113 protein-coding genes (1 of these 113 running past the window's edge) are annotated in these 115,343 nt (G+C 42.8%); 29 read left to right on the top strand and 84 right to left on the bottom strand.

Annotation, left to right across the window (positions count from 1 at the left end):
• Both QQK21_RS05450 and dnaQ read right to left on the bottom strand, forming a co-directional pair.
• A protein-coding gene (locus QQK21_RS05450; RefSeq protein ID WP_284191179.1) for a TIGR03503 family protein crosses the window boundary here: on the bottom strand, positions 1–922 show its 5' portion. It extends 332 nt beyond the left edge of the window; only the first 922 of its 1,254 coding nucleotides appear in the window; it begins with the start codon at positions 920–922; its stop codon lies beyond the left edge, outside the window.
• An 8-nt stretch (positions 923–930) separates the two neighbouring features.
• On the bottom strand, positions 931–1,674 hold the full coding sequence (dnaQ, locus tag QQK21_RS05445; protein WP_284191178.1) for a DNA polymerase III subunit epsilon: 744 nt from the start codon (positions 1,672–1,674) through the stop codon (positions 931–933).
• Between the two features lie 56 nt (positions 1,675–1,730).
• Between dnaQ and rnhA the strand changes: the two genes are divergently transcribed.
• Positions 1,731–2,195, top strand: coding sequence for a ribonuclease HI (gene rnhA, locus QQK21_RS05440; protein ID WP_284191177.1), 465 nt, complete (start codon positions 1,731–1,733; stop codon positions 2,193–2,195).
• A 6-nt stretch (positions 2,196–2,201) separates the two neighbouring features.
• Here rnhA and QQK21_RS05435 read toward each other — a convergent pair whose 3' ends face one another.
• Entirely contained in the window at positions 2,202–2,930 is a 729-nt protein-coding gene (locus QQK21_RS05435) for a class I SAM-dependent methyltransferase (protein ID WP_284191176.1), read from the bottom strand.
• A 39-nt stretch (positions 2,931–2,969) separates the two neighbouring features.
• On the opposite strand from QQK21_RS05435, the gene gloB reads away from it, so the two are divergent.
• The gene (gene gloB, locus QQK21_RS05430) at positions 2,970–3,728 is read left to right on the top strand and encodes a hydroxyacylglutathione hydrolase (protein WP_284191175.1); all 759 of its coding nucleotides are present in this window, start codon (positions 2,970–2,972) and stop codon (positions 3,726–3,728) included.
• 70 nt (positions 3,729–3,798) lie between these two features.
• The gene (locus QQK21_RS05425; protein ID WP_284191174.1) at positions 3,799–5,355 is read left to right on the top strand and encodes a LysM peptidoglycan-binding domain-containing protein; all 1,557 of its coding nucleotides are present in this window, start codon (positions 3,799–3,801) and stop codon (positions 5,353–5,355) included.
• 15 nt (positions 5,356–5,370) lie between these two features.
• On the opposite strand, the gene QQK21_RS05420 is transcribed toward QQK21_RS05425, so the two are convergent.
• The 21 genes from QQK21_RS05420 to rpsB form a co-directional block, all read right to left on the bottom strand.
• The gene (locus QQK21_RS05420; RefSeq protein ID WP_284191173.1) at positions 5,371–6,219 is read right to left on the bottom strand and encodes an endonuclease/exonuclease/phosphatase family protein; all 849 of its coding nucleotides are present in this window, start codon (positions 6,217–6,219) and stop codon (positions 5,371–5,373) included.
• Positions 6,220–6,262: 43 nt separating this feature from the next.
• Complete coding sequence (gene glnB, locus QQK21_RS05415; protein ID WP_284191172.1) at positions 6,263–6,601, bottom strand: nitrogen regulatory protein P-II; 339 nt, start codon at positions 6,599–6,601, stop codon at positions 6,263–6,265.
• Positions 6,602–6,770: 169 nt separating this feature from the next.
• Positions 6,771–7,085 (bottom strand): c-type cytochrome, encoded by a 315-nt coding sequence (locus QQK21_RS05410; RefSeq protein ID WP_284191171.1) that lies wholly within the window; start codon positions 7,083–7,085, stop codon positions 6,771–6,773.
• Between the two features lie 52 nt (positions 7,086–7,137).
• Positions 7,138–8,457, bottom strand: a complete 1,320-nt coding sequence (gene tilS, locus QQK21_RS05405) for a tRNA lysidine(34) synthetase TilS (RefSeq protein WP_284191170.1) — start codon at positions 8,455–8,457, stop codon at positions 7,138–7,140.
• Positions 8,458–8,616: 159 nt separating this feature from the next.
• On the bottom strand, positions 8,617–9,576 hold the full coding sequence (accA, locus tag QQK21_RS05400) for an acetyl-CoA carboxylase carboxyl transferase subunit alpha (protein WP_284191169.1): 960 nt from the start codon (positions 9,574–9,576) through the stop codon (positions 8,617–8,619).
• A gap of 37 nt (positions 9,577–9,613) precedes the next feature.
• Entirely contained in the window at positions 9,614–13,093 is a 3,480-nt protein-coding gene (gene dnaE, locus QQK21_RS05395) for a DNA polymerase III subunit alpha (protein WP_284191168.1), read from the bottom strand.
• Positions 13,094–13,162: 69 nt separating this feature from the next.
• Positions 13,163–13,780: a ribonuclease HII gene (gene rnhB / locus QQK21_RS05390; RefSeq protein ID WP_284191167.1), complete on the bottom strand. Its 618-nt coding sequence runs from the start codon at positions 13,778–13,780 to the stop codon at positions 13,163–13,165.
• On the bottom strand, positions 13,777–14,925 hold the full coding sequence (lpxB, locus tag QQK21_RS05385) for a lipid-A-disaccharide synthase (RefSeq protein ID WP_284191166.1): 1,149 nt from the start codon (positions 14,923–14,925) through the stop codon (positions 13,777–13,779). Before lpxB ends, rnhB begins: the two co-directional genes overlap by 4 nt.
• 86 nt (positions 14,926–15,011) lie before the next feature.
• The gene (gene lpxA, locus QQK21_RS05380; protein ID WP_284191165.1) at positions 15,012–15,800 is read right to left on the bottom strand and encodes an acyl-ACP--UDP-N-acetylglucosamine O-acyltransferase; all 789 of its coding nucleotides are present in this window, start codon (positions 15,798–15,800) and stop codon (positions 15,012–15,014) included.
• Position 15,801: 1 nt separating this feature from the next.
• A complete protein-coding gene (gene fabZ, locus QQK21_RS05375; RefSeq protein WP_284191164.1) occupies positions 15,802–16,254 on the bottom strand; it encodes a 3-hydroxyacyl-ACP dehydratase FabZ in 453 nt (150 codons plus the stop codon).
• A 155-nt stretch (positions 16,255–16,409) separates the two neighbouring features.
• Positions 16,410–17,441, bottom strand: coding sequence for a UDP-3-O-(3-hydroxymyristoyl)glucosamine N-acyltransferase (gene lpxD / locus QQK21_RS05370; protein ID WP_284191163.1), 1,032 nt, complete (start codon positions 17,439–17,441; stop codon positions 16,410–16,412).
• A 6-nt stretch (positions 17,442–17,447) separates the two neighbouring features.
• The gene (locus QQK21_RS05365) at positions 17,448–17,948 is read right to left on the bottom strand and encodes an OmpH/Skp family outer membrane protein (RefSeq protein WP_284191356.1); all 501 of its coding nucleotides are present in this window, start codon (positions 17,946–17,948) and stop codon (positions 17,448–17,450) included.
• Between the two features lie 26 nt (positions 17,949–17,974).
• On the bottom strand, positions 17,975–20,377 hold the full coding sequence (gene bamA, locus QQK21_RS05360) for an outer membrane protein assembly factor BamA (RefSeq protein ID WP_284191162.1): 2,403 nt from the start codon (positions 20,375–20,377) through the stop codon (positions 17,975–17,977).
• 38 nt (positions 20,378–20,415) lie between these two features.
• The gene (rseP, locus tag QQK21_RS05355; protein ID WP_284191161.1) at positions 20,416–21,774 is read right to left on the bottom strand and encodes a sigma E protease regulator RseP; all 1,359 of its coding nucleotides are present in this window, start codon (positions 21,772–21,774) and stop codon (positions 20,416–20,418) included.
• Entirely contained in the window at positions 21,771–22,979 is a 1,209-nt protein-coding gene (ispC, locus tag QQK21_RS05350) for a 1-deoxy-D-xylulose-5-phosphate reductoisomerase (RefSeq protein WP_284191160.1), read from the bottom strand. Before ispC ends, rseP begins: the two co-directional genes overlap by 4 nt.
• Before the next feature lie 48 nt (positions 22,980–23,027).
• Positions 23,028–23,870 (bottom strand): phosphatidate cytidylyltransferase, encoded by an 843-nt coding sequence (locus QQK21_RS05345; protein ID WP_284191159.1) that lies wholly within the window; start codon positions 23,868–23,870, stop codon positions 23,028–23,030.
• Between the two features lie 10 nt (positions 23,871–23,880).
• On the bottom strand, positions 23,881–24,636 hold the full coding sequence (gene uppS, locus QQK21_RS05340) for an undecaprenyl pyrophosphate synthase (protein WP_284191158.1): 756 nt from the start codon (positions 24,634–24,636) through the stop codon (positions 23,881–23,883).
• Positions 24,637–24,732: 96 nt separating this feature from the next.
• Positions 24,733–25,290 carry a ribosome recycling factor gene (gene frr / locus QQK21_RS05335; protein WP_284191157.1) on the bottom strand — a complete coding sequence of 186 codons (558 nt, stop codon included), beginning with the start codon at positions 25,288–25,290 and terminating at the stop codon, positions 24,733–24,735.
• Positions 25,291–25,393: 103 nt separating this feature from the next.
• Positions 25,394–26,125 carry a UMP kinase gene (gene pyrH, locus QQK21_RS05330; protein WP_284191156.1) on the bottom strand — a complete coding sequence of 244 codons (732 nt, stop codon included), beginning with the start codon at positions 26,123–26,125 and terminating at the stop codon, positions 25,394–25,396.
• Positions 26,126–26,301: 176 nt separating this feature from the next.
• Complete coding sequence (gene tsf / locus QQK21_RS05325) at positions 26,302–27,144, bottom strand: translation elongation factor Ts (protein ID WP_284191155.1); 843 nt, start codon at positions 27,142–27,144, stop codon at positions 26,302–26,304.
• A gap of 129 nt (positions 27,145–27,273) precedes the next feature.
• Positions 27,274–28,002, bottom strand: coding sequence for a 30S ribosomal protein S2 (gene rpsB, locus QQK21_RS05320; RefSeq protein ID WP_284191154.1), 729 nt, complete (start codon positions 28,000–28,002; stop codon positions 27,274–27,276).
• 349 nt (positions 28,003–28,351) lie between these two features.
• Here rpsB and map point away from each other — a divergent pair, with 349 nt between their 5' ends.
• The 3 genes from map (at position 28,352) to QQK21_RS05305 (ending at position 32,477) form a co-directional block, all read left to right on the top strand.
• The gene (gene map / locus QQK21_RS05315; RefSeq protein WP_284191153.1) at positions 28,352–29,230 is read left to right on the top strand and encodes a type I methionyl aminopeptidase; all 879 of its coding nucleotides are present in this window, start codon (positions 28,352–28,354) and stop codon (positions 29,228–29,230) included.
• A gap of 95 nt (positions 29,231–29,325) precedes the next feature.
• Positions 29,326–31,947 (top strand): bifunctional uridylyltransferase/uridylyl-removing protein GlnD, encoded by a 2,622-nt coding sequence (gene glnD, locus QQK21_RS05310; protein WP_284191152.1) that lies wholly within the window; start codon positions 29,326–29,328, stop codon positions 31,945–31,947.
• A 146-nt stretch (positions 31,948–32,093) separates the two neighbouring features.
• Positions 32,094–32,477, top strand: a complete 384-nt coding sequence (locus QQK21_RS05305; RefSeq protein ID WP_284191151.1) for a DUF3461 family protein — start codon at positions 32,094–32,096, stop codon at positions 32,475–32,477.
• Between the two features lie 54 nt (positions 32,478–32,531).
• Here the strand turns inward: QQK21_RS05305 and pgpA are convergent, their stop codons facing one another.
• From pgpA to vcdP, 15 genes are all read right to left on the bottom strand, one after another.
• On the bottom strand, positions 32,532–33,035 hold the full coding sequence (gene pgpA, locus QQK21_RS05300) for a phosphatidylglycerophosphatase A (RefSeq protein ID WP_284191150.1): 504 nt from the start codon (positions 33,033–33,035) through the stop codon (positions 32,532–32,534).
• Between the two features lie 10 nt (positions 33,036–33,045).
• Positions 33,046–34,017: a thiamine-phosphate kinase gene (gene thiL, locus QQK21_RS05295; RefSeq protein WP_284191355.1), complete on the bottom strand. Its 972-nt coding sequence runs from the start codon at positions 34,015–34,017 to the stop codon at positions 33,046–33,048.
• Positions 34,018–34,082: 65 nt separating this feature from the next.
• Complete coding sequence (nusB, locus tag QQK21_RS05290; protein WP_284191149.1) at positions 34,083–34,550, bottom strand: transcription antitermination factor NusB; 468 nt, start codon at positions 34,548–34,550, stop codon at positions 34,083–34,085.
• Positions 34,550–35,020, bottom strand: a complete 471-nt coding sequence (ribH, locus tag QQK21_RS05285; protein ID WP_284191148.1) for a 6,7-dimethyl-8-ribityllumazine synthase — start codon at positions 35,018–35,020, stop codon at positions 34,550–34,552. The genes nusB and ribH overlap by 1 nt, the downstream gene beginning before the upstream one ends.
• A gap of 162 nt (positions 35,021–35,182) precedes the next feature.
• Complete coding sequence (gene ribBA / locus QQK21_RS05280) at positions 35,183–36,292, bottom strand: bifunctional 3,4-dihydroxy-2-butanone-4-phosphate synthase/GTP cyclohydrolase II (protein ID WP_284191147.1); 1,110 nt, start codon at positions 36,290–36,292, stop codon at positions 35,183–35,185.
• A gap of 91 nt (positions 36,293–36,383) precedes the next feature.
• A complete protein-coding gene (locus QQK21_RS05275; protein WP_284191146.1) occupies positions 36,384–37,034 on the bottom strand; it encodes a riboflavin synthase in 651 nt (216 codons plus the stop codon).
• A 5-nt stretch (positions 37,035–37,039) separates the two neighbouring features.
• Entirely contained in the window at positions 37,040–38,137 is a 1,098-nt protein-coding gene (ribD, locus tag QQK21_RS05270; protein ID WP_284191145.1) for a bifunctional diaminohydroxyphosphoribosylaminopyrimidine deaminase/5-amino-6-(5-phosphoribosylamino)uracil reductase RibD, read from the bottom strand.
• A 14-nt stretch (positions 38,138–38,151) separates the two neighbouring features.
• Positions 38,152–38,601 carry a transcriptional regulator NrdR gene (gene nrdR / locus QQK21_RS05265; protein WP_284191144.1) on the bottom strand — a complete coding sequence of 150 codons (450 nt, stop codon included), beginning with the start codon at positions 38,599–38,601 and terminating at the stop codon, positions 38,152–38,154.
• 219 nt (positions 38,602–38,820) lie between these two features.
• Positions 38,821–40,071 carry a glutamate-5-semialdehyde dehydrogenase gene (locus QQK21_RS05260; protein WP_284191143.1) on the bottom strand — a complete coding sequence of 417 codons (1,251 nt, stop codon included), beginning with the start codon at positions 40,069–40,071 and terminating at the stop codon, positions 38,821–38,823.
• 14 nt (positions 40,072–40,085) lie between these two features.
• On the bottom strand, positions 40,086–41,219 hold the full coding sequence (gene proB / locus QQK21_RS05255) for a glutamate 5-kinase (RefSeq protein WP_284191142.1): 1,134 nt from the start codon (positions 41,217–41,219) through the stop codon (positions 40,086–40,088).
• A gap of 174 nt (positions 41,220–41,393) precedes the next feature.
• Complete coding sequence (crl, locus tag QQK21_RS05250) at positions 41,394–41,783, bottom strand: sigma factor-binding protein Crl (RefSeq protein WP_284191141.1); 390 nt, start codon at positions 41,781–41,783, stop codon at positions 41,394–41,396.
• Positions 41,784–41,890: 107 nt separating this feature from the next.
• On the bottom strand, positions 41,891–43,138 hold the full coding sequence (gene frsA, locus QQK21_RS05245) for an esterase FrsA (RefSeq protein ID WP_284191140.1): 1,248 nt from the start codon (positions 43,136–43,138) through the stop codon (positions 41,891–41,893).
• A 189-nt stretch (positions 43,139–43,327) separates the two neighbouring features.
• Positions 43,328–43,792 carry a xanthine phosphoribosyltransferase gene (gpt, locus tag QQK21_RS05240; protein ID WP_284191139.1) on the bottom strand — a complete coding sequence of 155 codons (465 nt, stop codon included), beginning with the start codon at positions 43,790–43,792 and terminating at the stop codon, positions 43,328–43,330.
• 67 nt (positions 43,793–43,859) lie between these two features.
• The gene (locus QQK21_RS05235; RefSeq protein WP_284191138.1) at positions 43,860–45,149 is read right to left on the bottom strand and encodes an NCS2 family permease; all 1,290 of its coding nucleotides are present in this window, start codon (positions 45,147–45,149) and stop codon (positions 43,860–43,862) included.
• 294 nt (positions 45,150–45,443) lie between these two features.
• Positions 45,444–45,536: a small protein VcdP gene (gene vcdP, locus QQK21_RS22405; protein ID WP_488803716.1), complete on the bottom strand. Its 93-nt coding sequence runs from the start codon at positions 45,534–45,536 to the stop codon at positions 45,444–45,446.
• A 449-nt stretch (positions 45,537–45,985) separates the two neighbouring features.
• Here vcdP and QQK21_RS05230 point away from each other — a divergent pair, with 449 nt between their 5' ends.
• From QQK21_RS05230 to QQK21_RS05215, 4 genes are all read left to right on the top strand, one after another.
• Complete coding sequence (locus QQK21_RS05230; protein WP_284191137.1) at positions 45,986–47,458, top strand: aminoacyl-histidine dipeptidase; 1,473 nt, start codon at positions 45,986–45,988, stop codon at positions 47,456–47,458.
• A 311-nt stretch (positions 47,459–47,769) separates the two neighbouring features.
• Positions 47,770–48,201, top strand: coding sequence for an ATP-dependent zinc protease family protein (locus QQK21_RS05225; RefSeq protein WP_284191354.1), 432 nt, complete (start codon positions 47,770–47,772; stop codon positions 48,199–48,201).
• Positions 48,198–49,103 carry a 30S ribosomal protein S6--L-glutamate ligase gene (gene rimK / locus QQK21_RS05220; RefSeq protein WP_284191136.1) on the top strand — a complete coding sequence of 302 codons (906 nt, stop codon included), beginning with the start codon at positions 48,198–48,200 and terminating at the stop codon, positions 49,101–49,103. The genes QQK21_RS05225 and rimK overlap by 4 nt, the downstream gene beginning before the upstream one ends.
• Positions 49,063–50,154 carry a succinylglutamate desuccinylase/aspartoacylase family protein gene (locus QQK21_RS05215; protein WP_284191135.1) on the top strand — a complete coding sequence of 364 codons (1,092 nt, stop codon included), beginning with the start codon at positions 49,063–49,065 and terminating at the stop codon, positions 50,152–50,154. Before rimK ends, QQK21_RS05215 begins: the two co-directional genes overlap by 41 nt.
• 38 nt (positions 50,155–50,192) lie before the next feature.
• Here the strand turns inward: QQK21_RS05215 and QQK21_RS05210 are convergent, their stop codons facing one another.
• The 3 genes from QQK21_RS05210 to QQK21_RS05200 all read right to left on the bottom strand — a co-directional run bounded on the left by QQK21_RS05210 (position 50,193) and on the right by QQK21_RS05200 (position 53,091).
• On the bottom strand, positions 50,193–51,557 hold the full coding sequence (locus QQK21_RS05210; protein WP_284191134.1) for a sodium-dependent transporter: 1,365 nt from the start codon (positions 51,555–51,557) through the stop codon (positions 50,193–50,195).
• A gap of 253 nt (positions 51,558–51,810) precedes the next feature.
• Positions 51,811–52,557: a YggN family protein gene (locus QQK21_RS05205; protein WP_284191133.1), complete on the bottom strand. Its 747-nt coding sequence runs from the start codon at positions 52,555–52,557 to the stop codon at positions 51,811–51,813.
• A gap of 57 nt (positions 52,558–52,614) precedes the next feature.
• A complete protein-coding gene (locus tag QQK21_RS05200; protein ID WP_284191132.1) occupies positions 52,615–53,091 on the bottom strand; it encodes a GreA/GreB family elongation factor in 477 nt (158 codons plus the stop codon).
• A 75-nt stretch (positions 53,092–53,166) separates the two neighbouring features.
• Between QQK21_RS05200 and QQK21_RS05195 the strand changes: the two genes are divergently transcribed.
• Positions 53,167–55,119 carry a RecQ family ATP-dependent DNA helicase gene (locus QQK21_RS05195; protein WP_284191131.1) on the top strand — a complete coding sequence of 651 codons (1,953 nt, stop codon included), beginning with the start codon at positions 53,167–53,169 and terminating at the stop codon, positions 55,117–55,119.
• Here the strand turns inward: QQK21_RS05195 and dinB are convergent.
• The 10 genes from dinB to QQK21_RS05145 form a co-directional block, all read right to left on the bottom strand.
• Positions 55,105–56,172, bottom strand: a complete 1,068-nt coding sequence (dinB, locus tag QQK21_RS05190; protein ID WP_284191130.1) for a DNA polymerase IV — start codon at positions 56,170–56,172, stop codon at positions 55,105–55,107. The genes QQK21_RS05195 and dinB overlap by 15 nt on opposite strands.
• A gap of 211 nt (positions 56,173–56,383) precedes the next feature.
• Positions 56,384–56,617 (bottom strand): (Na+)-NQR maturation NqrM, encoded by a 234-nt coding sequence (nqrM, locus tag QQK21_RS05185; protein ID WP_284191129.1) that lies wholly within the window; start codon positions 56,615–56,617, stop codon positions 56,384–56,386.
• A 20-nt stretch (positions 56,618–56,637) separates the two neighbouring features.
• On the bottom strand, positions 56,638–57,642 hold the full coding sequence (locus tag QQK21_RS05180; RefSeq protein WP_284191128.1) for an FAD:protein FMN transferase: 1,005 nt from the start codon (positions 57,640–57,642) through the stop codon (positions 56,638–56,640).
• Between the two features lie 143 nt (positions 57,643–57,785).
• Positions 57,786–59,009 carry an NADH:ubiquinone reductase (Na(+)-transporting) subunit F gene (gene nqrF, locus QQK21_RS05175; protein ID WP_284191127.1) on the bottom strand — a complete coding sequence of 408 codons (1,224 nt, stop codon included), beginning with the start codon at positions 59,007–59,009 and terminating at the stop codon, positions 57,786–57,788.
• A 33-nt stretch (positions 59,010–59,042) separates the two neighbouring features.
• Entirely contained in the window at positions 59,043–59,639 is a 597-nt protein-coding gene (gene nqrE, locus QQK21_RS05170; protein WP_284191126.1) for an NADH:ubiquinone reductase (Na(+)-transporting) subunit E, read from the bottom strand.
• A gap of 7 nt (positions 59,640–59,646) precedes the next feature.
• Positions 59,647–60,279: an NADH:ubiquinone reductase (Na(+)-transporting) subunit D gene (locus tag QQK21_RS05165; RefSeq protein WP_284191125.1), complete on the bottom strand. Its 633-nt coding sequence runs from the start codon at positions 60,277–60,279 to the stop codon at positions 59,647–59,649.
• Positions 60,279–61,049: a Na(+)-translocating NADH-quinone reductase subunit C gene (locus QQK21_RS05160; RefSeq protein WP_284191124.1), complete on the bottom strand. Its 771-nt coding sequence runs from the start codon at positions 61,047–61,049 to the stop codon at positions 60,279–60,281. The genes QQK21_RS05165 and QQK21_RS05160 overlap by 1 nt, the downstream gene beginning before the upstream one ends.
• On the bottom strand, positions 61,039–62,283 hold the full coding sequence (locus QQK21_RS05155) for an NADH:ubiquinone reductase (Na(+)-transporting) subunit B (RefSeq protein WP_284191123.1): 1,245 nt from the start codon (positions 62,281–62,283) through the stop codon (positions 61,039–61,041). The genes QQK21_RS05160 and QQK21_RS05155 overlap by 11 nt, the downstream gene beginning before the upstream one ends.
• 4 nt (positions 62,284–62,287) lie before the next feature.
• A complete protein-coding gene (locus tag QQK21_RS05150; RefSeq protein WP_284191122.1) occupies positions 62,288–63,628 on the bottom strand; it encodes a Na(+)-translocating NADH-quinone reductase subunit A in 1,341 nt (446 codons plus the stop codon).
• A gap of 459 nt (positions 63,629–64,087) precedes the next feature.
• Complete coding sequence (locus QQK21_RS05145; RefSeq protein WP_284191353.1) at positions 64,088–64,396, bottom strand: BolA/IbaG family iron-sulfur metabolism protein; 309 nt, start codon at positions 64,394–64,396, stop codon at positions 64,088–64,090.
• 133 nt (positions 64,397–64,529) lie between these two features.
• Between QQK21_RS05145 and QQK21_RS05140 the strand changes: the two genes are divergently transcribed.
• The 4 genes from QQK21_RS05140 to QQK21_RS05125 all read left to right on the top strand — a co-directional run bounded on the left by QQK21_RS05140 (position 64,530) and on the right by QQK21_RS05125 (position 68,448).
• A complete protein-coding gene (locus QQK21_RS05140; RefSeq protein ID WP_284191121.1) occupies positions 64,530–65,660 on the top strand; it encodes a methyltransferase in 1,131 nt (376 codons plus the stop codon).
• A gap of 48 nt (positions 65,661–65,708) precedes the next feature.
• Positions 65,709–66,278 (top strand): YajG family lipoprotein, encoded by a 570-nt coding sequence (locus QQK21_RS05135; RefSeq protein ID WP_284191120.1) that lies wholly within the window; start codon positions 65,709–65,711, stop codon positions 66,276–66,278.
• Positions 66,278–66,841: a peptidylprolyl isomerase gene (locus tag QQK21_RS05130; RefSeq protein WP_284191119.1), complete on the top strand. Its 564-nt coding sequence runs from the start codon at positions 66,278–66,280 to the stop codon at positions 66,839–66,841. Before QQK21_RS05135 ends, QQK21_RS05130 begins: the two co-directional genes overlap by 1 nt.
• Positions 66,842–67,074: 233 nt before the next feature.
• Positions 67,075–68,448 carry an AmpG family muropeptide MFS transporter gene (locus QQK21_RS05125; protein ID WP_284191118.1) on the top strand — a complete coding sequence of 458 codons (1,374 nt, stop codon included), beginning with the start codon at positions 67,075–67,077 and terminating at the stop codon, positions 68,446–68,448.
• A gap of 50 nt (positions 68,449–68,498) precedes the next feature.
• Here QQK21_RS05125 and QQK21_RS05120 read toward each other — a convergent pair whose 3' ends face one another.
• The 3 genes from QQK21_RS05120 to QQK21_RS05110 form a co-directional block, all read right to left on the bottom strand.
• Entirely contained in the window at positions 68,499–69,161 is a 663-nt protein-coding gene (locus QQK21_RS05120; protein ID WP_284191117.1) for a ChrR family anti-sigma-E factor, read from the bottom strand.
• The gene (locus QQK21_RS05115; RefSeq protein WP_284191116.1) at positions 69,158–69,742 is read right to left on the bottom strand and encodes a sigma-70 family RNA polymerase sigma factor; all 585 of its coding nucleotides are present in this window, start codon (positions 69,740–69,742) and stop codon (positions 69,158–69,160) included. The genes QQK21_RS05120 and QQK21_RS05115 overlap by 4 nt, the downstream gene beginning before the upstream one ends.
• Before the next feature lie 133 nt (positions 69,743–69,875).
• Positions 69,876–70,466, bottom strand: coding sequence for an LON peptidase substrate-binding domain-containing protein (locus QQK21_RS05110; protein ID WP_284191115.1), 591 nt, complete (start codon positions 70,464–70,466; stop codon positions 69,876–69,878).
• 350 nt (positions 70,467–70,816) lie between these two features.
• Between QQK21_RS05110 and QQK21_RS05105 the strand changes: the two genes are divergently transcribed.
• The 4 genes from QQK21_RS05105 to csdA all read left to right on the top strand — a co-directional run bounded on the left by QQK21_RS05105 (position 70,817) and on the right by csdA (position 74,413).
• On the top strand, positions 70,817–71,608 hold the full coding sequence (locus tag QQK21_RS05105) for a nucleoside-specific channel-forming Tsx family protein (protein WP_284191114.1): 792 nt from the start codon (positions 70,817–70,819) through the stop codon (positions 71,606–71,608).
• Between the two features lie 114 nt (positions 71,609–71,722).
• Positions 71,723–72,607 (top strand): 2-dehydropantoate 2-reductase, encoded by an 885-nt coding sequence (gene panE, locus QQK21_RS05100; protein ID WP_284191113.1) that lies wholly within the window; start codon positions 71,723–71,725, stop codon positions 72,605–72,607.
• Positions 72,600–73,205 carry a DJ-1 family glyoxalase III gene (locus QQK21_RS05095; protein ID WP_284191112.1) on the top strand — a complete coding sequence of 202 codons (606 nt, stop codon included), beginning with the start codon at positions 72,600–72,602 and terminating at the stop codon, positions 73,203–73,205. The genes panE and QQK21_RS05095 overlap by 8 nt, the downstream gene beginning before the upstream one ends.
• Complete coding sequence (gene csdA / locus QQK21_RS05090; protein ID WP_284191111.1) at positions 73,202–74,413, top strand: cysteine desulfurase CsdA; 1,212 nt, start codon at positions 73,202–73,204, stop codon at positions 74,411–74,413. Before QQK21_RS05095 ends, csdA begins: the two co-directional genes overlap by 4 nt.
• A gap of 35 nt (positions 74,414–74,448) precedes the next feature.
• Here csdA and radA read toward each other — a convergent pair whose 3' ends face one another.
• Positions 74,449–75,828, bottom strand: coding sequence for a DNA repair protein RadA (radA, locus tag QQK21_RS05085; protein WP_284191110.1), 1,380 nt, complete (start codon positions 75,826–75,828; stop codon positions 74,449–74,451).
• 133 nt (positions 75,829–75,961) lie between these two features.
• On the opposite strand from radA, the gene QQK21_RS05080 reads away from it, so the two are divergent.
• On the top strand, positions 75,962–78,307 hold the full coding sequence (locus tag QQK21_RS05080; protein ID WP_284191109.1) for a PilZ domain-containing protein: 2,346 nt from the start codon (positions 75,962–75,964) through the stop codon (positions 78,305–78,307).
• A gap of 61 nt (positions 78,308–78,368) precedes the next feature.
• Here the strand turns inward: QQK21_RS05080 and serB are convergent, their stop codons facing one another.
• The gene (gene serB, locus QQK21_RS05075; protein ID WP_284191108.1) at positions 78,369–79,349 is read right to left on the bottom strand and encodes a phosphoserine phosphatase; all 981 of its coding nucleotides are present in this window, start codon (positions 79,347–79,349) and stop codon (positions 78,369–78,371) included.
• 103 nt (positions 79,350–79,452) lie between these two features.
• On the opposite strand from serB, the gene QQK21_RS05070 reads away from it, so the two are divergent.
• The gene (locus tag QQK21_RS05070; RefSeq protein ID WP_284191107.1) at positions 79,453–80,070 is read left to right on the top strand and encodes a YtjB family periplasmic protein; all 618 of its coding nucleotides are present in this window, start codon (positions 79,453–79,455) and stop codon (positions 80,068–80,070) included.
• A gap of 157 nt (positions 80,071–80,227) precedes the next feature.
• Here QQK21_RS05070 and QQK21_RS05065 read toward each other — a convergent pair whose 3' ends face one another.
• The 3 genes from QQK21_RS05065 to deoC all read right to left on the bottom strand — a co-directional run bounded on the left by QQK21_RS05065 (position 80,228) and on the right by deoC (position 83,691).
• Positions 80,228–81,448 (bottom strand): phosphopentomutase, encoded by a 1,221-nt coding sequence (locus QQK21_RS05065; protein WP_284191106.1) that lies wholly within the window; start codon positions 81,446–81,448, stop codon positions 80,228–80,230.
• 59 nt (positions 81,449–81,507) lie between these two features.
• Positions 81,508–82,836 carry a thymidine phosphorylase gene (gene deoA, locus QQK21_RS05060; protein WP_284191105.1) on the bottom strand — a complete coding sequence of 443 codons (1,329 nt, stop codon included), beginning with the start codon at positions 82,834–82,836 and terminating at the stop codon, positions 81,508–81,510.
• Positions 82,837–82,914: 78 nt separating this feature from the next.
• Positions 82,915–83,691: a deoxyribose-phosphate aldolase gene (gene deoC / locus QQK21_RS05055; RefSeq protein WP_284191104.1), complete on the bottom strand. Its 777-nt coding sequence runs from the start codon at positions 83,689–83,691 to the stop codon at positions 82,915–82,917.
• A 713-nt stretch (positions 83,692–84,404) separates the two neighbouring features.
• Between deoC and aroQ the strand changes: the two genes are divergently transcribed.
• Entirely contained in the window at positions 84,405–84,959 is a 555-nt protein-coding gene (aroQ, locus tag QQK21_RS05050; protein WP_284191103.1) for a gamma subclass chorismate mutase AroQ, read from the top strand.
• A gap of 75 nt (positions 84,960–85,034) precedes the next feature.
• Here aroQ and QQK21_RS05045 read toward each other — a convergent pair whose 3' ends face one another.
• From QQK21_RS05045 to QQK21_RS05025, 5 genes are all read right to left on the bottom strand, one after another.
• Positions 85,035–86,300: a NupC/NupG family nucleoside CNT transporter gene (locus QQK21_RS05045; protein WP_284191102.1), complete on the bottom strand. Its 1,266-nt coding sequence runs from the start codon at positions 86,298–86,300 to the stop codon at positions 85,035–85,037.
• Positions 86,301–86,505: 205 nt separating this feature from the next.
• A complete protein-coding gene (locus QQK21_RS05040) occupies positions 86,506–87,279 on the bottom strand; it encodes a TatD family hydrolase (protein WP_284191101.1) in 774 nt (257 codons plus the stop codon).
• A complete protein-coding gene (locus tag QQK21_RS05035) occupies positions 87,279–87,428 on the bottom strand; it encodes a DUF5363 family protein (RefSeq protein ID WP_284191100.1) in 150 nt (49 codons plus the stop codon). Before QQK21_RS05035 ends, QQK21_RS05040 begins: the two co-directional genes overlap by 1 nt.
• Before the next feature lie 12 nt (positions 87,429–87,440).
• On the bottom strand, positions 87,441–88,214 hold the full coding sequence (gene yaaA, locus QQK21_RS05030; protein ID WP_284191099.1) for a peroxide stress protein YaaA: 774 nt from the start codon (positions 88,212–88,214) through the stop codon (positions 87,441–87,443).
• A 99-nt stretch (positions 88,215–88,313) separates the two neighbouring features.
• A complete protein-coding gene (locus tag QQK21_RS05025; RefSeq protein ID WP_284191098.1) occupies positions 88,314–89,747 on the bottom strand; it encodes an alanine/glycine:cation symporter family protein in 1,434 nt (477 codons plus the stop codon).
• A 703-nt stretch (positions 89,748–90,450) separates the two neighbouring features.
• On the opposite strand from QQK21_RS05025, the gene QQK21_RS05020 reads away from it, so the two are divergent.
• Positions 90,451–90,633, top strand: coding sequence for a DUF3545 family protein (locus QQK21_RS05020; RefSeq protein ID WP_284191097.1), 183 nt, complete (start codon positions 90,451–90,453; stop codon positions 90,631–90,633).
• 60 nt (positions 90,634–90,693) lie between these two features.
• Here QQK21_RS05020 and QQK21_RS05015 read toward each other — a convergent pair whose 3' ends face one another.
• Both QQK21_RS05015 and ung read right to left on the bottom strand, forming a co-directional pair.
• Complete coding sequence (locus QQK21_RS05015; protein WP_284191096.1) at positions 90,694–91,245, bottom strand: hemerythrin domain-containing protein; 552 nt, start codon at positions 91,243–91,245, stop codon at positions 90,694–90,696.
• A 75-nt stretch (positions 91,246–91,320) separates the two neighbouring features.
• Positions 91,321–92,031, bottom strand: a complete 711-nt coding sequence (gene ung, locus QQK21_RS05010; RefSeq protein ID WP_284191095.1) for a uracil-DNA glycosylase — start codon at positions 92,029–92,031, stop codon at positions 91,321–91,323.
• An 807-nt stretch (positions 92,032–92,838) separates the two neighbouring features.
• On the opposite strand from ung, the gene grcA reads away from it, so the two are divergent.
• The 4 genes from grcA (at position 92,839) to QQK21_RS04990 (ending at position 97,120) form a co-directional block, all read left to right on the top strand.
• Positions 92,839–93,216 (top strand): autonomous glycyl radical cofactor GrcA, encoded by a 378-nt coding sequence (gene grcA, locus QQK21_RS05005; protein ID WP_284191094.1) that lies wholly within the window; start codon positions 92,839–92,841, stop codon positions 93,214–93,216.
• Between the two features lie 138 nt (positions 93,217–93,354).
• Positions 93,355–94,920 (top strand): sensor domain-containing diguanylate cyclase, encoded by a 1,566-nt coding sequence (locus QQK21_RS05000; RefSeq protein WP_284191093.1) that lies wholly within the window; start codon positions 93,355–93,357, stop codon positions 94,918–94,920.
• A 264-nt stretch (positions 94,921–95,184) separates the two neighbouring features.
• Positions 95,185–95,583, top strand: a complete 399-nt coding sequence (locus QQK21_RS04995; RefSeq protein ID WP_284191092.1) for a hypothetical protein — start codon at positions 95,185–95,187, stop codon at positions 95,581–95,583.
• Positions 95,584–95,986: 403 nt separating this feature from the next.
• The gene (locus QQK21_RS04990) at positions 95,987–97,120 is read left to right on the top strand and encodes an RCC1 domain-containing protein (protein WP_284191091.1); all 1,134 of its coding nucleotides are present in this window, start codon (positions 95,987–95,989) and stop codon (positions 97,118–97,120) included.
• A 41-nt stretch (positions 97,121–97,161) separates the two neighbouring features.
• Here QQK21_RS04990 and QQK21_RS04985 read toward each other — a convergent pair whose 3' ends face one another.
• The 8 genes from QQK21_RS04985 to QQK21_RS04950 all read right to left on the bottom strand — a co-directional run bounded on the left by QQK21_RS04985 (position 97,162) and on the right by QQK21_RS04950 (position 105,152).
• A complete protein-coding gene (locus tag QQK21_RS04985; protein ID WP_284191090.1) occupies positions 97,162–97,782 on the bottom strand; it encodes an imm11 family protein in 621 nt (206 codons plus the stop codon).
• Between the two features lie 232 nt (positions 97,783–98,014).
• Positions 98,015–98,659 (bottom strand): imm11 family protein, encoded by a 645-nt coding sequence (locus QQK21_RS04980; RefSeq protein WP_284191089.1) that lies wholly within the window; start codon positions 98,657–98,659, stop codon positions 98,015–98,017.
• 109 nt (positions 98,660–98,768) lie between these two features.
• The gene (locus QQK21_RS04975; protein WP_284191088.1) at positions 98,769–99,341 is read right to left on the bottom strand and encodes a hypothetical protein; all 573 of its coding nucleotides are present in this window, start codon (positions 99,339–99,341) and stop codon (positions 98,769–98,771) included.
• A 320-nt stretch (positions 99,342–99,661) separates the two neighbouring features.
• Positions 99,662–100,282, bottom strand: a complete 621-nt coding sequence (locus tag QQK21_RS04970; protein WP_284191087.1) for an imm11 family protein — start codon at positions 100,280–100,282, stop codon at positions 99,662–99,664.
• A gap of 347 nt (positions 100,283–100,629) precedes the next feature.
• The gene (locus QQK21_RS04965; protein WP_284191086.1) at positions 100,630–101,265 is read right to left on the bottom strand and encodes an imm11 family protein; all 636 of its coding nucleotides are present in this window, start codon (positions 101,263–101,265) and stop codon (positions 100,630–100,632) included.
• Between the two features lie 2 nt (positions 101,266–101,267).
• Positions 101,268–101,882: an AHH domain-containing protein gene (locus QQK21_RS04960; RefSeq protein WP_284191085.1), complete on the bottom strand. Its 615-nt coding sequence runs from the start codon at positions 101,880–101,882 to the stop codon at positions 101,268–101,270.
• 8 nt (positions 101,883–101,890) lie between these two features.
• The gene (locus QQK21_RS04955) at positions 101,891–104,665 is read right to left on the bottom strand and encodes a DUF4150 domain-containing protein (RefSeq protein WP_284191084.1); all 2,775 of its coding nucleotides are present in this window, start codon (positions 104,663–104,665) and stop codon (positions 101,891–101,893) included.
• Between the two features lie 28 nt (positions 104,666–104,693).
• Positions 104,694–105,152: a hypothetical protein gene (locus QQK21_RS04950; protein ID WP_284191083.1), complete on the bottom strand. Its 459-nt coding sequence runs from the start codon at positions 105,150–105,152 to the stop codon at positions 104,694–104,696.
• Between the two features lie 385 nt (positions 105,153–105,537).
• Here QQK21_RS04950 and QQK21_RS04945 point away from each other — a divergent pair, with 385 nt between their 5' ends.
• Entirely contained in the window at positions 105,538–106,383 is an 846-nt protein-coding gene (locus tag QQK21_RS04945) for a LysR family transcriptional regulator (RefSeq protein WP_284191082.1), read from the top strand.
• Here the strand turns inward: QQK21_RS04945 and QQK21_RS04940 are convergent.
• The 9 genes from QQK21_RS04940 to QQK21_RS04900 all read right to left on the bottom strand — a co-directional run bounded on the left by QQK21_RS04940 (position 106,334) and on the right by QQK21_RS04900 (position 113,630).
• Positions 106,334–107,113: a TSUP family transporter gene (locus tag QQK21_RS04940; RefSeq protein WP_284191081.1), complete on the bottom strand. Its 780-nt coding sequence runs from the start codon at positions 107,111–107,113 to the stop codon at positions 106,334–106,336. The genes QQK21_RS04945 and QQK21_RS04940 overlap by 50 nt on opposite strands.
• Positions 107,114–107,279: 166 nt before the next feature.
• Positions 107,280–107,402: a cytochrome bd-I oxidase subunit CydX gene (gene cydX / locus QQK21_RS04935; protein WP_284191080.1), complete on the bottom strand. Its 123-nt coding sequence runs from the start codon at positions 107,400–107,402 to the stop codon at positions 107,280–107,282.
• A 9-nt stretch (positions 107,403–107,411) separates the two neighbouring features.
• Complete coding sequence (cydB, locus tag QQK21_RS04930) at positions 107,412–108,548, bottom strand: cytochrome d ubiquinol oxidase subunit II (RefSeq protein ID WP_284191079.1); 1,137 nt, start codon at positions 108,546–108,548, stop codon at positions 107,412–107,414.
• Positions 108,549–108,557: 9 nt separating this feature from the next.
• Positions 108,558–110,135 carry a cytochrome ubiquinol oxidase subunit I gene (locus QQK21_RS04925; RefSeq protein WP_284191078.1) on the bottom strand — a complete coding sequence of 526 codons (1,578 nt, stop codon included), beginning with the start codon at positions 110,133–110,135 and terminating at the stop codon, positions 108,558–108,560.
• A gap of 69 nt (positions 110,136–110,204) precedes the next feature.
• On the bottom strand, positions 110,205–110,804 hold the full coding sequence (locus tag QQK21_RS04920; protein WP_284191352.1) for an HvfX family Cu-binding RiPP maturation protein: 600 nt from the start codon (positions 110,802–110,804) through the stop codon (positions 110,205–110,207).
• Between the two features lie 2 nt (positions 110,805–110,806).
• Entirely contained in the window at positions 110,807–111,520 is a 714-nt protein-coding gene (locus QQK21_RS04915) for a DUF2063 domain-containing protein (protein ID WP_284191077.1), read from the bottom strand.
• The gene (locus tag QQK21_RS04910; protein ID WP_284191076.1) at positions 111,513–112,379 is read right to left on the bottom strand and encodes an MbnB/TglH/ChrH family RiPP precursor modification enzyme; all 867 of its coding nucleotides are present in this window, start codon (positions 112,377–112,379) and stop codon (positions 111,513–111,515) included. The genes QQK21_RS04915 and QQK21_RS04910 overlap by 8 nt, the downstream gene beginning before the upstream one ends.
• On the bottom strand, positions 112,367–112,681 hold the full coding sequence (locus QQK21_RS04905; RefSeq protein WP_284191075.1) for a hypothetical protein: 315 nt from the start codon (positions 112,679–112,681) through the stop codon (positions 112,367–112,369). The genes QQK21_RS04910 and QQK21_RS04905 overlap by 13 nt, the downstream gene beginning before the upstream one ends.
• Positions 112,671–113,630 carry an MBL fold metallo-hydrolase gene (locus tag QQK21_RS04900; RefSeq protein WP_284191074.1) on the bottom strand — a complete coding sequence of 320 codons (960 nt, stop codon included), beginning with the start codon at positions 113,628–113,630 and terminating at the stop codon, positions 112,671–112,673. Before QQK21_RS04900 ends, QQK21_RS04905 begins: the two co-directional genes overlap by 11 nt.
• A gap of 366 nt (positions 113,631–113,996) precedes the next feature.
• On the opposite strand from QQK21_RS04900, the gene QQK21_RS04895 reads away from it, so the two are divergent.
• Positions 113,997–114,695, top strand: a complete 699-nt coding sequence (locus QQK21_RS04895) for a hypothetical protein (protein WP_284191073.1) — start codon at positions 113,997–113,999, stop codon at positions 114,693–114,695.
• The last annotated feature ends 648 nt before the right edge of the window (positions 114,696–115,343 follow it).

Here is a 115,343-nt window from a genome sequence, read left to right as displayed (position 1 = left end):
TCCATGAGTAGTTGCCAATGTCACCTTTGTAAGGAATCGGGATTAGCACACTCTCTGCATCTTCAGCGGCACTTTTTGCGATAACATCTTCGGTGCCATCCGGCGAGAGGTGTTCAATCTGAGCCGCAATACTCCCAGGCTCAATCATGCCTTTCTCTCCTGAAATGGCCAAGGTATGTTGTTTGCCTTCAACTCGGCTTTGAATAAAAGTGGTTTGGATTGGTGTGGGATAAACCAGCACTTCTTGCTCTTGTGCACGAAGAAAAACCCCATTTCCCGATGTGATGCGAACTCTATATTTGCCAGGATCAGGGGTAATGGTGAGCGATACAGTAAATACGCCATCTCCAGCCACTTCATCAAACCCCACGCCATCGTCGGCAAAGTCACCAATCTTATGCGCTATCGGTCTGGCTTCTTTGACTAATGAAGCTTCATTTTCGATATATTTGGTAAAGGTCACCAACAGGTTGACTCTATCTAAAAAGTCTCTCATAACCAGTGGGTTTCCATCTGAAGATAGGCGAGCAGTAAACTTAATTTGCTCCCCCTGAAATAACCTTTCTGGCATTTTGTCTGTGGTCAGAGCCAGATGTGAAATCAAGACAATTTTATTTTTGGGCGTGACCTTACCAACGGCTTGCCATGGACCAGGCATCGGCTTATCTATCGAGATGATATCCATCGCGGGTTCTTGGTACCAGCGTACGTTATCCGGCTTACGCCATGCATAATACTTTTTGCCATCAGGACGCACCAAGACCACTGGCCTTGACGGTTCTTCCCGATAGACAACAAAAGTGATCTGCTCAATCGTGGGATCGACTCTAAAGCGATTATCAAGTAGAGACATTGAAGACTCCTCGGCGTGAGCAAAGACACCGACAAATAAGCCAAGTAAGGCAAACCAAATCTTCAACATTTCTTCTCCTACTGACGCCAGAGACAGCTACCGCTTTTCTCCACAAGGTCTAAACGATCGTTATGTGCTTCTAGTTCATCGGCCGTAGCTCGAATAACCTTTAGCGATTTTCGCTCGTCAGAGACTCGTTTTATTGATTCTCCTCCCAATTCGCCCACACCCAGCTGACTTGCACTAAATTGCAGCGATGTCTGACCACCTGTCATCAATAAGTATACATCGGCCAAAATCTCAGCATCAAGTAAAGCGCCGTGGAGCGTACGATGCGAGTTATCTATGCCGTAGCGGTCACACAATATATCTAGATTGTTACGCTTACCGGGGAAGATTTTCTTCGCCATTGCAAGTGTATCTGTGACGCGGCAATAATCATGAGTCTTACCAATTTGAGGGTCAAGTAGAGAGAATTCATAATCCATAAACCCAGTATCAAAGGGAGCATTGTGCGCAACCAATTCGGCTCCGCGAATGAAGGCTAAGAATTCCTCATGGACCTCGCGATATTCTGGTTTATCAACCAAGAATTCATCAGTAATACCGTGAATTTCAATCGCATCCGGTTGGATAGTGCGATCAGGCTTTAGATAGACATGGAAATGACGCCCTGTCAGTTTACGGTTAATGATTTCAACGGCACCGATTTCAATAATACGATGACCTTGATAGTGCGGACCGCCTTCCCGGTTCATACCGGTGGTTTCAGTATCGAGAACGACGATACGATTGTGATTGGAATTGTTGCTGGTATTCATAACAAATTGTGTGTCAGACTATACAAATTCTACGCTTACCCCAATAGTATCAAATCATGACGAAACAGGTGGAAATTTTCACAGATGGATCTTGTTTAGGTAACCCAGGTCCAGGTGGTTATGGCATTGTGCTTCGCTACAAAAAAGTTGAAAAAACACTCAGCAAAGGTTTTACCCTTACGACCAATAATCGTATGGAAATGATGGCGACCATAGTGGCACTGCAAAGCTTAAAAGAGCCCTGCAAGGTCATTTTAACCACCGACAGCCAATACGTAAGGCAAGGAATCACTCAGTGGATTCACAACTGGAAAAAACGCGATTGGAAAACCTCTGATAAAAAGCCGGTAAAAAATGCTGACCTGTGGAAAGCGCTTGACCAAGAAAGTACACGCCATGATATTGACTGGCGCTGGGTAAAAGGTCATGCCGGCCACAGAGAAAATGAAATGTGTGATGAGTTAGCCAGAACCGCAGCGGAAAACCCAACCGAAGAAGATGTTGGCTACCAAGCAAGTTAAAACCGATTACTTGCTAGATAGCGTGTAGTTAACACTCACGGGTGTTAGCTTACGTTTCAGTTTCCAATGAGGCTTTATCGGCTTAAGTGGATAGCTTCTTTTTCGCGCAACAATAAAGTACAAACTCCCTACGGGGGCTGCCCAATCCCCTAAACTGTTTTCAAGCCAAGTCCACATAGTGCGGTAAGTTTGCATTGGAAACAAAGCGTATTGATCGCAATCCAAAATTTGGTAATTAAGGATATTAAGCCAGTCTTTAATTCTGCTCGGGGTGAACATACGCCCACTCCAAGGCAAATTATTTTTTCTCCATGGCATCATGCTAGACAGCCCAGTCAGGCTAATGGGATTAAACCCGGTAATGATGATGTATCCATCATCAATCATGACACGATCGACTTCTCGTAGCATTCGGTGTGGATCATTGCAGTAATCCAGTTGATGCGCTAATACAACTACATCAAAGCTTTTTTCTAGGAAAGGGAGGTTGAAGCCATCAGCAATGACGTTGTGCAAAGGGTTTTGGATATCAAGATGAACTTGGTGTTGAATATTACAATTAAAGCTGGTTAACTCACAACTGAGCCCTCCCAGCTTAAGCATATGATAGCCAAATAGTTTCGGACACCATTCATCAATACGCGTTTGTATTGACTCACTGACCCACTGGCCATTTTTGAGCTGAGACCATGAATGAGGCTTTTCAAGCTTCTTAAAACTTCGTGCTGGCTTCATACTAATCCTGCTTTACTCTTTAAAACTGGAGAGACAATCATGTTAGATATCAAAAGCATACCTGCATTCAATGACAATTACATCTGGCTGATTCAAAATAGCGATCAGCGCTGTGCCGTCGTTGATCCCGGCGATGCAGAGCCAGTGATACGATATCTAGAAGAGCATAGTTTAACCTTGGATGCTATTCTCATCACCCACCATCATAACGATCATATTGGTGGCGTAGCGGAGCTAGTCAGACGGTTTCCACACCTCGATATCGTTGGCCCGGCAAATGAACCTGTTCCTACTTTAACCCATGCTGTCACAGCCGGTGAGCAAATTGAACTATTTGGTGAAGTTTTCTTAGTATTAGGTTTAGAAGGTCACACTAAAGGGCATATTGGCTATGTTGGCGACGGTAAACTTTTCTGCGGCGATGTTCTATTTTCGGCAGGATGTGGGCGTGTATTCGAGGGCACTATGTCTCAAATGCACACCTCATTAGACAAACTTATGGCCCTGCCAGAAGAAACCGAAGTTTACTGCGCCCATGAATATACCGCGAGCAATCTCGCTTTTGCTTTAGCTGTTGAGCCAGAAAACCCCTTACTTCTCCAATATCGTGAAGAGGTCAATCGTCTCAGAGCACAGAATAAACCCACTCTGCCAACCACAATCGGCAAGGAGAAACACATTAATCCATTTCTTAGAACTGAGCATTCGAGTGTGATTCGATCCGTTGCCAATCGGACATCTAATACTGATTCTCTCGCTATTTTTACCGCGCTGCGCGAATGGAAGAACGAATTTTGAGGTGTTGTAACTTGTCACCACAGCATTTAGGCAAGTATTATCAGCAGCCAAAAAGCAAAAGGGTTGTGAAATGCGATTAAAACACAGCTGGATATTCTCTCTGCTGCTGACTGGATGTCAGCTTACCCAGCAAACAGAAAACCAACAATCATCATCTCAAAGCATTAATCATTTATCTGAGCAAGTGCCAAGCCAGATGACAAAAAAGTTGAATAACGATATTCAACCTCCAGCCTCTCCTCAGTCTCAAGAAGATCTCTGGCAACGCATCGCTTTGCAGCTCCAGCTCTCTGTACCAAACAATAAAATGGTTGATTACTACCGAACTTGGTACTTGACAAACCCAAGCCACTTAAAAACCGTCTCTGAGCGAGCTCAACCATTTTTGTACCTTATTACCGAAAAAATCGAGCAACGAGGTCTGCCCCTAGAGCTGGCATTGCTGCCAATTGTAGAAAGTTCATTTGATGCTTTTGCATACTCTCATGGCAGCGCGGCTGGGTTATGGCAGTTCGTACCCGAAACTGGAAAATACTACGGACTAAAACAAAATTACTGGTATGACGGACGCCGTGATGTAGCGGCTTCAACTGATGCCGCTTTGGATTACCTCACCACACTAAATACTCGTTTTGATGGCAACTGGAATCATACGATTGCCGCTTATAATAGTGGCGGAGGACGAGTCTCAAGTGCGATTCGTAAGAACCAAAAATTAGGTAAACCCACCGATTTCTTTTCGCTTGATTTACCCGAAGAAACCAGCGGATATGTGCCAAAACTATTGGCTTTAGCGGATATCATTGCCAATCAAGACAAGTATGATCTTGATATCCCACCTATTGCCAATCAGCCTGTTGTTGAACTTATCGATCCGAAAGAGCAACTGGACCTTGCTATTGCAGCTCGTTATGCGGGAATTAGCGTTAAGCAATTGCAAAGCTTAAATCCTGCTTACAATCAATGGGCAACCGCACCAAACGGCCCACATCAATTACTTTTACCGGTTAATTCAATCGAAAAATTCAACAACAATGTGAGCGAAAATCGTGGAAAAGGCATGAAGTTGGTTCGATATAAAGTGAAATCAGGTGATAGTCTAAGTGCACTTGCCAAACACTACAATACCACAACTCACGTGATTAAGAATGCCAACGATTTATCCAGTGATTCGATTAGAATCGGGCAATTTCTCATGATCCCAACCTCAACCAAGGACGATGCCGCTTACATACTGAGTGCAAGCAATCGATTAGCGAAAGCTCAAGCCAAATCGAGGGGCCAGTACAAACTCATGTATACTGTACGCTCTGGTGATAGCCTTTGGACAATAGCACGAGCAAACAAGGTATCCCATCAATCTCTGGCAAAATGGAATGGCATGGGCCCCAAAGACACCTTACGAGTTGGGCAAAACTTGGTGATCTGGAAAAAAACCTCACAAGGTGCCGTCATTCGCACCGTTTTCTACAGTGTTAAGAATGGCGATACCATCAATGCTATTGCCAATAGATTCAAAGTTAAGTCAAACGACATTGTGAAATGGAATGATCTCGCCCAGCAAAAATACTTACAGCCAGGACAAAAGCTTAAACTGTACATAGATGTGACAAAAGTGAGCGTATAACTCACTTAGACTCTCTCAATTTATTAGCTTAAAAACCACTTCAATAGGATTATGATCGGAAGCGTCAGATGTTGGCGCTCCTGCTCTAATCAAATCCAACCCGCGGTAAAAAATATGATCCAACGCGTATCCAGTAACAAACTGGCTGCGATTGTCAGGGGAATAGTCCACTTCTTTAAGGCCAAGTGGGCTCAGAGCTTGTTCAATAATCGCAAGACGTGTGGCACTCCAACTATTAAAATCACCGCCGACAATAATAGGACCATTGTGGTTTTGTACTAAAGCAATCACTGTATCGATCTGCTTCTGATATTCCTCAGTGCCATAGGTAAAGTTTACTGCGTGGAGATTAACAACCGCCAACAACTCACCATTAGAAAGGTGGTAAGTCGAATAAAGAGCGGATTTAGGTAAGCGTAACCAAGGTTCTAGCTCAGTATACGCACAAGCTTTCTGTGGCCCAATTTTAGACAGATTGAGTACGCCAACGCTGACACCAAATAGCTCAAACGCATCAACTTGGTAAGCGTACCACCGCTGAGATTTCAGCCAAGTTTTTAGCTCTGGTGTCAAATTCGACTCTTGGAGTAAGACTAACTGTTTGTCTTGAGAGTAAAACTGCAGACTTTGCTGCCAATTGTCTCTATTTTGCTTATATATGTTCCAGACTAACAAGTTTAATTGACCATTGTCATCAAGAACATCACTGGATGATTGTTCGGCACAATACTGAAAAAACGCTTCATTAGAGGGAGATATGACAGCAATTTTCGGTTCTTTGGGCAGAGAAAAGGCCACATTAAAGCCAATCGCCCCACCCAAAACTAGGCTCAAACTACCAAGCAGAAACCACTTAGCTCTCATTTATCGCCCTACCCAAAACATAGTCTTTGTTGAAGAATATCAGTTAAATGGCCTCTTCATCTTCTTCACCCGTACGGATGCGTACGATGCGTTCAATATCAGTGATAAAGATTTTTCCGTCACCAATCTTGCCGGTTTGAGCGGTATCAATGATGGTATCAACACACTGATCCGCCACATCATCTGTAACAACGATCTCCAATTTAACCTTGGGCAAAAAGTCCACCATGTATTCGGCGCCACGATAGAGTTCTGTGTGCCCTTTTTGTCTGCCAAATCCCTTGACTTCAGAGACTGTCATGCCTGTAATACCAACCTCTGCCAGCGCTTCCCGAACATCGTCTAATTTAAACGGCTTTATGATGGCTTCTATTTTTTTCATCTTCATCCCTTAATCTTAAAAAACGAACTTATTATCCCATGGTCAATAAACAATAAAAAGCCCAAGTCACTCGAGTCCATCCACTTGATTATATCTTCACCAAACCAATCGAAAAGACACGGATATGGATAGCCCCACTCACTTGGGCCCAATTATTTTTGAAATATTATTATTTTAAACTTGAATAATATGCGGCTAGATTGGCGATATCAGTATCGCTTAACATTGAAGCTTGAGCCTGCATTATCGCAGCCAGTCCACCATTGCGTTGCTTATCCTTGTATGCCTTAATTGAGGACACTATGTACTGCTCGTTTTGCCCTTTGAGATTCGGGTAGCCAGGAATGACGGCAATACCATCTGCACCATGGCAGGCAGAGCAGACTGCCGCCTTCGCTTGGCCAGCAGCGATGTCACCAGCCGCAAGCGCAGATCCGGCAAATAAACCCATTACGAACAATATTCCCATAAGCATTTTTTTCATGGTGCTTCCTTAGTGTATTCACTGTTTTTATATGTATTTCTGTAAAGAATATTTACACATCTACTACGGATTTGTTCCAAACAAGTTCACAATCTTGACCCACAAAATCAGAATCAATGAAGAGTCCTGCGACAGCTGCAACTTTATCACCACACATGAGGATAGGTAGTCGACGTCTTTGCCAGCTCGGAACATCGTATTCTTGAAATAATTTCTTTAGTTTACGGCTGTGGTTACGCCCACAAGGTTTAGCACTTAAACTTTGTGGTTCAAAAATGATCCGCAGAGGCGCTTGAGAAAGTGCGGCTTTTGATAAGCCACCTCGATCACAAGATCGCAATGTTAATCGCCCCAAGCTTTCAGGCAGAGCTAACTCGGCATCAAATTGAATCCCCTGCTGCCAGTGAGACAACTCTTGCCACTGTTTGACGAAATAAAGTCGTTGGTTAAATCGACGTACTTGCCCATCAGCAAGAGAGAGGATAGGATTGGCATCATGACGGCTCAGCGCGACCTCTAGCCAAATTCTTTCTAGTGAGCCTCGATTGGGCATTTTGGCTTGCTGCCCGTCTAACCACATCCTTAAAACCTGCCCGCGCATTAGAGAGGACATCGGTGACAATTTATCAATGACAATCGAGCCATCTTGATACAAAGAGTGCATCAAATGCTCCGATAGCAGCTCATTGAGTAATGTTTCTTGCTCCGCGCATAACTGCGCACTTCTCAGCACAGACTGCGCAAAATGAGGCCAACGTTCAGTTAAAACAGGAATCACTTGATGACGAAGAAAATTGCGGTCAAATCGTGTATCTTGGTTGCTCTCATCTTCGACCCAAGCAAGATGATGAAGTTGAGCGTACTGCTCGATATCTTCTCTGCTTACATGAAGCATTGGACGTACGAGTTTAGCATTGCCAAACGACATACATTGAGCCATAGAAGATAACCCTTTAGGCCCACTTCCTCGCTTTAATGCTAACATGAACGTTTCGATTTGATCGTCGCTATGCTGACCAGTGAGCAGCACGTCGTCATCATGCAAGTGCAATCTTAATGCTTGATAACGTGCTTCCCGAGCGCTTTCTTCAATACTCTTGCCGCCTTGCTCTAAAGCGACTTTCTCTAAGTAAAATAAGACCCCCTCTTCAGCACACCATAATCGGCACTGCTCAGCCCAATGATCTGCGTTAGAACTTAAACCATGATGTACATGTACAGCAAGACAAGCTTGCTTAAATTCGTGTTGATATCGAGCAGCCAACGCTAATAATACTCTCGAATCCACACCACCACTGAGCGCAATGACAAGACGCCCATCAATTGGCATACATTGCTGAATAACCGAAGAAAAATGCGGGTATAAATCCATACAGAAACGAGACCATTTTACTTTAAATCGAGATACCTAATCGAGCATAAAGCCGTTTAATGACTTACTTTTGCTCAAATATACAGACCACAGTTAGTTTAACATCAACAATAAAAAAGGCCGAACTTCAGTTCAGCCTTTGCTTTGCAATGCGGCAGGTTAACAGTAACCATAGCTCATTAATCGTTGATAACGACGCTCCAGTAGCGTGTTGGTATCAAAGTGCTGAAGCTCATTCAATTGTCTAATCAGAGTGGCCTTCATATTCGCTGCCATTTGAATATGATCACGATGCGCACCGCCCAATGGCTCTTCAATGATTTCATCAATCAACTCAAGCTCTTTTAAGCGCGGAGCAATAAGCCCCATGGCCTCAGCAGCTTGCGGGGCTTTATCTGAATCTCTCCATAAGATTGATGCACAGCCTTCTGGTGAAATAACTGAGTAAGTCGAGTACTGCAACATATTCACGTAGTCGCCAACACCAATAGCAAGCGCACCACCTGAACCACCCTCACCCACAACATTACAGATCACTGGCACTTTAAGTCCAGCCATGACTTTTAAATTTTTTGCAATGGCTTCTGATTGCCCACGCTCTTCAGCACCGACACCAGGGTAAGCGCCAGCTGTATCAATAAAAGTAATGATCGGCATGTTAAAACGCTGTGCCGTTTCCATTAAGCGTAGCGCTTTACGGTAGCCTTCTGGTTTGGGCATACCAAAGTTACGCTTTACTTTCTCTTTTGTTTCACGGCCTTTTTGATGACCGATAATCATCACAGGGCAGCCATCTAAACGAGCCATACCACCAACAATGGCTTTATCATCAGCGTACGCCCTATCACCGGCTAACTCTTCAAACTCAGTAAATACATGTTCAATGTAATCAAGCGTATATGGACGTAAAGGGTGACGAGCTAACTGAGCCGTTTCCCATGCACCAAGATCGCTAAAGGTTTTCTTTTTAAGTTCTAAGCTTTTCTTTTCTAATTGCTCGATTTCTTTCTCTAGATCAACACCAGAGTCACCACCATGGCGCGAAACACTTCTTAATGCTTCAATCTTTGCCTCTAATTCAGCAATCGGCTTTTCAAATTCTAAAAAGTTCAGGCTCATCTATAGATCCTTTCTTATTCGGCATCGCTTGCCGAACTTAGTTAAATTCGAGTTCTACTTGATGATTACCAAGCAGCTGCTTCAAATTGTCTATTAATTCATCACTTGGCGTCACGCGCCACTCTGTACCCAGTGTTAAGCAAGCTCTTGCATTGCTGCGCTGGTAATATATGTGAACAGGAACACTTCCTGCCTTATGAGGCTCTAGTATGTTACTAAAGCGCTCAAAAAATTGCTCGTCGATTTGAGAGTCTTCCATAGATATCGACAATCTTCGGGCGTATTTTTCACGAGCTGCGCCAAGATCCATAACCTCTCGTGCCGTCATTTTAAGACCACCGTTGAAATCATCAAAGCTGACCTGTCCTGAAACAACCAAAATTCTGTCTTGTTCAAGTAGCTCTGCGTATTGATCCAATGCGTCAGAAAACAGCATCACTTCCATTCGACCACTGCGGTCATCAAGCGTCATAATTCCAATACGGTTACCACGCTTTGTGGTCATCACTCTAGCCGCGATAACTAAACCTGCCACCGTCACGCTTTGATCTCGCCGCGTCGGCGTAGCGTCTTTTAATCGATAGCTAGTATACTTACCCAATTCCTTTATGTAGGCATTAACTGGATGCCCAGTTAAATAGAGGCCTAGTGTATCACGTTCTCCCTCCAACCAAACTTTTTCTGGCCAAGCAGGGACCTTAGTATATTTATGTTCAACCTCTTCTGCCGTCTCAGTGAGCACGCCAAATAAATCATTTTGACCAAAGGCTTCAGCTTGATGATACTGACTCGCCGCTTTCACCGCATCGTCCAATGATGCCATCATGGCCGCGCGGTGTGGCCCAAGCCTATCCAGTGCCCCAGCATAAATGAGCTTTTCAATCACACGCTTGTTGACTTTTTTCAGATCAATTCTGGCACAAAAATCAAATAAATCTTTAAAATATCCCCCAGCATTGCGCGCTTCTAGAATTGCGTCTATTGGTCCTTCCCCGACACCTTTAATGGCTCCGATACCGTAAACAATCGCCCCTTCTTCATCGACATTGAAACGGTACAGACCTGAATTGATATCCGGAGGTAAAACCTTAAGCTTCATACGCAAACATTCATCGACCAAACCGACGACTTTTTCGGTATTATCCATGTCAGCCGTCATAACCGCAGCCATAAATTCTGCTGGGTAGTGTTTTTTCAGCCAGAGCGTTTGGTAAGATACCAAAGCATATGCCGCCGAGTGCGATTTGTTGAAACCATAACCTGCAAACTTCTCTACTAAATCGAAGATTTTCATTGCAAGCTCGCCATCTACACCATTTTTGATCGCGCCTTCTTCAAACACAGCCCGCTGCTTCGCCATTTCCTCCGGCTTTTTCTTACCCATAGCGCGGCGCAGCATATCTGCACCACCTAAGGTATAGCCTGCAAGAATCTGAGCAATCTGCATAACTTGCTCTTGGTACAGGATAATCCCGTATGTCGGCTCAAGTGTTTCTTTCAGCGACTCATGCTGCCATGTTTCATCTGGGTATGAAATGGCCTCTCGGCCATGTTTACGGTCGATAAAGTTGTCCACCATGCCTGACTGAAGAGGCCCTGGTCGAAACAAGGCCACCAAAGCGATAATATCTTCAAAACAGTCCGGTTTCAGACGCTTAATGAGCTCTTTCATTCCGCGAGATTCAAGCTGGAATACCGCCGTGGTTTCTGCGTTCTGCAACAGCTGGAAAGAGGCATCATCATCAAGAGGAATAGATTCGATACGAACAGGCTGCTGTCCTTGCTTTTCGAGCCTTGAGTTGATCAGAGCAAGAGCCCAATCAATAATTGTCAGCGTGCGCAAACCAAGAAAATCAAACTTCACTAAGCCAGCCGTTTCGACGTCATTCTTATCGAACTGAGTAACTGGATAATTTCCTTCTGCATCAGCATAAATCGGTGCAAAATCTGTGATAGTGGTGGGGGAAATCACCACGCCTCCAGCATGCTTACCCGCATTACGTGTACAGCCTTCAAGAATGCGGCACATATCGATGAGTTCTTTAACTTCCTCATCGGCTTCATACAACTCAGCAAGAGCAGGCTCAGCGACGAATGCTTTATCCAGTGTCATTCCTGGATCTGGCGGTACCATTTTTGAAATACGATCAACAAAACCAAAGGGATGCCCTAATACGCGCCCCACATCACGGATAACAGCTTTGGCAGCCATAGTACCAAAGGTAATGATCTGAGATACCGCATCTCTTCCATACATTTCAGCAACGTGATCAATGACTTGATCGCGTTTATCCATGCAAAAGTCGACATCAAAATCTGGCATCGATATACGTTCTGGATTCAAAAAACGCTCAAAGAGTAAGTCATACTCCAAGGGGTCGAGATCCGTGATCTTAAGTGCATAAGCCACTAGAGAGCCCGCACCAGATCCTCGGCCTGGTCCGACAGGGATATCGTTATCTTTTGACCACTGGATGAACTCCATCACGATCAAGAAATAGCCGGGAAATCCCATATTATTAATGACTTCCAGCTCGACCTGTAACCTTTCATCGTATTCAGGGCGGCGCTGGGCACGAAGATTTTCATCAGGAAAGAGAAACTCAAGGCGCTCTTCTAAACCTTGTTGTGATTTTTTAATCAAGAATTCCGTTTCTTCCATGCCATCGGTTGGGAAGGCAGGCAGAAAATACTCGCCTAAACGCACAGTGACATTACAGCGCTTAGCAATTTCAACGCTATTTTCCAGCGCCTCTGGAATATCTGCAAAAAGCGCACACATTTCCTCTTCGCTACGCAAATATTGCTGAGCACTGTAGTTTTTAGGGCGGCGAGGATCTTCGAGCGTATAGCCATCATGAATCGCAACACGAATTTCATGCGCATCAAAGGTTGACTCATCCAAAATAACAACATCGTTGGTGGCGACGACAGGTAATTGCTCATCTTGTGCAAAATCGAGAGCAAAATGTAGGTAAGTCTCCTCATCGGCTCGCCCCGTGCGCGTGAGCTCGAGATAAAAACAATCGGCAAAATGTTGGCGGTAAAAATGCGCGCATTGCTGAGCGACTCTAACATTCCCTTTGAGTAAGGCTTTACCTATCTCACCATTTTTTCCCCCAGATAAAATAATCAGCCCAGAAGAGAGCTCAACTAACCATTCTTTATCAATTACAGGTTGATGCTGTACATGCCCACGCAAGTAAGCTTTGGAAATCAACAAAGTAAGGTTTTTATACCCTTGATTGTCAGAAGCCAATATAGTGAGGCGAGTTAACTCATCTGCAAATTCTGCGGATTGAAGCGCAAAGTCTGCGCCAATGATAGGCTTCACACCACATCCATGCGCTGTGCCATAGAACTTGACCAAACCACATAGATTAGTAAAGTCGGTTAACGCCACCGCTGGCATGCCCATCTCCGCAACTTTTTTTACCAATGGCGGTACTTTGGAAAGGCCGTCAACCATGGAAAAGTCGCTGTGAACTTTGAGATGAATAAATTTAGGTTCTGACATGAATATTCCGCAACTGAGCTGAGTCAAAAGAAAAGCAAAAGTATTGTATGTGATACCGAAAAAAGTCGACTAAATCAAACCCAAAGCTTTTTTTACAGGCTTAAAGCTTTTTCTGTGTTGTTCAATCACACCATATTGCTCAATGGCAGCAAAATGCGCTTTGGTTGGATAGCCTTTATGCTTTGCAAAACCAAACTGAGGATGCAGTTTGTCAAGCTCTTCCATTTCTTGATCGCGAACGACCTTAGCCACAATAGATGCTGCACTAATTTCAGCGACACGCATGTCACCTTTGACTACAGCTAAGGCATCCATGGGAAGCTTAGGCACTCGATTACCATCAATTAAGACAAAGTCTGGAGTGATGTTTAATCCCTCAATCGCTCTTTGCATCGCAATCAATGTGGCATTGAGAATATTGTATTGATCGATCTCTGCGTGTGAGCATCGCCCTACGGACCATGCCAGTGCCTTATCTAAAATTTGAGGAAATAAAGCCAAGCGTTTTTTTTCTGTCAGCTTTTTTGAATCATTTAACCCATCAATGGGTTGGTTTGGATCAAGAATAACAGCGGCGGTCACCACATCACCGACCAAAGGGCCGCGTCCAACTTCATCGACACCCGCAATTTGTTTATACCCAATTGGGTATTGAAACTCCGCAACAAGCGTATTTTTTTCGTTCATGATGGTAATCTGTCTATGAGTTTTAGCACGGCATGAGCGGCTTGAGTATCGGCATCTTTGCGAATCCAATGATGCATTTGGGTAAAACGTTCAAGCATCCTCTCACCTCGGCCACTAAATAATTTCTCAACTTCGATCTCTAAATTTTCCGGCGTACAGGCATCTTGCAGCAGCTCAGTCACTAGCTCTTCATTGGCTAAAATATTGGGTAAAGACACATACTTCGTTTTAAGCATGCGCTTTGCAAGAAAGGCCGTCATAGCATTAACGCGATAGCCAACAACCATAGGGCGTTTAATGAGCATGCATTCCAAAGCAACCGTTCCAGAAGCAAGCATTACAGCATCGGACGCTGTGATCACATTGCGCGCGGTATCATTAACTAATCTGAAGTCAAGCTCTGGTGCAAGTGCTTGCCAAGCCTGCTCAAATTGAATTCGGCGCTTTTCATTGACCAAAGCAACCACAAAGCCCATTTCTGGATGTTGTTTATTTAACCGTTTACAAGTCTTAATAAAAGGCTCAGCGAGCATCTTAAGTTCGCTACCACGGCTTCCTGGTAATACAGCAAGCCAAGTTTTATCTTGCTCAAGGCCAAGTAAGTCACGTGCGGGGGCTTTGGGTGACTCAAGCGGGATGGAATCTGCCAAGGTATGGCCAATAAATTCACAGGGAACCTGATACTTGTCGTAAAATGCTTTTTCAAAAGGCAGAAATGCCAACACCAAGTGAGTTGCAGCTTCAATTTTAACAATTCGTTTTTGTCGCCACGCCCAAACCGAGGGGCTCACATAATGCACGGTTTTGATACCTGCATTTTTAAGATCAAGTTCTAAGCGTAGATTAAAATCTGGAGCATCAATCCCGACAAACACATCTGGTGGATTGTCAGTGAAGTAACGGACTAATTCGGCTTTTACTTTTAACAAACGTGGCAAGCGTCCAAGCACTTCCACTAAGCCCATCACAGCAAGCTCTTCCATGTCAAATAAGGATTCACAGCCTTGAGATATCATTTTAGGTCCGCCAATACCGACAAACTCTGCATTTGGATAGATTTGCTTGATCGCTTGGATTAAGCCCTCTCCCAGAGTATCCCCGGAAAGCTCTCCAGCAACAATACCGACTCGTAATGGTTTCTCCATCACTGCATTACCTTTTTATCTATGCCAAAAAAGTAAAAGAGATCGCAATATGATGTGCGATCTCTTTCTAAATTATTCACACTGTATTAGCGAATAACGCCACGCTCAGAAGTTTCTACAAAATCAATAAAATGTTGAATTGAAGGCCAATCTTTGGCCATTACCTGTAAGGTTTGTATTGCTTCAGCTTGAGTTTTGCCTGCACGATAAAATTCTTTGTAAGCGTTGCGCAATGCACGCAACTCAGCTTTTTCAAAACCATTTCTTTGCAAGCCAACCAAGTTCAAACCAAATGGAGTCGCGTGATTTCCTTGAGCTAGCACATAAGGTGGCACATCCTTAACAACCCCAGAACATCCGCCGATATAGCTGTACGCCCCTACTTTACAAAATGGGTGAATGGCAGACAACGCCATAACACCAGCAAAGTCTTCCACAGTAACATGACCACCAAGTATCGAGTTGTTACCTAAATGGGTATTGTTCCCAACAATAACATCATGAGCAATGTGGGCATTAACGCAAAGTAGGTTATCATCACCAATGACGGTAGACGCTTTGTCTTGTACTGTACCTCTGTGAATTTGAACCGCCTCACGAATCACATTGCGGTGACCAATCACAACCGTGGTGTCTTCTCCACCGTACTTTTTATCTTGGTTTTCTTCACCGACGACAGCATGAGGAAAAATACGATTCTCACTACCAATTTTCGTGTGACCTTTGATCACCACATGGGACATAATTTCTGTCCCCTCACCAATTTCGATGTTGCCTGAAATGTAAGTAAATGGTCCTACGGTGACATTTGCCGCAATATTTACATCACCCTCGATGACGGCAGCCGGATGAATCTTGGCAGTTTTATGTATCATATTAAAACTCTCGACGTGCGCACTTGAGTTCAGCAGAACAAACCACTTCACCATCGACTTTGGCTACACCATTGAAAGCAGCAATACCACGGCGCTCCTTAACAAATTCCACTTGGATTACAAGCTGATCACCAGGTGTCACTGGCTTGCGAAATTTAGCACCATCAACGCTAGCAAAATAGTAAAGCTCATTTTCAGAAGGAGCACCAAAAGATTTAAACGCCAGTAATCCCGTTGCTTGAGCCATCGCTTCCAAAATTAAGACGCCAGGAAACACGGGAAGTTGTGGGAAATGACCGGTAAATTGTGGTTCGTTCACTGAAACATTTTTAATCGCCGTAAGATACTTTTCCTCTTGGAAGTCAATCACACGATCAATAAGTAAAAAAGGATAACGATGAGGTAACAATTCTTGAATTTCAGTGATGTTCATCGTTTTGTTTTCAGTAGTCAAAGTCATTTTCCTATATTGAATGCTAAATAAACTGGCAGGTATTACAACCAAGTCATTTTGATATGCTAAGTAAGCCCTCTATTAAAAATAGAATAGGCCTACTCTCAGTATGTTAGGGAAAGTCCCCTTACGCGAGTCTTTCAGTCAAACGGCGATCAAACGTCACTATCAACTTCTAGTTGTTTTTCTAACGCCTTAAGTCGTTTATTCATATCATCTATACGATGAACACGCGCTGCGGTTTTTCGCCATTCTTTATTGGGTTGCAAAGGAATACCTGAAGAATACATACCTTTCTGGTCGATACTTCGCATCACCATCCCCATACCGGTAATCGTCACACCATCTGCAATCTCAATGTGGCCGTTTAAAACACTCGCCCCACCGATCATGCAATATTTACCTATAGTAGTACTGCCAGCAACGATGGTACCACCAGCCATAGCCGTGCCATATCCGATGTGTACATTATGCGCTATCTGCATTTGGTTATCGATAATAACATTGTCTTCGATAATGGTATCTTCTAGCGCACCACGATCGATTGTGGTACACGAACCGATTTCCACTCGGTTGCCAATTTTAACCGTTCCTAGCTGGGGAATCTTGATCCATTCGCCTTTTTCATTGGCGTAGCCAAAACCGTCAGAACCAATAACTGTATTGGCTTGGACAAGACAATCAGAGCCAATAATCACATCATGGTAAATACTGACATTTGCCCAAAGTTTCGTGTTGGCACCAATTTGAGCATTTTTGCCAACAAAGCAACCAGCGCCAATCACCACATTTTCAGCAAGGCGAACTCCAGCCTCTATGACAGCGTTTGCCCCAATTGACACACCTTCTCCAATCTCAGCATCAGATGAGATAACAGCAGATGGGGCGATTCCCTCGGCTGGCACGGGTGTTGTGTCTAAAGCTTGCGCGACTTTTGCAAACGCAACGTATGGGTCATCCACCACAAGAACGTTACTCGGGCACAACTCACGCTGAGCTTCCTTCACCATAATCACTGTTGCTTGGCAGTCAGCGAGGTGTTTTGCATATTTAGGATTGGACAGGAAAGTAACGTCTCCATCCTGCGCCTTTTCCATAGGGGACACCATAGTAACGAGTGCTTGCTCATTACCGTATAGTTTTCCACCGGTGATCGTTGCCAGTTCGGCTAAAGTAAGCGTTGCCATAGTGAGTTACTTAAGTGCGTTAATGACTTTTTCAGAAAGATTATATTCAGGTTTACCGTATTGCATGGTTTGAATATCAACAACAATATCGTAACCTTCTTTTTCTGCGACTTTTTTCACAGCATCTTGAATGACCTTGAATAACTTCTGCTTTTCTTCCGCTTCACGGCGAGCCGAGGCTTTCTCTAGCGCTTGTCCTTTAATTTTGTACTCACTATCCAGTTTGGCAATATCAACGCGAAGCTTTTCAACTTCCTCTGGGCCTAGGAGTTCACCATCTCGTTTGAGTTTCTCGATCTTAGTTTTTGCTTCAGCCTGAATTGACTTTAGCTCGTCTGCTTTATCTTTGAACTCTTTTTGCATTTTTTGTAGCACGACTTCACGTTGGGGGAGAGCCTGAAAGACTTGAGCCGTATTGATATAGCCAATTTTTTGCGTACTCCCCGCGGCATTAGCAAAAAGAGATGTCGTCATTAACAATAGGCTAAGGCCAGCCGCTTTAATCATTTTGTTCACTTTATATTCCTCTATATTTAGAAGGTTCTACCGATGGTGAAAGTGAAGAATTCTTCATCATCACCTTCGTAAATTTTCATTGGTTTCGCTACGGAAAAAACTAATGGCCCCATGGGGGACATCCACTGTAAGGCCACGCCATACGACGATCGATAGCTTGTGGGATCTGAATAATCGCCATAAATCGGATTGCTCACACCTTCTCGGTAGTTAAATTCCGTATCCCAAACACTGGCAGCATCAATAAATAAGCTGGTACGAATCTGACTTCTCGCCTCATCAGATGCAAATGGCGTTGGAACAATTAACTCCATACTTGCTGTAGCGATGGCATTACCACCAACCGAATCGTCCGTTACATCTACACAACCATTGTTTCCACATGCTCCACCATTGGTGGTATACACTGCTTTAGGTCCTGCAGAACGGGAGCTAAAGCCTCGTAATGAAGAAAATCCACCCGCGTAATAGTTTTCATAGAATGGGAATAAGTTGTCATTCCCATCAGTTTGCCCATAGCCATTTCCATAGCCGAGCCTGCCACGCATCAACAAAGTAAACTCATGTTTTTTCGTCAATGGGAAATACTGACGAACTTCATAGTCTAGCTTAAAATATTGAGCATCAGAGCCGGGTACCGTCACTTTAGCAGACGCTTTTTGATAGTTACCTGCCGTAGGGAAGAAACCTTTATTGAGATTGCTCCGAATCCAAGCTGCGCTGACATCAAAATCATTGGTTAATATATCCCCTTCTGGCTGACCGATGCTTTGAGCAAAAAGCTGAGCTTGGTCATACGTTGGGACGTTGCCAATTTTATTGTGAGTATACCCTACACCAAACTGCAACTTGGTCAATTCATTGATAGGAAAACCCCAAGTTAAACTCGTACCATAGCTTTCGTTGGTATAATCGATAATCCCAGCATCAGAGGCTTCAAATGTATTGTAGAAAATCTTCCCACCTAAACTGACGCCATCCAGATTCCAATACGGATCGGTATAGTCAAGGCTTACATTTTGCTGGTAATCATTCATCATTGCACTGATGCCAACTCGATTCCCAGAACCTAAAAAGTTATCCTGTTGTAATCCAACTTGGAAGCTCACACCCGATTCAGTACCGTAGCCAATTCCGAAATTCACACTGCCGGAGTTTGCCTCTTTAACACTGTATACGAGATCAACCTGATCATCGCTTCCCGGCACTCGAACAGTCTGTACATCAACCGTTTCAAAAAAACCTAAGCGATTGAGGCGTTTTTTGCCCGTTTCAATAGATTTTGAATTTAACCAGCTGCCTTCCATTTGGCGCATTTCTCGGCGCAGTACTTCATCTTTGGTTGCGTTATTGCCAACAAAACGTATGTCACGCACATAAATTCGGTTACCTGCTTCTACGTTTACGACAAGAGACACCTGCTGATTTTCATCATCAAATTCTGGAATGGTGCGTACTTGAGGATAAGCATATCCAGCTTCTCCAAGAACGCGCTTAACACCTTCCTCTAAACGCGTGACCTGTGAACCATTATAAACATCACCATTTGCAAATGGCACAAGTGCTTCAAATTCGGCTTCTTTGCCAATCAACTCTCCTCGAAACTTCACATCCTTAATCGTGTAAGGAAGCCCCTCGTTGACAGCTAATGTGATATAAACCCCTTTCTTATCCGGAGATATAGCAACTTGCGTTGAATCGAGTTTGAACTTTAGGTAGCCACGATCTAAGTAATAGGACTTTAAGGCCTCTAAATCGCCTGCTAATACTTGTTTTTGATACTTATCATCTGATAGAAAGTTCCACCAAGAAACATCAACATTAAGATTAAATCGGCTTAACAGCTCTTCATCGCTGAAGGCCTTATTACCAAGGAAATTAATCTGCTGTATTTTTGCTGATACACCTTCGGAAAATACAAACTTAAGATCAGAACGATTACGGGGTAAAGGAGTTACAACCGCTTTAACCGTTGCATTATATTTACCAACACTGTAATAGAAGTCTTCTAACCCTTTCTCAATATTTGATAAAGTTGTTCGGTCAAGCGCTTCGCCAACGCGGATTCCAGAGGCATCAAGATTTTGCTGTAACTGCTCTTCTTTTATTGCCTTGTTACCAGAAAATGAAATACTGGCAATCGTAGGACGCTCCTTAACTTGAACAAGGAGTTGGTTGCCATCTCGTAACACTTTGATATCTTCAAAGTTTCCAGAAGCATATAAGGCCTTAATAATATCGGACACATCTTGACTACCTATGGTGTCTCCAACACGTACTGGCATCTTTAACAAAGCCGCACCCAGTGCAACACGCTGTAATCCATCGATTTGGATATCTTCTACAACAAAGTCTTCGGCCCCGTTCGCAGCGACGCTCGTTGCCAATAGCGTTGCAAACAGAATTTTATTCATCGCCATATTTGTTTTAGTTATTCCTTACTACAAGCTTTGCCCAACTACAAACGAGCAAAATCATTGAATATTGCTACTGCCATAAGAGAAAAAATAATCGCACCGCCGATGCGGTAGCCCATGTCTTGAACACGTTCTGGGACAGGGCGTCTAGTCACAGCTTCGACAGCAAAAAACATCAAGTGTCCACCATCTAGCATGGGTAGAGGAACAAGATTAATAATGCCTAAGTTAACGCTAATTAACGCCAGAAAACCCAGAAAGTACACTAAACCATAATCAGCTGTCGTACCTGCACCTTTAGCGATTGAAATCGGGCCGCTGAGATTATTCAATCCAACATCCCCAACAATCAGCTTTTTCAGCATACTGACTGTCAGGCCTATCACTTGTCCGGTCTTTTCAACTGCTTTTCCGACTGATTCAAATACACCAAATTGCAAGTCGAAGCGATAGCTTTCCGGCCATTCTGCGACTTGCGGTGCAATTCCAGCAAACCCAATGACTCTATCGTTTGATACCGACCGACTCTCAGGTATCAAAGTCAGATTTAGCGTTTCACCATTTCGCTCAACCACTAGGCTAATCATCTGGTTTGGGCTATTTTGCACAAGTTCAACCACCTGCTGCCAATCAGTCAAAGGCGTATCATTGGCTGACAGTAGTTTGTCTCCAGCCATTAGACCCGCTGCATCACCAGCGCCACCAGCGGTTACAGAGGTTAACTGAGTGGAAATTTCAGGTGTAAATGGCTGAAAACCCAATGAAGACATCGCAGATTCAACTTCTGGATCAAAACTCCAATCAGTCAAATCCAGTGTCTTAATCTCCTCGATGCCAAACTCATCCGCTGGTGCAACAGTCAAAGTCATCTGCTTATCACCAATATGAGAAATCAATCCCATGTTAACTGATTCCCAATCCGGTGTTTTGACGCCAGAGACTGATTTAAGTTCCATATTGGATTCTAAGCCAGCTCTTGCCGCTATTGAGTTAGGTTGCACTTGACCAATCACAGGTTTAACTGCAGGTACACCAATGAGAAAAACTAACCAGTAAGCAAATACAGCAAAGAAAAAATTAAATGCGGGCCCCGCGGCAACTATCGATGTCCTTTTCCACAAAGGTTGGGTATCAAATGCTTGCCCCCTTTGCTCTGCAGGGACATCATCGACTCGGCCATCAAGCATTTTAACGTACCCCCCCAGAGGTATCACTGACAAACTGTACTCGGTACCATCTTGGCCAGTTTTACTCCAAATTGATTTACCAAAACCAATAGAGAACTTCTCAACTTTCACACCACAGCGACGCGCAACCCAAAAATGACCGAACTCATGCACCGCGACAAGGATGCCAAGGGCGATAATAAAGGAAGCAAAATTCCATAAAATGTCGGTCATGATGTACACTCTTTAATTGTTTCAACAGCCAATGCTCTCGCCATTCTATCGAGCTCTATGACGCTTTCCAAGCTATGACAGTCTGACTGACGAGTCTTGCCGCAGATATGACTTGCAACTCGCTCATTAACAGCAGCAATATCGGTGAATTTTAATTGGTGCGCCAGAAAGGACTCTACTGCCACTTCGTTGGCGGCATTGAGAGCCGTTGTGGCATGTTGGCCTTCATAACACGCATCAATTGCGAGTTTCAAACAAGGGTATTTTTTATAATCTGGTTCGAGAAAGGTCAACTGACCAACTTGAGTAAAATCAATAGATGAAACGCCAGTGAACACTCTTTCAGGGTAAGCCAGTGTGTAAGAAATAGGCGTAGCCATATCAGGATTTCCCATTTGGGCCAGTAAAGAGCCATCTTTATACTGAACCATAGAGTGAATCACTGACTGAGGATGAATCAGAACTTTCAGTTGCTCTCTATTGGCATTGAATAACCACCGAGCTTCAATATATTCCAAGCCTTTATTCATCATACTCGCTGAATCTACCGAAATTTTAGGCCCCATACACCAATTTGGATGAGCAAGCGCCTGCTCTGGTGTTACATTCGATAATTCGTCTATATCGCTGTAACGAAATGGCCCTCCGGAGCCAGTCAGGACAATATGCTGAATACCATGACGACTCAAATCGCAATTGCCTAAATTAGTTTGGATGGATTCAGGCAAACACTGGAAAATGGCGTTGTGCTCGCTATCCACAGGCATAAGCTCGGCGCCAGATTCTTTAACCGCATCCATAAATAGTTGGCCAGACATGACCAAGGCTTCCTTATTGGCAAGCAAGACTCTCTTGCCCGCTTTAATCGCCGCCATGGTTGGTATAAGACCAACCGCCCCAACGATGGCTGACATCACAGTGTCAACCTCATCAAACGAAGCCACATGAACAATCGCTTCTTGTCCCGCCAATACTTGGGTTGGCAACTTGAGCTCTTGAAGTTGATTACGGAGCTGTAACGCCGCATTTTTACACGCCATAACGGCATATTTAGGCCGCCATTGTTGACACAACTGACGCATTTTCCCGACATTGGTTCCCGCGACTAGCGCGACAATAGAAAACTCGTACGGGTTATGTTCTATCACTTTTAAAGTGCTCTCACCAATGGAGCCCGTTGCACCTAAAATTGTCAGCTTGCGCATAAAAAAACCAGTAATATTAATCAGGTAGAGCAAAGTCTACCTTTGCAATTAGAATAAGAAATAAAGAAGTGTGAATACAGGAAAAGCCGCTGTCAAGCTGTCAACTCGATCTAGTACTCCCCCATGCCCTGGTAGAATCTTACCACTATCTTTGATACCCGAAACGCGTTTAAACATACTTTCAACAAGATCACCCAGCACTGAAATAACCACAGTGATAAGCGTAATGATTACCATAGCAAAAGAGTTACTAAACTCGATATTAAACCAAACCGCAGTTCCCCAGCCCACCAATATAGCGGTAATAATTCCGCCAATGAGGCCTTCTATCGTTTTATTGGGACTGACCTGAGGCGCCATCTTACGCTTACCAAAATTTTTCCCACAGAAATAAGCGCCGCTGTCTGCTGCCCAAACAATAAAGCAAACAAAGAGTACAAGTTTAGCTCCGTGATAACTATCCGCATAGATACCTTGAGCTCTGAGTAATAAAATACTCCAGAAAAAAGGTAAAAGAGTCAGTACGCCGAATAAGTGTCTTAGCCAATTAGAATCCTGCCAAAGTTTGGAAGAGCGAGGAAAAGAAAGCACCAAGCAACTGGATATGATCCACCAAATACTCCCAATCGCTAGCATAATAAAGTGCGCATCAGTCAATGAACTGAGACTTCTGGCATCAAAAGGAATCATCGCCAAGGTAATGGCACTGATAGCAATGCTGGGTATCAATGCTATCAGCCGAGTTTTAGACTCCACAAACTGAGTCCACTCCCAATAGCCTAAACATGTCACCATAGCGACAGCCAGCATAAATAGTGCTAATGGCAGCTTGAAAATACCTAGAATAACCGCAGGAGCAAGAATTAGCGCTGTAATAATCCGTTGTTTCAAACTTAAACCCTTAATGGCTCTCAATCAGTTGTTTAATTTGCTCACCGGTACAACCAAAACGTCTCTCCCGATTAACAAACCATGTCACAGCCTCTATTAGGCTCTCTTCGTCAAACTCTGGCCAATAGATAGGCGTAAAGTAGATTTCGGCATAAGCCATCTGCCAAAGCATAAAGTTACTGATTCGACATTCGCCACTGGTTCGTATCAATAAATCAACTTCAGGTAAATCCGCCATAGTCAAATGCGATGTAATCAAATCTTCAGTGACATCAGCAGCATCTAATTGACCACTTGCGACTTTGGAGGCAATACTCTTGGTCGCCTCGACGATATCCCACTTACCCCCATAATTGGCCGCTATGTTGATCACCATGCCCGTGTTACCATCAGTCAACGCTTCGGCTTGAGCGATCTTTTTTTGCAATCGTTGGTTAAATCGACTTTTGTCACCAATCACACGCAAGCGCAGGTTATTTTTATGCAGCGTCTTAACTTCCGTAGATAAAACGGTAATAAATAGCTCCATAAGAACACCGACTTCTTCTTCTGGACGACGCCAATTTTCGCTGCTGAACGCAAACAAGGTGACGGCTTTTATGCCTAGTTTAGCCGATGTGGAAATGGTTTTTCTTACCGCAGAAACACCATTTTTATGGCCGAAGACGCGTGGTTTACCCTGCGCCTTTGCCCAGCGTCCATTGCCATCCATAATAATAGCAATATGCTTGGGAAGTAATTCTGATGATAGTTGAGTGTTTTGCATACAAGGGTTTAAGGTTATCAGCAGGAGCTAAAGAGTAGCATAAAAAAACGCTGTACTGCGAGCACAGCGTTCTCTATATTGAGAGTATGAATGTAATTAAACTTCCATTAACTCTTTTTCTTTAGATGCAAGAGCTTCGTCGACTTTTTTTACAGCCGCATCAGTGATTTTTTGAATCTCATCTTGCGCTTTACGATCTTCATCTTCAGAAATTTCTTTATCTTTTAGAAGAGCTTTTAATTCACCATTTGCGTCACGACGAATGTTACGAATAGCAACGCGTCCACCCTCGGCTTCACCACGCACAATTTTCACCAAGTCTTTACGGCGTTCTTCCGTAAGAGGAGGAAGAGGAACTCGAATAATCGTTCCAGCTGACATTGGGTTAAGCCCTAAGTCTGACATCATAATCGCTTTTTCTACTTTCGGCGCTAGCTCTTTGTCAAATACCGTAATGGCCAGCGTACGTGCATCTTCCGCAACAACGTTAGCAACTTGGTTTAAGGGCGTAGGTGCACCATAGTATTCAACCGAAATACCAGACAACAGGCTAGGATGCGCTCGGCCAGTGCGTACTTTTGAAAGGTTATTTTTAAGCGCTTCTACGCTTTTTTCCATGCGCTCTTGAGCGTCTTGTTTGATTTGATTAATCACAATATCACCTTAAATGTGTCATTCTTTTTTAGAAGAAAGCCTAAACAGGATTCCTCAAAAGGCAATACCCTAGTGTAAAATTACCACCCTAGGGTTGAATGAGTTATTCAGCAGTACTAATCAGAGTACCTTCAGCTTCACCCATGACAACTCGACGGAGTGCACCAGGCTTGTTCATGTTGAACACGCGAATAGGCATTTTATGATCACGCGCTAACGTAAATGCTGCTAAATCCATCACTTTCAGCTCTTTATCAAGAACTTCCGAATATGCCAGCTTATCATACAGCTCTGCATCTGGATTGGCTACTGGGTCAGCGGTAAATACACCATCTACTTTGGTGGCTTTTAAAACCACATCAGCTTCAATTTCTATACCACGTAGACAGGCTGCTGAGTCAGTGGTAAAAAACGGGTTTCCTGTACCGGCAGAGAAGATAACCACTCTTCCTTGGCGTAATTCACGAATCGCATCTGCCCAATTGTAATCATCACACACACCTTTAAGAGGAATGGCAGACATAACACGTGCGTTAACATAAGCGCGATGCAAAGCATCTCTCATTGCAAGGCCATTCATTACTGTTGCTAACATCCCCATATGGTCACCAACCACTCGGTTCATACCTGCTTCAGCAAGACCTGCGCCTCGGAAAAGGTTGCCCCCTCCGATAACCACACCAACTTGAACCCCCAGTTCCACCAGTTCTTTCACTTCTTGAGCCATACGGTCAAGAACGGCAGGGTCTATACCAAAACCCTCATCACCTTGTAGAGCTTCACCACTCAGTTTTAACAGAATACGTTGATATGCTGGTTTAGGGTTTGTAGTCATGGAGTTTACCTTCCAAAGAGAGTTATTGATTAACAGTCATGAATAACCAAGAGAGTAATGATTCAGTTCCACAAATCAAGACCGGCTTAACTATTCATCACGATTAACCGTGCAAATGCTATTCATAAAAAGACCGTAGCCTAGGCTACGGTCTCAAATTAGCGCATCTCTCAGGATTAACCTTTTTGAGCTGCTGCAACTTCTTCGGCGAAGCTCATTTCTGCGCCTTTCTCAATGCCTTCACCGACTTCTAGGCGGACAAAGCTAACAACCGAAGCGCCACGCTCTTTAAGAATTTCACCAACAGATTTCTTTGGTTCCATTACAAAAGCTTGACCAGTCAGAGAGATCTCACCAGTAAACTTCTTCATGCGGCCAACAACCATCTTCTCAGCGATTTCAGCAGGTTTGCCTTCGTTGATAGCAATTTCCACTTGAACTGCTTTTTCTTTCTCAACAACGTCAGCAGGTACATCTTCAGGATTAACATACTCTGGACGAGACGCTGCTACGTGCATCGCAACATGCTTTAGTGTTTCTGCATCACCTTCACCAGCAACCACTACACCGATTTTTTCACCGTGACGGTAAGAAGCAATCGCAGCACCTTCAGCGTACTGAACGCGACGGATATTGATGTTTTCACCAATTTTAGCCACTAGAGCAACACGAGTGTCTTCGAACTTCTCTTGTAGCTCTTGTACATTTGCTTTAGTAGATAGTGCATAAGCAGCCACTTCTTCAGCAAATGCTGTGAAGTTCGCATCTTTGGCTACGAAATCAGTTTGGCAGTTAACTTCAAGAAGTACAGCAACGCCGTTGTCTTCTTTAATGATGATTGCGCCTTCAGCAGCGACATTACCTGCTTTTTTAGCCGCTTTTGCAGCGCCTGATTTACGCATGTTTTCAATTGCTAGTTCGATATCGCCGTCAGTTTCAACAAGCGCTTTCTTACATTCCATCATACCTGCGCCAGTACGCTCGCGCAGTTCTTTAACTAGAGCAGCAGTTACAGCCATTCTCTATTCCTCAGTTTAATCTGGATTTGGTAAAAAACAGGGGCCCATATCGTTAGCCCCTGGATAAATATCACCTAGCCCATGTAACAACGTCGTTCGACACAGGCTAAGTATGGCTCAAAGCCGCTATTATTCAGCTTCTACGAAACCGTCTTTTTCAGCAGCTGCAGCTACGTCTTTATTACGACCTTCAGTTACTGCAGAAGCAGCAGCATTTAGGTATAGCTGTACCGCACGGATAGCGTCATCGTTACCAGGAATGATGAAATCTACGCCGTCTGGGTTAGAGTTAGTATCAACTACAGCGTAAACTGGGATACCTAGATTGTTCGCTTCTTTAACTGCGATGTGCTCGTGATCGGCATCGATGACGAACAATGCATCAGGTAGACCACCCATGTCTTTGATACCACCAAGAGACTTCTCTAGCTTCTCCATTTCGCGAGTACGCATTAGAGCTTCTTTCTTAGTCAACTTGTCAAAAGTACCATCTTGAGACTGAGTTTCTAGATCTTTTAGACGCTTGATAGACTGACGAACCGTTTTGTAGTTTGTTAGCATACCACCAAGCCAGCGGTTGTTAACATAATACTGATTGCTTGCAATAGCCGCTTCTTTTACAGCTTCAGATGCCGCGCGCTTAGTACCTACAAATAGAACCTTACCTTTTTTCTCGCCGACTTTGCCTAGCTCAGCTAGCGCGTCGTTAAACATAGGTACAGTTTTTTCTAGGTTAATGATATGAACACGGTTACGAGCACCAAAGATGAATGGCTTCATTTTTGGGTTCCAGTAACGAGTCTGGTGACCGAAGTGAACACCAGCTTTTAGCATATCGCGCATTGATACAGTTGCCATTTTAAATTCCTCTGCGGGGTTAGGCCTCCACAATCCCCATAATTTCGACTGAACTTATGTCCAGCACCCCGAAATATGTGACGAATTGTGTGTGATTTAAAAATAAATGTTTATCGGAGGTCATCAGCTTCGCCAACATTAGGAGAGAGCAGACAACATTTCCGGCGCGCTTTATACCATATTTTGACCCATGTTGGCTAGTAAAAAGTCATTCACACCTTTTGATGAGCACTTGCTCATTTTAACTGACTTCCTCATTACATGAAGAATCATTCTCATTAGGCATGCTTCCTGATAGAATGTCTCTATTCGCACGAACATGTGCCACTGATTAAATTAGAGAAAACCGATGTCAATCAAGATAAAAACCTCTGCAGAAATTGAGCGTATGCGCATCGCTGGTGCATTGGCCGCCGAGATCCTTGAAATGATCGAACCTTATATCAAGGAAGGTGTAACAACCGACGAACTGAACCAGATTTGTCATGACTATGGAATTGAAAAAGGCGCTTATTCTGCACCTCTTGATTATCATGGTTTTCCCAAATCGATCTGCACATCAATTAACCATATTGTTTGCCATGGCATTCCCGCTTCTCAAGATGAAATTGGGACTAACGGCCAGCCAAAGCCCGCGATATTAAGAAATGGCGATATCATCAACGTTGATATCACAGTGATTGTTCCAGATGATGAAAATGCTGATCTTAGTGTCAGACCTCAGGGATATCATGGTGACACATCCAAAATGTTTCTCGTAGGCGATGTCTCTCCTGCCGACAAGCGCCTGTGTATGGTGACTAAAGAAGCATTGTATGTCGGAATGCGCCAAGTAAAACCTGGGGCGACGGTTGGGGATATAGGCACTGCTATCGAAAAATACATTAAAGATAATAATAAAAAGAACCCTAGAAATAAATTCTCCATCGTAAAAGACTTTTGTGGTCATGGGATTGGCAATGAATTCCATGAAGAGCCGCAAATTGTTCACTACAAAAACAATGACCGCCGAGTGTTACAAAAAGGTATGTGCTTTACTATCGAACCTATGATCAATGCTGGAAAATTCGGTGTGACCGTTGATGCTGAAGATGACTGGACTGTTTATACTGGAGATGGCAAAAAATCAGCTCAGTATGAACACACTATACTAGTCACAGATTCAGGTTGCGAAGTCCTCACTTTACGCAGTGACGATACCATTCCACGTATTATGACCAATGCCTAATACCAACACATAATATCCTCACTTTGTGAGGATATTTTTTTATCGACTACATTTTGGTAGATTGTCATCAACGGATATTTGCACGGACTTGCTACATGCCTTATCAGTCACCACTAACCTTTTCAGACGATCAAATATCGATTGCCGAATTAAAGTCTCAGCTAAAACAGTTTTCTGATCATCAAAAGGATGAATTTATAGGGCAGAATTCGATTACTGAATTGGTGCTTGGCCGCGCAAAATACATGGATATGCTCCTCCGTCGTCTATGGCAACATTTTAATTTTGTTAAAGAATCTAAAATATGTTTAGTCGCAGTTGGCGGCTACGGTAGAGGTGAGCTGCATCCACTATCGGATATCGACATATTACTCGTTTCCGATCAACCCCTCCCTGACGATCTAAGCGCAAAAATCAGTCACTTTATTACCTTTTTATGGGATCTTAAACTGGAAATCGGCCATGCGGTAAGAACCATTACCGAGTGCGCGATAATTGGTCGAGAGGACTTAACCGTCGCCACTAACCTACAAGAATCGCGGTTGCTATGCGGATGTGAGGCGATCTTCACAAAGCTACAAACAGAAATCCATTCTTCATCCTTTTGGCCCAGTGAAACTTTTTACAAAGCGAAGGTTCAAGAGCAGCGAGATCGTCATGCTCGATACCATGATACTACCTACAATTTGGAACCCGATATTAAATCCACACCGGGAGGCCTACGAGATATTCATACTTTAGGCTGGATCGCAAGGCGACATTTCGGTGCAACTTCACTGCTCGAAATGAGTCAATATGGTTTTTTAACCGATGCAGAATATCGCGAGCTTTTAGAATGCCAAGACTTTCTTTGGCGGGTACGTTTTGCGCTCCACATACAGCTAAAGAGATACGACAACCGCTTAACGTTTGCTCACCAAGTACAGGTTGCAGAGTGCCTTGGTTTTGTAGGAGAAGGTAATCGCGGTGTCGAGATGATGATGAAAGAGTTCTATCGCACACTTAGACGTGTCGCTGAACTCAATAAAATGTTACTCAAGTTGTTTGACCAAGCCATTTTGAACAATGGTGTCGAAAGTGCACCACAAATCCTGAGTAAAGACTTCCAAAGACGAGGCCCATTAATAGAGGCGCGAAAGCCGGTATTATTTCAATCTCGACCTGAAACGATTCTTGATATGTTTTTGCACATTGCCAACGATTCAACGATCGAAAGCGTGGCCCCATCAACGCTTCGGCAGCTAAAAACAGCTCGTCGCCGACTGAATAAATTTCTTCATACTATTCCCTCTGCGAGAGAAAAATTTATTGAGCTTTGTCGCCATCCAAACTCACTGACACGAGCGTTCATTCTTATGCACAAACTTGGGGTACTCGCGGCATACTTACCCCAATGGAGTCAAATCGTTGGCCAAATGCAGTTTGATTTGTTCCATGTTTACACTGTTGATGAACATAGTATTCGCCTACTAAAACACATCCACTCTTTTAATCAACCAGAGAACCATCAAAAGCACCCTATTTGCTGCGAAGTTTTTCCGCGGATACAAAAGAAAGAGCTCCTGATCATCGCCGCTATTTTTCATGATATAGCGAAAGGTCGAGGAGGTGACCATTCAGAGATTGGAGCGGACGAAGCTTACGAATTTTGCATCGAACACGGTCTTTCAAAGCCAGAGGCCAAATTGGTTTCTTGGCTGGTGCGATACCATTTACTCATGTCCGTCACCGCGCAAAGACGCGATATCTATGATCCCGATGTGATCAGTGAGTTTGCCAAACAAGTGAGGGATGAAGAATATTTGGAGTACCTGGTGTGTTTAACCGTCGCTGATATTTGTGCCACGAATCCGGATCTATGGAATAGCTGGAAGCGGACCTTACTGGCAGAGTTATTTTACTCAACCCAAAGAGCGCTACGCCGAGGATTAGAAAACCCTGTCGATGTGAGAGATCGCATTCGTCATAATCAACAACTTGCTTCCGCACTTTTACGTAAAGAAGGCTTCTATTCCAGAGATATAGAGGTTTTGTGGCAACGATTCAAAGCCGATTACTTTTTACGTCATTCACATAACCAAATTGCGTGGCACTGTACCCATCTTCTTCGCCATGACGATCACACCCAGCCTCTAATACTCATTTCCAAAAAAGCAACTCGTGGTGGAACTGAGGTGTTTGTTTACAGTCGCGATCAACACGCACTCTTTGCAACGGTTGTAGCTGAATTGGACCGCAGAAATTTAAATGTCCATGATGCTCAGGTCATGACCAGTAAAGATGGGTATGTGCTTGATACTTTTATGGTGTTAGATCAACATGGCCATGCAATAGATGATAACCGTCACAACGCTGTCGTTAAACATTTGCTGCATGTGCTCAAAGACGGACGGCCCACCAAAATAAAAACTCGTCGCCCTCATCGAAACCTGCAGCATTTCAAAGTAAAAACTCGCATTGAATTTTTGCCAACCAAAGGCAAAAAACGCACCCTTCTTGAGTTTGTAGCACTTGATACCCCAGGGTTGTTAGCCATTGTTGGCGCAACGTTTGCCGATTTAAATCTACACCTCCATGCAGCAAAAATAACCACAATAGGTGAACGTGCCGAAGATTTGTTCATTATCACCAATGCCGATGGCGTTAAGCTTACCGAAGAAGAAGAATTGCAACTGAGCGAAAAATTGGCAGAGAATATCACCAAGCTAGCACCATAAGCGATCTTGCCCACAAGTTACAAAGGAGAGAGGGAGAACAACTGTCTCAAGCCAGATTACACTGCTACATTATTTGGTGTTAGAAGGTTATGCTCCCATACTGAACATAGTTATAAGGTCGTTAACTTTACCATAAGAGGTCGCCTATGTTTCAACACCTCACCGCTCTAGGAATTCAGCAGCCTAAGCAAATCGAACGCTATTCCCTCAGACAAGAGGCTCATAAAGACGTATTAAAGATTTACTTTCGCAAGCAAAAAGGAGAGCTGTTCGCCAAAAGTGTTAAGTTCAAGTACCCGCGACAGGTAAAAAAAGTCAAAACTGATGGGGGGAGCAATAAATACAGAGAAGTGACGGAAATAAATCGCAACCTCACGCTAATTATTGATGAGTTGAACACAATCACCAAAACCAAAAAGCTGGAAAAACTCAGCCCTAAAGAAAAAATTCTTTCTGACTTACGTCACCTTGAGAAAGTGGTATCAAGTAAGATTGCTGAAATTGAAGCAGATCTCGAAAAACTTAAATAAAGACAAACAGGGGAGCTGGCCCCCCTGTTCATCAATTGCTTATCTTAATCAAAATCACATCCAACCCGCTAACTTCCCAACCAGATAGAGTGAGACAAGGGCCATCAATCCAGCGACGATGTCATCGAGCATAATCCCAAAACCACCATCAACATGCTTATCCAACCAGCTGATAGGCCAAGGTTTGACCATATCAAAAAAACGAAACAGCACAAATCCAGCGAACAACCATCTCCAATCCGTTACCGAAAGGTGAAATAGCGGGACAACAAGCATGGTTATCCATAATCCCACAAACTCATCCCATACAATGGCACCATGATCGTGCACGCCCATATCGTCAGAGGTAATTTGGCATATTTTTATACCAATCAACGCCGATACAATCACCGCCACAATATAAACAGGTAAAGATAAGTGTGCGAGCAATAGATAGAAAGGTACGGCTGCTAAAGTCCCAACCGTGCCGGGCATAAAAGGAGATAAGCCACTGCCAAACCCAGTCGCCAAAAGGTGCCAAGGGTTTTTTAAAGAAATCAATAATAACGGGTTTGTCATACTACTCAAATTAATCTTGTTGAAAGTGATCGAAGCCCTGTACAGGCCAGTCTACAACTTTACCTTTGTTTGACAGTTCAAAATGCCCATTGGGGCGTATTTGACCAATGCAGCTCACCTTGCAGCCACAGTGTGCTAATGCACTATCAATGGATTCTTTATGCTGTTTAGGCACAGTAAAACACAATTCATATTCTTCCCCACTAACGAGTGCATATTGCTGCGCTTTATCCACACCACCTAAAAATTGAATAAGTTGGCTAGAAATAGGTAAATCACTCAATTCAAGGTGAGCGCCTACATCAGAGCGTTTAAGAATGTGTTTTAAGTCAGCAACAAGCCCATCTGATATATCAATTGCTGAACTTGCGAGGCCAAGTAGTGCCTGACCAACCAAAACACGTGGCGTGGCCAAATAGTGCGCTATCTCAAGATCTTCAGCAAACGGTTTATCGCGTAAATCAGTATTTAGAATCACATCCAATCCAGCCCTACTGTCTCCGAGATCTCCCGTCACGTATATCCAATCACCCACTTGAGCTCCATCTCTTCGCAGGGCTTTATCGTGAGCGACAAATCCCTGAACAGTAAGTGTTAGGCTTAGTGGCCCTTTCGTGGTATCACCACCAATTAGCTGGATATTAAAGTAATCAGCAAGCTTAAAAAAGGAATCACAGAAAGGGGCTAACCAAGATTCATCAAGCTCTGGGAGTGTTAAAGCCAATGAAACCCACGCTGGCGTAGCTCCCATTGCCGCCAAATCACTGATGTTCGCTGCCAATGCTTTATGTGCTACCCAAGCAGGATTAGCATGCTTTAGAAAATGTGTCCCCGCTACCAACGTATCAGTACTGATAGCTAAAGACATACCCTCAGGCACTTTAACCAAAGCACAGTCGTCCCCAGCAGCAAGCATCACGTCTTTACGCGAAGGCTGGCGACCGACAAAATATTTTTCAATAAGATTAAATTCACCAAACATAATATTCAATGTAACGTGTGATATAAAAAAGGTCAGCATTTGCTGACCTTTTTTAGCTAATTAGGCTATTTTTTGCGAACATGTGGCGCGGCTTTGTCTAGAACACCATTGACGAACTTATGGCTATCCTCTGCTGCAAACACTTTTGCTAATTCAATGGCCTCATTGATCACCACTTTGTATGGTACATCTTCACGACGGGTCATTTCATACATAGCAAGACGAAGTAAAGCCAATTCCATCATATCCAAGTCCTGCATCGGACGAGCAGTATAAGGACGAATTTTGCTATCCAGTTCTGTGTGACTTAACACAACCCCTGTTAGAAGGTCACGAAAATATGCGACATCAGTATCTGGTGCAATCAACGCAGGCTCTGCGGCATGATGTTCTTCTTCATCATACTTACCACCAGATAAAAACTGCTCTTCAATAGTGGCAACATTTTCTTTAGTAATTTGCCATGAGTATATCGCTTGTAGAGCGAATCGACGTGCATTACGACGTGCGGCTGGTTTCACACGGGCCCCCATTAGGAATCGATTTCAGATAAAACGTTAATCATTTCAAGTGCGCTTAGTGCCGCCTCTGCACCTTTATTACCAGCCTTGGTTCCTGCGCGCTCAATAGCTTGGTCAATAGTATCCACCGTCAATACACCAAATGCCACCGGAAGACTGTATTCCAACGATACCTGAGCCAAGCCTTTATTACACTCGCTGCAAACATAGTCAAAATGAGGCGTACCACCACGAATCACTGTACCGAGTGAAACAATAGCATCAAACTTACCCGTTTTAGCGACACGTTGGGCAACTAAAGGAAGCTCAACAGCACCAGGACACCGAACAACCGTGATATTATCATCACTAACTTGACCATGACGCTTTAAAGTATCGATTGCACCAGACAATAGACTTTCGTTAATAAAACTGTTGAAACGAGAAATAACGATAGCAATTTTTGCATTCGGCGCTGGGAAGCCACCCTCGATCACTTTCATAAGCTTTCCTTTAACTATGTTCATCACGTGAGAATCGCCGGATTCTAGCACAAACCTGTGATCAATATCTAATAGAAATTTGCCATTACTCAATGAGAAAGGCCGTCACAATAATGCACTTAAATAGCGATTCTCTGTGCAGTAAGAGATACAACCCAACCACTATTCACAAACATATTCAACCACATTTAAGCCAAATCCACCCAATGCGTGATATTTCTTATTGGTTGACGAAAGCAAGCGCATATCATGAATACCAATATCAGCCAAGATCTGCGATCCGACGCCAACACGTCGAGATGTTCCTTGTTTCTTAGCCAGTGTAGGCGCTTGTCCTTTGTCCTGAGCTTCAAACATCTTCACTCGATGAATCAGGAGATCACTTGACTCTTCATTACCAAGAATCACCAAGACCCCTCCCTCTTCACCAATACGCTTCATCGCTTTGTCCAAAGTCCAGCTGCGCTCTGCACTTCTATCACTGCGCAATAAATCGGTAAACGTATCTTGCAAATGGACTCGAACTAAAGGAGCTTGAGTAGAAATATCACCTTTGCACAACGCGTAATGAATTTGGTTATCGATCGTATCTTTGTAGGTAAGAAGGTCAAACTCACCATACTCAGTAGGTAATTTACACTGAGCTACTCGTTCTATCGTCGTCTCAGTATTATTTCTGTGCTCGATAAGATCGGCAATTGTACCCAGTTTAATGCCATGCTTTTCGGCAAAGACTTCTAAATCAGGACGACGAGCCATAGTGCCATCTTGATTAAGGATCTCGACAATCACCCCAGCAGGCTCAAGTCCTGCGAGTCTTGCAAGATCGCACCCAGCTTCGGTATGCCCAGCGCGAGTCAACACGCCACCTTCTTGTGCCGCAAGGGGAAATATGTGCCCTGGCTGAACCAAATCAGAGGCTTTAGCGTCAGCCGCAACTGCCGTTTGGACAGTTCTTGCTCGGTCCGCGGCAGAAATGCCGGTTGTTACCCCTTCAGCAGCTTCAATAGAAACGGTAAAATTGGTGGTGTACTGAGCATTATTGTCTTGAACCATTGGGGGAAGACCTAAGCGCTCACAACGTTCTTTGGTCATGGTTAAACAGATAAGACCTCGGCCATGAGTCGCCATAAAATTAATGGCTTCGGGAGTGATATGCTCTGCCGCCATAATAAGATCGCCTTCATTTTCGCGATCTTCATCATCCATCAAAATCACCATTTTGCCTAGACGAATGTCTTCTATGATTTCTTGCGGCGTACTAATTGGCATTGCTTAATTCCTGTAATTTGGCCAGTGAACAATATTATCTCTATTTAGAATACTGGGTATAGTGCAAAATATTAGGGACAATCATCCCCAATTATGCAAAACCATTCTGTTGGAGAAATTCCATGGTTAAACGTGATTCGGGTTGTGAAGACTGCTGGTTTAGGAGGCGTTCCATATAACGCGCCAATACGTCAACCTCGAGATTGACTTTACGCCCAACATGAAAATCACTTATCGTTGTCTCTTCACCAGTATGGGGGACTATGGTTAGCTTGAACGCATTTTTACGCAGCCCATTCACCGTTAAACTGATCCCATCAAGAGTAATCGAGCCTTTTTCTGCCACGTACTTTGATAATTCGCCAGGCATAGAAACCCAAAATTCAATCGCCCGCCCTACTTGATTGCGCTCAACAATTTCTCCCACTCCGTCCACATGCCCTGAGACAATGTGACCACCGAATCGAGTCGTCGGCAGCATGGCTTTTTCCAAATTGACCTTAGCCCCTACTTGATAGCCAGTAAAACTTGTTTTGTTCAGCGTTTCTAAAGATAAGTCAGCGCTATAACTGGTCGAGTTGAAATCAACAACAGTCAAGCAGACTCCATTGGTCGCGATACTATCACCGAGTTTAACATCCGACATATCGAGTTTGCCGACCTCAACGGTCACGCTAATATCTTCCCCCCTAGGGGTAATGGAAGTGAGAGTGCCGACAGCTTCTATAATTCCTGTAAACATAACGACTATTCTTTATTTTTAACTTGAGCAGTAATGCGAATGTCTGGGCCGACCTGCCTAACTTCTTTAATATCCAACTCGATGGTTTCCTCCATCGAGCTCAAGCCAAGCGCACCGAATAACCCACGACCATCACTACCCATGATTTTAGGAGATAAATATAACACTAACTCATCCACTAAGCCTTGTTGAATGAGACTACGCGCCAGAGTCGACCCCGCTTCTACCCATAGATGGTTAATGCCAAAATTTGACGCCAAATCAGCAAAAGTCGCTTTCAAATCAACTTGACCTGAAGGCGTTAGATGCGGATTGAGATCACCTTGTTCAGAAACAATAATTCGAGCACCTGTGGTTGAGAAGAGTTTTAGGTCAGGCGTCAGTTCATTCTGCCTATCTAAAATCACTCGTTTGGGCTGACGAACTTCTTTCTCGGGGAGCTGATGCCTGACACTATCTGGTAACTCAGACCAACGTACATTAAGAGAAGCATTATCCTCGATAACCGTTTTGCTGGTAGAGAGAACAGCATCGGACTGAGCTCGATATCTCTGCACATCACTGCGTGCTTGCATCGAAGTAATCCACTGGCTGTGCCCATTCGATAGGGCGGTTTGGCCATCGAGACTGGCGGCAATTTTCAGTTGCACAAACGGAAGCCCTGTCGTCATTCGTTTCACAAAAGCGGGACTCAATGCCTTGGCATCATCTTTAAGTAGTCCCACTTGCACTTCAATGCCTGCGTCTCGAAGCATTTTAATGCCTTCGACTTTAGGGTTAGGGTCTTCCATTGCACAAATTACTTTGGCGACGTTAGCCTGGATCAAAGCAGATGCACACGGCGGCGTTCTACCATAATGAGAACATGGCTCAAGCGTAACATAAACCGTTGTTCCAGCAGCCTTATCTCCGGCCATCATCAGTGCATTAATTTCAGCATGTGGCTCACCAGCACGGTAGTGAAAGCCCTCTCCCACGATGAGTTCATCACGGACAATGACACACCCAACATTGGGATTTGGTGGGGTGGTATAGATGCCACTTTTGGCCAAAGTAATGGCACGCGACATCATTTTATAATCTAGAGAAGAAAATTCAGACATTGTACTGCTAACCGTTAATCTTCGAGGCGTGCTATTTCTTCACCGAACTCTCGAATATCTTCGAAACTTCGATAAACGGAAGCAAAACGAATATAAGCAACCTTATCGAGTTCTTTAAGTTGATCCATCACCAAGTTACCAATCATCTCACTCGACACTTCTCGCTCACCTGTCGCTCGAAGTTGTGACTTAATCATACTAATAGATAACTCCACTGCATCAGCACTTACGGGACGTTTCTCCAACGCACGTTGAAGCCCACCAATCATTTTATCTTCATCGAAGGGTTCACGGTTTCCATTTGATTTAATTACTCGAGGCATTACCAACTCAGCGGTTTCAAAAGTGGTAAAGCGCTCATTACAGGCTAAACACTGCCTGCGACGACGAACTTGATGACCATCAGCCACCAAACGAGAATCGATCACTTTGGTGTCATTCTCTGTGCAAAAAGGACAATGCATATCACCTCCATAATATACTGAAATACCCTTTCATTGACGACCAAATTCCATCAATAAAGCTACTTTAATATATCGTTACTAGTGTAACGGATTTGCTAAAGCGAAGAAAAGCAAAAGGGACTATCTCGCCCCTTTTTTATCCTAAAGATAATCAAAATGTTAAATGGTATTGTACTTAGTAAAATACTCTTAAAACCTTGCTTGTTATTTATACAAGGTTTAATCCCGGACTAAGTAGTTAGCTTTACCAACCCATTTATAACTGGTCAATTCTTCAAGTCCCATCGGACCTCTAGCATGCAGTTTTTGTGTTGATACTGCAACTTCTGCCCCTAAGCCAAATTGAGCACCATCTGTAAATCGAGTCGATGCATTAACATAAACAGCAGCCGAATCCACTGAGTTTATAAAACGTTCTGCATGGTCTAGACTGTTGGTCATAATAGCATCTGAATGACTGGCATTGTGCACTCGCATATGCTCAATCGCCTCTGTGATATCCGCGACAACTTTTACCCCCAAAGTGTAACTTAACCATTCAGTATCGAAGTCACCTTCAAGGCTTGCGCGTAGTTTTTCAGCCCCATCTAACCATGCCTTAGCTTTTGGCTCAGCAACAAACGTTACTTTGCCCTGCATCCGAGCTTTTAAATTGGCTAAAAACTCTGACGCCACATTCTGGTGAACCAATAAGGTATCTAATGCATTACACGCCGATGGACGCTGAATTTTGGCATTTTCAACCACGTTAAGTGACTTTTCCAAATCCGCACTTTCATCGACAAATATATGACTAATGCCAAAGCCTCCAATAATAACCGGAATGGAACTGTTTTCTTTGCACATTTTGTGAAGACCAGCTCCGCCTCGTGGAATAATCATATCAACGTATTGATCAAGTTTTAACAGTGCCGACACTAATTCTCGATCTGGTTTCTCGATATATTGAACAGAAGCTGCCGGTAGTTGTGCTTGCTCCAAAGCCGATTGAATCACTTTGACCAATTCCATGTTGGAGAAAAATGTCTCTTTTCCTCCTCTAAGAATACTGGCATTACCCGTTTTTAAACACAAAGAAGCAATATCAATGGTCACGTTAGGACGAGCTTCATAAATCACACCAACTACGCCAAGAGGTACTCGGCGACGGGCCAAAGACATACCATTTTCTAATATTTTGCTGTCAAATTCACTACCTACTGGGTCAGCGAGCTTGATCACGTTACGGACATCATTGGCGATGGCAGTTAGGCGATCTTTATCCAGCAGAAGCCGATCGAGCAGTGTATCACTCATACCCGTCTCTCTACCAAGCTGAATATCTTTGGCATTGGCAGTAAGAATTGTTTCACAATTCGCTTCAAGTTCATTGGCGATAATAGCTAACGCGCGATTTTTCTGCGCTGTCGATGCGTTGGCGAGTTGAAATGCTGCTTGCTTAGCTGCCTTACCTATAGAAATCAGTTCCACGTTTGTTACCTCAATTATTCCTGAATAACGACCATATCATCGCGATGCAATACTTCACTACCATAGTCGTAACCCAAAATGCCCAGGATATCTTTGCTGTGTTTTCCAATAATACGCACCATATCTTGGCTAGAATAGCTCGAAATACCACGGGCGATAAGCACCCCATTTTGATCTGTAACTCTGACGACCTCTCCTCGAGCAAATTCGCCACTGATGCGAGTCACGCCTTTTGCTAATAGGCTGCTTCCTCTGGATAACACGGCTTTCACCGCGCCATCGTCTATCACGATATCACCAGACGCGGCAGGCCCAGCCAAAATCCAACGTTTTCGGCTTTCTAGTGCCTCTTCGATGGGCAAGAAACGAGTACCTTGTGGATGCTCACTAAGAGAATCAAATACAACATTTGGTGCACTGCCAGCGGCTATAATGACTTCAATCCCAGCTCGACGAGCGATATCAGCCGCCTGCAGCTTGGTGGCCATTCCTCCTGTTCCTAAAGACGTTCCACTATCACCGGCAATTTTACGCAAAGTATCGTCAATGGTTTTCACTTCTTTGATCAGTTCAGCATTAGCATCTTTGCGAGGATCGGCGGTAAATAATCCCTTTTGATCTGTGAGTAACAGCAATTTATCGGCACTGCACAAAATACCAACAAGCGCAGATAGATTATCATTATCACCCACTTTTATTTCGCTGGTTGCAACTGCATCGTTTTCATTAACGATAGGAATAATATCGTTATTTACCAGAGCATTAATGGTGTCGCGCGCATTGAGAAAACGTTCACGATCTTCGAGATCTGCGCGAGTGAGCAGCATTTGTCCGATTTTGATCCCATAGATTCCAAACAATGCTTCCCAAGTTTGAATCAGTTGACTTTGACCGACTGCCGCAAGAAGCTGTTTATTGGCCATAGAATTAGCCAGTGCAGGATAACCTAAATGTTCTCGACCAGCAGCAATGGCACCTGATGAAACCATGACAACAGAATGGCCTTGTTTTTTAAGCTCTGCACATTGCCGTGCAAGCTCAACCATGTGAGCTCTATCTAATGCCAATGTGCCACCCGTTAATACACTGGTGCCAAACTTAATAACAACGGTTTGACGGCTTACAGCTTTTGCGCATTTTTGATTCATTATCTATCTGCTATGAAAAATAAAATAGTCTATTCACCCACGAGTAATGAAGAACTGGGTTACTACTCGGTGTACTTGAACCTGATGTTGTAACAATCAAAAAAGAAATTAACAAGCAGAAAAGGCGCTAATCAGCGCCTTTTTTTATCTAGAGTAATAGATACAAATATTTAGTTAGCTAAATTCAGCTGATTCTTTGTGGAAGTCAAGCGTCATGCCAAATTGGTTTGCTAAAGTATCGATGAGCTTTTGGTGAAATCCTTCTTGAGTACGGCAGACTTCTGCCACGGCTTTCTTAGGCAATTTCTCGTCCATCCAATCGCCTTTAGCATCATAAAGGCCAATGCGATATTTTGCCTCGAACGCTTCCCCTTCTTGTTCCAATTCTAACCACCATCCCCAAAACTCTCGTTCTTCTGGTGACTTCTTGTCGTTCACGCACACAGAAAGACAATCGAACAAGTATTTTCCTTGCTCACATTTTGCTTCTCTTAGATAAGGACCAATGGCTTTTAGCGTTGACAATAAACGGTAATGGGTTGGATTCTTTGGCTGTTCAGACATAATGAATCTCCATATTCTATATCTGTTGTAATTATGATGAGCAAAAATCAGGACCACTTAGTTTGGGTATTGCCCGTATATAAGTGTTGACTAATTTATGCGATTTGTCATCTAATTAGCTCGTCCTCCAACCACTTGATTGCCAAATCGAGCGATTGCTCATACCCCTGTGTAATTGTTTTTGCAGTGATTTTCCTTGCTTTTCCGTAGTCACTAAAAAGCGCAACTAACTGATTATCACTGTGGGGAGAGACGGGATCATTCTCCAAGCTCATGGCTAGAATGGGGACCTTTGTTCTGCGACTTGACAATATACCTTGAATCTTTAGTGACCAAGCCATCAATTGACCCGCTAAACTATTAATGTCAACCGCGTTTTTCCCCAAACGAGAAGCTAGGACATCCAGGTACATTTTGGGCATTTTTTTCAGCTTCTCTGGTGAGGACAACACATCATGGATAGGCGCCCCCAAACTTACACAGGCTTTGAGCTTATCTTGTTCAAAAAATGACAGCCTCACCATCGCATTACCACCAAAACGGAAGCCCAGTAAGCCAACTCTATGATGATCCACCCACGGAATATCAAATAACTCGTTTAGAACGACCTGATGTAGGCAAGACGTGTCTTCAGTTAAAGTCCAATGGCTGTTGTGCCCTATTGAGGGCATATCAACCGTCAACATGGCAATATTTTTCGGTGCGAGGTGGTTGCGAAACAGCTTCCAAAGATCCGTTTGTAGGCTATCTAAACCCGCACTGACCATAACAACAGGTTGAGGCTCATCTGTACTCGTTAAATGTAAATGGGCAATAATATTCTTATTTTGATAAGGAATTTCTAATTTCTTAATGATGAAGCGTGTCTTTTTCGCCGCCTCAGAATAGGCATTACTGGCAAGAACCTGAGCTTGGGAAGCCAAGTTGTCGTTTTTTAAATGAGGATACCCAGCTATGCTAAAACACAAAGATGCATTAAAAAGTTCATCTGCTGCCTCTTCCCCCATAAGCTCATCAGAGCGGTGAGAGTGCAACATCCCCAACTTAGTCCATTCATAAGTCCAATTTCCGCTATGATATCCCATGACAGTATCAAGCCATTGGTCGTAAGTTCTAGAATGTTTAGAAGACGCTATTTTGGCTAAGACTTCATCCATTTCAATAGGGTCCAAACCCTGCCATGCCCACTGCATCCGGTTGATATTTCTGTACCAATTCGCCCCCTCAGCGTCTCGTTTATCATCCAGTATCTTCTGACTACTCGGCATATACTGAGTAAGCGAGGACGTTTCTTTCGCTTGCTTGTGTTTGGTAAACAGTGTTTCCGAGAGGTTTTTGCTCACTTCATCAGGCATGGCATCACCTAGTTGTAAAGTTTTTCACATTGTATACATAAATCGGATGACAAATCAGCGCTCACTTGTCATTTAGTCACTAACCCCGCATAAAGCTGTGTCTAAAGACAAATCAAAAATGACCCATAAAGGGCCATCTCACTTAATTTGCTGCCTTGGACAGCCTAAGTTATCAAAACCTGAACTCAATTATTTCTGCTTACGGTTGATAGGCTCAATATACTGAATAGACATATCCCAAGGTTGCTCAATCCATGTTTCTTGCTCAATATCAACAACATAATCATCAAGAAGAAGCGCCCCAGAAGGTTTAGCACAGACAGCGATAAGTTTCGCTCTTGGGTATAATTCACGTAACTTACGCGCTGTATCGCCACTATCAACGAGATCTTCAACAATGAGGTATCCTTCACCATCCCCTTCAGGTACCTTAAGAAGACTCATATCACGTTGATGATCATGGTCGTAACTAGAAATACAGATCGTATCAACATAACGAATACCAAGTTCACGAGCTAAAATTGCACCGGGAACCAATCCTCCTCGACTTACTGCCCATATTCCTTTCCACTGTTCTGCTGGCATTTGCTTTTCAGCAAGCTCTCGACAGTAGGCATGCATTTGATCCCACGTAATAATGAACTTCTTAGTCATTGTAATAATCCAATCATTCGACAATTTATCCTGCCTCAATTCAGCAGGATAATCAGTATTGAAACCGTTAAGCAACCATGTACTTGATGATAAAGATAACTGACATCACCCACACACTGAGAGAGACATCCCGACATTTACCACTGCACAATTTGATTGCAGCATAAGCAATAAAACCTAGTGAAATGCCTTCTGCAATTGAAAAAGTTAAAGGCATGACTAGGCAAGTCACAACAACGGGGGCCGCTTCTGTCAAATCTCGCCAGTCGATGTTAGCTAAACCTGACAACATCAATATAGCCACATAAAACAATGCACCAGCCGTTGCATATGCGGGAATCATTCCCGCTAGGGGAGAGAAGAATAAAGCAAGTAGAAACAAAATACCAACAACAACCGCCGTTAAACCAGTACGGCCACCAGCAGCAACACCTGAAACGCTCTCAATATAAGAGGTAGTATTTGACGTCCCAAGCAAAGCCCCTACGGAAGTTGCAGTGGAGTCTGCTAATAGTGCTTTGCTCAAGCGAGGAATCTTGCCATCACTGTCCATTAGACCCGCTTTTTGGGTCACTCCCACCAAGGTCCCCGCAGTATCGAACAAATCCACAAACAGGAAGGCAAAAACAACTGAGATCATTCCTACTTCAAATACAGCAGAAAAATCCAGTTGAAGAAACGTTGGTGCAATACTCGGCGGTGCCGACATCACCCCAGCCCACTGTACATCACCAAAAACTAACCCCAACCCCGTCACAGCCAAGATTGCAATCATGACCGCGCCTTTAACTTCGCGATTGACCAAAGCAATAGTTAAGAAAAAGCCCACAGATGCTAATACAGCGGGTACCGAAGTAATCGCGCCCAGCGATACTAGAGTCGCTGGGTTGTCCACAACAATTCCTGCATTTTTTAGCGCGATAAAAGCTAAGAACAATCCAATCCCTGCTGATATACCTGTACGTAAAGAAAGTGGAATAGAATGAATGATCCATTCCCTGATCTTAAACACGCTTAGAAGAATAAAAAGTAGCCCAGAGACAAAAACAGCAGCTAACGCGACTTGCCATGTGTATCCCATTCCAAGCACGACTGCATAAGTAAAAAAGGCATTTAGCCCCATGCCGGGGGCTTGGGCTATTGGATAGTTGGCAACAAAGCCCATTATAAAACAACCAATTGCGGCTGCTAGACAAGTTGCAACGAACACAGCACCATGATCCATGCCAGCATCTGCCAAAATAGCTGGATTGACAAAAATGATGTATGCCATGGTCAGAAAAGTCGTTAGACCAGCAATAATCTCAGTTTTTACGTTTGTGCCGTGTTCGCTGAGCTTGAAGATTTTTTCGAACATAATCGAATTCCAAAGGTGAAAAAGTAAACGGTTGCGTAATCGATTGGCGGAATTATAGGGTCTAAAATTTTCAAATTCCAGACAGATTTCGTCCTCAATCAAGTATTCTATTTTTAACCTTTTAACGCCAACACAATAAGATTTGTTAAGCAGCAAAAAAAATCTTTTAAAGTTCATGAAGTAATAAAAAAACGCCACTCAAGGTGAGTGGCGGTCGAATCATATCAGTGGCAAATACACTGCTAAAAAATTCCAATCATTAGGGGTAAATGAACTTCATTCAGGAGCACCAGTTTAAGCTTGATAACCGAAACTGGATGGATAGACAAAATAACCAGTATAAACAGAGTTGCTTATCCAGAATTCTGCACATGGCAAACCTTTCATAACTATCACCTTTTCAATCAATGGAAATACACAACATTGATTTCTCAGTTCCTTGGAGGCGACAAAGCGGACTCGTCCTTTGAGCATTTTATCTTCACTTTAGAAGTTGACTTCGACTATAACCAAAGTGAAATTTAATTACAACAAAAAGAAGCTTAAATCACATTAAAAACACAAAATCAATATTATACACACCAAACCCGTAATTAAATTACACAAATGTCAATTTAGCAATGCCAAAATAAACAACTGGTATCGTATAATATTTCCAGAGTAAGGTGACGTTTATGTGACAAAAATTAGAATTTTTTGCTTACTTTTACTACTCGGTTACATCCGCTAATGATATCCTCAAAGACTCAAATTCATGGACCAAATTACGTTTTGCATCCTAGTACAAAGTTAAACATGTACCAAAGCTTGGTCTCATCACAGTAAAGGAGTCACCTGTGTCTGAATTCCACTCTGAAATTAGCGGCTTATCCCCAAGCCTTATATGGCAATTTTTCGATAAGATCTGCTCAATCCCCCACCCTTCTAAACATGAAGAAGCGCTTGCTCAATACATAGTAAACTGGGCGAAAGAGCAAGATTTAGAGGTTCGTAGAGATCCGGTTGGTAATGTATTTATCAAAAAACCAGCGACACCCGGTATGGAAAACAAAAAGGGCGTCGTACTGCAAGCTCATATCGATATGGTTCCACAGAAAAATGAAGACACGGTTCATGATTTCACTAAGGACTCAATCAAGCCCTATATTGATGGTGATTGGGTCAAAGCCAAAGGCACAACCCTTGGATCGGATAATGGTATAGGTATGGCATCATGCCTTGCCGTGTTAGCGTCGAATGATATAAAACATGGCCCATTGGAAGTATTACTGACTATTGATGAAGAAGCAGGCATGACGGGGGCTTTCGGATTACAAGCCGGTTGGTTGGAAGGAGAGATTCTGCTCAATACAGATTCTGAGCAGGAAGGCGAAGTGTATATGGGCTGTGCGGGTGGTGTCGATGGAGAAATCGTTTTCGACATCCAACGAGAACCAATTCCAGCTGGCTACAACACTCGACAACTCACGTTGAAAGGCCTTAAAGGTGGGCATTCAGGCTGCGACATCCACACAGGACGCGGTAACGCTAACAAACTCATCGCCCGCTTCCTAGCAGGCCATGCCCAAGAGCTAGATTTGCGTCTAATAGAATTTCGTGGTGGTACGTTGCGTAATGCTATTCCTCGCGAAGCTTTTGTGACTATTGCGATTCCTGCAGAAAATGAATCTAAACTGGCGAGCCTTTTTGATAGCTACACACAGCAACTACAGCAAGAGTTGGGCAAAACTGAAACCAACATCCTTTCTCTAAACCAAGAGATAGAAACCGCACAACAAGTGATTGCAGTCTCCGATCAACAACGTTTCGTTGCAGCACTTAACGCATGCCCCAATGGGGTTATCCGCATGAGTGACGACATAGAAGGGGTGGTTGAAACATCACTGAATGTAGGAGTAGTCAGTACCGACAGCAACAAACTAAGAGTGCTTTGCCTTGTTCGTTCATTAATTGATTCGGGGCGCAGTCAGGTAGAGAGCATGTTGACCTCAGTAGCAGAACTGGCAAATGCTAGCGTTACATTTTCAGGCGCTTACCCAGGTTGGAAACCCGACCCAGACTCAGAAATCATGTCGATATTCCGAGAAATGTACCAAGGCATCTATGGCCATAAACCCAATATTATGGTTATACACGCTGGCCTTGAGTGTGGACTGTTCAAAAAACCTTATCCGAACATGGATATGGTCTCATTTGGCCCAACCATAAAATTCCCCCACTCCCCTGATGAAAAAGTCAAGATAGATACGGTAGCCCTGTATTGGGAGCAAATGGTCGCATTGCTCGAAGCAATTCCAAATAAGAACTGAGTACATCAAGTCTCAATTAATAATGCTGTAGAGGCAACAAGATGCCTTTACAGCTTGTGCTCTTGACGCACTCTAATCCCTATCTTTACACCTTGACGCATTTAACACCACCAATAGATATTATTTGTCGTAAAAGTGAGTTTTTATGTTCGTCCAATTTCTAATGTATTGCTAGTATGGCGGCCTTATTTTTATAGGCGATGAGTCTCTCTTTGTGGACTTTTTTTTCATAAAACACAATAATTTAATGAAATCGTACTATATTCTTTAATCAAACGATGGTTTGGATTAATATTTTGGAAAAAGAAAAAATGATTCTTGGCTGGCGAGAAACGATTACTCTGCCAGAACTCGGAATAAGCAAAATCAACGCAAAAGTTGATACGGGTGCACGAACTTCATGTCTACATGCTTTCAAAGTAGAAAAGTTCGAAAAACAGAACCTATCATGGGCTCGATTTTGGATTCATCCCGTGCAACGCAATACAGAAGAGGAAATCATCTGTGAAGCTCCCATTATCGATGAACGAATAGTTAGAGATTCTGGAGGTCATGAAGAATCTCGCTATGTCATCAAGACCCTCTGCTCTCTCGGGGGGCAGACTTGGCCAATAGAAATCACACTCTCAAACCGTGAAAACATGTCATTTCGAATGCTTCTGGGGCGAACTGCAATGAATAAGCGTGTTGTAGTTGATCCTAGCGAATCATATTTAATCCCATTCAAGGAAAACGCTCAATGAAAATAGGTATTCTGTCACGCAATTCAAAGTTGTATTCAACTCAGCGACTGATTGAAGCAGCTCAAAATCGAGGTCACGAAGTCAAAGTTATTGATGCATTGCGCTGCTATATGAATATCAACTCAGACCAGCCTCAGATCCATTTTAAAGGTGAAGAATTGTCTGGATTTGATGCTGTCATTCCTAGAATTGGCGCTTCGGTCACCTTCTATGGCACAGCGGTACTGCGTCAGTTTGAAATGTTGGGCGTATATCCAGTCAACGAATCCGTTGCTATCACTCGTTCACGAGATAAGTTACGTTCTATGCAACTGCTCTCTCGCAAAGGTATAGGCATGCCAATCACAGGCTTTGCCAGCAAACCTGATGACGTCAAAGATCTTCTCGAAATGGTCGGTGGAACACCTGTTGTCATTAAACTCCTAGAAGGAACGCAGGGGATTGGCGTGGTATTGGCTGAGACTCGAAAAGCCGCTGAAAGTGTGATTGAAGCTTTTATGGGACTCAAAGCAAATATTATGGTTCAAGAGTACATAAAGGAAGCGGAAGGCGCTGATGTTCGCTGCTTTGTTATTGGTGACAAAGTGATTGCAGCAATGAAGCGACAAGGGGCCGAAGGTGAATTTCGCTCAAACCTGCATCGGGGCGGTAGTGCTTCTCTAACAAAAATAACACCACAAGAACGTCGAACTGCTGTTACAGCAGCGAGAATAATGGGGCTTAATGTTGCTGGCGTTGACTTGCTGAGATCGTCACGAGGACCACTGGTTATGGAGGTCAACTCATCTCCTGGTCTTGAAGGAATAGAAGCGGCGACCGGAAAAGACATTGCAGGGATGATCATCTCGTTTATCGAAAAGAATGCGGCCAGTAAAAGGACACAGACTCGTGGCAAAGGCTAAAAAAAATCGCGTATTTGAGTTTCTAGGGCAATCAATACTTCCTGGAGAAAGAAAAGTTATTGAGCTGGAAACCGCCAAACTTTATACACATTCTCCTTTATCAATACCTGTTGAAATCATCAATGGCAAACTAGCAGGGCCAGTGCTTATGGTCAATGCGGCGATTCATGGCGATGAGTTGAACGGGGTTGAAATCGTTCGCCAGCTAATAGACACCATTGAAATAGAAAAGCTCAAGGGCACGCTCGTTGCTGTGCCCATTGTCAACGTGTTCGGGTTTATTCATAAATCACGTTATCTTCCTGATAGACGAGACCTAAATCGTTGTTTTCCGGGCAGTGAAAAAGGTTCTCTCGCTTCTCGTATGGCCTACACTTTTTTCTCACAAGTGGCGAAACGTTGTGATTACATTATTGACCTTCACACGGGATCAATACATCGCACTAATTTGCCGCAAATCCGCGCAAATTTATCCAATCCAGAAACACTTCGTATCGCACAGGCCTTCGCAACCCCCGTCATTATAGATGCACAATTGCGCCCAGGATCATTACGTAGCGAAGCGGAACAACTTAGCATCCCAGTCCTGACCTACGAAGCTGGTGAAGCACTGCGTTTTGAGCCTATATGCATTAATGCGGGCTATTTGGGAGTAAAACGTGTTATGCAATCCATTGGCATGTTACGTAAGAGCCGCAAAACCTTACCTATGTCAGTAATCGCAAAGTCAACCAACTGGTTAAGAGCGGAAAGTAATGGCATTTTACGCACTATGGTAACTCTAGGAGAAAAAGTCACTCGAGGGCAAGTGCTCGCCTATATTAGTGCTCCATTAGGCCACAGTGAGATAGCATTAAAAGCACGCAAAGGCGGTATTGTAATAGGACAGCAGACGTTACCCTTGGTAAATGAAGGAGATGCTATTTTTCATCTTGCGTATTTCGAAGAGGATGATCAGGAAGTAGAGCAAGTTGTGGGAGATTTTATCGAGGAGGTATCGGATGCGGATCTTGAACCAATAACTACAGGTCAGATTACCCCATTTAATTAAACAACACCTCTGTTATGTGAGGTGTTGTTTATTGACACTTAATTAAACGAAACCCATATAACCGTTGCAACCAACACTGGACAGACGAATTTAACATACACAGGCCAACATTTTCCGAACCAGCCCAAACTAAACTCAGGATACCCTTGTTCAAGCTCCTTAATTTTTGAGTGTCGATTCCAAACCCAACCACCAAATAGGCAAAACAAAAGTGCGGCTATCGGCTGCAGATATTGAGTAGCCACTGTCGCAACCAGTCCAAATAAATCGCCAAAGTTAAACACGATTACGGTACTAAAGAGCGCAATCAGCCCGCCCAACACCCAACTTGTCGAACTACGCTTGGTGTTAAATCTCTCGCCAACTAAAGCAACAGGACATTCCAACATCGAGATAGATGAGGTTAACGCCGCAATCGTCAGCAGAGCAAAGAACACAACAGCAAATAGCTGTCCCAAAAATCCCAAACTATCAAACATCAAAGGAAGTACGGTAAATACTAACGTATCTGAGCTCAGAAGAGAGCCATCATCTGCATAGATCTGAACACCTTTGTGCATGGCGACAAACATAGCAGGCATGACCACTAACCCTGCAATAAAAGCAACCGAGGTATCAACAAGAGTTACATGCATCGCCATTTTGGGTAGGTTTTCTTTCTTACTTAGGTAGGAGCCATAAATCAGCATAGAGCAGCCACCTATAGTCAAAGAAAAGAAGCCTTGTCCCATAGCCGCCAAAATCAACTTACCATCCATTACCCGACTAAAGTCCGGAACTAAATAGTGTTTTAATCCTTCCATTGCGCCGGTTTGAGTCATGATGTACACAAACAATAATCCAAACAGAATAAACAACGCAGGCATTAGACGAGTCGACCACTTTTCAATCCCCTGCTTAACGCCCCCTTGGACAATTAAAATCGTTAGCACGTAAAAAACCAAAGTACCAAATAAGTTGCGCTCAACACTAAACCCTTGTAGCCACTTAGTCGCAAATTCCAAGCCCATTATTTCAGTAACAGCACCAAGGAGAAAGCAGATAAGCCACCCTCCGACAATACTGTAAAAGGCCAGAACCAAACTGGGTACACTCAAACCAATCCAACCGACCATAGCACCAAATTTTTGCATAGTTTGGTGAGAGGTTAGCGAACGCATACTATCCACAGGGTTAGCTTGTCCATGGCGGCCAATTGCCATCTCAACCACAAGCATTGGAAAAGCAACGACCAAAATCATGACCAAATAAACAAGTAAAAAGGCACCGCCGCCATTACTTGCTGCCTGAGTCGGAAATCCCCATATGTTTCCTAACCCTACAGCAGCACCTGCCGCTGCTAAGATAAAACCTAAACGGGAGCCAAAATGCTCCCGTGATTCAAAATTGTCTGTTGGTGTCATATGACCCTATATATTGTATTTGCAAACTAGTTGGCTAGTACAATATTACAATCATTGGTTTCACTCCAGATTTGTGATTAACGAATCACCACTTACTCAGAAAAAGCAAGATCACAGCTCGTAAAAAAATATTTACGATAATAATTATCTCACCAAGTTGATTACAAATTTGCCCCAAAGCGATGGCAAAAGTAGAAAAAGAGCGCCGAAAGCGCTCCATGGTAACGATCTGTTAAGATGTAGTGTGTTACGACTAAATAGTGAACATTTGGTAGTCTTGAAGCTGCGGAATGATTTGATGTAACTCTTGCTCTTCTTCTGCAAGGTCATCCAAAGAATCACAAAACTCTTGGCTTTGCTGCTCAACTTTTCCAGCATGTTGTTTCAACCTATTCGCGATACGCTCTTTAAGCTCACTCATGGTTTCAGCCATTTTCGTAAGGTTAAGTCCCTCTTCGGCTTTCATTTTCTCTGACATTGCACTAAACGCACTGGATATAAACTCCTCATTGAAAAGTTTTTTAGCGCTTTCAAAGTCCTGTGACCAAGTCTCACTTAACGAAGAAAAACTGTCTGCCGGTAGAATTAAGTCTCCATCTTTATAATATCTTTGTTCGATGTCGTCATAAAACGCCTGCATCGACGCTTTAACATTATCAAATGCCTCAGGTGCATCGAAACTCTCACCAACATCATCAATAATTTCGTTTGCCAACGCCAACCCATCACGAGCCATTTGCTTTGCCCGAGGAAGGTAATCATTTAAATGAGTACGATAATCTGATATTGCCTTTTGTTGCTCAGGCTCAAGAGTGACTTCTTTTCCCTCAATCATCAGTCTATTTTGCGAATCTACCACCGCAGTATTGCCGTCTTGTTGATGAATCTCTAGCCTCTCACCATTCAGCCTAATGTCATTTTTTAAATCAACTTTACACTGAGCCGCGTTCAACTGGCTTACCATCATCAGCAAAGGAATAGTCAAAAGCACTTGTTTCATTTTTATCTCGCTTTATTGAATACCTACAAACCGTATCAAACTATTTATTAGTTTGCGTCAAATTATTGTATCTATTTGGTAACTAAAGTTTGTTTGACCAACCTGATAGTCAACATCATCACCGATAGATTTGCCTTTTATTGCTTTTCCTAGCGGCGAGGCTAATGTCACAACCATTACTTGTTGCTGTTGGTAGTCAACCTTAAGTCCTCCAGCACAAGGAGCAATAAAAAACCACTGACATTCATCACTATCATCCAAAAGACAGACCAAACATCCAAGAGCGACATGTTCCATATTCGTTGGGATTGACAATTGTTTCATCTGGCTAAGTTCACGCTCGCACTCTTCCGCTCGCATAGCTTGACCGTGAGCTAAATAGGAGGCTTCAAGCGCGAGTGTATCGTATTTATGCTCAGGAACAGTCTCTTCATCGGTTGCTGACTCTATCGCTCTTTGAGTTGATCTCTGTGCGATGATTAGAGACTTTTCCATCTCCAACACTATTACTTGCAGTAGCTCAATTTTATTCATACTAAAATCATGTTCCTTGGCGGACAATCTCTCTAGAATACTATTCCAAGCCCTTTTGTCCCACTGGTAATGAAAATGCAAACTCAAGAGCACCATCAAACTATCTACTCAAACTTGAAACAACACTTCGGTTTTGAGCAGCTGAGGGAAGGTCAATACCAAGTTATCGACAAGGTTTTGAGTGGAAAATCATGTGCGGCTATCTTTCCTACAGGTTCAGGAAAATCGCTGTGTTACCAGTTATCCGCTTTATGTCTCCCTAACCTCACATTGGTGATTTCGCCTTTACTTGCCCTTATGAAGGATCAGTTAACTTTTCTGCGCAGTAAAGAAATAGCCGCCGCGTCGCTCCATTCAAATCAGAGTAAAGAAGAAGTTCAAGCAATAATGACAGGAGTAGAAAAGGGAGAGACAAAGATTTTAATGGTTGCAGTAGAACGGATGAAAAATGAACGCTTTCGTCATTTTTTATCCCAGCAAGCCATTTCCTTATTGGTGGTCGATGAGGCCCATTGTATTTCTGAGTGGGGACACAACTTTCGTCCTGATTACCTAAAGCTTCCCCAAATTCAACGACAGCTATCCATACCTCAAGTTTTGCTTCTCACCGCAACAGCGACACAAGCTGTGCTGGACGATATGAGCCTCAAATTCAATATCAATAAGAGCGACATCACTGTCACAGGGTTCTACCGTCCCAATCTGGATATTTCTGTCCTTCCTTGCTTGGCTGAAGACAAAGAAGCGGTCTTACTTGATACTATTAATCAAGCTCCCAAACTCTCAACTATCGTGTATGTTACCCAACAAAATACCGCAGAAAATATTGCCAAGATTTTGGCCACTAAAGGCATTGAAGCTGCGGCATATCATGCTGGACTAGGAAATGATGAGAGAGAGTCTGTCCAGAATAATTTCATGTCGGGTAAGGTCGATTGTATTGTGGCCACCATCGCATTTGGAATGGGAGTAGATAAAGCAGATATTCGCCGCATCATTCATTTTGATTTACCAAAATCAATTGAAAATTATGCCCAAGAAATTGGCCGAGCAGGCAGAGATGGGCTTACTTCGTACTGTACATTGCTCGGCAACGAGCAAGGCGTTTGTATATTGGAGAATTATATTTATGGTGACACACCAGACTACATCGAAATCCTTAGTGTTATCGAGCAAGCAACTTGCCATTCCCCTCAATGGGAAGTGATTATTTCAAGACTTTCCAGCGAAAGTAACATTCGCCAACTACCACTAAAAACACTTTTAGTTTATTTGGAATTACATCAAGTTATCACCACTCAATATAGCTACTTTGCCGAATATCGATTTAGATTTTTGATACCACAAGATGAAATCGTCAACCGCTTTAGCGGCGAACGACAAGCCTTTACTCAAGCGCTATTTGGTAGCGCGACTAAGGCAAAAATTTGGTGCCAAGTTGACTTTGATCACCTTTGGCATAGCTATAAAGGTGAACGAAATAGAGCCATATCTGCATTGGATTATTTTCATCAGCAAGGATGGATAGAGCTAGAAAGCAAACTTATGACTGAAGTCTATCGAGTCAATGACCTCAAAATATCAAAAGAAAAAATTGCTCAACAGCTGTGGGAATTATTCAAAAATAAACAGCGCAGTGATATCTCGAGAATTCATCACATGCTCGCTCTTTTAAAATCCGAACAATGTCTAAGTCATGGCCTAGCGAATTACTTCTCTGACCTAAATGCACCAAAACAATGCGGCCATTGTAGCGTATGTAGAGGCGAGACTAAGGCATGGCCTGAACCAGCGAGTACCCGCATGTCTGTAACCAAGATCGGTAAATGGCTACGAGAGCTCGATAAAGTCGCACCATCTGCTCTATCTAATACATTAAAGGCTAAGTTTTTATGTGGGATTACCACACCCATGTTTACCAAAATTAAAGCCAAAAATATCACTGGATTTGGACAACTCAGTCACTCCCCGTACCAACAAGTACTGGATGAGATAGCGCATCAAAAGCTAAACTCAGAAAAAACTTAACTGCTGAACATCATCTTCCGGTTTTAGCATCACGTTCAAGCCAAGCAGTCGAATCTCTCGCCCTTTTTGGCGCTTAAGAATGTCGCAAAGCAATACTTTAAAGTAATTTAAATCTAATTCTGGGTGAATGTGCTCTATGGTCGTCTGTTTAAAATCAGCAAATTTAAGCTTAACACCCTGCTTAAGTATTGATTTCTCCTTAGAGACTTTAGCCAATCTTATTTCAAGCTCTGGAAACAACTTAGTTTCAATAAGCTGCCAACACTGCTCATAAGTGATAATGTTCTGGCACAAAGTCGTCTCAACGCCCACAGATTTGCGCTCTCTTTCAACCACGACAGGTCGCTCATCAATACCATGACTTTTACTCCATAAAGAAGCTCCCAAACGGCCAAAATCTAAAAGTAAGTCACGATAATCACAGTTTTTAACATCTAAGCAGGTATACAAACCTGCTTTGTGCAATTTGGCTAAGCTTACTCGCCCCACCCCAGGAATTTTTTCCAGCGGCAATCGGTCAATCTCTTGCTGCACATGGCTGGGGGGAATTACATATTGACCATTAGGCTTATTTAAATCTGAAGCCACCTTGGCAAGGAATTTAAGCGGTGCGACCCCAGCTGAAGCCGTCAGATTTAATTCTTCAAAAATATCATTGCGAATGGCTTGTGCAATTAAAGTCGCAGAACCTTTATACAGCTGACAGTCGGTTACATCCAAATAGGCTTCATCTAACGATAAAGGTTCGATAAGAGACGTATAGCGAGAAAAAATCCTCCTGATATGCTGTGAAGCTTGTTTATAAACCTGCATACGACCAGGGACCACAACAAGATTCGGGCACAAGGTTAGTGCTTTCCCAGTCGGCATTGCGCTCCTAACGCCATACTTCCGCGCTTCGTAGTTGCAGGTACTGATAACCCCTCTCTGCTTTTCTCTTCCGCCAACAGCTAAAGGTTGGTTACGATAACTTGGATTGTCGCGCATCTCCACAGCAGCGTAAAAGCAGTCCATATCAATATGGATAATTTTTCTTATTCTCGTCTCAACCATAATAGCAACAATAAAACTGTATATAAAAACAGTATAATATTATTTTACGTATACACCAAGATTGAAAATCATTTGCACAGATTCTTCGTGTCTGGGTAAGTCGCTATTGATAATGGAGATTGTAATAAAAGTTTTAGATGGGAGTGATATGAGGATAAATAAATCAGATCTATTAGATGAAAAACCCGACACTCAGTCGGGTTTAAATGTTCTATGCTATGCGGTCTTTTTCCCACTCAGCCAGCTTCTCAGCACGCAAAGCCTCTCGTGCTTCACGCTTTTTACGTGCATCACAAGGCTCTGGACAGTTGCATACCTTATCCACTCCTACTGCACCAAGACCACCGCAACTGCCCTTTACGACTTTCTTTTGAAATATGTAACCGACTGACATTGCAGTTACAAAGGCGATAAAAATACCAAATGTGATAAAAAATGTACTCATAACAACATACTCATTTATTATTATTTATTAATATATGGCTTATACGCGTTCGATGCCAGTTCTACAAAGCCATCATTTGATTTTACAATCATAAAAACGGGAATATTGTTTTCATTGGCTATCTTCATACCCTTTTCCTCACCCAGCACCATCAAGCCCGTTGCAAGACCATCCGCCGTCATGGATGACTTATCAAGCACAGTAACAGATACCACTTTATGATTGATAGGCTTACCCGTTTCTGGATTAATAATATGCGAATACCTCACACCATCTCTTTCAAAATAGTTGCGATAATCCCCTGATGTCGCGATGGCCATATCTCCGGGCTCAATAATTTCCTGTATCGCTCGTTCATCAACACTTGGTTTCTCAATGGCAATTCGCCATTTAACGCCTTCACGGTTCAAGCCTTTGAGACGCATCTCACCACCGACTTCAACCATATAATTTAGTATGCCTTGCGACTCAATATAATCCGCTACCACATCAACACCCCACCCTTTAGCTATGGTAGAGAGATCAACGTACAAATTGGGGATGTCTTTCAAAAGCGCATTACCATCAACACTTAAATGTTGAATTCCAGTATTAGTTCTGCGTTTTTCAAGCTCACTCTCACTAGGAACCACTTCAGGGCGTGCTTCAGGACCAAACCCCCATAGATTGACAAGTGGACCAACCGTTACATCCAAAGCCCCTAATGTCAGCTTATTGATACGAATGGCCTCTTTTACGACGGTTGCCGTCTGCGTTGATACTTCAAAGGGTTGTGAACTTTCACTTTGATTAAAGCGACTTAATTCAGAATCGGCACGATAGGTCGACATCTGATCGTTGACTTGTTCAAGCAAACGATCAATTTCTTTATGCAGAGCATCAGGTGAAGGCTGATCTTCACTGACAATATACTTAATGTTGTATGTCGTCCCCATCGTAGGACCACTAAGGTGGATTTGGTCAACTGGCTTTTCACAACCAGCTATGACGAAGAGAGAAGCAAAAACAACAAGCCACTTTTTCACTTGTTTGACTCCTTATAACGGAAATGAGAACAGAATATAAATCTGGATTCAAGATTCATTTTCTAATATCACTTTAAAACACAAAGCAGAAAAAATAATGGCTGACCTTTAAGGTCAGCCATATATATCAATAACTTAAAGTGTTATCCACCAAAGTCATCGAGCAGGATATTTTCATCCTCGACACCAAGGTCTTTCAGCATACCAATAACAGCAGCATTCATCATTGGTGGACCACACATGTAGTACTCACAGTCTTCAGGCGCTTCATGGTCCTTCAGATAGTTTTCATACAATACGTTGTGAATGAAACCCGTATAGCCATCCCAATTATCTTCAGGCATAGGATCTGACAGAGCACAGTGCCAAACAAAGTTATCGTTCTCTGCTTGCAGTCCATCGAAATCTTCCACATAGAACATTTCACGCTTGGAACGAGCACCATACCAGAAAGACATCTTACGCGAAGATTTTAGACGCTTAAGTTGATCAAAGATATGAGAACGCATTGGTGCCATACCCGCACCGCCGCCAACGAAGACCATTTCATTGTCAGTATCTTTGGCAAAGAACTCACCAAACGGTCCAGAAATCGTACACTTGTCACCTTCTTTCAGAGACCAAATATACGAAGACATAATGCCAGGTGGAACATTAGGGTTATTCGGCGGAGGCGTAGCAATACGGACGTTAAGCATGATAATGCCTTCTTCTTCCGGGTAGTTCGCCATTGAGTATGCACGAATCGTCTCGTCGTTTACCTTAGATTCATAACGGAACAAGTTAAACTTGTCCCAATCTTCACGATATTCTTGCGGAATATCGTAGTCTGCGTATTTGACATGGTGAGCAGGTGCTTCAATTTGAATGTAACCACCCGCACGGAAAGGTACAGATTCACCATCAGGAATCTGTATCTTAAGCTCTTTGATAAAGGTGGCCTTGTTATCGTTAGAAATAACGGTACATTCCCACTTCTTAACACCAAAGATTTCTTCAGGAAGTTCAATATCCATGTCAGTTTTCATTGCAACCTGACATGCAAGACGTTCACCTTCGCGAGCTTCACCTTTCGTAATATGATCAAGCTCGGTTGGTAGTATATCACCACCACCTGATTTAATTTTCACGCGACATTGGCCACATGAGCCACCGCCACCACAAGCGGAAGAAACGAATACGCCAGCACCAGCTAGAGCACCCAGAAGCTTACCACCTGGTTGTGTCACGATGGCCAAAGATGGGTCATCGTTAACAGAGATTGTAATGTCACCTGTTGGTACAAGCTTAGACTTAGCGAATAAAATCACCAGTACTAGAGCCAGTACAATCAGAGTAAACATCACTACACCAAGAATAATGTCCATTGACTATTCCTTTATTGTTGCGGTCTACCCGACTTACAGTTGAACACCAGAGAAAGACATAAAGCCTAACGCCATAAGACCTACTGTTATAAACGTGATCCCTAAACCACGTAAACCAGGAGGTACGTCTGAGTACTTCATCTTCTCACGGATACCTGCAAGAGCGACGATCGCCAACATCCATCCCACACCTGAGCCAAACCCATAAACGACTGATTCAGCGAAGTTATAGTCACGTTGTACCATAAAAGAGACACCACCAAAGATCGCACAGTTTACTGTAATCAATGGTAAGAAGATGCCAAGCGCGTTGTACAGAGGCGGAAAGAAACGATCCAAGACCATTTCTAGAATCTGTACTAAAGCCGCAATAACACCGATAAAGGTGATAAAGTTTAGGAAGCTAAGGTCAACCCCTGCTACCAAGGCATTCTCTTTCAATACTAGGTTATAGACAAGATTGTTAACGGGTACAGAAATCGTCAGTACCACCACAACTGCTACACCAAGACCGAAGGAGGTCTTTACTTTCTTAGATACAGCCAAAAATGTACACATACCCAAGAAGAACGACAAAGCCATGTTCTCGATAAAAACCGATTTAACTAACAGACTAATGTAATGTTCCATGACTCTCTTACTCCTTCGCTTCTACTTGTTCTGGCTTGAATGTACGAAGCACCCAAATCAGGAAGCCAATTAAGAAGAATGCCGATGGCGCAAGCAACATCAGACCATTTGGCTGATACCAACCACCATTGCTCACTAGAGGCAATATCTCCATTCCAAATAACTTACCTGAACCAAGCAATTCACGGAAGAAGCCGACAGTGATAAGAACGAAACCATAACCTAAACCATTACCGATACCGTCAATAAACGATGGTAAAGGCGCAGACTTCATTGCAAATGCTTCAGCGCGTCCCATTACAATACAGTTAGTAATGATTAGGCCTACAAACACCGAAAGCTGCTTGGATATGTCATACAAATAGGCTTTAAGTATTTGGTCAACCACGATAACGAGAGAGGCGATAATTGCCATTTGGACAATAATACGCACACTATTTGGTATGTGATTGCGGATTAAAGAAACACAGAAGTTAGACATGGCAGTAACAAATGTCACGGCCAACGTCATAACAAAGGCTGTTTCTAGTTTGGTTGTTACTGCAAGCGCAGAACAGACACCAAGTACCTGAAGCGCAATTGGGTTGTTATCCAACACCGGCGCTAAAATACTCTTTTTAATGTTTTGTGCACTAGACATTAGTTCAGACCTCCGTCACGAACTTTTGCTAGGAACGGGCCAAAACCCATATCACCTAACCAGAAGTCAAATGTATGCTGAACGCCATTACTGGTTAGTGTTGCGCCAGATAGACCATCAACACCATGTTCAGAACCAGCTGGCGCACCACCTTTCACCACTTTGATAGCGGGTTTGTGGTTCTCATCAAACAATTTCTTGCCGACCCACTGAGCTCTCCATGAAGGGTTCTCAACCTCACCACCAAGTCCTGGGGTTTCACCTTGCTCGTAATAGGTAATACCCGAGACAGTATTGCCATCGGTTTCTACAGCAATAAAGGCATACATCATCGACCAAAGACCATTCCCATGAACAGGAAGAATGACACGAGAAATAGTGTCATCCTGTTTGACCAAATAAACGGTACCCAAATTGGCACGTCGAATGATCTTCGCTTCGTCTTGCTCAGGACTTAGCTTGATTGACTGTGCTGGATCTTTAGCTGCTTTACGCTGGTCATATGTCGCTGCATTGCCATCAACAAAATCACCCGTTTTAAAATCGACTAAACGAGCTTCAATATATTCAGAAAAAAGTTCAGGAACTTTCTTTCCTTCAGTGTCAATACCAGCGACTTCAATAATCTTGGTTTGCTTGTCCAGTACAGCGTTCGCTTTTTGCTGGTCACGCAAACCTACAGCGGCTGTTGATACTATGATTGAACACACAAGGCTCAATCCGATAACAACACCCAGCGTCTTTTTAATGCTGTCGTTATTACTTGCCATAACGTGCTAATCTCCGCTTGATGTTCTTCTCGATAACTATATGGTCGAACAGAGGTGCAAACAGGTTCGCAAACAGAATCGCAAGCATCATACCCTCAGGGTAAGCTGGATTCACAACACGAATTAATACACACATCACACCAATCAGTGCGCCGTACCACCATTTTGCTTTGTTAGTAAACGAAGCTGATACAGGGTCAGTTGCCATGAAGAACATACCGAATGCAAAACCACCTAATACTAGGTGCCAATGCCAAGGCATGTTAAACATTGGATTGGTATCAGAACCGATGAGATTAAATATTGTTGCGGCCGCAATCATACCAATCATCACACCCGCGATGATTCGCCATGACGCAATTCGCATATAAACGATCATGGCTGCGCCAATCATGAGTGCTAAAGTCGATACTTCGCCAATCGAGCCCGGAATATTACCAATGAACGCGTCCATCCATGAAATTGGAGCGCCTGTCACTGTATTCATCAGCGCACCGCTACCACCTTGTGCCCATTGACTCAAAGCCGTTGCACCAGAGAAACCATCGGCAGCAGTCCACACAACATCACCAGAGATCTGTGCTGGGTATGCAAAGAACAAGAAAGCACGACCAGCCAGTGCAGGGTTCAGGAAGTTACGTCCAGTACCACCAAAAATCTCCTTGGCCACGACAACACCGAAGGTAATACCTAATGCTGCTTGCCAGAGAGGAAGCGTTGGCGGAACGATGAGCGCAAACAAGATGGAAGTGACGAAGAACCCTTCGTTAACTTCGTGCTTACGCACCATGCAGAAAAGCACTTCCCAAAAACCACCAACGATAAACACGGTTGCGTAAATAGGTAGGAAGTAGGTCGCACCTAGAAGCATTTTACTGCCCCAACCAGCATCAGCGGCAAGAGAGCCACCGACCATCTCTGTCAGCCAATAGTGCCAGTTACCAGCAGCAATTGAAGCAAACTGATCACCAGTATACATGTGGTTAAGAGCCGCTATTGCTTGGCCACCCGCGTTATACATTCCCCAGAACATCGCAGGGAATACCGCTAACCAAACCATGATCATGATACGTTTTAAATCAACGCTATCACGAACATGTGAACTTTTCTTTGTTGTTAAACCTGGAGTGTAGAATACCGTCGCAACAGCTTCGTACAACGCAAACCATTTTTCATGTTTACCACCAGGCTCAAAATGATGTTCAATGTCTTCAAGATATTTTTTAAGAGCCATGAAATCACCCTTCCTTCTCGATCGTGTCTAGGCATTCACGAAGCAATGCTCCGTACTCATACTTACCCGGACATACAAAGGTACACAATGCGAGATCTTCTTCATCCAGCTCTAGCGCACCCAATGCTTGAGCACTGTCTGTGTCACCAGCACATAGGTCACGAAGTAGCAAAGTAGGTTCCATATCCAATGGCATAATGCGTTCATAGTTACCAATTGGCACCATAGAACGATCACTGCCGTTAGTTGTGGTCGTCATGTTAAATAGCTGGCCTTTAAAAATATGACCTAGGTAAGCTCGAGTTACAGAAAACTTGTTTTTACCTGGTGCAGCCCAGCCAAATAGCTCTTTGTCTCGACCTTCACGCAGTACTGAAACTTGTACATGGTAACGACCAAGATAATCATGTGGGCCAGAAGCCTGAGTACCAGAAAGTACAGACCCAGAAATCACTCTAACTTCACCAAGCATTAATTCACCATCCGTCAGCTCAGTAAGATTGGCTCCTTGGATGGTACGAATTAAGCGAGGATTGTTGACGACAGGTCCCGCAAGGGAAATGACACGGTCAGTATAAAGTTCACCTGTTAGGAAAAGCTTACCGAACGCAATCACGTCTTGGTAATTGATACTCCAAGCGACATTCTCTGCATTAACCGGATAGAGGAAATGCATGTGAGTACCTGCAAGTCCTGCTGGATGAGGTCCCTCAAACACATGTTCTTCAACATTATTTTGAGAAGAACGAGGAAGACTGGAATTGGCCTTACAAACGTAAACTTTGCCATCAGTCAAAGTTGAAAGTATGTCCAAACCTGCAACGAAAGCTTCCTGCTGCTCATTAATGACCAACTCAGGCTGAACTGCCAACGGATTTGTATCCATTGCAGTAACAAAAATTGCCTGTGTAGAAGATTCAATAGCTGGAACCTTGCTAAAGGGACGAGTACGTAAAGCCGTCCAAAGACCTGAATCAACAAGCTGAGCTTTGACCGTATTCCGGGCTAGTTCTGCTAGTTGTCCTGCTTCAAACTTATCGAACGTAACCTGCTCACCACCTGACACTTCCATCACTACGGACTGAAGGACACGTTTAGCGCCACGATTAATTTCGATCACTTTACCGCTTGCTGGTGAAGTAAATTTCACGCCTGGGTTCTTCTTATCTTCAAAAAGAACCTGAGCTTTTTTTACTTCATCGCCTACGCGAACATGCATGGTAGGACGCATGCCGACGTACTCTTCGCCAAGCAAGGCGACTTTCTTGATGGTCTTACCATCATTAATCACCTGGGTAGGAGCTCCTGCGATAGGCAGGTCCAAACCCTTCTTTATTGTAATCATACGCACTTGCACTACTTTTATCGGGAAAAAGATTCATTGATTGCGTAACTTTTAGACACGACACTAGTGTCCGGTTTTGGTGCTATTTAACACACCAAAATCGCAACATCCTATTAAAAACCTCGCTACAAATTTAGTCGAGATTTATCAGGTGCGGTAGTCTATCATCTTTTTAGAAGTATACGCCATGACCAAAGAAAAGAATCAGATATATATTTCGAAGGATTTGAGTTTAAAAGGTTAAGTATTACTCATAAGTTTGAACCATCGCACAAACAGCATTAACCACACAGTTAATAGTGATTTATTTTATTCATAGTATGAAACACTTAGCAATAAAACCAATCCACCCACCTATTTGTTTATTTATTGTTAATAAATGGATTATTTTATAATCAAAAAATGATGATTATTTCTACAGACTTTATAATGCGCCATACTATTTTATAATACGCTATACTATTTTGATCCACCCAAACACATTGGACTGTCAGGAGCAATCTGATTTTGTTTATTCCACTCTTCCAAGGTATAAACATGAATGGACAGAGCGTGAATATGATTGGCGAGTTCATCTGCCAAGACTTGATTAACCTGACGGTGGCGACCAATCAGCCGTTGTCCTGCAAACTTTTCACTGACTATCACAACTTTAAAATGACTCTCTGAACCATCCGGCACATTGTGCATATAACTCTCATTCAACACCTGAAGATGCAAAGGTTTAAAGAAATCAGAGAGTTTAGTTTCTATCACTTCTTGTATCATCATTTCACCGTAAATACCTATATTTCTAACCAACAAATAATAGCTTTCTTACCCACAAATCCAAAGGTTTTAGTTTTCAGCTCTTTCCGCTTCTGAGACAATTTACCCTCTCAACCTCCATACCTTTACAAATATGAAAACTAAATTTTCGCTTCATCAGCGCACGTTAACCCTACATAGGTTTCCGAAAAGGAATAATGAAACACTTCAAGCGTGGGACGCTGGCGATGAGTACCTCATTAATTACATGGAGGAAATGAATATTGAGCCCGGTAAACATATTTTAATTCTTAACGATAGTTTTGGTGCACTGAGCTGCTGGTTTACTCATGAACACTCTGTCACCATGATGAGTGATTCCTATATTGCACATCAAGGTGTCCTTGAAAACTTGGCCACCAATCAATGCAAAAATATCACTTTATCTAACACACTTGACGATATTCCCGCCAACGTAGACTACGTGCTGATGCAGATCCCAAGGAGTAACCGCCATCTGGTGTGGCAGCTGAGCCAATTAAGACTTCGTCTTGGTCAGTCAGTTCCTGTAATTGCGGTGAACAAAGCCAAAGAAATCCACACTTCAACGTTGGCATTATTTGAGAAATATCTAGGCAGCACTCATACCTCATTGGCTTGGAAAAAGCACCGCTTAGTGTTCTCAATTGCAGATAGCTCAAAAAAACTTGCTGTCGACCCTTTAACCAAATGGCAAGTCGATTCGCATAACTTTGAACTCAGCAACTTACCCAATGTTTACTCAGGCGAAAAGCTCGACCAAGGAGCTCGATTTATGCTCGATTACTTGCCAAAGGACCTAAACACTAAGCGAGTTATCGACCTAGGATGTGGTAATGGCGTACTTTCAGTCAAACTTGGGATCGACAATCCAAATGTGCGCATCACTTGTGTAGACGAAAGTTATATGGCGACGACGTCTGCACAGACAAATCTTCTCAATAACCTTGGAAAGCAACGAGACATAACATGCATCACCAATAATTGCCTCGATGGATTTGAAAGCGACACCGCAGAGTTGGTAATCTGTAACCCGCCTTTTCATCAACAACAGGCGATTACTGATCACATTGCGTGGCAAATGTTCTGTGATGCAAAGCATGTTCTTTGCAATGATGGGAAATTATTAGTTATCGGCAACCGTCACCTCGGCTACGATGTGAAGTTATCCAAGTTGTTTGGTAAATCAAAAGTCAAACTTATCGCTTCAAATAAGAAATTTGTTATTTTACAGGCAACTAAATAGTTCACTATCATGTCTCTATATCCAGAGCGACGATTAAAGGAAACCATAATGAGAAAACTGCTTCTAGCCGCGTCAATGGCTTTACTGACTGCATGTACATCCCCTCAACAAGAACAGCTTAATTTTACGCCTCAACCCGTTATTAGTGACAATAACCTTGTACAAGATGCAAGCTTTACCTTAACAAGCAAGGATGTTCGTTCCGCTCAATATGTCGCATTAATAGACAGTGGACGCTCCAATATCGAGCCAATTCACTCGAAGCAAAATGTTCGAATCAGTATCGAAAATGCCTTATTGGAGCAGTTTCAATCGCAAGGCTTTCGCAGCACTGTAAATAGTGAAAATTCAGTGCGCGTTGAAATACAAGAAGCTTTGGTCTCGGTGAAGCACTCGGTGATGGAAAATGAGATGGATGGCAAAGTCGTACTCGAGATTACCGCAGAAACCCCCAAAGGAAAGTTAGTCAAAACCTATACAGGAACAGCCAAACGAAATGGTGCTTTCAGTGCTTCTGATGATGAAATTGGCACAGTACTTAACGACGTCACTAATTTGGTACTAAAAGAAGTCGCTAACGATCGTGAACTGAAAAATTACATGCAGGAGCGTTTCTAATGTGGAAACTGACCATAGCCTCACTGCTACTTTTCACCAACTTGGCTTTTGCGGGTCCTAAGGTTGTTTTTGAAACAACCTTAGGTGCTTTTACTGTTGAACTCGATGAAAAAAAAGCACCTGTCACCGTAGATAACTTCATCAAATATATTAAAGATGGCAGCTATGTAGGCACACAATTTCATCGAGTTATTCCTGGTTTTATGGCCCAAGGAGGGGGATTTGACAAAGATATGAACCCTGTCTCCACATACGCACCGATAAAAAATGAAGCGTCCAATGGGCTAAAAAACCAAGTTGCAACAATCGCGATGGCCAGAACCAGCGATCCAAATTCGGCGACTCGCCAGTTTTTCATTAACTACAAAGATAATGATTATCTTGACTACAACAAAGATGACAAAACGAAACCCTTAACAGACGGCTACACTGTTTTTGGTAAGGTCATCAGAGGCTTTGATACTGTAAAAAGCATGAGCAAAGTATCCACGACAACCAAAGGCCGCTACCGTGACGTCCCTGAAACCGCCATCATCATCACTAAAACGACTTTAGTCCCTTAAATAAGAGTAAGCTCTGACCTAAGCAGGTTGGAGCTCTTTGTTACCATAATCTAACGCATCAAAAACATTTATTAACGAATTTCCATTTATTAAAAAAATAAAGGCAATTCATCTTGACGTATCAGAGACGACCATTATCATCAAAGTTATTTAGATAACCTCAAATCTAAGACTCCAACCTGACGGGTTCGAGCTTTCAATCAACTAAAATAGCAATCTATTAGGATGAGTTCATGTCTATCAAATCCTGCTCCAACTCATGGCTAGAAACTCTCCACAGTTATTTAGATAAGCGCTTACTTTGGGTCTTCATGTTAGGCTGCTCAAGTGGCTTTCCTTGGGTACTGATTGGTTCAAATATGTCAGGCTGGCTTAAAGATGCTGGCCTAACAAGATCGGCCATTGGCTATTTTGGCAGTGTCTTTGCTGTCTATGCCATTAACTTTCTTTGGGCACCATTGGTCGATAGGATAAAATTACCACTTATCCATTCTTGGCTGGGGCAACGAAGAAGTTGGATTTTCTTTTGCCAGTCGATTGTTCTGGTCTGTACGCTAGCCATAGCAGGCGTTAACCCATCTGAGAATTTGCTGCTCACCTCCATGCTTGCCCTTGCGATTGCAATTTCATCTGCCACCCAAGATATTGCGATTGATGCTTTTCGTATTGATACTTTCCCAAAATCGGAAGCATCGAAACTACCACAAGCCTCAGCCATGGCGGTGATGGGATGGTGGACAGGGTATTCTCTACCCGGATATGTCGCATTCATCAATGCTGACGCAATAGGGTGGAACGGTGTTTATTATGGTATGGCAGCAATCGTTGCATTACTTATGTTGTTTACTCTACTCGTGGGAGAACCAACAACTCATCGTGATGCTCTTCAAGCAGCGGCTGAGCAGCGTCACAGTAAAGTGATAGGCAACAAAACCATCGCATGGCTGAGCGTCACGGTCGTAGAACCATTCTTAGACTTTTTTAAACGCAACGGTACGCGAGTAGCACTGACGCTACTACTCTTTGTATTTTTATTTAAAATCGGCGAAGCCTTTTTAGGCAGAATGTCGATTACGTTCTATAAAGAAATTGGCTTCTCCAATGAACAAATTGGCTATTACTCTAAGTTAATTGGCTGGGGACTAACCACGGCCTTTACCTTAGTAGGTAGTATGGTCAATGTCAGATTTGGTATTGTGCGAGGCTTAATGATTGGTGGTATCACAATGTCGGCCAGCAATTTAATGTTTGCATGGATCGCATCCGTTGGGCCAAATGAACCTCTTTTCTTGGCAACCATCATTGTCGATAATTTCACAACGGCATTTTCCACCGTGGCGTTTGTTTCTTTTCTCACAGTCCTGACTGGACAAGCCTTTTCAGCAACTCAATATGCTCTGCTTGCATCACTAGGCAATTTGGGACGAACAACGCTCGCTTCCTTCAGTGGCGAACTGGTTGACTACTTAAACAATTGGTCTACCTTCTTTATCATCACTTGTTTGATGGTCATTCCGAGCCTGATTATGCTGTATTCACTTCGGCATCATTTCACCGACTTACTAAACAAAGCTCAGCAAAAAGATAACGAAGAAAATCACGGTTAAACCCACAATTAAGGCTTGGTTTACCACCAAGCCTTTCTATCAAGAGCAAATTATGGATACATGCCCTTGCCAAACAGGTTAAATATTCTCGCCACCCCTTGGGTGAACATCATAGGTTCAGTTAATACGGTAAGGCACAGGCAATCTTCGCCATCTTTTGTATAAGGACTGTGCTTGTCTGACCCATCTTTCACTAAATAATCTCCCGCCTCATAATGCCCTGTTTCATCACTGAAACCGCCATGCAATATTAGAGTGGATTCCATCCCCTTGTGTGTATGTTGGGGGATACTTACACCTTCAGAGATGTACAGCAAATTAACCCTAACAGAATCACAAATATCAATTGGAGCACTAAATACCTTGCCGCCGTAATTACGCCACCGCCCTATTTTGTCTTCAAATCTGGACAGCGATAGCGGCAGGGAAAATGTTTTGCCCTGTACTTTTATCGTTATAGGTTTTCTAAAGAGGTTAACTGACGAACCGTCTGGCTCGAGACCAACAATGTTGACAAGCATTGCATCAAAACTCGGATCTTGCTCCCCTCGCACCAAATTCAGTGTTTCGCCAAAGTGTTGCTCATACTCTGCCACTTTCTCTTTACACTCTTGGCAAGTTTCTAGATGTGTTGCGATGGTAAGCCCGTCGACAGCACTCAGTTCGCCTGCCGCATACATTTTAAGGGTATCTAATTCAGGATGATAGCTCATAACCTCTCTACCTCCATAGAGTGACGCAGCTTCTCAACTGCAAGCCTAAGTCTGGATTTGACCGTACCTACGGGAATATCGTACATCTCAGCCACTTGCTGGTGAGGCAACTCTTCAAGATACACTGCCTGCACTACTTTCCTTTGAGCCTCTGGTAATACACTTAAAAACTTCACCACCTGCGCTTTCAACATTTCATGCTCTGGTGTGTAGTCTTCCACGCGATCGGGAGGAGTGTAATCATCGGGCCAAATGTCCTGACTATGAATGTGTAACACTTTTCCACGCTGCTTTCTCAGCGTGTCGAAACACAGATTTCGCGCAATCGTGTATATCCACGTCGAAAGCGAACTTTTGCTACCATCAAATAATTGGCTTTTTCGCCACACTGTCGTCATTGTTTCTTGGACAAGCTCTAACGTCACTTGCTCATTGCCTATATGCTTGAAAACAAATTGTTTAAGACGCGGGGCAAAATGATTAAATACCAGAGCAAAGGCATATTTGTCTTGCTCTTTGACTTTATCCATACAGTCACACCAATCTTGCTTGGCAAACGACTCTGTGTCTTGAGTTACCATGCAAACTTCCTTAATACAGGGTTTATATCTGTGTCTACGAAGCACAAACTAAATCGATCATTTGGGTATCCAATTTAGTGTCGCCCTAATGTCTGTTTGAGTGGCCCATAATTGCCGCTCAGTCATCCCTTATTCAGTTTAGCCGTCTATTCTCAGAGACAAAATTTGATTGAGATAAGAATTCCATGGCCTGATGACAATCATCCTGCATCAGCAAAAAGTCAACGTCTTTCTTTTTGACGGGGAGAAGCTCTAACCAACGTTGACAAACCCAGCTTGCATCATCAAAAAAACACTGAGGATGAAGTTCAGCAAACTTGGGAAACCGCCGAAATATATGCTGTAACTGCTCACTTAAATGTCGATGCTTAACTTCTATTTTGGAATAAGACCAAGTTCTCAGCCACTCAACCTCAGCTTGCCTCAAGCCATCGAACTCAGATCGTACATTGACTATCCTAAATCGCTTTGTACCCACAACCGTCACGCCGAGCAGCCCGCCATCAAGCGCCTCAAAATCAACGATCTGAGCAAGAGTCCCCACGCTAGAGAGCACGGGTGCTGTCTCACCAGTTTTGCCATCGAATAGACAAATACCAAAGGTATTACTTGTTTGACATGCCTGCTTAACCAATCTTTTGTATCTTGGCTCGAATATTCGCAACTTCATTTTTCCACCGGGCAATAACACAGAGCCCAAAGGAAAAAGCATCATTTCTTTCACTATCAGATACCATTTACTTGTTTGGTATGATTTACGTTGATGATAGAAATTCGATCAATGGGCGTCAGCAGCCTAATCAGTCACTCGTCCAACCTCCCAACAATAAAAAGAAACAAGACGCAAACGATACCTTTGAGCCAGTTGTATCAAAAACCTTAACGTTCTGGCACAAAGCCAACTAATTCTCAAATATGTGATAGCTGTCAATATTAATCTGTAATTTATCATCATTTATCACTGATAATTGATAGCTTTATCTATATTATTCAGCCAGCCAAAGTACAGCGAAGATTGTACATCTCGGCACAATCACTACATTTTCACACAAAATATACATAGAGAGTCCCACTATGCGTAAATCACTTTTAGCTCTTGGTGTTGTTGCTGCAATGTCTACCCCTGCCATGGCAGCTGACTACTCAGACGGTGATATCCACAAAAACGATTACAAATGGCTTCAATTTAACCTAATGGGAGCCTTTAATGAGCTACCCGGTGAATCAGATCATGATTATTTAGAAATGGAATTTGGCGGTCGTTCTGGTCTATTTGATTTGTATGGCTACGTCGATGTATTCAACCTAACCTCTGACCCTGATAGTGACAAAGATGGTGCCGAAAAAATCTTTATGAAATTTGCCCCTCGGATGTCTCTGGATGCATTAACGGGTAAAGATTTATCTTTTGGTCCAGTCAAAGAACTCTATGTCGCAACATTAATGGAGTGGGGCGGAAATTCAGGTGTGAACACCCAAAAAATTGGTCTAGGTTCGGATGTAGAGCTTCCTTGGTTTGGTAAAGTTGGACTAAACCTCTATGGAACCTATGATTCCAATATGAAAGATTGGAATGGCTATCAAATTTCAACGAACTGGTTTAAGCCATTCTACTTCTTCGAAAACGGGTCTTTTATTTCATACCAAGGCTATATTGACTACCAATTTGGTATGAAAGATGACAATACTGCACTACAAACTTCAAATGGTGGTGCCATGTTTAACGGTATTTATTGGCATTCAGATCGTTTTGCTGTGGGTTATGGCCTAAAAGGATACAAAGACGTTTACGGCCTAAAAGATGACGGCTTAGCAGGAAAAACAACTGGGTTTGGTCACTACGTGGCGGTTACTTATAAGTTCTAGCCCAACGTCTAAATTTACGTCTAATAAATGGCACACTTCTGGTGCCATTTTTTGTTGGCAATACCTTCATATCACCGTATTCTCTTGGCAAACTCGCACCAATTATAAGTTAAGATGAATATTGTTATTCTTGGTCCTGGGGCTATTGGCTCTTTGTGGGCATGTCATTTAAGCCGCGCCGGCCATTCAGTGTCACTTTGGTCTCGGCAACACAACAACTCCATTTATCTTCAGCAAGATCATAACCCTGCAGTCCAGTTTACCTGCAATAGCAAAGAAAAACTTGCCTCAGCAGACGTTTTGTTGGTGACAGTTAAAGCGCCTATTGTCGAGCCCACGCTAGAACAAATTGCGCCTAGCCTTGCCCAAGAAACCATTTTGGTCTTAATGCACAATGGCATGGGTACCGCAGAGGCAATCAACACTTTATTACCGAATAATCCACTGGTGATTGGCACTACCACACATGGCGCTTTTCGCCCAAAACCAAATCAAGTTCTGCATACAGGTAACGGATACACAGAGTTTGGCGGCTTTAACGAGGGTGGTAAACGTTGTGATTTTTTACAGACCGTATTTGAACATGCGCTGCCTAAAGTAACATGGCACTCAAATATCCTCAGTGCACTTTGGCATAAATTGGCGATAAACTGCGCCATCAATCCGTTGACTGCAATAAACCAAGTCAAAAATGGCCACTTATCCTCACCAAATTATCAGAAAACCATCACTTCGTTGACTGCAGAAATAAGCCAAGTTTTAAACGCTGAAGGTATAGACACAAGCAGTGAGAGCTTACTAAGTAAGGTCAATCAAGTCATCGAGGCAACATCTGAAAATTACTCTTCGATGCATCAGGATATTGTTCATCAACGCCCAAGCGAGATAGACTTTATCACAGGTTACCTTTTACAAAGAGCAAAGGCGCACAACATTTCTGTGCCAACTAACGAGCAGCTCTTTCAACACATTAAGCAGATTGAACAGAACCATGACTAAAAAAGTATTGGTACCCATAGCTCCGGGTACGGAAGAAATGGAAGCCATCACTATCATAGACATGATGGTAAGAGCTGGATACGAAACCGTGGTTGCCAGCGCTGACTTTGCAGGTGAATTAACCATGAAAGCCTCACGTGGGGTCACACTCACTGCAGAGTGCAAACTGGTTGACATTGCTGACGATGAATTTGACGCGATTATTTTACCAGGAGGCGTCGGTGGTTCTGAAGTCTTTCGCGATAGCACATTGCTAGTCGAAATCGTTCGCCAGCAAATGTACGAGGGCAAATTAGTTGCGGCTATCTGCGCAGCCCCTGCCTTGGTGCTTGCTCACCATAAACTTTATCCGAACGCGATGATGACTTGCCACCCAAATTTTGAATCACATATTGCCAAAGAAAAATGGCGCACTAAACGTGTTACCTATGATATTAATCACAACTTATTGACCAGCCAAGGTCCAGGAACTGCGCTTGAATTTGCAATGGAAATTATTATCAACTTATCGGGTAAAAAACATGCATGGACGGTCGCAGAGCCGATGATAACCTTACCGACTCTTCATTACCAAAAGTTAGGTGACTGCGAATCATGATAGATGTGAACGCGATTCGTGAGCAGTTTCCTGCGCTAAAGCAAAACGTTAATCAACAACCGCTTGTTTATCTTGATAGTGCAGCAACCACACAAAAGCCCGACTGTGTAATTGATACTATTTCGCACTACTATCGTGCTCAAAACGCCAATGTTCATCGTGGCAGCCACAGCTTAACAGCTCATGCCACCAGCCAGTTTGAATCCGCACGTTCAACTGTCGCTAAATTTATCGGCGCTCAAACAGATAAAGAAATCATTTGGACACGAGGGGCCACTGAATCACTCAACCTTATTGCTCAAACTTATGCTCGAAATACCCTAAAGCCTAATGATGAAATTTTAGTTGGTGAGATGGAACATCACGCTAACATTGTTCCATGGCAAATCGTTGCAGAGCAAACAGGCGCCAAAGTAGTAAAAGTCCCCATGACACTAGACTGTCAGTGGGATATGGCTGCCTTCGACTCTCTACTCTCTGCACATACAAAAATTGTCGCATTAGCACATATCACCAATGTCACTGGAACAAGGCTGCCAATTGAAGGGGTTATCGCTAAAGCGAGGCACGTTGGCGCGAAAGTCATTATTGACGGAGCACAAGGTATTGTCCATGAGCAAGTGGATGTGAAAACTCTTGGTGCTGACTTTTATGTCTTCTCCGGTCATAAACTCTACGCCCCTGCTGGTATTGGTGTGCTTTATGGGAAACTAGAATTACTTGAAACCATGCCGCCATGGCACGGCGGCGGTAAAATGGTTGAACATGTCTCGTTTTCAGGTACCACATACAGTGCACTTCCCGGAAAATTTGAAGCTGGCACACCAAATGTGGCAGGTGCTATTGCACTGGCTAGGGCAATTGACTGGTATAACGCGCTGTCTATCCAAGAAGTCGAAAAGCATGTGCAGAATATCACTCAGCAAGCTTATCAAAGGCTAACCAAGATTGAAGGCGTAAAAGTTCTCGGCTATCAGCCTAAAGCAAGCGTGATTTCTTTTGTGGTTGAAGGGGTCCATCACCAAGATGTGGCCACCCTATTAGACCAACAAGGCGTGGCTATACGAGCAGGGCATCACTGTGCTCACCCTTTAATGGACGCGCTTGGTATTAAAGGGACACTAAGAGCCTCTTTTGCTGTTTATAACAACTTGGAAGATGTTAACAGATTAATAGTTGGCGTTGAAAAAGCCGTTGATATGCTTTAGAAACTCAGGGTTGAGCAATGCTCAACCCCAACAATTTATAGCTCTTCAAAGGCAGCGATTGCATCAGACAATTTTTTTACCGCATGGATTTGCATACCCACAATTCCTCCCTTCGGCATATTGGCAGCGGGTACAATCGCTTTTTTAAAGCCATGTTTGAAGGCTTCATTTAGCCGTTCCTGACCACTTGGTACTGGGCGAATTTCCCCCGCCAAGCCAACCTCACCAAATATCACAACATCTCGGGGGAGAGCTCTGTCTCTAAAACTCGACAGCAATGCCATCACTAAAGCGAGATCAGCACTGGTTTCGGTCACTTTCACCCCCCCCACAACATTGACAAACACATCTTGGTCAGCCATTTGCAGCCCGCCATGTTTGTGCAGCACTGCCAGTAACAAAGAAAGACGGTTTTGTTCAAGGCCAACAGAGACTCGTCTAGGGTTCGCCAACTGAGAATAATCAACCAAAGCTTGTATTTCCACCAACAAAGGTCTGGTGCCTTCCCAAACCACCATGACCGAGCTTCCTGACGTTTCCTCTTCTCCCCTAGAAAGGAATATTGCCGAAGGATTGCTGACTTCTTTTAGCCCTTGGCCCGTCATAGCAAAAACCCCCAACTCATTCACCGCACCAAAACGGTTCTTATGACTGCGAAGCGTTCTAAATCGGCTATCCGTACCGCCATCGAGCAGAACCGAGCAATCAATAATATGCTCTAAAACTTTAGGGCCTGCTAAGGTGCCATCTTTCGTCACATGCCCGACAATAAACACGGCAACATTATTTTGTTTAGCATAACGGGTTAACGCGGTCGCAGACTCTCGCACTTGCGCAACACTACCAGGAGATGATTGCACATCGGCTACATGCATCACTTGAATGGAGTCAATGACCAACAGTTTGGGCTGCTCTTTTTCAGCAACCTGACAAATTCTATCGACATTGGTCTCAGACAGCATTTTTAAGTGCTCTTTGGGTAGACCTAATCGAGACGCACGCATTGCCACCTGCTGTAGAGATTCCTCACCCGTGACATACAAAGTTGGCATTTGTGAGGCCAAATAACACATAGTTTGCAAAAGTAACGTTGATTTGCCTGCACCTGGATTTCCACCAATTAAAATAGCAGCCCCAGGAACAACGCCGCCACCCAGTACCCGATCCAGCTCCTTAAAACCGCTAGTAAAACGTGGAACTTCTTGTAAATCAATCTCAGACAAGACTTGAACCTGAGTTTCTCCAGAGTTACCCGCATAACCTGAAAGCCGGTCATGCTTAGTTGTAGTGGGTGACGCTGCAAGTCTAATTTCACTTATGGTATTCCATGCACCACAGGCATTACACTGCCCCTGCCACCTTGGAAAATCTGCCCCACAATCATTACATACGTAGGCTCTTTTTACCTTTGCCATATTACTCCAGACCCAAATTTATAACGATCTCGTTATCATTCATCATCGATAAATCTTGATTCGTTGTAACATAACACTAAAGTTTTATATATCAAGGTAGATATTTTGCATAAGGGTAATCAAGCAATCACTAATGGAGCAAACCGAAATATTGTCGTTAGCAGAGCGACTGATCCCTGCTTATCACTCAGAAGACTTTGACTTCGTTCTTGGCCAAATGACCGAAGGGGAAGCCCCGTCTGTCAAGCTTTTGGTCAAAATGGAGCTCAATCGTGTGATGGCCCCATGCTCCAAAGTGGTTGATCTAAGAGGTCGAGTCAACGGCGAATGTCGTGAATACGAACTGGACGGGGTCAAGCATTGGCTTGATGACGTCGCATTTAACACTTATCAGAAAAATGTGCGTAAGTTTGGCGGGTACACAGAAGGCGTTTGGGAAGCCTTATGTAACACCCACAATAACTTTCGAGTCATGAAAAAAAGAGGACAACTACACGGAGATGAAACCGAAGAAAAGACCAGTATTTTTGATGTAGAAGCGATTAAGCTTGGTTACGATCTGAAGCGTCGTGAAAATCGTCTTAAAGTCTCATCGCAAATTGAGTTTAAACTCGGTATTGATCTTGTTCATGCGACAACAATCGACCTCTCGCCATCTGGCGCAAAATTTAAAGTCCCTTCGGCATTTGACTATCAGCCAGGCGAAATTATCGCCGTCAAGTTCATTGAGTTGATGAAAGAATCTGAACTAGAAGGCCTCAAAGAGCCAATGCAATACCGCATTGTTGGTGTTGATGAGTCATACGATAACGATTCGGTTAAGTTTCTTCGTCTACTCAAATTGGATGAGTCGAATGCCATCGAACAATTGATCGAAAGTCGGCTCAACAGTGATCGACAACGTAACCGACATGACACTCAAGACAAAGTCATTCGAGCGCGCTCAAGAGGTTATGAACATACCTTTCTCAAACATACCTGTAACCTGCCGTTATTCTTCAGTGGTCAGGAACTCAAGCTCGCTTTGATGACTGAAAATAATCAACCAATATGGCATTACTGGCATGATGAACGGAACCAGCAGGCCTTAACCAGTTTATTCAGTCAAGCTCGCCTTGAAAGACTCATGAAACCTGATATTCAAAGTGCTGACGAGATTTTTTACTCCTTTACCCACAGCCACCAAGACAAAACCTTGTTTTTCTCAATGATGCTCCCTGAAGCGAAAGAAGAGGTGCGGCAGCTTTTCTGTCATGTAGGCGCAAGGAAAAAAAGTTGGAAAGTGTTTCGTGTGCATATGTTCGAGCTCTCAAAAGACGAGTGCGCCGAGTTAGTCAAGCACTCTTCTGAGCTAACACTTGATGCTAGTACTCTTACCCATTGTGGCATTTTGCAAGAACTCTCCACAGAAACAAGCAATGGCGATTACTTGCTAGCGCCTAAACCTAAATTGCCTAGCAGCAGCATCAATAGCTTTCGCCATGCACGAAATCCAACCAATAATCCAACTTGTATTTATTATGATGCAAAGTCTCGCCGTAAAGAACCGCGCTTTCAGTTTCGTTCTCCACTGGTTCTCACTGGCGAAGACAACCAGACGCATACAGGTATAACGCTCGATATATCTAAGCGCGGCATCAGCATTGCACTCACTTCCCCAAGCACCCTCAAAGCTGGCGAAACCTGTGCTGTAAACTTCACCGAACTGGATAAACTCGACAAAAATGTTACTTTAAGCAAAGTGCCATACAAAGTGATTAGGATATCCCCTGGCGGGAAACGACTGCAGCTTGTCATTCTCGAAGATAGCCATACCATGAAAAATATCGCGTTTTTTGGCAGTTTAATCGAGCACAATCAAGATAAATTAAATTCCATAACAGAGGTTCTTCCAAGCAATGAACTGCTCGAAGGCCTGCATGATATTTTGTTAGACAAGATAGTTAGCGCCCCGATTTTCGTCGAAAAACCGACAAGAACGCTTAAACCTAGGGTCATTGGCATTAATTATCCACTACCGCCGTATCTTATTCTCTTTGCAAAACTGGGTAAGGAAGACAAATTCTCTCTTGAGCCTATTTTTAAAGGACATACCAATTCTCTGCTTGCCCAACCAATGAAACATATCGATGGGGCCCAACCACATTTTCATGAGATTTATTTGGCAATAAAGCTATTTGGCAACCGAGTTCACTCCTATGAATCAAAATTATTCGGTGAATTTGAATCGGTTAAACAACGCATTGAGTTTATTAAAGATGCTCAGGCAATGGGGCGCTTCTATGCAATTCGTATTTGTAGTGCTCCGGTGTTTGAACCTATGAGCGCATTATTGCAAGAAGATCTCTCAGAACTGGCTCGGCTCAACATGCATAATGCCAGAACACTCGAAAAAGAAATTGGCGGCATCGTTGGCTACAGTGAGATCACTGACATAACTGAAGAAGTAACGCTTAGACTGCATTTACCCAAAGAGTGACTTTCTCTGTGAGTAGAAACCGCTAGAAAACAATAGCCTCTACTCACAAAAATTATCTAGATTAAGGCTTGGCTTGAAAGCTGATTTTTTTCTGTTTGGCTAAGCCAGCGGACAAAATACATAACACCCCCCCTAACCCAGAGTAACGAATGGCGGTTTGAGCGATGTTTTCTACCTTGGGCTTAGCATGATAGGCAATGCCTAAGCCCGCGGCTTCCATCATGACTAGGTCATTGGCACCATCACCAACGGCAACCGTATTATGCGTCTCTATTTCATACATCTCCGATAATTGATGCAAAATATCGGCTTTGGTCTGCGCTGAGACCACTTCACCGAGGACATGTCCTGTCAGTTTGCCATCAACAATCTCCAATTGGTTAGAGCGGGCGTAATCCAAAGCCAAGATATTTTTGAGATGATCAGAAAAATAAGTAAACCCTCCCGAAGCAATGGCGGTCTTCCAACCAAATTGTCGAAGCGTACCAATTAAATTCGCAAGATCAGGCATCAATGCTAATTCATCTCTAACCTGAGTGAGGATTGATTCATCCGCGCCAGAAAGAGCCGCGACACGTTTACGCAGACTCTGCTCAAAATCGAGCTCACCTTGCATTGCTCTCTCGGTCAACTCTGCTACTTCTTCACCAACCCCTGCTAGCTTTGCGATTTCATCAATACATTCAATCTGAATAGCCGTCGAATCCATATCTAAAACGATCAATCCTGGTTTGGATAGATCAGGTAAATCATTCAAAGACGCATAATCGAGTTTTAGTGCTTGCAAAATTTCTTCATGTTCAAAAGATAAGTCACCTTGCATCAACGCAACTTGATACTGTCCTACTTTCCATGTATCAAGGATGTTATTTTTACACCTTGTATAGGCATTAATTTCATCAAAATGCTCAACCAATAATTGTTCACCAAAAACAACCCAATTGGCTTTCACTTTCTCTAAGTGGCTAGTTGATCTCACTTCGGGTAATCGAGTGTACAAAGAAGTCTGTTTTTGAATAGAAAGAGTCTTAAACGTTTCCATGTGAATTGTTCCTAAAAAACTTAACCACAACTTAACCTATTGCAATTTGTCTGCGCAAGTATCAATATTCTTTATAGTAAACTTATCTTCTGTTTAGGTGAATATGGAATCTTCCCTGTTTTCATTCCGCATGGCCATGAGAGTGCTGACAATAGCTGCTCTCATCATGATGTTGATTGTAATTGGCGTTAATAGTGTCAAGATCACTCAAGCTAACCAAGAGATACAACAAAACCAATTAGATACATTAATCAAGGTGTTAGTCTCTCAGGCCTCCTTGGCTGCTGGCGATATGATCGCAAGTGAAGATCAAGAACGCTTATTAAAACTCACCAATCAACTTGCCAAAGATGATCTGGTCTTTGACGCGACTATTTATGATGTAGAAGGCGTTCGACTGGCTTCAAGTGACAAGAGCAAAAGTGTACGGGAAATTCTCGGTTTAGATACGCCTCTTGAAACCGCGCGGATTGGAAAGCAACAACTTGTTGAGCCCGTTATATATGACAATGCCGTGATAGGCTTTGTGCGCTTAACCTTTGAAACTGGCAAAGTGACCGCTTTCTCCGACCATTATTACAGAAAAAGTGATCGATATATGTACACTATGGTTGGAATGAGCTTTATAACGGGGCTGCTTCTCACCCTTGTTGTACGAAGAAAGCCTAGAGATAAAGGTGAAAATCTGCTGTTGAAAGAGCTTGAACTCAATCAAGAATAGGGTTGATGTATCGCATCAACCCTGTATTTGATGATGGCTTACTGACCGTCCATCAAAATGACTGAATCAAGCGCTATCAATATCATTTCGTCAGCAAGTGCTGAGATAACTTTTTAACCATTAACAAGATTGAATAGTGCCATATTCTGGTATACCGTCACAAAAAGCTCTTACCATAGTCCATGGGAGAAGTACCAAAGTAACTCGCTAAACTCTGGCCGATATCAGCAAAAGACTCTCGCCGCCCTAGTGAACCAGCCGTTACTTTTTGACCATAAACAATAACAGGGATATGCTCACGCGTATGATCAGTGCCAGGCCAAGTTGGATCGCAACCATGATCAGCTGTCAAAATCAGGATATCATCCTGTTGCATAATATCAATAACTTCATGAATACGCTCATCAAAATATTCTAACGCTTCAGCATAACCTGCAACATCGCGACGATGTCCGTACGCTGAGTCGAAATCAACGAAATTGGTAAACACGATAGTGTTATCTTGAGCCTGTTTGATTTGTTCTAACGTTTGGTCAAATAATGCTGGAATACCTGTGGCCTTCACCTTTTTAGTAATGCCACAGTTGGCGTATATATCTGCTATTTTGCCTATTGATACAACTTGTCCTTGCTTTTCGTCCACCAGCTTTTGCAATACCGTTGCTGAGGGTGGCTCAAGTGACAGGTCACGACGATTACCAGTGCGCTCAAATTGGCCTTTAGCAGAGCCAATAAACGGGCGCGCTATCACGCGGCCGATATTATAGCCTTCCAGTTCCTCACGAGCGATTTGACACAGTTCTAGTAGACGCTCAAGACCAAATGTCTCTTCATGACAAGCTATTTGAAAGACGGAGTCAGCCGATGTATAGAAAATAGGCAGCCCCGTTTTCATGTGCTCTTCACCTAGATCATTCAATATGTGAGTGCCAGATGCATGGCAATTACCTAAAAAGCCGTTCAAACCTGCTCGAGCCAAAACTTTATCCGTCAGCGCTTTAGGAAAACTGTTCGCTTTGTCAGAAAAATACCCCCAATCAAATAGAACTGGGACGCCTGCGATTTCCCAATGTCCCGATGGCGTATCTTTACCGGATGAAAGCTCAGCCGCATGACCATAAGCAGCGACAATGTCTACATCATTATCCAATCCCATCGCAAAATTGCCTGTCGACTCTTTGTGCGCCATAGCAAGGCCTAGTCGAGAAAGGTTAGGTAGAGATAAAGGTCCACTTCTACGCTCATTATCAGCAAGACCTTGGTAACATTGTTCAGCGATATGGCCAAGTGTATCAGCGCCTACATCGCCAAATTTTTTCGCATCTTCTGTCGCACCGATTCCAAACGAATCCAGAACTAAAATAAATGCTCTTTTCATTGCTTCTTCCTCAGCCTGCAAAGCGATTGTTTTTATAGCAGGCAAATGTATGTATAAATTTAAACATCCTTGGCACGAATTTGACGATAAACGTCGGGTGTTGGCAGATACTCGGTTCCAATAGTAATTGCCTGTTGAAGTGACAATGCTGCTTCTTGCCATTGCTGCTCATTTCGAGCATGAATAACAGCTAACGGCTTCTCAGACGATGGGCGCTCACCAAGGCGGATAAAGCCATCAAAACCAACTGCATGATCAATCTTATCTGTAGCAACTCGGCGGCCACCTCCCATTGCCACAACCGCCATACCGATAGCACGAGTATCCATGGCAGACACAACGCCCTCCTGATTGGCAAAAACTGGCTTAACAAACGGTGCTTTCTCTAAGTAGCTATTATAATTGGCCACAAAGTCTGCGGGCCCACCGAGTCCTGCGACCATACGGCCAAAGCACTCCGCGGCTTTTCCATTTTCCAACACCTCGACTAACTTCATTCGGGCATGTTGTGTATTATCGGCCAACCTTCCGAGCACTAACATTTCTGCGCCCAGAGCTAACGTCACTTCCAAAAGACGAGGATTTTGATACTCTCCAATCAAAAATTGAACAGCTTCTTTAACTTCAAGTGCATTGCCTGCAGAAGATGCCAAAACTTGATTCATATCCGTTAAAATAGCCGTGGTATTCGTACCAGCGCCATTGGCGACCCCTACAATGGATTTCGCTAACTGTTCAGACTCTTGATAATTGGGCATAAAAGCCCCCGAGCCGACTTTGACATCCATAACCAAAGATTCTAGGCCTGCTGCGAGCTTTTTCGACAAAATAGAAGCCGTAATAAGGGAAATGTTATCAACCGTTGCAGTCACATCTCGAATTGCATACACGCGTTTATCAGCGGGGGCTAAGTGTCCCGTTTGACCTATAATAGCAACTCCCGCTTGCTTGGTAACCTCTGCAAAAACCTCATTGGATGGCATAACGTTATATCCAGGAATAGATTCTAGCTTGTCTAGAGTCCCTCCCGTATGTCCAAGGCCGCGTCCAGAAATCATAGGCACAAAACCGCCACAAGCTGCAACCATAGGCCCTAACATCAACGAGGTCACATCCCCTACACCACCCGTTGAATGTTTGTCGACGATAGGCCCTGGAAAATCCTGCTGGTGCCAATCAATAACCATACCCGAATCACGCATAGCGCAAGTCAGGGCAACTCTCTCTGGCATGGTCATTTCATTAAAAAAAATGGCCATAGCAAAGGCAGCTATCTGGCCTTCAGAAACACGATTACTAGCAATGCCATCAACAAAGAATTTGATTTCTTCTTTTGTGAGTATTTTTCCATCGCGTTTTCGACGAATAATTTCTTGAGGTAAATACATTAGAGCCTCCCACGCAAACGGTGGTTGTGAGCAATTTGAATGAGTGATGAAAAAGACTCACCACCCATGAGCAGGAAACTAATAAGCGGCGGGATCAGCCGTTTTCTTTGTCACTTCTAATGTATTGAGTAGATTGGTCAGAAGACTTGATGCGCCAAATCGGTAGTGACGAGCATCGACCCATTGATCACCCAGTATGTCATCCGCCATTGCCAAATATTCAGCGGCATCTTCAGCGGTTCTCACACCACCAGCAGGCTTAAAGCCAACCTTTGACGCCACACCCATATCACGAATAACTTCAAGCATCATACGAGCGTATTCAGTTGTCGCATTTACAGGGACTTTGCCCGTCGAGGTTTTGATAAAGTCAGCACCCGCTTTGATTGCAATTTCTGATGCTTTTTTAATCAGAGCTTCTTGCTTAAGTTCGCCAGTTTCAATAATCACTTTAAGTAAAATGTTTCCGCAGGCTTGCTTACACTGCTTTACTAGTTCAAAACCTACTTCTTCATCACCTGATATAAGCGCTCGATACGGAAAGACCACATCAACCTCATCTGCACCGTATGCAACTGCCGCTTTGGTTTCAGCCACTGCAATATCAATATCATCATTTCCATGAGGAAAGTTCGTGACTGTTGCAACTTTAATTTCGGGCGTACCCTGCTCTCTCAATGTCTTTTTGGCGATAGGAATAAAGCGAGGATAGATACAAATTGCCGCCGTATTGCCGACCGCTGATTTAGCGTCATGGCACAAGGCAATAACCTTGGCATCCGTGTCATCATCATTCAGGGTAGTTAAGTCCATCAGTTTCAATGCACGCAGTGCTGCAGCTTTCAAATCACTCATTTCTCTCTCCGATCAATATTTATATACATTTCACACAATCCAGTATCGATTATGTCATCATTGATGAACGGACTTGGTTCCTTGAAGACTTGGGGACAATACTTTACCCCAGTTGCTATCCTTGTCACCGAACGCTGCCAGAAAATGATATTTCAGGGAGTGGTATAATGTTAATCATACATTCTGGCTGAGTTATAGGCCGTGCGTATTCAAAGGCGAATCACACTGGCGAAATACTTGTCAAACAATCCTTTGATAAGTGTCCGTTACTCGCTATTCCAACAATGCTTTCTCATTCATGCTGATCATCACTCATCAGAATTTATTGTCTTAACGGAAGATGGAAGAGTGCAACCTTTTCGACCCAAATCAACCAAGCTTGGCCAAGTAAAACACTCTTGCATGCTTACAATACCTAGGATTTACAGAAAACTGTACCCAGTTATAAAAAGCAAACGGTTTGGATCTCAAAACCAAACCCCCTCTAAAACATGGTTAATTATCAACCTAACATAATCGGCTGTTTCATCTATACCACTGCCATTTTTCTACCTTTATCAATACATGGCCGCTATAAAATTTAGATTATCCTCTCCATCACTAAAGCTATATAACAATACGTCATTAAATTATAAATAATATCAATATGACCATTGATGACATTTGTGATAGAAATATCATTTAGTCCTATCCGTTATAAGTTGGAATCAAGAATGCAAAAAATAACAGGCTTCATATTAGCGACTCTGCTTACTTTACCTATTTTCTCTTACGCGCAAGGAAATTCTGAATCTGTGTTTGAGAAAATTAATCAACGTATGAATTATATGCAAGATGTCGCCCTTTATAAGATAAACCATCATCTCGCAATTGAAGATTTAGAAAGGGAAGCCGTTGTCATTGAAAAATCAAAAGCTGCTAGTGAGAAATATGGCTTAGATGGTACGTCAACGACCGAACTCACTGTCAGTTTGATCTCAGCAGCAAAAGCGATTCAATACCGCTACCGTGCTGATATGCTGACACAAATTGCCGATGTACCACAAACACCTCGGGATTTAAAAACAGAGATTCGTCCAGCTTTAATTAAACTGGGTAATGAGCTTAACGCTTCCATTTCTGATTATCTGAATACGGGAGAAGTATTCACTGATGAACAATACCAAGCATTTAGTTCAACCATTACTAACCCGTATCTAAAAGACAACGATAAAAAACTGATATTCAGTGCTCTACAGAATATACAGTTAAAATCGGCAGCCAAATAAAGCCGGCACTTAGCACAGGCTAACAAAAAAACCCGCTAAGTAAGCGGGTTTTTTCACGGTAGCGACGTTACAAAATCACATACCTGTTAACGTTAAGCAGAAACCTGCGATTGTTGCAGCCATTAGGTTTGATAATGTCCCTGCAGCAACCGCCTTCATACCCATACGAGCAATATCTGAACGACGCTGAGGCGCAAGTCCACCCAAGCCACCTAGCAGAATCGCAATCGAAGACAAGTTAGCAAAACCACACAATGCAAACGAGATAATCGCTTTAGTCTTCTCAGACAGCACGATTTCTGCTCCGTCACCTAAAAGAGGGGCAAAATTTAAATACGCAACAAACTCATTGACAACCAATTTCTGACCAATAAATGAGCCCGCAACTGTCGCTTCTTCCCATGGAACACCAATTAGGAATGCAAGTGGAGAGAACGCAAAGCCAAGGATAAGTTCTAGAGTCAGTTCAGGCATATCAAACCAACCACCAATACCACCTAAAATGCCGTTAACAAGAGCAATAAGGCCAACGAAAGCAAGTAACATAGCACCAACATTCAGCGCCAATTGCAAACCCACAGCGGCACCACCAGCGGCGGCATCAATAATGTTAGACGGCTTATCTTCTGCACCACCAATATCAGCATCAAAGTTTTCATTTGGCTTGTCTGTCTCTGGCATGATGATTTTTGCAAATAATAAACCACCAGGTGCTGCCATAAAGGATGCGGCAACCAAGTACTCAATAGGTACCCCCATAGATGCATAGCCTGCAAGCACGCCACCAGCTACAGAGGCTAGACCACCACACATTACTGCAAATAGCTCAGATTGAGTCATTTTCGGAATGAATGGACGAACGACTAGAGGAGCTTCGGTTTGACCGACAAAAATGTTTGCCGCCGCAGACATAGACTCTGAACGTGAAGTACCCAATACCTTTTGCAGCGCACCACCAAGGATCTTAATCACCCACTGCATAATACCGATGTAATACAAAACGGAAATGAATGCAGAGAAGAAAATTAATGTTGGTAGAACTCGGAAAGCGAAGACAAAGCCGCCGCCGCCGAACATTTCAAACATCTTGTCTGATACTAAGCCTCCAAAGATAAAATCGGAACCTTTGTTACCGTATGCAATAACATTCGAAACACCGTCAGAAAAGCCTCTTAGCAATTCCTGTCCCCAAGGTATATATAAAATAAACGCACCAAGTGCGAATTGAATAGCGAATGCGCCACCCACAGTTCTTAAATTAATAGCTTTACGGTTGCTAGATAGGGCTACTGCAATTGCGAGTAGGACTACCATACCGACTAGGCTCATAAACAGGCTCATAGTTTATGACTTCCTTATATGTTGTTTGTTGGCGTGTTCCAATTATGGAGCGATAAAGCGGGGGCAATTATACTCATCCGGCCACAGTTAAAGTAATGCGGTCTTCACAGTTTCTAATAAGATTCATCATGTGCTCATTCATATATGTGACACGGATCACCAAAACAAAGTTATTAAATCATAGTAATAACATTTTACTTAGAAACTATTCACATATTTTGAAGGCTTGATTGGCATTTTCCCATGTTATTTGTGCAATAGTTTGCTCATCCATTTCTCGAAGATTGGCTAAGCAAGACAGAATGTGAACTAACATTGCTGGGTGATTGGGCTTTCCTTGATATCCCATGAGCGGCATATCTGGGGCATCCGTTTCAAGCACAATATTCTCAAGAGGCAAGTCAAAAACAGTCTTGCGAGTTTTCTGTGCTCGAGGGTAGGTTATCACCCCACCCACCCCAATATAAAAGCCGAGTTCAACAAATTGCATCGCTTGTTGATAGCTGCCAGAGAAACCATGAAGTACACCGCCAAAAGAAAACTTATGTTTTTTTAAAAGCTGAAGAACTTCATTATGCGTTTTCCTGCTGTGGAGAATTAAAGGCAGTTGGTGGTCACTTGCAAGTGCTATTTGTGCATTAAATACTTGGCGTTGTATTTCATGATCAACATCAACCATAGCATCTAAGCCACATTCACCAATGGCTTGGAGATGATTGATATGAGCATCTACTTGTTTCTTTAAATCAGCAAAGCAAAAAAAACTATCACCACTCAGAAAATAAGGGTGCATACCCAATGCTGTGTATATCCCTGCATGTTCAGCCGACATTGCAAGCAACTTATCCCAGTTTGATGGGCCTATAGAGGGAATCATTATTCTCTCAACACCTTGCTCGTGAGCAAGCTGAAGATGACTGACAAAATCATCGCTAAAAACATCGAAATCAAAATGGCAATGAGTATCAAAAAGGCGCATTATTGTTGCGCCTTGTGCGGAGAATTAGATGCTTGGTCAGTAGAGTCATTACGATAAGGTACGCAGCGGCGTCTGTTTTCTTCAGTCATTCCCATTGAGAAACACCATGCGTCATATCGTTTAAGCCATTTTTTAAACCAAGTGTACATAACCAACGACCTTTACTGTTCCTCTCTTTTAAACACTAATTCCGTTGGTGAAGATTCTTGTTCAACAAAATAATAGCCAGCAACATCGAATTTAGTCAGCTCCACCACACTATCGATGCGGTTTTCGATAATAAATCTCGCCATCATACCGCGTGCTTTTTTTGCATAAAAGCTGATGACCTTGTACTGACCATTTTTGCAATCTTTAAAGATTGGCGTAATCACTTGCGCATCAAGCGACTTGGGCTTCACCGCTTTAAAGTATTCATTAGAAGCAAGATTAATCAGGACATTATCCCCTTGCTCTGAAATAGCTTGGTTCAACTTATCCGTGATGACATTGCCCCAAAACTGGTAGAGGTTGCTTCCTTTGGGATTAGAAAGTTTTGTCCCCATTTCTAATCGGTATGGCTGCATTAGATCAAGAGGTTTAAGAAGTCCGTACAGTCCAGATAACATCCTTAGATGTTTTTGAGCATAGTCAAAGTCCTGCTCAGAGAGTGTCTGGGCGTCTAATCCTGTGTACACGTCACCTTTGAAAGCCAAAATAGCCTGACGAGCATTATCGGTTGTAAATTCCTCACTCCACTCTTGAAAACGTCCAACGTTTAAATCCGCAATTTTATCACTCACTTTCATTAAACTGGCAATATCAGCCGGGGTGAGTTTACGGCATACGTCAATCAGCTGTTTGGAATATTCCACAAGCTCGGGCTGAGTATATTTCTCTGTCGCCAAGGGTGATTCATAGTCTAAGGTTTTCGCAGGTGATACGACAATTAACATGACTTTAACTCTATTTTTCCTAGTGTGAACACCTAATAGAGTACAAAAAAAGCCATGCAATGTCTGCATGGCTTTTTGTATTGTTACTATAGAGTGTGTCTATGAGTCTTTTTTGTTGTTATCCCAAATACCGTTTTCTAACTGTGACTTCAACTCTGGGAAATCATCGCTATTAAACGTTGGAACCTTGCCTGCTTTAAGCTGGCGATTATAGTCTTTAGCCAATTTAATCACGATACCAGAGAGCAACAAGATAGCGACTAGGTTGACAATAGCCATCATCCCCATAGAAACATCAGCTAGAGACCAAACCACAGGCAGTGATGCGACGGCACCAAACATAACCATCCCTAGCACAACAATTCGGAAGATACCCAAACCAGCTTTGTGATTATGCTCAAGGAATATTAAATTGGTTTCCGCATAAGAGTAGTTGGCAATAATTGACGTAAAGGCAAAGAAGAAAATTGCGATAGCAACGAAAATCCCCCCCCAAGAACCAACCTGAGAGCTCAATGCTGCCTGAGTTAATTCAATTCCGGTCACTTCACCATGTGGCACATATTCACCCGACATGAGAATGATTGCGACGGTGGCAGAACAAATAACAATAGTATCCGTAAACACACCTAACATCTGTACATAACCTTGAGATGCAGGGTGCGGTGGATACGGTGTGGCAGACGCTGCTGCATTGGGTGCAGAACCCATACCCGCTTCGTTAGAAAACAAACCACGCTTAATACCGTTGATCATGGCCTGTGCAATCGCATAGCCTAGACCACCCGCTGCTGCTTCTTGCAAACCAAACGCACTCTTAAAGATCAAGCTAAGTACCGCTGGAAGCTTTTCAATATTGGTGAATACGACAAACAACGCGAGAAGCAAGTACAGTAAAGCCATAGCGGGAACTATCATTTCAGCAACACGTGCAATTCGCTTGATGCCACCAAAAATAATCACGGCAGAAAGGACAACAACTGCGACACCAACGTAAGTTTCATCCCAACCAAAAGCGGTATGCATTGCATCTGCGATAGAATTCGCTTGAACGGCGTTGAATACCAAACCAAAGGCGATGATCAAGAAAATAGAAAACAGCACCCCCATCCAACGCATACCAAGGCCTTTTTCCATGTAGTATGCAGGGCCACCACGATAGTTCCCATCATCATCTTTGGTTTTGTATAGCTGCGCCAATGTGCTTTCAGCAAACGAGGTTGCCATACCAAGCATGGCAATAAGCCACATCCAGAAAATGGCGCCCGGACCACCCGCAGTTAAAGCAACCGCAACACCCGCCATATTTCCTGTACCTACACGGGCAGCAAGGCTAGTGCACAAAGCTTGAAATGATGATATGCCTGCGTCATCAGATTTACGGCTGTTCTTCAAAACAGAAAACATATGGCCAAAGTGTCTAAACTGAATAAAGCCAAGTCTGAATGTAAAGTACACGCCGACACCAACCAGCAGGTAAACCAGAATTGAGCCCCAAAGTAGGTCATTCATCAAATTAATTAAATCTGTCATACGATCCTCATATTGAGTGTTCGCTGCTCTATGCTTCCTTGCCTTCCATCCTGTTGCCAACCAAGTGTCAACTTTGCTTAGTATTATTGTTTATTTATCGTGCAACTCAGATATGTAAAACGCGCCTCATGCTTCCATTTTACGTAACAGCGTATTTTTTGACTGGCGGATAATGCAATCTCAAACGTCAAAAATCAATATGAAACTCAATTCATATTGATTTTATATTTAACTATAAAATCACCATTAACTAACACAAAAAGGAACAAAAAAAGCACAATTTAAAAACATTAACATTAAAATTTAACAACAATAATCGGCATGCAGACCTGTGTCTGTATCCTGTTGTAAGGACAATCACCACTCCTTTAACATCAAGGACTCACCCTAGACAACCACCTAGTTACATTTTGCAGAATATCGATACTCAACACCTTTCAATGAGCACTCACTCACACCTCGCCGACCTGGTCGTTTTTTAAACACATATTTAACATTTAGTTTGTGATAAATTGCACATTATACCAAGTCTGTTTGGATAAAAAATCAACAAAATTTCATCATTTTTCTGTGAAGGCCAGTCTAAAATGCATAAAAAATTAATTTAATCGTAACAAATGAGAAACCAATCAAAGTTACTATTGGGACAGAGTGGTATTTAAACAGTACCCCTTCAAAGAGAAATCATTTAAAGAGGTGGCTTATGGAAGGCTTAAACTTTGAAGAAATCTTGGAAATGGAATTCCCTAGAAACCGCTCATCGCGTTCTAAACCAGTCAAGCGCAAGTGGCGAGAAATTGAGGCGATTAAAGACAAACAGAGACTACAGCGCGAATTAAAAGACATGGACATCGGCTTCGATGATTTTGAACAACTGGACTATTGATACTAACACTGAACTAATGAGAGTAAAAAGAGGCATATCAATGCCTCTTTTTACTTTCCCTTAAATACTTTCATGCTCACCTTGACGAACACGAGCCGCAATCTGCTGATATTCTTCTGCTATCGTGGCACCAAAAACGGGGTCGTCTTCCCCAAGATTCCATTGTTTCTCGACTTCTTGCCAATCATGAAAATTGAAACTTTTATCAATGAGAGGAAGAATCGAGCGCTCTTCCATCTCTAGGTGGCGTTTTTGCGCCAAAATGAAGGATTCAAGCTGTTCAATAAACATATCTTGCGGTACCACAGCATCCTGAAGAATCATTTCAACGATATTAAGGAATTCATGAGTCTTGTCTGACAAAATTTCATGCTCATATTCCAAGTTTTCTATCTCATCTTTGTGACCATAATGCTCCATATAATAATGGTATAGAATGTCTTCTTTTGGGTGATGAACACGTTCAGAATGACTCGCCAAGTAATCAACAACCTCTTTAACCACGCTGTAATTAATCGACTGTTCAGCCTGTAACTGTTTTATTTTCTGGTTCAAAACAGCCAAAAGCCGAACCATATAACTATGTTCTCTTCGGATTCTTTCCATCATCATGATAAAGCCCCTTTACCCTTATTTTATATAAGTGTATAAGGAAACCATTCTTACAACGTTGACATCGGTCGAAAACTAGGCATTTATATGCATTTGGTCTTGTCTATCAACTGACATTGGCAAGCACCAATCAATGACTGGTTTCCCTATTGAATCGAGAATCTGATTGGTTTGAGAAAAGTGTCGACAACCCAGAAATCCTCTATGAGCCGACAAAGGAGAAGGATGCGGTGCTGACAACACATAATGTCGATTGCGATCAATGAACCTTCCCTTCTTCTGGGCATGTGATCCCCACAGCAGGAATACCACGCCAGACTGATGGTGATTAATCGCTTCAATCACCTTATCAGTGAAGGTTTCCCAACCCGTTTTGGCATGTGAATGAGCCTTGCCTTGTTCTACCGTCAGTGCTGTATTGAGCAATAGTACGCCCTGCTCTGCCCAATGTTGTAAGTAACCATGCGATGGGATTTCAAACCCATCAATATCTTGAGATAGCTCTTTATACATATTCACAAGTGAAGGTGGTGGCTTGATACCAGGAAGAACAGAAAAGCACAAACCATGAGCCTGCCGAGGGCCATGATAGGGGTCCTGACCAAGAATCACGACCTTTACATCACCAAACTCAGTGGTGCGAAAAGCATTAAAAACATCTTTTGCTGGAGGAAAAATGACCTTTCCTACAGCCCTTTCAGACTCAACAAAGTTTATAGTTTGCTTGAAGTAATCTTGCTGTTTTTCAACGCCGATGACGTCGTGCCACGTCAGTGAAGGGCTCATGTATTGTTCCTTTTCCAATAAATGCTGCAATAATTGTCGCAAAAACGGGGAAAGGAACAAAGCCCTTAGAAAGCTAATTCAATGCTTTTGTGGCGTTCTATGATGTCCCCGCCCTGTCACATGACGGTTTGGCATCGGAAATCGACAAATACGAGTACGAGTGAAAAAGGATGTGTATGGCATAGTGGTGTTTCCTGTTGTGTATAAGCCCAATTATGCTATGAAAATTTAATGCCAATAATTTCCCTACACAACGAACCTAAGTGTTGTGTTTAGGTTTACTCTTTCGTTGACAAGCAAACCATATTTCATTCAAAAGCTTATAACTCCGTGACATTGAACAAGGAGAAAAGCCATGTTCATAAAATCACAAAAAAACCTATCACTAAGCGGCAACTTTAATCCCGTGGTAGTCCCCCCCTATCTTCTAGCAATGATTCGCAAAATGAGAATTCGATCCTCATTGCTCCAACCATCTTGTAGTTTTACCACCTTTGACTTTCACAAAACTGGCTTCTTTACGGTCTTTTATCCGTATCAGACCAATTCACAAACCCATTATGCAGTAAATTTACAACAAAATAACATGGGCAATAATTTCGCTAATCAAAGTAGATTGCAGGGAAAAGTGACCAAGAATCATTGGTTTGATCCAGATCAATATAATTAATATCAAACATTTAAGAATTGAAAACTTTCATTGATTAAAATCAAGACATTAAATTTCATTGTAAGTTATATAATAACCAGCCTTAAAATTTTAGAAAAAAAACATCAACAAACCATTACTTCAATTAGGAGATAAACATGATTCAAGGTATTCAAATCACCAAAGCAGCGAATGATGCATTGCTCAATTCCATTTGGTTAATTGACACAGATAAAGGTGAAGCTCGCTGCGTAGCGGCTGATCGCGGATACGCAGCGGATCAAGTGATTACGACCGATGAACTGGGCGAATATGAAAGCCGTGAAGTCGCCATTGAAACTGCGCCACGTATCGAAGGTGGACAACACCTAAACGTTAACGTACTAAAACGTGAAACACTAGAAGATGCGGTAGCAAACCCTGAAAAATACCCTCAGCTGACTATCCGTGTTTCAGGTTATGCAGTGCGCTTTAATTCTCTAACCACAGAGCAACAACGTGATGTTATTGCTCGGACCTTCACAGAATCTCTATAAAAACATATGTTAAGGCGCAAATACGCGCCTTTTACAATGTTCTCTAGGCCCAACTTCCCTACTTAGATCCTCCAGCATTAAGATTATCTACTAAACTATCAATAAAACATTATTGATTGTGCTTGATGGGGAAGCGGTTTGAAATCACTATCACCTTTACGACCTACTCTTGGGTTGAGATTATGTGTTCACTTGGGCACTTTGATTACTCTTATCCTGATATCCTTTGCGATTTTGGTCGGAGAATACAGAGAACAAAAACGCCGAATACTCGATAATTATTCCGTGAGTATGGAATCTAAAGTCCGCTCAAGCATCGGCGTGTATAAGAAGTTCTCGCACTACGTCTATCAGCAGATAGTCAACGACAATGAAGTGATCCAATTACTGGAAATCGCCCTTGCAGAAACGGGGAACAAACGAGACCAAGCAAGAATGAGGTTGTATCAGCTGCTTAAGGATAATTATCAGCTGCTCAGGGCTCACAACTTCAGGCAACTCCATTTTCATTTTCCAAATGGCGACAGTTTCCTTCGAGTGCACAAACCGGGAAAATACGGTGACAACCTGTTTTCAATCAGAGAGTCTGTAAGACTTGCCAACACGCAGCAACGAATAGTTGAAGGCTTTGAAGAAGGGCGCATTTTTAACGGCTACCGCTTCGTCTACCCTATCACTCATGGACAACAAGCACTTGGCAGCGTCGAAGTGTCTCTTTCCATGGGCAGCATTATTGACTTGCTGGTTGAACTGTACCCCAAAGACGACTTCCAATTTATCATCAGCCAAGATGCCGTCGATGCAAAATTGTTCGATGATATGAAAGACCACTATATCCCGAGTGTCCTGACAGATGGCTACTACTACGACAAAGCCGTATTTGAAAAACATTTGCGCGATGTAAACCACAGAAGCCTCATTGATCAAGCAAAGACATACAGCAGCAAACTTAAGCCTCTTTTTGATAAAAAAGAGAGCTTTTCACAAGCTGTTTCGATACAAGGCAAGGACTATATTATTAGTTTTCTTTCAATCAAGAACTTTAAAGACCAACACGTTGCTTACTTGATCAGCAGCTCTCGAGATAACCTATTAGGCAACCTGCTGCAAAACTATGCAACCTACTTTATTCTCATTATCGTTGTCTCACTATTTTACATATGGAATATTTATTCTGAGTTCACCCACAAAAAAGAGCTTACCTATCTGTCCAGTACTGACTTTTTAACCAAGCTCCATAATCGAAACTCTTTCACCGAAAGATTGCAATTCGAACAGGCGAAGACCAAAAGTTTCAACTCTACATTAAGTATTATTATCTTCGATATTGATCATTTTAAGAAAATCAATGATGAGCTGGGCCATAATGCAGGGGATGATTGCCTGAGAGAGCTCAGTGCTGTGGTGGCAAAGAAGGTCAGACACACAGATACCTTGGCAAGATGGGGAGGAGAAGAGTTTATTATCTTACTTCCTAATACTCCGGAAGAAAATGCTGTTAAAGTGGCCGAAACGATAAGGGAAGCCATTGAGTCTAATGCTTTCTCACTCGAGCGCACTGTGACTGTCAGTTTGGGCGTGGCAGAAATCAGCTCTAAAGACACAAATATTGATCAGGTTATTGCCAGAGCGGATGAAGCATTATATGCGTCGAAAGATGCGGGAAGAAATAAAGCCAGCACTTGGTCTAGCCTCAAAAATTAAAATCATAATCTACTGTATATCACTGATTATCAATATTAATAACTGAGCATTAATATTGAATAATTAGTGATGTTTTTTACATTCAAAGCTAACAATTAGTTAGGTCATTAAATTAATATTAAACTTTGCCTCAGTTCAAAATATAAGGGATTATAAATTTTTTATTGAGATCTGAGTCAGGTTTTATACCCATAAGTCATTTACTTAAGCAAATAAAAACATCTACCTTGTTTTAACATTTTGATAACAAGTAAGTTTTATTATATGAAATTATTATCTATCTTTTTCTCTGTTGCGCTTTTTTTTAGCCTGCCTGCTTTTGCCAGTACCACGACCTACGTATATTGCGGTCTTCCGGATGCAAGCGATTGGGAGTGGTTGCTAGATAGTGATGATAACTACGTGACAATATCAGGTAACTGGGGACGAGTTACTGAAGCAAATGGTGTTTACTATACGGTATTTAGAGTAGATGAAGCCTTATGGCAACAAAAATCACTGCAATGCCCTGCTGGATATATCCTACAACCTGCCGATAGTGGCACCTCACGCTGGGAGATTTTTGAGATTATTCGCGCAGATGGCTCACGTTATTTTATCCATGGTTATCGAACTTATTATCTACAAGGCCGTGTTGAAGCTAACTTTCAGCTCAGAGTTTAAGTGAAATATTATATAATATCAGTACGGTGGAATATAATAAATCATTGATTATTAACAACTTTTAACACATTATATTTGTTCCATGTGACAAATAAAAAATAACAAGACCATTATGTTTAAAAAAACCACCCTACTGCTCGCTGTCGCTCTTTTTTCTTCTACAAATTCGATTGCCAGTATTAATTGCCCTCCGGGTGAAATGCCAATTTGCAGTATTAACTTATGTTTTTGCGATAAGCTTTAATCAAGTATTTAGGTAAAACTATAAGCTCAATAGGCTAATGATTATATACATTAGCCTGTTTTTATTACTCTAGTTAACGCATTACTATCAAAATATATCAATTCAAATCAGCTTTAAGACCACCATAAATATTATTTAATCATAGGTATCATGAGAAATATGAAGATATTACCTCTTGTCAGTTTGCTGCTGGTTATCTCTAATGCACAAGCATACACACCAAGAACTTGGAAGCAGGTATCGCTAGGAAATAGCCATACTTGTGCTATCTCTGAAAATAATGTCATCCATTGCTGGGGGGATAATTATTCCGGTCAGCTCGGCATCGCTTCGTCTACTCAACACTCTATAGACACCCCGACTGCCGTCAATCTCGGAGGCACGAAAAAACAGCTTAGCCTTGCTGCCGCGCACTCTTGCTCTTTATCGACACAAGGAGAGGTTGCATGCTGGGGAGATAATGCTCGCTATTTGTTGGGACAAGGTTCTTATCGCTTAGTTGCCCCCAAAATGCTATCACTCCCAAATCCAGCACAATCTCTGTCTATGGGCAGTAACCATGCTTGTCTCATCACAGATAATCACACAGCGCAGTGTTGGGGAGACAATTTCTTTGGTCAACTCGGCACAGGTAGAACTCGCCCTGAACTTGCGCCCAGTGATGTGATTGAAGCATCACCACTGAGCAATATTCAAGTTGGCGATAACTTCACTTGTCTGCAAACATACTCAGGCCAAATAAAATGCTGGGGTAACAATTATTTCGGTCAATTAGGCATAGGTTTTCCTGCCAATCAAACCAAAGACAATCAGTCTTATTTATTGCCTCAGTTGGTTGATCTGGGTCGCCCAGCCACGGCAATTGCAACAGGTCAGCATTTCGCTTGCTCACTCTTAGACAATCAACAGGTCAAATGCTGGGGCAACAATCAATCGGGTCAATTGGGTATTGGCAATCAAAACAACAAAGCGCGACCGACAAGTGTCTCCTTTTCAGAGAATGTGGAAAAGCTCGCACTGGGTAAACAACATGCCTGCGCGATCTTGCAAAGTGGCACACTACAATGCTGGGGAGACAATCAATACGGGCAGCTAGGCATTGGTAGTCGTGATAGTCAAACCACTCCAACCACAGTCACTTTAGCCAGTAATGTGAAAGCAATCTCATTGGGAAATCGGCATAGCTGCGCCCTGTTAGAAGATGACACTCTCAAATGCTGGGGAGACAATATTCAAGGTCAATTGGGGCTAGGTCATCGAGAGATTAAAACAACACCACAAAGCGTTTTTTAGCCAAAGGAGGCTAAGCCTCCTTTTGCCGCAAGGCCTATTAATTAAGCGGGTACAAACTGCATGCCCATCACCCAATCAGAAACCTTTACAAAATTTAGCGTATCCACATTGTGCTTTTTAAACGCCCTAACCACTTTTTCATGCACCATAATATGCGGATAACCACTGTATTTAGGCATAAAGACTAATCTGTTTTCTTCCTTCATAGCCATGAGTTTTTCATCACTTAAACAATATCTTTGGATTCTTTGGCCTTCTCTATTCGGGTTTCTTTTTCGGATGGCACACTTATCCATATCGAGTACATCCATTTTTTCAAAAACATTAAATACCCAATAACCCTCATGATACTTATCATTATCATCAACAATAACCGCCGGATAAGCTTGGCAGCATGGATTATCAATATTGCCCAGAGATTGCTTTATTGCATCGGAAAAGACTGGATAGGTTGAATCTAAATGCGCCTGCTTAATAGGGCGATTAACACCTCGCGCGCGATCTTCATCACGATAGCCATTTTCAAAAAACATTGGCTCACCGCCAGTAAGCTTGGTGTATTCATAGTCTCTCATTGCCGAATGTTTTTGCGGTTTTAGATATAGAGTATTCTCATCATAGTTTTTAAATACGATATAGTACTGATCGTTATATTGACTCATCGTCCTACCTTAGGTATCCATCTTGTACTTTGGTATGTAATGGTTTTTTATTCCATCGTGCGCCGCTGTTTAGTTCAAACTTACCCAAAGAATAAAATTCCAATCCTTGATGCTCAAGTAAGTGGGTGAGACTTTATTAATCGAGTTGGAAATACGCTAAGGCTTATAAAAACTCAATACAAAGGAGAGTTCTCCCCTTTGCATTTGAAATTGAATTGAGCAAGCATACCGCTTAAAAAACATTAAACTCATCGCCGACATGATACTCACTCGCTTTAAAAAAGCGAATACCTTTAATATCATACTTTTTAAAAATATCAACAACTTTTTGATGAAAGCAAATTTCTCCTGTTGTTGTATTTCCAACCTGAAAAATTAAGCGTTCGTTTTCTGGAATCGCATCGAATACATCTTCTCGAAATCGATAATTATCCATATCGGGTTTAATACCAAAACCATCAATTTCTTTGGTACCATCACCCGGCATAAAAAATTGGCTTCTTTTAAAATCAACACAATCTAAGCGTTGAAATATATTCAGTGCCCAAAGTCCTTCAACAGCATTATTGTTCTCATCTTGGATAATTGCTGGAAAAAACTGACTGCCGTAAAGGCCATCTTCAAGCAGCTCTTTAAGTTTTTTTGTAACCACAAAACTCGGAACGTCAAATGCTATTGCGTAATCTTGCTGTAAAAAGTCCACATTATCATTATCAGAGACAAAGGTAAGTGGCTTTATACCAAAGGTCAGCTTTTTGAAATCCCAATCAGTATCGGCCGTATATTGAGTTGGTGTTAAGTCATTATCATACTCTTCAAACTCATCATCAGAAAAAATAATATAATAGGATTCATCATAAATATTGAACGCACTCAAGGCTATTTTCCTCTTTCTCTATACCGGCAAGGCATACCAACGGCTTTAACTCGGGTGACTAGCTTGTTTGGCATTCTACACCTTGCAATTCGATAAGATAACTTTCTCTCTAGTATTCATCTCCAAGCTCATAGCTTTCAATACAATAGAATTTGAGGTAGGGTATTTTTTGTTCCAGTTTTCTCTTGATGGTTTTATGAACGACTACCGGAGCTAAATCATCTCCTCCCATCTTGAAGATTAGCCTCTTTGACTCAGGGATCTTATCGAGAATTGCGCTATTTAAGCTGTATTTAATAACATGTGCTTCATCATCAGGATCATCAATCTCATAGACTGAGCGCTCTCTATCCCAACAGTCAAGAGAGTCATAGATATTAATAAGAAGATAATGGTGCATGGTATCATTTATTATTGCAGGGTATAGTTTTCCTCCATAAACACTATCATCAAAAATTTCTTTTAGATCTTCAGATATGATAAAGCTAGGCGTACAAAACAACATTGGTATATCATCACCTAACTGTTGACCATTCTTAGTGCTAAATCTTAAAGCCGGTTCACCATAGACAAGTTCGCGGTAATGAAACCTGCGCAGACCAGTAGAATCAGAAGGTATTACTGAATACCCTTCAATATCAAAGTCTGGGCTGATAATGTAGTACTCTTGATCGTATTTCATTCTGAATGCTTTTGCAGTTTTAGGTACAAAGTGTTTTCATCATAGCTTTTAAATACAATATAGTATTGACTGTTATATTGACTCATTGTCCTACCTTAGGTGCCCATCTTGTATTTTGGTATGTAATGGTTTTTTATTCCATCGTGCGCCGCTGTTTAGTTCAAACTTAACAATAGAATAAAATTCCAAACCTTGATGATAAAGTAAGTGCGTAATACCTTATTAAGCGAGTTGGAAATACGCTAAGGCTTATAAAAACCCAATACAAAGGAGAGTTCTCCCCTTTGCATTCAAAATTTAATTTGAGCGAGTATACTGATTTAAAATCGTGAGAATTGATCACCGACATGATACTCACTCGCTTTAAAAAAGCGAATACCTTTAACATCATGCTTTTTAAAAAGATCGACAACTTTTTGATGAAAGAAAATTTCTCCTGTTGTTGTATTTCCAACCTGAAAAATTAAGCGCTCGCTTTCAGGGATTGCATCAAACACATCTTCTCGAAATCGGTAATTACTCATATGAGGTCTAATTGCAAAACCATCAATTTCTGTGGTTCCATCCCCTGGCATAAAATATTGGCTTCTTTTAAAATCAACACAATCTAAGCGTTGAAATGTATTCAGTGCCCAGAGTCCTTCAACCGAATTATTGTTCTCATCTTGAATAACTGCTGGAAAAAACTGACTGCCGTAAAGGCCATCTTCAAGCAGCTCTTTAATTTTTTTTGTGACTACAAATTTATTTCCGTTAAATGCTAGAGCGTAATCTTGCTGCAAAAATTCCACATTATCATTATCGGAGACAAAGGTAAGTGGCTTTATACCAAAGGTCTGCTTTTTAAAATCCCAATCAGTATCGGCCGTATATTGAGTAGGAGTAAGATCTATGTCGTAGTCTTCTAGTTCATAGTCTGGAAATATAATAGGATTCATCATAAATATTTAACGCACTCAAAGTTATTTTCCTCTTGCCAAGTTGTTTATTAGTCTTCATCGTAGCTTTTAAATAAAAAATAGCGCTGATCGTTATATTGACTCATTGTCCTACCTTAGGTGCCCATCTTGTATTTTGGTATGTAATGGTTTTTTATTCCATCGTGCGCCGCTGTTTAGTTCAAACTTACCCAAAGAATAAAACTCAAATCCTTGATGCTCAAGTAAGTGGGTGAGACTTTATTAATCGAGTTGGAAATACGCTAAGGCTTATAAAAACTCAATACAAAGGAGAGTTATCCCCTTTGCATTATAATTTGAAATTAAGTAAGCATACCAATCTAGAATCGCTAGAATTCATCACCGACATGATACTCACTCGCTTTAAAAAAGCGAATACCTTTAACATCATGCTTTTTAAAAATATCGACAACTTTTTGATGAAAGAAAATTTCTCCTGAAGTTGTATTTCCAACTTGGAATATTAAACGTTCACTTTCTGGAATCGCATCGAATACATCTTCTCGAAATCGGTAATTATCCATATCGGGTTTAATACTAAAACCATCAATTTCTGTGGTACCATCCCCTGGCATAAAATATTGGCTTCTTTTAAAATCAACACAGTCTAGGTCTTCAAAAGTATTCAGTGCCCAGAGCCCTTCAACCGAATTATTGTTCTCATCTTGGATAATTGCTGGAAAAAACTGACTGCCGTAAAGGCCATCTTCAAGTAACTCTTTTAATTTTGAGGTAACAACAAAATTCGGCACATTAAATGCGATTGCGTAATCTTGCTGCAAAAAGTCCAAATTATCATTATCGGAGACAAAGGTAAGTGGCTTTATACCAAAGGTCAGCTTTTCAAAACCCCAATGAGTATTGGCCGTATATTGAGTTGGTGTTAAGTCATTATCATACTCTTCAAAGTCATCATCAGAAAAAATAATGTAATAAGACTCATCATAAATATTCAACGCACTCAAAGCTATTTTCCTCGTTCTAGGTTATAGGGTATTTCTGTGAAGGAACTGAATTTATCATGTTTTCTTCCCTTGCATGTACACTCTTTGGGGTTCGCCTCTAACTTTAACCTTAGCTCTGGAACAGTTGTCGCGCCCAAGCACCCCACTCCGCCCCGCTTAAAAGCTTCGGCAACATTAGTTAAGGGCAACTCAAAACTACGAATCTTACGTAATATCAACAAGCTGTGGTAGTCCATATAACGCTGAATACCAGGATTATCCTGATTTTCACAACGCTTACTTATGGTCTTATAGGCGCCTTTTACTCGCTTGGTAACAAATTTATGGTAAGTTTTGGGATGCTCTCCATCATTATCATTAGTATCAATAACAGCAGGGTGATTGCCTCTATGTAGTTGGACTTGTAAATGACACGCACCTTCCAAAGTGCAAGGTAAAGCGACCAAATTGCCTGGCAAATTAATATCATAGCCGTAAGACTTTAATTTGGGGCCATCACCTGTTTTTTTAACGCCTTGCTTCGATAAAAGGTGGTGTACCTGCATCTTAAAACCATGGTTTATTGGATGACTTGGATCGCTTTCAGCCGGCTCCAATACAGCCTCTCTATATCCCATTTTGCACCTTAAATATACTCTAACTCACCTCGTTTAACACGCGGTGTTTTGTGTTGATTGGAATGACAAAGCCGGCAGCTAGCATCGCGTTTAACGGCTTTCTTTTTGGCGGTCATCGTCATGACAGGCTTGCCTTTAAATTTCCCAAGTGGGCGTTTAACCAGCTTTTCGGCCAGCTCTTGATAATCGGCCAGCACATCAATTAAGCTCTCTAGCGCTTTAATAAATGAATCTAATGCTTTGGCGGCATTTCGAATCCCTTTCACTTTTTTCGCCCCTACAGCCAAGCGAGCAACCAAGGTGGCAATGCGAGCCGCAGCGCCTGTACCTAGGGTAAAAATCGCCAGCACTATGGTAAGAACAAGTTCAAGCAGTAAGTAAGTACCTGCTTTGCCGCCGTAGTAGAAATAGAAATTGGGCGGAATAGCCTCTAGCATTAAAGACAGGTAAGTGACATACGTGAGAATCGTATCGTGGTCTTCGATAATGGCCATGGCTCTAGGAAATTGCTCATGCCCCTTAACTTCCATCGCCCACTCTGGATCAAGCTCCATTAATACGGTATCAACAAAGGTTTGAACCGCATCGACATCACCATTAGAAATTTTCTGCGGAAGCGCTAAAATTGTCTGGCGATGTTTAGCAATACATTCTAACTTTCGCACCACATCTTGGCTTTCAGCATACAACTGCCCCACTTCTTCAATGGCCTCATCGACCGATTGGAAAACGCTGTCTTGGAATGAATCAAACTCTCTGCCTAAGGTTTCTAATACCCAAGTCGGATTGTTAAGCTGCCCCTTTTCATTAAGCATTGCCTTAGTAATGGCGTTGAATTTATCGGCCGAATAAATCGCCAGCTTATCTATGGCTGAAGAAGACAAGTCTGAAATGGTGTCGGCGGCATCCCCCCAAAAACTGGGCGATAACATATCAACGATATCCGCTCCCCAAGCTTTAGCGCCGTCAATCACGCCATCACCTAGAGTCCAATAACCCTTTTCATCCCATTGCTGTCGAAAACCTTGCATATCATCGACCAGTGCGTTGTAGGCACCATCTAGGCTAGCCTCTACGCTTTCTTGAATATTACTGATCTGCTTTTCTATACCCGGTTCACCAACAAATTCAACGGTAACGGTATTGGTATTGGGTTTTAGAGTGTTAAATACCGCCACACCGCCTTCAATTTGTTGGGTTTCATTAGCCAACTCAATACTCTCGGACTCGGTACTACGAGCAGGTAACGCATTTAGCGCAACATTTTCTTCATGCAATACAGAATTGGTCGTCACTGTTAGATTTTGCGCATAAATCGGTGTTTGCCAAAGGTCTGAATATATAGCCCGTACTTTAACCCACTTCTGCTCCTCAAGGTCGATTTTAGGCAGGGTATTGACCACCACTTCTATGGTACCTGCTTCAGCGGAGTAGATATTGTCGGCTGCTTGAATGACCGACACGCCTAAGGTATTGCTCATCAATTGCTTCGACTTATCTTCTAAGCGAGTAAAGGCTTGCGCCAATTTATCCGATAATGCCTTGGTATAGGTGTCGATGGTTTTGATGTGCTTGGCGTAAATATCAGCGGAAAGATAGACATAATTAAGGCGACTGGCTTCTTGTTGCAGCGACTCGATGCGACTTTTCACCTTGCCAAGCAAACGTTCAATCTCGCCATTAAGCAGGTTTTTGGTTTGCTGCCACGGATACTCATTAAGGAAGGTTTGCGGGTTACCTTTACCCCTTGCGCGCATGTACGCCAGCATACGATCTGTGGTTTCATGCTTGGGTAAACGAAACAGCACCGACAACAGCTCACCTTCTTCCACCACCATAGGCAGAGCCTGTACTAATAGAGCATCAAAGCTTTCATCGACCAAACTCTCGATGCCCGCCACTAAAGACTCAGCCAAGAGAGTATATTTAAACTCTGGATGGCGCAGCGCAAAGTGAGATTGGGTTTCCGCTTTCACCATCTCAGCAAAGTAGCGATCGGCGGTGAGACTTTTGCCCATGGTGCCCCAGCCTTCCACAGGCGGTGCGACGCGGTTCGGATGCCAAAACAGTTGTTGCCCTTTGGACACAGAGTCAAAAAAAGCATCATCTAAGTACTCAGGCAAATAGTGTGGGTTATTGATGCGAACAGGTGTTACGACAAAGTCATTAACACTTTCTTGCGCAAAAATTTTTATTTGGCCGCGTTTTAACCCTGACACCTTACTTTTGCCCGCCATGTCAAAAAAGCCCGCAGAAACCGGTATACCTGAGGCGTCAGTAATTGCAAACTCGGCATTTTTTAGCAAGATACCGTCTGGGTATCGGGCTTTAACATAAACGGTGTAAGTGCCTTCTTCTTCTTCCGTGACGGTCACGGGCGGATTTTGAACGCCGCCCAAACACATAGTGTTGGCTTTGTTCATCGTCATTTGATCAGACAAGCGGGCAACGCCTTTGCCTTCAATAAAGACATTGGGTGAGGCAGAAATAAACTCGGCTTCGGCTTCGATGGTGCCAGATGAGACGCCTTTTTTATCACCGCCAGCATCACCGGTACTCTTAGCAAATTTACTGCCTTTGAGCGCAATACTGTTACCACCATCGGCGCTAACCGTGGTTGTACCATCAACCAAATCCGCTGATTTGGCATTATTGCCGTATGGGATAGGCACAACAGAAGGCCCAACCGTTGTCAAACAGACATCCGGCAAGGTCGCGTTTGCCTCACCACCAGAGCCTTTATGAACGATACTCAGTCCATTTGCATTGATAGTAACAGACATGATTACTCCTTGATTACATTCAATCGCCCTAGTTTAAGGTGACCTTGGCGCCTCGGATCTTGTTCGATTTTTCGGCATTGCTGGTGATATAGTCGGCTTTCGTCTTAATGCGACCATCGTTACCACTGAATTTAGTCTCGGTTGAGCCAGAGCCTATGACGACCTCTTCTTTACCCTCAAGTACCACACGATCTGCACTGATGATTAATTCATCTTTGGCCATCAGCGAAAGATACACGTCGGTTAGAATTGGACAGGCAAGATCATCACCAATAAATTCGATTCGACAATCAAGTTCGTTGTCTATTGCCATATTGATTTGCGCACGAGTAAAAGCTCGGCCAATAGCCGCAAGCACAGGCTCTTGGCTCGTGTTGCCCATAAAATCAATAACAAGATGCTGATTATCAGAATGAATTCCTTTTACCCAGCCAATACTCACCAATCTGACTCTTTGGCTACCCGATGATGCGATTTGCGATGTCATCACGACTTCCTCTGTTCATATGAATCCATTGGCAATATATCACTGGCCAAAAACACAACACACTTGCACAAAAACAGCCACTACCGACACATTGAATAGTCATTAAACTAAATGCACAGATAAAAAGACGAATGGGGAAAAATAACGCCGATCAAGCCAGTGTTTTTGTCTAAACAAGCAGTTGAAAAACCTTTAGTTCTTGTGATAACAATCACAATAAACAATTGAAATAAATAAATCATCTAGAATTCACCCAGCCAATATTAATACCAAGCGAGTGCGAAGATGGCCTCATTCAATGACAGACGGTGTCCATCGCTTAACTATCAAACTGAGTCCAATTGCGCTACATTGAGTTATTCATTCCTATTTTTCAACGTTAGTCATGTTACTTGAAGGCATTGAAACTCTGCTGGTGCTGAGCAAAGCAAAAACCATGAGCCGAACCGGAAGTTTGCTGTATATCAGCCAATCGGCGGTCAGTAAGCGGATTGCAAATTTAGAAAAGAAGTTGGGTAAGAAATTGATTGAGCCTTGCGGCCGCTCAATCAAACTGACACCGTATGGGCAGGCCTTAATTGACAGTATTGGGCCTTCATTTAACGAGCTTCGCGGCCTTATTTATGAACAGCAAACTCTGCAAGATACCTCATGGATAACTTTAGACAGCTCAAAATCCCTGATTGCCGGCTATCTTGGTAAAACCATCGCAGATTACATAAAACACGATGCCTTTTTGACCATCACCACCAATCACACCCCGCGAATTATCGAACATGTTCAATCGGGTAAAGCCACTTTGGGCCTGTGCGCCGGTCTCATACCAGCCCATCATGGCTTACTTACGTTTCATTTGGCTGACGAACCGTTCGCAATTGTATCGGATAAGCCATTGCATCAACTACCAAGTAGCATTATTACCAATGATTTAACCAACCCAGCCAACAGTTATCAGCGACAAACGCTCGACAAGTTCCATATCACACCCATTATGGAAATGGACGCTTATACCGCCGCCGCTCAGCTTGCTCTTGGTGGTACGGCACCGGCGCTCGTTCCTAACTCAATCATCAAAGCCTTGAATATTTCCGAGCGATACTGCTTTCGCTTTGCTGAACTTGCACACCTTATTCGCCCCATCCACATTTGCGTCAGACAAAATGTCTATCAATCACCCAGAATTAAAACATTGATAACAACCATTGGTGATGCTGTTGCCAAAGCAATTTAACCGCCATCACCATAGACATGGTGATGACTAAAGGCCGAATCCATTTCTGCCCTTTGGTGACCACCACTTTAGCGCCAAGGCGAGCACCGAAAAAGCCACCAGCTGCCATCACCAAGCCAAGTTGCCAAATAGGCAGGCCCGCTAGAATGAAAAACAGCAGCGCAGCAATATTCGAGGTAAAGTTAAGCACCTTAGTTCGAGCGGTAGCGGTGACCAAAGAAAATTGACCAATAACGACAAAACAGACGGTAAAAATGGAGCCAGTTCCGGGACCAAAAAAGCCATCATAAAATCCGACACCACCGCCAACACACAGGGCAAACATCGCCTCTGATAACTTGGCTTCCCCCGAGTCAGCTTTGGCTTTAGGCATAAATAAAAAGTACAATGAAATCGCTAGCAGCAAGATGGGGATTAGGCTGGTCAAAACGCCTGCATCAATATACTGCACCGCTTGCGCGCCAATCGCTGCACCAATAAAAGTGCAGCCAATGGCAAGGCGCATCTCCTTAAGGCTCACAACACCATTGCGAATAAAAAACCAGCTCGCCGAGAAGCTTCCAAATGAGCTTTGCAGCTTATTGGTCGCCAGTGCCTGAGTCGGCGGAACCCCCGCCGCAAGCAGAGCAGGTAAGGTCAGTAGCCCTCCCCCGCCAGCCATAGCATCAATAAAGCCTGCGACGCTGGCGACAAAAAAAAGTAACGCTAATATTTCAAATGAGATATCCATATCGAGAACTTGTTAATCACTAATACTAATGACAATAAACATATCACCTCAATTTAGACTCACATAAGGAAAGTCCCGATATTGACCTATTCCTTTTTTTCATGATTTAAAAAGCACAAGGTCGCTGGCCATTACCGCCCCCCACTCTCACAATAAAAAGCAGTGGCTAGCTGATCTCATTCTCAAGTTTATCTCGGTCAAAAAAGCCTATATTTTCCAACCACAAGCCATTGATAACACCGAAAGCGCAGGCGAGTAATATGCCTAGCACCCAACACATATACCACATAAAGCCTCCCTAATAGAGTGATGAGCTATTGTTTTGCACATAATCATTATCCAAACGCCCAAACATCTTGTAGTAACACCAAGCGGTATAGCTCAAGATGACCGGCACAACCACAATCGCAACAACGGATATGATGCTGAGCGTTTTTTGACTCGACGTAGCATCCCACAAAGTCAAACTGTGCGATGGATTCATGCTCGATGGCATAATCATCGGGAATAACGCCGCACCTGCAGTGATGATGATACTTGCAATCGCCACACTTGATAGGCTAAACGCCAAGCCAGCACGTTGATAAGCACTCGCCAAAACACTTAATATCAAGCTTACTATGGCACTGATGGGGATTAGCCAAAGTAAGGGAAAGTCGCGAAAGTTGTGTAATAGTTCGCCCGCATCACTAACGACTTGTTTATTGAGTGGATTCGATGCCGCATCTTTTACCAAGGTGCCGATAATCGTGTAACCTGGCTGTGAAGAAGCCATAAAACCGCCTAAAACAAACAATAAAATTGTCGTCACCGCGCTATAGGATGCTACTTTTTGCGCGCGCATGCGCAGGACATCTTTGGTTTTCATTTGCAAAAATGTCGCGCCTTGAGTCACGGTCATACTCAGGCTGACTAACCCACATAAGATGGGCAGTGGCGTTAACAAATCAAACAATCCACCTTGATAATCGAGCATAAGCAAAGGATTCAATTCAAATGGCACTCCAACAAGCAAGTTACCAAAACCAACACCGAAAATAATCGGAGGAATGACACCACTAACAAACAAAGCCATGTCACAGGCAGTGCGCCACTTAGGACTGTCTATTTTTGCTCGATAGTCCATACCAATAGGACGTAACCATAATGTGGCGAGTACAAAGATCATCGCAAGATAAAAACTTGAAAACGCCGCCCCATATACCAGAGGCCAAACCGCAAAAATGGCCCCACCCGCCGTAATAAGCCATACCTGATTGCCATCCCAATGCGGCGCGATGGTATTAATCATCACTCGACGTTCAAGGTTATTTTTTCCTAACATAGGCAACAGCGCAGCCACCCCGATATCAAAGCCGTCTGCAATCGCAAAACCGATCAACAGCACACCAATTACCACCCAAGTAAAAAGGCGCAAAGTATCATAATCAAACATATCCTCTCCCTAACTTTGCTTCATCATGGTCTGTAATGATTGTTCACGCTCGAAGTGATAACGCCCAGTTTTCAAGACACTTGGGCCACGTTTGGCAAATTTCACCATCAAGAAGGCTTCGATACACAAAAATATGCTGTAGAGAACAAACACAAAACCCAAAGAGATCCAAATATCACTCGGTGTAAGATCAGATACGGCGATATTGACAGGCAACACCTCACCAATGGCCCAAGGCTGACGTCCATATTCAGCGACAAACCAACCGGCTTCACAGGCAATAAAAGGAACAGGAATCACCCAGAGTGCAGCTCTTAATAGCCATCGATTAGATTCGATTTTTTGTCGGCAAACCTGAACAAAAGACAGTCCTATAATGACAAACATCAGAACGCCACTGGCTACCATAATGCGAAAGCTCCAAAATAAGGGCGCAACTTGCGGTATGGTATCTTGAGCAGCTAGCTTAACTTGGCTATCGGTGGCATCCACCACCTTGTCTGTGTATTTTTTTAGCAGTAAGCCATAGCCAAGATCTTGTTTAATTTCATCAAATTGAGCGATCACATCCGGTTGATCATTACCTGCTCTAAGTTTCTCTAATAAGCCATACGCCTGCATGCCCGAGCGAATCCGCTGTTCATTTTGAGCCATAAGATCTTTAATCCCCGTGACGGGTTTATCCAAAGATCGCGTGGCAATTATCCCCATCAAATAGGGAATCTTAATTGCGTAATCCGTTTCCATGGTGTCTTGGTTTGGCAGACCAAATAAAGTGAATGAAGCAGGTGCTTCTTCGGTGTTCCACTCAGATTCAATCGCAGCCAGTTTAACTTGTTGAACATCACCAAGCTCGTATCCAGATTCATCTCCAAGCAGCACTGTCGATAAAATTGCCGCCATCCCAAATGCAGAAGCTATGGCGAAAGAACGCCGAGCAAAGGGAAGATCTCGTCCCTTAAGCAGGTAATAGGCGCTGATGCCCATAATAAAAAGAGCACCTGTGGTGTAGCCTGCCGCAACGGTATGGACAAACTTCACCTGTGTCACTGGGTTAAACACCACTTGTGCAAAGTCGACCATCTCCATACGCATAGTTTGATAATTAAATTCAGCTCCGACTGGGTTTTGCATCCAGCCATTCGCCATTAAAATCCAAAGTCCTGAGAAATTGGAACCTAAGGCCATTAACCAAGTAGCCGATAAGTGCTGGCGCTTAGTTAAACGTTCCCAGCCGAAGAAAAACATCCCCACTAAGGTTGATTCGAGAAAGAAAGCTATCAGCGCTTCTATGGCAAGCGGTGCACCAAAAATATCCCCAACATAGTGGGAGAAATACGCCCAATTGGTACCAAACTGGAACTCCATGGTTAAACCCGTTGCTACACCGACAGCAAAGTTAATTCCAAATAACTTACCCCAAAACTTGGTCATATCCTTGTAGACTGTTTTACCTGTCATCACATACAAGGACTCCATAACGGCAAGCAGGAAAGACAAACCAATCGTTAGCGGGACAAAAATAAAATGATAAAGAGCGGTACTTGCGAACTGAAATCGAGACAATTCAACAACATCTGCGAACATAGAAACTCCTTCCCGCTGCACAAACAGCGGGTTAGGTAAAGAGGATTAGTCGATTTAATGAAGGTGTGGTTAGGCTTTGGCTGGAGTTGCGTTGATTCGTTTACGTAGCCAGTAATCTAGGCTCACATATCGGCCACCGCCGTAGAAAAACAGGACAATCAGCATAACAAAATAGGTTATCGCAAACTCCATTCCATTATTTAACATCACAGGATCACCAAGCTCTGTAATGTAGTTGAACCGACCTGGGAAGTTGGTTGCCAACCATTCCAAAAACCCGTTCAATCTTACAGTGGACTCCATGCTGCTGGTGGCAATCGCATCCCAACCGTGCTTCCAATGCACTAAACTGCTGGCCACAGTCATCAAGAAGATCATCGGAATGGCCATCACTCTGGTAAAAAGTCCCAGAGCAATACAAATAACCCCTAAAACTTCGGTTGCCGCGGCAAGAAATGCAAGAACTTCAGGAAAAGGAAGGTTTAAGCCGCCATCAGCCGTAGAACCCCCAAATAAAGCAACAGTACCGGAAAACCCAAGCACCTTAGAACGAGCTCCAACGTAAATAGCTGGAACTAAGTAAAGGCGAAGAGCCAATAAAGCCAAATAATCATATTTTTGACACTTTTCGACTAAACCGTCGAACCAATTAAGGGCTGATTTAATCATCATTATTCTCCTAAGAATTGGCGGTTAATAAGCCCCAATTCACTAAAATGTTGTACCCATTCAATCACGTTAAAATGGATATTTTTCTGATTCACGACTTGTTGTAGCTGAGCTGGCGTTAAATCCGGCTGCTCTATCAATAATTGAATCAAAGCAAGATCTATATTTCTCAGTCTTTGCGATACAATATGATGTTCTTGATTACGAAATACGCCATAAAACACTAAATGACGATCAGAGGTTAAAAAAGTCACCGAATCCTGATGAACTAAGAAAGGAACTTGAGTGAGCTTTAATGTAGGGTTCAGCTGCAGACTATCGTCTTTAGAATTAAAATCGGTTATTTTGCTGCTATTAGCGTCAATCTCCACACAAAAAGTAACCCACTCGTATTCGAGTAGTGCCAGTTGTTGTGGTGAAACAAAGTCAGTACTATTGCTTTGTTCTTTTTGCAAAAACCGCACAAATTCGGTCGCTATTTGGTGAAATTCAGCCTCAAACGCTCCATGTTTAGCCATAAACCCATCAAGCATACAAGCAAGCTGCTGGTGAGAAAATTGAGCGTAAAACAATGGAAATGTGGTCGTCACCACCGCCAGAACATTATCGCGAATAAATTCACTGTAGCGGCACTCTGTACTCTGCTTACTTGGCAGACGTATCATTGTAGCTAACCGTTGTGTTTGTAGCTGCATTTGACTAGGAGGGTTAAGCATTGACTAACTCCTTACAAAGCCCTTCAAGCGTTTGACCAAATTCCAGTATTTCACCATGAATACTGCGCAATTCTTCAGCGAGTACTAGCAGTGATGGCATATTTTGATCCCGCTCTAGAAGCAAAGGTTTACTGCCGTGAACACCATAGGTGTAGCGCGCTAAATACAATACTTGGTCAGGAACTGGAGTGCCGTGTGTGTCGAGCAAGAAACCATCTCTTTCTTTAAGATGACCAGCAATGTGGCAATAGCGTATCGCCTCACTGGGTAAAGTATTGAGCATTTGGTATGGACAATAATTGTGATTCTGGCTGTTTACATACACATTGTTGATATCCAATAACAGCTCACAGCCACTTCTGTCACATACCTCAGCGATAAACTCTCCCTCTGGTATTTCATCGCCATAGCTGTGGTAATAAGAGATATTTTCTAGCGCAATCGGCCGTTGAATCAAATCTTGGACCCTTTGAATGCGTTCAACTAGATAAGCAATATTCTCTTTTTGTCTTGGTATCGGTAATAACTCATACAGGTAACCTTGACTGTCTCTAGAGAAGCTCAAATGCTCGCTGTATATATCGATACTAAATTCATCGAGAAATCTCGCAACCTCTCTGACAAAAGGTTCATTGAGTGGCTGGCAATCCCCAATCGATAAGCTAAGCCCATGAGCAACCAAAGGGTACTTTTGGGCAATATCTTGCAATTGCTCGCGCTTCAAACCACCAATATTCATCCAGTTCTCTGGTGCCAACTCAAGAAAATCAATATCTGGGTGTTCAGGCAACTGACACAGTAAATCAAGATGTTCACTGCGCAGTCCAAGCCCTTTTGATGTATTGGTTATTGTCCGCATATGCCACCTGTGATTTTGCTTTGAGTTAACTTGATGGTTTCAGCAGAAGGATTAATGCCTTCTCCCATCACACCACACTTGCCATCACGGGCACGTACTAAACGGCCTTGTGGATCGCCTTTCAATTCTTGCTTTTCAAAGCGTTTTTCAGTGCCACATTTTCCCGCAGCACACCCACCAGTCTTTTGAGATATAACGGATGATTTAACAGGTGCTTCGCTCTGAGCATCGGCAAAGACCGTGCCTGAATTCAAACTAATCACAGATGTCATCGCAATTGAGAGAACGAGTTTATTGTTCATTGGATATCTCCTTTACTGCACTCATGGGGTAGCTAGATAAATCACGTCCGGCAATCACTTGGCCTTGGTAGTACTGTTTTACGACCTTGATCGATTCAGATTTGAGCTTAAGGCTTAAGCCCATCCAATGATTGAGAACTAAAAGTTTGGGGTTCACTTGCGCGGCAATTTCACCGACAGTCGAAGGTTTAGAATGCATGACGGCTGACACTTCTTCATCTGCGCCTTCATCTATTGCAACTGGCATTACAAGAATATCGGCACCTTTGGCAAAATCGACAAAACCTGAATTACTGCCATTTTGATCGGCGGAAATCACCATCACGCCCTCTTCACTTTCAATACGGTAAGCTAAGCAAGGCACATCACCATGCGGAATACCAAGCGCATAGATAGTTAACCCATCTTGCTGGTAGACCTTGGTTTTTTGTGAGGACTTATACGGCACATCAGTGATAGTGACGGGGAACAGACCATTGCTACCATCAAATAAACCATTGAGGTAGGCATAAGCACCTTTATCACTATCAAACAGTGCTTTCATATAACCAGTCATACTGGGAAAAGTAGATCCTGCTTCAGGCCCTGCAATATCTAAAGGATCTTGACGATTGAAAAAATAACCACCTTTGAGCAGTGCAGGAACATCAGCAGCGTGATCGGTGTGAAAGTGAGTTAAACCAAGAAAGTCGAGATCCTCAAGCTTACCTCCTGCTTGGCCAAACCTTAGATAAACTCCGCCACCGGCGTCGATCATCACCCGCGATTTTCCTTTCCACCAAATGAGTTCACCGGAGGAAGCGCGAAGATCATCGGAGATAGGTCCACCTGAACCAAGGAGCTGTAGCGTAAAGTCTTTATCAAGCGGTTCAAGAGAAATAGCGTAACTGTTGACTGAACCAAGAGATAAACCCATAGCCAGTATTAACGCTTTTAAAGGCTGTTTCATATCAAATACCTGTAAGTGACATTTTGTTATTCATATTCTTTGGGTGAGCATCCAAAGAAGCGACTAGGGCAGGAAAAACAACTTGTTTTTGATGTCCGTCAAAGTACTCAACTAAGATATCTAATATTTATAGTTAAATATATCTATATAATTTTAATTTTAGTTCAATAAAACTGAACGAAAAAGAGAGAGAAATGGGCAAGAAACAAGCAAATTAAAAAGTTGTTACCTCTGCCTTGATATAAAACCAATTGCGTGGAATAGGGCCAAGGCTTTAACGCATTATTCTGGCGTACTGGAAGTAAACCAATATTATCCTATGTGTAAAAAGCCAATTTAACCAATAACATAAAGGATAATCCTGCGATGAAAAAAACAGCGTTAGTTTTCTCTTTACTGGCTTCAAGCCAGATGTGTTTAGCCAATAATGTGCTTTATCAACCAAAAGACGAAAATGCACCTTCTCTTGAATCCATTATTATGAGCTACGGCACGCCAATGAGAAAAAAGCTTGAGCTCAATGGCGCCACTTCTGGCTTACCTAAAACCGCGTTTAGCGGCGCCACAATGAAACTGAATATTGTTGGTGGTGTGGCTCCCTATTCGGTCGAGGTCACCGAAGGAAATGTAGTTGTTGAAGAATCAGTGGTGACTATCAAAGACAAAGGCAACATAAAATTGCTCATCTCAGATTCTGATGGTGCTAGCTTTAGCTATGCATTCAATCCAAAGTTCTTTTCCAAACCTGACAACCTAATCAGAACATTCTCTCAATCTGAACAATACTGCCGTAATATGGGGGGAAGCCTGCCAAAAATTGAGGATATAGCCTTGTTTCCAACCGCCAGAATGTTCGGTTACTTATTTGCTGAGTGGGGTAGCTTTTCTTTAAATCAATCAGGCTGGTATACATCCGAGCAAGATATGTCTTATAAGCTATTTAGAAACCAAGATGAATGGTCCAGCATGGGTTATGTGGGACATATATCTGCATATATGGATAATGGATTAGTCTACCAAACATTTGATGATGCCTTTGTTAGAACCACTTGTATTCTTCAATAATCCATTTTTGAAAGAGCGTTATTAAGTTAGCGCTCCTTTATAGACAGTAAATTTAAGCTCAGTTTTTGTTGCTTTTCCTTTTGACAACCGAAATAAAATAGTAATAGTATTTAATTTCAATTATTAAAATAAATAATGACAATTTTGAAACTTTTACTTATCTTTGCTGCTAATCTTTTCACTACGATATTGATTCCTTTGGGCATGACCCTGACACTCTTCTTTATTTGTCAGTATACAGATATTGACGATCCCTACTTTTGGACACTCGATTGTATTATTGCAGGTATATTCTATATATTGTCTGGCGCAATAAGCTATTATCTGGCAGATAGACTTACCGTTAATTATAATTTCCTTTATCTATTCTGCCTAATCAATGTATTTTCCACCTACCTTTTATATTTATCAACCAATAGTTTTACAGCTCATTTTAATGAACCTGATATCTATATCTATTTTCCATTTATGTCGCTAGTGCCGCTCTATATCCTAGGTGTTTATCTGCAAAATAAAAATCCAACCTTAAAATAGACCTTTTATTGATAATATGATCTTTTTTCATCTTCTTAGATAAATGAATACTATCAATTGCATATTTCGGAGCATTCCGATCAGTTATTTCGGGATTATCCGATCACCCATTTC

Origin of the sequence: Vibrio zhanjiangensis (assembly GCF_030161235.1) — a bacterium.
GTDB classification, from domain to species: Bacteria; Pseudomonadota; Gammaproteobacteria; order Enterobacterales; family Vibrionaceae; genus Vibrio; species Vibrio zhanjiangensis.
The sequence above is the reverse complement of the archived record's forward strand: the minus strand, read 5'-3'. Positions and strand labels throughout refer to the sequence as shown.

Excerpts from the sequence above, each read along its gene's own strand:
- QQK21_RS04920 (WP_284191352.1), bottom strand. The coding sequence starts at position 110,804 with ATGATTAAATCAGCCCTTAATTGGTTCGACGGTTTAGTCGAAAAGTGT.
- QQK21_RS04900 (WP_284191074.1), bottom strand. The coding sequence starts at position 113,630 with ATGAAACAGCCTTTAAAAGCGTTAATACTGGCTATGGGTTTATCTCTT.
- nqrE (WP_284191126.1), bottom strand. The coding sequence starts at position 59,639 with ATGGAACATTACATTAGTCTGTTAGTTAAATCGGTTTTTATCGAGAAC.
- deoC (WP_284191104.1), bottom strand. The coding sequence starts at position 83,691 with ATGAGTGATTTGAAAGCTGCAGCACTGCGTGCATTGAAACTGATGGAC.
- dnaQ (WP_284191178.1), bottom strand. The coding sequence starts at position 1,674 with ATGAATACCAGCAACAATTCCAATCACAATCGTATCGTCGTTCTCGAT.
- tilS (WP_284191170.1), bottom strand. The coding sequence starts at position 8,457 with ATGGATTTATACCCGCATTTTTCTTCGGTTATTCAGCAATGTATGCCA.
- QQK21_RS05435 (WP_284191176.1), bottom strand. The coding sequence starts at position 2,930 with ATGAAGCCAGCACGAAGTTTTAAGAAGCTTGAAAAGCCTCATTCATGG.
- QQK21_RS05225 (WP_284191354.1), top strand. The coding sequence starts at position 47,770 with ATGATTCTTGGCTGGCGAGAAACGATTACTCTGCCAGAACTCGGAATA.
- QQK21_RS04985 (WP_284191090.1), bottom strand. The coding sequence starts at position 97,782 with ATGAGTCAATATAACGATCAGTACTATATCGTATTTAAAAACTATGAT.
- QQK21_RS05020 (WP_284191097.1), top strand. The coding sequence starts at position 90,451 with ATGGAAGGCTTAAACTTTGAAGAAATCTTGGAAATGGAATTCCCTAGA.
- dnaE (WP_284191168.1), bottom strand. The coding sequence starts at position 13,093 with ATGTCAGAACCTAAATTTATTCATCTCAAAGTTCACAGCGACTTTTCC.
- QQK21_RS05130 (WP_284191119.1), top strand. The coding sequence starts at position 66,278 with ATGTGGAAACTGACCATAGCCTCACTGCTACTTTTCACCAACTTGGCT.
- QQK21_RS04970 (WP_284191087.1), bottom strand. The coding sequence starts at position 100,282 with ATGATGAATCCTATTATATTTCCAGACTATGAACTAGAAGACTACGAC.
- accA (WP_284191169.1), bottom strand. The coding sequence starts at position 9,576 with ATGAGCCTGAACTTTTTAGAATTTGAAAAGCCGATTGCTGAATTAGAG.
- QQK21_RS04945 (WP_284191082.1), top strand. The coding sequence starts at position 105,538 with ATGTTACTTGAAGGCATTGAAACTCTGCTGGTGCTGAGCAAAGCAAAA.
- QQK21_RS05160 (WP_284191124.1), bottom strand. The coding sequence starts at position 61,049 with ATGGCAAGTAATAACGACAGCATTAAAAAGACGCTGGGTGTTGTTATC.
- panE (WP_284191113.1), top strand. The coding sequence starts at position 71,723 with ATGAATATTGTTATTCTTGGTCCTGGGGCTATTGGCTCTTTGTGGGCA.
- serB (WP_284191108.1), bottom strand. The coding sequence starts at position 79,349 with ATGGAAACGTTTAAGACTCTTTCTATTCAAAAACAGACTTCTTTGTAC.
- QQK21_RS05150 (WP_284191122.1), bottom strand. The coding sequence starts at position 63,628 with ATGATTACAATAAAGAAGGGTTTGGACCTGCCTATCGCAGGAGCTCCT.
- QQK21_RS04925 (WP_284191078.1), bottom strand. The coding sequence starts at position 110,135 with ATGTTCGCAGATGTTGTTGAATTGTCTCGATTTCAGTTCGCAAGTACC.
- crl (WP_284191141.1), bottom strand. The coding sequence starts at position 41,783 with ATGTCTGAACAGCCAAAGAATCCAACCCATTACCGTTTATTGTCAACG.
- csdA (WP_284191111.1), top strand. The coding sequence starts at position 73,202 with ATGATAGATGTGAACGCGATTCGTGAGCAGTTTCCTGCGCTAAAGCAA.
- QQK21_RS04975 (WP_284191088.1), bottom strand. The coding sequence starts at position 99,341 with ATGAAATACGATCAAGAGTACTACATTATCAGCCCAGACTTTGATATT.
- thiL (WP_284191355.1), bottom strand. The coding sequence starts at position 34,017 with ATGTTTGGTGAATTTAATCTTATTGAAAAATATTTTGTCGGTCGCCAG.
- QQK21_RS04960 (WP_284191085.1), bottom strand. The coding sequence starts at position 101,882 with ATGGGATATAGAGAGGCTGTATTGGAGCCGGCTGAAAGCGATCCAAGT.
- QQK21_RS05200 (WP_284191132.1), bottom strand. The coding sequence starts at position 53,091 with ATGAATAAAATTGAGCTACTGCAAGTAATAGTGTTGGAGATGGAAAAG.
- QQK21_RS05410 (WP_284191171.1), bottom strand. The coding sequence starts at position 7,085 with ATGAAAAAAATGCTTATGGGAATATTGTTCGTAATGGGTTTATTTGCC.
- radA (WP_284191110.1), bottom strand. The coding sequence starts at position 75,828 with ATGGCAAAGGTAAAAAGAGCCTACGTATGTAATGATTGTGGGGCAGAT.
- ribD (WP_284191145.1), bottom strand. The coding sequence starts at position 38,137 with ATGTCTGAATTTTCTTCTCTAGATTATAAAATGATGTCGCGTGCCATT.
- deoA (WP_284191105.1), bottom strand. The coding sequence starts at position 82,836 with ATGTATTTACCTCAAGAAATTATTCGTCGAAAACGCGATGGAAAAATA.
- QQK21_RS05025 (WP_284191098.1), bottom strand. The coding sequence starts at position 89,747 with ATGACAGATTTAATTAATTTGATGAATGACCTACTTTGGGGCTCAATT.
- dinB (WP_284191130.1), bottom strand. The coding sequence starts at position 56,172 with ATGGTTGAGACGAGAATAAGAAAAATTATCCATATTGATATGGACTGC.
- QQK21_RS04910 (WP_284191076.1), bottom strand. The coding sequence starts at position 112,379 with ATGCGGACAATAACCAATACATCAAAAGGGCTTGGACTGCGCAGTGAA.
- lpxB (WP_284191166.1), bottom strand. The coding sequence starts at position 14,925 with ATGGAGAAACCATTACGAGTCGGTATTGTTGCTGGAGAGCTTTCCGGG.
- QQK21_RS05140 (WP_284191121.1), top strand. The coding sequence starts at position 64,530 with ATGAAAACTAAATTTTCGCTTCATCAGCGCACGTTAACCCTACATAGG.
- pgpA (WP_284191150.1), bottom strand. The coding sequence starts at position 33,035 with ATGACAAACCCGTTATTATTGATTTCTTTAAAAAACCCTTGGCACCTT.
- cydX (WP_284191080.1), bottom strand. The coding sequence starts at position 107,402 with ATGTGGTATATGTGTTGGGTGCTAGGCATATTACTCGCCTGCGCTTTC.
- aroQ (WP_284191103.1), top strand. The coding sequence starts at position 84,405 with ATGCAAAAAATAACAGGCTTCATATTAGCGACTCTGCTTACTTTACCT.
- QQK21_RS05235 (WP_284191138.1), bottom strand. The coding sequence starts at position 45,149 with ATGTTCGAAAAAATCTTCAAGCTCAGCGAACACGGCACAAACGTAAAA.
- cydB (WP_284191079.1), bottom strand. The coding sequence starts at position 108,548 with ATGTTTGATTATGATACTTTGCGCCTTTTTACTTGGGTGGTAATTGGT.
- QQK21_RS04915 (WP_284191077.1), bottom strand. The coding sequence starts at position 111,520 with ATGCTTAACCCTCCTAGTCAAATGCAGCTACAAACACAACGGTTAGCT.
- rimK (WP_284191136.1), top strand. The coding sequence starts at position 48,198 with ATGAAAATAGGTATTCTGTCACGCAATTCAAAGTTGTATTCAACTCAG.
- nusB (WP_284191149.1), bottom strand. The coding sequence starts at position 34,550 with ATGGGGGCCCGTGTGAAACCAGCCGCACGTCGTAATGCACGTCGATTC.
- QQK21_RS05045 (WP_284191102.1), bottom strand. The coding sequence starts at position 86,300 with ATGAGCCTGTTTATGAGCCTAGTCGGTATGGTAGTCCTACTCGCAATT.
- nqrM (WP_284191129.1), bottom strand. The coding sequence starts at position 56,617 with ATGAGTACATTTTTTATCACATTTGGTATTTTTATCGCCTTTGTAACT.
- QQK21_RS04990 (WP_284191091.1), top strand. The coding sequence starts at position 95,987 with ATGAAGATATTACCTCTTGTCAGTTTGCTGCTGGTTATCTCTAATGCA.
- QQK21_RS05095 (WP_284191112.1), top strand. The coding sequence starts at position 72,600 with ATGACTAAAAAAGTATTGGTACCCATAGCTCCGGGTACGGAAGAAATG.
- bamA (WP_284191162.1), bottom strand. The coding sequence starts at position 20,377 with ATGGCGATGAATAAAATTCTGTTTGCAACGCTATTGGCAACGAGCGTC.
- QQK21_RS05275 (WP_284191146.1), bottom strand. The coding sequence starts at position 37,034 with ATGTTTACAGGAATTATAGAAGCTGTCGGCACTCTCACTTCCATTACC.
- frsA (WP_284191140.1), bottom strand. The coding sequence starts at position 43,138 with ATGCCTGATGAAGTGAGCAAAAACCTCTCGGAAACACTGTTTACCAAA.
- ispC (WP_284191160.1), bottom strand. The coding sequence starts at position 22,979 with ATGCGCAAGCTGACAATTTTAGGTGCAACGGGCTCCATTGGTGAGAGC.
- QQK21_RS04905 (WP_284191075.1), bottom strand. The coding sequence starts at position 112,681 with ATGAACAATAAACTCGTTCTCTCAATTGCGATGACATCTGTGATTAGT.
- QQK21_RS05135 (WP_284191120.1), top strand. The coding sequence starts at position 65,709 with ATGAGAAAACTGCTTCTAGCCGCGTCAATGGCTTTACTGACTGCATGT.
- yaaA (WP_284191099.1), bottom strand. The coding sequence starts at position 88,214 with ATGTTAATTGTCGTATCACCTGCGAAAACCTTAGACTATGAATCACCC.
- QQK21_RS05065 (WP_284191106.1), bottom strand. The coding sequence starts at position 81,448 with ATGAAAAGAGCATTTATTTTAGTTCTGGATTCGTTTGGAATCGGTGCG.
- QQK21_RS05215 (WP_284191135.1), top strand. The coding sequence starts at position 49,063 with ATGCGGCCAGTAAAAGGACACAGACTCGTGGCAAAGGCTAAAAAAAAT.
- QQK21_RS05080 (WP_284191109.1), top strand. The coding sequence starts at position 75,962 with ATGGAGCAAACCGAAATATTGTCGTTAGCAGAGCGACTGATCCCTGCT.
- QQK21_RS05420 (WP_284191173.1), bottom strand. The coding sequence starts at position 6,219 with ATGAGAGCTAAGTGGTTTCTGCTTGGTAGTTTGAGCCTAGTTTTGGGT.
- QQK21_RS05120 (WP_284191117.1), bottom strand. The coding sequence starts at position 69,161 with ATGAGCTATCATCCTGAATTAGATACCCTTAAAATGTATGCGGCAGGC.
- rnhA (WP_284191177.1), top strand. The coding sequence starts at position 1,731 with ATGACGAAACAGGTGGAAATTTTCACAGATGGATCTTGTTTAGGTAAC.
- pyrH (WP_284191156.1), bottom strand. The coding sequence starts at position 26,125 with ATGACTACAAACCCTAAACCAGCATATCAACGTATTCTGTTAAAACTG.
- uppS (WP_284191158.1), bottom strand. The coding sequence starts at position 24,636 with ATGCAAAACACTCAACTATCATCAGAATTACTTCCCAAGCATATTGCT.
- ung (WP_284191095.1), bottom strand. The coding sequence starts at position 92,031 with ATGAGCCCTTCACTGACGTGGCACGACGTCATCGGCGTTGAAAAACAG.
- QQK21_RS05425 (WP_284191174.1), top strand. The coding sequence starts at position 3,799 with ATGCGATTAAAACACAGCTGGATATTCTCTCTGCTGCTGACTGGATGT.
- glnD (WP_284191152.1), top strand. The coding sequence starts at position 29,326 with ATGCCTTATCAGTCACCACTAACCTTTTCAGACGATCAAATATCGATT.
- rnhB (WP_284191167.1), bottom strand. The coding sequence starts at position 13,780 with ATGAACGAAAAAAATACGCTTGTTGCGGAGTTTCAATACCCAATTGGG.
- QQK21_RS05165 (WP_284191125.1), bottom strand. The coding sequence starts at position 60,279 with ATGTCTAGTGCACAAAACATTAAAAAGAGTATTTTAGCGCCGGTGTTG.
- QQK21_RS04995 (WP_284191092.1), top strand. The coding sequence starts at position 95,185 with ATGAAATTATTATCTATCTTTTTCTCTGTTGCGCTTTTTTTTAGCCTG.
- QQK21_RS04895 (WP_284191073.1), top strand. The coding sequence starts at position 113,997 with ATGAAAAAAACAGCGTTAGTTTTCTCTTTACTGGCTTCAAGCCAGATG.
- rseP (WP_284191161.1), bottom strand. The coding sequence starts at position 21,774 with ATGACCGACATTTTATGGAATTTTGCTTCCTTTATTATCGCCCTTGGC.
- proB (WP_284191142.1), bottom strand. The coding sequence starts at position 41,219 with ATGAATCAAAAATGCGCAAAAGCTGTAAGCCGTCAAACCGTTGTTATT.
- QQK21_RS05210 (WP_284191134.1), bottom strand. The coding sequence starts at position 51,557 with ATGACACCAACAGACAATTTTGAATCACGGGAGCATTTTGGCTCCCGT.
- lpxD (WP_284191163.1), bottom strand. The coding sequence starts at position 17,441 with ATGGCAACGCTTACTTTAGCCGAACTGGCAACGATCACCGGTGGAAAA.
- QQK21_RS05040 (WP_284191101.1), bottom strand. The coding sequence starts at position 87,279 with ATGCGCCTTTTTGATACTCATTGCCATTTTGATTTCGATGTTTTTAGC.
- QQK21_RS05035 (WP_284191100.1), bottom strand. The coding sequence starts at position 87,428 with ATGTACACTTGGTTTAAAAAATGGCTTAAACGATATGACGCATGGTGT.
- QQK21_RS04940 (WP_284191081.1), bottom strand. The coding sequence starts at position 107,113 with ATGGATATCTCATTTGAAATATTAGCGTTACTTTTTTTTGTCGCCAGC.
- map (WP_284191153.1), top strand. The coding sequence starts at position 28,352 with ATGTCAATCAAGATAAAAACCTCTGCAGAAATTGAGCGTATGCGCATC.
- QQK21_RS05365 (WP_284191356.1), bottom strand. The coding sequence starts at position 17,948 with ATGATTAAAGCGGCTGGCCTTAGCCTATTGTTAATGACGACATCTCTT.
- lpxA (WP_284191165.1), bottom strand. The coding sequence starts at position 15,800 with ATGATACATAAAACTGCCAAGATTCATCCGGCTGCCGTCATCGAGGGT.
- QQK21_RS05115 (WP_284191116.1), bottom strand. The coding sequence starts at position 69,742 with ATGGTAACTCAAGACACAGAGTCGTTTGCCAAGCAAGATTGGTGTGAC.
- QQK21_RS05145 (WP_284191353.1), bottom strand. The coding sequence starts at position 64,396 with ATGATACAAGAAGTGATAGAAACTAAACTCTCTGATTTCTTTAAACCT.
- QQK21_RS05195 (WP_284191131.1), top strand. The coding sequence starts at position 53,167 with ATGCAAACTCAAGAGCACCATCAAACTATCTACTCAAACTTGAAACAA.
- rpsB (WP_284191154.1), bottom strand. The coding sequence starts at position 28,002 with ATGGCAACTGTATCAATGCGCGATATGCTAAAAGCTGGTGTTCACTTC.
- QQK21_RS05070 (WP_284191107.1), top strand. The coding sequence starts at position 79,453 with ATGGAATCTTCCCTGTTTTCATTCCGCATGGCCATGAGAGTGCTGACA.
- glnB (WP_284191172.1), bottom strand. The coding sequence starts at position 6,601 with ATGAAAAAAATAGAAGCCATCATAAAGCCGTTTAAATTAGACGATGTT.
- nrdR (WP_284191144.1), bottom strand. The coding sequence starts at position 38,601 with ATGCATTGTCCTTTTTGCACAGAGAATGACACCAAAGTGATCGATTCT.
- QQK21_RS05205 (WP_284191133.1), bottom strand. The coding sequence starts at position 52,557 with ATGAAACAAGTGCTTTTGACTATTCCTTTGCTGATGATGGTAAGCCAG.
- gpt (WP_284191139.1), bottom strand. The coding sequence starts at position 43,792 with ATGACTAAGAAGTTCATTATTACGTGGGATCAAATGCATGCCTACTGT.
- QQK21_RS05305 (WP_284191151.1), top strand. The coding sequence starts at position 32,094 with ATGTTTCAACACCTCACCGCTCTAGGAATTCAGCAGCCTAAGCAAATC.
- ribH (WP_284191148.1), bottom strand. The coding sequence starts at position 35,020 with ATGAAAGTGATCGAGGGTGGCTTCCCAGCGCCGAATGCAAAAATTGCT.
- QQK21_RS04950 (WP_284191083.1), bottom strand. The coding sequence starts at position 105,152 with ATGACATCGCAAATCGCATCATCGGGTAGCCAAAGAGTCAGATTGGTG.
- ribBA (WP_284191147.1), bottom strand. The coding sequence starts at position 36,292 with ATGCCAATTAGTACGCCGCAAGAAATCATAGAAGACATTCGTCTAGGC.
- gloB (WP_284191175.1), top strand. The coding sequence starts at position 2,970 with ATGTTAGATATCAAAAGCATACCTGCATTCAATGACAATTACATCTGG.
- QQK21_RS05125 (WP_284191118.1), top strand. The coding sequence starts at position 67,075 with ATGTCTATCAAATCCTGCTCCAACTCATGGCTAGAAACTCTCCACAGT.
- vcdP (WP_488803716.1), bottom strand. The coding sequence starts at position 45,536 with ATGAAAGGTTTGCCATGTGCAGAATTCTGGATAAGCAACTCTGTTTAT.
- QQK21_RS05015 (WP_284191096.1), bottom strand. The coding sequence starts at position 91,245 with ATGATGATGGAAAGAATCCGAAGAGAACATAGTTATATGGTTCGGCTT.
- QQK21_RS05105 (WP_284191114.1), top strand. The coding sequence starts at position 70,817 with ATGCGTAAATCACTTTTAGCTCTTGGTGTTGTTGCTGCAATGTCTACC.
- QQK21_RS04955 (WP_284191084.1), bottom strand. The coding sequence starts at position 104,665 with ATGTCTGTTACTATCAATGCAAATGGACTGAGTATCGTTCATAAAGGC.
- nqrF (WP_284191127.1), bottom strand. The coding sequence starts at position 59,009 with ATGGACATTATTCTTGGTGTAGTGATGTTTACTCTGATTGTACTGGCT.
- grcA (WP_284191094.1), top strand. The coding sequence starts at position 92,839 with ATGATTCAAGGTATTCAAATCACCAAAGCAGCGAATGATGCATTGCTC.
- QQK21_RS05155 (WP_284191123.1), bottom strand. The coding sequence starts at position 62,283 with ATGGCTCTTAAAAAATATCTTGAAGACATTGAACATCATTTTGAGCCT.
- tsf (WP_284191155.1), bottom strand. The coding sequence starts at position 27,144 with ATGGCTGTAACTGCTGCTCTAGTTAAAGAACTGCGCGAGCGTACTGGC.